The 102,922-nt window shown below is 60.4% G+C and carries 100 protein-coding genes, 5 tRNA genes, 1 other RNA gene, 1 pseudogene and 1 riboswitch; of the genes and pseudogenes, 64 read left to right on the forward strand and 43 right to left on the reverse strand.

The window, feature by feature from the left end; genetic code table 11:
• Positions 1-175 precede the first annotated feature (175 nt).
• From B3C1_RS20195 to B3C1_RS11810, 5 genes are all read right to left on the reverse strand, one after another.
• A complete protein-coding gene (locus tag B3C1_RS20195; protein ID WP_008485050.1) occupies positions 176-442 on the reverse strand; it encodes a hypothetical protein in 267 nt (88 codons plus the stop codon).
• A gap of 179 nt (positions 443-621) precedes the next feature.
• Positions 622-1,404, reverse strand: a complete 783-nt coding sequence (locus B3C1_RS20200; protein ID WP_156804534.1) for a hypothetical protein — start codon at positions 1,402-1,404, stop codon at positions 622-624.
• A 193-nt stretch (positions 1,405-1,597) separates the two neighbouring features.
• The gene (locus B3C1_RS20205) at positions 1,598-2,530 is read right to left on the reverse strand and encodes an alpha/beta hydrolase family protein (RefSeq protein ID WP_156804535.1); all 933 of its coding nucleotides are present in this window, start codon (positions 2,528-2,530) and stop codon (positions 1,598-1,600) included.
• Between the two features lie 852 nt (positions 2,531-3,382).
• A complete protein-coding gene (locus B3C1_RS11805) occupies positions 3,383-4,195 on the reverse strand; it encodes an alpha/beta fold hydrolase (RefSeq protein WP_008485051.1) in 813 nt (270 codons plus the stop codon).
• 107 nt (positions 4,196-4,302) lie between these two features.
• On the reverse strand, positions 4,303-5,004 hold the full coding sequence (locus B3C1_RS11810) for a class I SAM-dependent methyltransferase (protein WP_008485052.1): 702 nt from the start codon (positions 5,002-5,004) through the stop codon (positions 4,303-4,305).
• A gap of 79 nt (positions 5,005-5,083) precedes the next feature.
• Here B3C1_RS11810 and B3C1_RS11815 point away from each other — a divergent pair, with 79 nt between their 5' ends.
• Together B3C1_RS11815 and B3C1_RS11820 are read left to right on the forward strand one after the other, a co-directional pair.
• Positions 5,084-5,542 (forward strand): Rrf2 family transcriptional regulator, encoded by a 459-nt coding sequence (locus B3C1_RS11815; RefSeq protein ID WP_008485053.1) that lies wholly within the window; start codon positions 5,084-5,086, stop codon positions 5,540-5,542.
• Positions 5,535-5,921, forward strand: coding sequence for a hypothetical protein (locus B3C1_RS11820; RefSeq protein WP_008485054.1), 387 nt, complete (start codon positions 5,535-5,537; stop codon positions 5,919-5,921). The genes B3C1_RS11815 and B3C1_RS11820 overlap by 8 nt, the downstream gene beginning before the upstream one ends.
• Positions 5,922-5,973: 52 nt before the next feature.
• Here the strand turns inward: B3C1_RS11820 and B3C1_RS11825 are convergent, their stop codons facing one another.
• The 6 genes from B3C1_RS11825 to B3C1_RS11850 all read right to left on the reverse strand — a co-directional run bounded on the left by B3C1_RS11825 (position 5,974) and on the right by B3C1_RS11850 (position 12,508).
• Positions 5,974-6,693 carry a YebC/PmpR family DNA-binding transcriptional regulator gene (locus B3C1_RS11825; protein ID WP_008485056.1) on the reverse strand — a complete coding sequence of 240 codons (720 nt, stop codon included), beginning with the start codon at positions 6,691-6,693 and terminating at the stop codon, positions 5,974-5,976.
• 113 nt (positions 6,694-6,806) lie between these two features.
• Complete coding sequence (locus B3C1_RS11830) at positions 6,807-8,237, reverse strand: amidohydrolase family protein (RefSeq protein ID WP_008485057.1); 1,431 nt, start codon at positions 8,235-8,237, stop codon at positions 6,807-6,809.
• 126 nt (positions 8,238-8,363) lie between these two features.
• Entirely contained in the window at positions 8,364-9,149 is a 786-nt protein-coding gene (locus tag B3C1_RS11835; RefSeq protein ID WP_008485058.1) for a hypothetical protein, read from the reverse strand.
• Between the two features lie 210 nt (positions 9,150-9,359).
• Positions 9,360-10,025, reverse strand: coding sequence for a 3,4-dihydroxy-2-butanone-4-phosphate synthase (ribB, locus tag B3C1_RS11840; RefSeq protein WP_008485059.1), 666 nt, complete (start codon positions 10,023-10,025; stop codon positions 9,360-9,362).
• A gap of 96 nt (positions 10,026-10,121) precedes the next feature.
• Positions 10,122-10,263: riboswitch (FMN riboswitch) on the reverse strand.
• A 95-nt stretch (positions 10,264-10,358) separates the two neighbouring features.
• Positions 10,359-11,291, reverse strand: coding sequence for a TIGR03571 family LLM class oxidoreductase (locus B3C1_RS11845; RefSeq protein ID WP_008485060.1), 933 nt, complete (start codon positions 11,289-11,291; stop codon positions 10,359-10,361).
• 41 nt (positions 11,292-11,332) lie between these two features.
• A complete protein-coding gene (locus B3C1_RS11850) occupies positions 11,333-12,508 on the reverse strand; it encodes an MFS transporter (RefSeq protein WP_008485061.1) in 1,176 nt (391 codons plus the stop codon).
• A gap of 96 nt (positions 12,509-12,604) precedes the next feature.
• On the opposite strand from B3C1_RS11850, the gene B3C1_RS11855 reads away from it, so the two are divergent.
• Positions 12,605-13,486, forward strand: a complete 882-nt coding sequence (locus tag B3C1_RS11855; protein ID WP_008485062.1) for a LysR family transcriptional regulator — start codon at positions 12,605-12,607, stop codon at positions 13,484-13,486.
• On the opposite strand, the gene B3C1_RS11860 is transcribed toward B3C1_RS11855, so the two are convergent.
• Positions 13,476-14,357, reverse strand: coding sequence for a LysR substrate-binding domain-containing protein (locus B3C1_RS11860; RefSeq protein WP_008485063.1), 882 nt, complete (start codon positions 14,355-14,357; stop codon positions 13,476-13,478). The two genes, B3C1_RS11855 and B3C1_RS11860, sit on opposite strands and share 11 nt — an antisense overlap.
• Before the next feature lie 97 nt (positions 14,358-14,454).
• On the opposite strand from B3C1_RS11860, the gene B3C1_RS11865 reads away from it, so the two are divergent.
• Entirely contained in the window at positions 14,455-15,405 is a 951-nt protein-coding gene (locus B3C1_RS11865) for a TDT family transporter (RefSeq protein ID WP_008485065.1), read from the forward strand.
• 55 nt (positions 15,406-15,460) lie between these two features.
• Here the strand turns inward: B3C1_RS11865 and B3C1_RS11870 are convergent, their stop codons facing one another.
• Together B3C1_RS11870 and B3C1_RS11875 are read right to left on the reverse strand one after the other, a co-directional pair.
• Positions 15,461-16,000 (reverse strand): cytochrome b, encoded by a 540-nt coding sequence (locus tag B3C1_RS11870; protein ID WP_008485066.1) that lies wholly within the window; start codon positions 15,998-16,000, stop codon positions 15,461-15,463.
• A complete protein-coding gene (locus B3C1_RS11875) occupies positions 15,997-17,028 on the reverse strand; it encodes a catalase family peroxidase (protein ID WP_008485067.1) in 1,032 nt (343 codons plus the stop codon). Before B3C1_RS11875 ends, B3C1_RS11870 begins: the two co-directional genes overlap by 4 nt.
• A gap of 103 nt (positions 17,029-17,131) precedes the next feature.
• Between B3C1_RS11875 and B3C1_RS11880 the strand changes: the two genes are divergently transcribed.
• Both B3C1_RS11880 and B3C1_RS11885 read left to right on the forward strand, forming a co-directional pair.
• On the forward strand, positions 17,132-17,662 hold the full coding sequence (locus B3C1_RS11880; RefSeq protein WP_008485068.1) for an RNA polymerase sigma factor: 531 nt from the start codon (positions 17,132-17,134) through the stop codon (positions 17,660-17,662).
• Positions 17,659-18,381, forward strand: a complete 723-nt coding sequence (locus B3C1_RS11885) for an anti-sigma factor family protein (RefSeq protein ID WP_008485070.1) — start codon at positions 17,659-17,661, stop codon at positions 18,379-18,381. The genes B3C1_RS11880 and B3C1_RS11885 overlap by 4 nt, the downstream gene beginning before the upstream one ends.
• 68 nt (positions 18,382-18,449) lie before the next feature.
• Here B3C1_RS11885 and B3C1_RS11890 read toward each other — a convergent pair whose 3' ends face one another.
• The 12 genes from B3C1_RS11890 to B3C1_RS11945 all read right to left on the reverse strand — a co-directional run bounded on the left by B3C1_RS11890 (position 18,450) and on the right by B3C1_RS11945 (position 28,401).
• Positions 18,450-19,193, reverse strand: coding sequence for a hypothetical protein (locus tag B3C1_RS11890; RefSeq protein WP_008485073.1), 744 nt, complete (start codon positions 19,191-19,193; stop codon positions 18,450-18,452).
• A 77-nt stretch (positions 19,194-19,270) separates the two neighbouring features.
• Positions 19,271-20,185 (reverse strand): LysR family transcriptional regulator, encoded by a 915-nt coding sequence (locus B3C1_RS11895; protein ID WP_008485074.1) that lies wholly within the window; start codon positions 20,183-20,185, stop codon positions 19,271-19,273.
• A gap of 101 nt (positions 20,186-20,286) precedes the next feature.
• Positions 20,287-21,054, reverse strand: coding sequence for a malonate transporter subunit MadM (gene madM, locus B3C1_RS11900; RefSeq protein WP_008485075.1), 768 nt, complete (start codon positions 21,052-21,054; stop codon positions 20,287-20,289).
• The gene (gene madL / locus B3C1_RS11905; RefSeq protein ID WP_008485076.1) at positions 21,047-21,457 is read right to left on the reverse strand and encodes a malonate transporter subunit MadL; all 411 of its coding nucleotides are present in this window, start codon (positions 21,455-21,457) and stop codon (positions 21,047-21,049) included. Before madL ends, madM begins: the two co-directional genes overlap by 8 nt.
• A 69-nt stretch (positions 21,458-21,526) precedes the next feature.
• Entirely contained in the window at positions 21,527-22,435 is a 909-nt protein-coding gene (mdcH, locus tag B3C1_RS11910; RefSeq protein ID WP_008485077.1) for a malonate decarboxylase subunit epsilon, read from the reverse strand.
• Entirely contained in the window at positions 22,432-23,052 is a 621-nt protein-coding gene (locus B3C1_RS11915; RefSeq protein WP_008485078.1) for a malonate decarboxylase holo-ACP synthase, read from the reverse strand. The genes mdcH and B3C1_RS11915 overlap by 4 nt, the downstream gene beginning before the upstream one ends.
• The gene (gene mdcE, locus B3C1_RS11920) at positions 23,049-23,831 is read right to left on the reverse strand and encodes a biotin-independent malonate decarboxylase subunit gamma (protein WP_008485079.1); all 783 of its coding nucleotides are present in this window, start codon (positions 23,829-23,831) and stop codon (positions 23,049-23,051) included. The genes B3C1_RS11915 and mdcE overlap by 4 nt, the downstream gene beginning before the upstream one ends.
• Entirely contained in the window at positions 23,828-24,655 is an 828-nt protein-coding gene (locus B3C1_RS11925) for a biotin-independent malonate decarboxylase subunit beta (RefSeq protein ID WP_008485081.1), read from the reverse strand. The genes mdcE and B3C1_RS11925 overlap by 4 nt, the downstream gene beginning before the upstream one ends.
• A complete protein-coding gene (gene mdcC / locus B3C1_RS11930; RefSeq protein WP_008485083.1) occupies positions 24,645-24,956 on the reverse strand; it encodes a malonate decarboxylase acyl carrier protein in 312 nt (103 codons plus the stop codon). The genes B3C1_RS11925 and mdcC overlap by 11 nt, the downstream gene beginning before the upstream one ends.
• Complete coding sequence (locus B3C1_RS11935) at positions 24,956-25,783, reverse strand: triphosphoribosyl-dephospho-CoA synthase (protein WP_008485085.1); 828 nt, start codon at positions 25,781-25,783, stop codon at positions 24,956-24,958. Before B3C1_RS11935 ends, mdcC begins: the two co-directional genes overlap by 1 nt.
• The gene (gene mdcA / locus B3C1_RS11940) at positions 25,783-27,438 is read right to left on the reverse strand and encodes a malonate decarboxylase subunit alpha (protein WP_008485086.1); all 1,656 of its coding nucleotides are present in this window, start codon (positions 27,436-27,438) and stop codon (positions 25,783-25,785) included. Before mdcA ends, B3C1_RS11935 begins: the two co-directional genes overlap by 1 nt.
• A gap of 96 nt (positions 27,439-27,534) precedes the next feature.
• On the reverse strand, positions 27,535-28,401 hold the full coding sequence (locus tag B3C1_RS11945) for an AraC family transcriptional regulator (RefSeq protein ID WP_035482019.1): 867 nt from the start codon (positions 28,399-28,401) through the stop codon (positions 27,535-27,537).
• 170 nt (positions 28,402-28,571) lie between these two features.
• On the opposite strand from B3C1_RS11945, the gene B3C1_RS11950 reads away from it, so the two are divergent.
• The 3 genes from B3C1_RS11950 (at position 28,572) to dsbG (ending at position 32,675) form a co-directional block, all read left to right on the forward strand.
• Positions 28,572-29,480 carry a DMT family transporter gene (locus B3C1_RS11950; protein WP_008485088.1) on the forward strand — a complete coding sequence of 303 codons (909 nt, stop codon included), beginning with the start codon at positions 28,572-28,574 and terminating at the stop codon, positions 29,478-29,480.
• 101 nt (positions 29,481-29,581) lie between these two features.
• Positions 29,582-31,780: a TonB-dependent receptor gene (locus B3C1_RS11955; protein ID WP_008485089.1), complete on the forward strand. Its 2,199-nt coding sequence runs from the start codon at positions 29,582-29,584 to the stop codon at positions 31,778-31,780.
• 124 nt (positions 31,781-31,904) lie between these two features.
• A complete protein-coding gene (gene dsbG / locus B3C1_RS11960; RefSeq protein ID WP_008485090.1) occupies positions 31,905-32,675 on the forward strand; it encodes a thiol:disulfide interchange protein DsbG in 771 nt (256 codons plus the stop codon).
• 35 nt (positions 32,676-32,710) lie between these two features.
• On the opposite strand, the gene B3C1_RS11965 is transcribed toward dsbG, so the two are convergent.
• Positions 32,711-33,769, reverse strand: a complete 1,059-nt coding sequence (locus B3C1_RS11965; RefSeq protein ID WP_008485092.1) for a PLP-dependent cysteine synthase family protein — start codon at positions 33,767-33,769, stop codon at positions 32,711-32,713.
• Between the two features lie 63 nt (positions 33,770-33,832).
• Between B3C1_RS11965 and B3C1_RS11970 the strand changes: the two genes are divergently transcribed.
• Positions 33,833-34,408 (forward strand): hypothetical protein, encoded by a 576-nt coding sequence (locus tag B3C1_RS11970; RefSeq protein ID WP_008485093.1) that lies wholly within the window; start codon positions 33,833-33,835, stop codon positions 34,406-34,408.
• Between the two features lie 104 nt (positions 34,409-34,512).
• Here the strand turns inward: B3C1_RS11970 and acuI are convergent, their stop codons facing one another.
• Together acuI and acuR are read right to left on the reverse strand one after the other, a co-directional pair.
• A complete protein-coding gene (acuI, locus tag B3C1_RS11975; protein ID WP_008485094.1) occupies positions 34,513-35,496 on the reverse strand; it encodes an acrylyl-CoA reductase (NADPH) in 984 nt (327 codons plus the stop codon).
• Between the two features lies 1 nt (position 35,497).
• Entirely contained in the window at positions 35,498-36,139 is a 642-nt protein-coding gene (gene acuR, locus B3C1_RS11980; RefSeq protein ID WP_008485095.1) for an acrylate utilization transcriptional regulator AcuR, read from the reverse strand.
• 90 nt (positions 36,140-36,229) lie between these two features.
• Here acuR and B3C1_RS11985 point away from each other — a divergent pair, with 90 nt between their 5' ends.
• Positions 36,230-37,279: an NAD(P)H-dependent flavin oxidoreductase gene (locus tag B3C1_RS11985; protein ID WP_008485096.1), complete on the forward strand. Its 1,050-nt coding sequence runs from the start codon at positions 36,230-36,232 to the stop codon at positions 37,277-37,279.
• A gap of 187 nt (positions 37,280-37,466) precedes the next feature.
• Entirely contained in the window at positions 37,467-38,006 is a 540-nt protein-coding gene (locus tag B3C1_RS19820) for an Eco29kI family restriction endonuclease (protein ID WP_192813375.1), read from the forward strand.
• A 28-nt stretch (positions 38,007-38,034) separates the two neighbouring features.
• Here B3C1_RS19820 and B3C1_RS19825 read toward each other — a convergent pair whose 3' ends face one another.
• The gene (locus B3C1_RS19825) at positions 38,035-39,180 is read right to left on the reverse strand and encodes a DNA cytosine methyltransferase (RefSeq protein WP_008485097.1); all 1,146 of its coding nucleotides are present in this window, start codon (positions 39,178-39,180) and stop codon (positions 38,035-38,037) included.
• 448 nt (positions 39,181-39,628) lie between these two features.
• Positions 39,629-42,322, reverse strand: coding sequence for a two-component sensor histidine kinase BarA (gene barA, locus B3C1_RS11990; RefSeq protein WP_008485098.1), 2,694 nt, complete (start codon positions 42,320-42,322; stop codon positions 39,629-39,631).
• A gap of 87 nt (positions 42,323-42,409) precedes the next feature.
• Between barA and rlmD the strand changes: the two genes are divergently transcribed.
• The 17 genes from rlmD to rpoS all read left to right on the forward strand — a co-directional run bounded on the left by rlmD (position 42,410) and on the right by rpoS (position 58,619).
• Positions 42,410-43,714, forward strand: coding sequence for a 23S rRNA (uracil(1939)-C(5))-methyltransferase RlmD (gene rlmD / locus B3C1_RS11995; RefSeq protein ID WP_008485100.1), 1,305 nt, complete (start codon positions 42,410-42,412; stop codon positions 43,712-43,714).
• The gene (gene relA, locus B3C1_RS12000) at positions 43,714-45,891 is read left to right on the forward strand and encodes a GTP diphosphokinase (RefSeq protein WP_008485102.1); all 2,178 of its coding nucleotides are present in this window, start codon (positions 43,714-43,716) and stop codon (positions 45,889-45,891) included. The genes rlmD and relA overlap by 1 nt, the downstream gene beginning before the upstream one ends.
• Positions 45,888-46,667: a nucleoside triphosphate pyrophosphohydrolase gene (mazG, locus tag B3C1_RS12005; protein ID WP_008485104.1), complete on the forward strand. Its 780-nt coding sequence runs from the start codon at positions 45,888-45,890 to the stop codon at positions 46,665-46,667. Before relA ends, mazG begins: the two co-directional genes overlap by 4 nt.
• A gap of 81 nt (positions 46,668-46,748) precedes the next feature.
• The gene (locus tag B3C1_RS12010) at positions 46,749-48,386 is read left to right on the forward strand and encodes a CTP synthase (RefSeq protein WP_008485105.1); all 1,638 of its coding nucleotides are present in this window, start codon (positions 46,749-46,751) and stop codon (positions 48,384-48,386) included.
• 64 nt (positions 48,387-48,450) lie between these two features.
• Positions 48,451-49,746 (forward strand): phosphopyruvate hydratase, encoded by a 1,296-nt coding sequence (eno, locus tag B3C1_RS12015; RefSeq protein WP_008485106.1) that lies wholly within the window; start codon positions 48,451-48,453, stop codon positions 49,744-49,746.
• 56 nt (positions 49,747-49,802) lie between these two features.
• On the forward strand, positions 49,803-50,501 hold the full coding sequence (locus B3C1_RS12020; protein WP_008485107.1) for a hypothetical protein: 699 nt from the start codon (positions 49,803-49,805) through the stop codon (positions 50,499-50,501).
• Positions 50,502-50,541: 40 nt separating this feature from the next.
• Positions 50,542-51,567 (forward strand): GGDEF domain-containing protein, encoded by a 1,026-nt coding sequence (locus B3C1_RS19420; RefSeq protein ID WP_008485108.1) that lies wholly within the window; start codon positions 50,542-50,544, stop codon positions 51,565-51,567.
• Positions 51,568-51,596: 29 nt separating this feature from the next.
• Positions 51,597-52,274 carry a glutathione S-transferase N-terminal domain-containing protein gene (locus B3C1_RS12030; protein WP_008485109.1) on the forward strand — a complete coding sequence of 226 codons (678 nt, stop codon included), beginning with the start codon at positions 51,597-51,599 and terminating at the stop codon, positions 52,272-52,274.
• 72 nt (positions 52,275-52,346) lie between these two features.
• Entirely contained in the window at positions 52,347-52,655 is a 309-nt protein-coding gene (ftsB, locus tag B3C1_RS12035) for a cell division protein FtsB (protein ID WP_008485110.1), read from the forward strand.
• Positions 52,648-53,340: a 2-C-methyl-D-erythritol 4-phosphate cytidylyltransferase gene (gene ispD / locus B3C1_RS12040; protein ID WP_008485111.1), complete on the forward strand. Its 693-nt coding sequence runs from the start codon at positions 52,648-52,650 to the stop codon at positions 53,338-53,340. Before ftsB ends, ispD begins: the two co-directional genes overlap by 8 nt.
• Positions 53,340-53,816: a 2-C-methyl-D-erythritol 2,4-cyclodiphosphate synthase gene (gene ispF / locus B3C1_RS12045; RefSeq protein WP_008485114.1), complete on the forward strand. Its 477-nt coding sequence runs from the start codon at positions 53,340-53,342 to the stop codon at positions 53,814-53,816. The genes ispD and ispF overlap by 1 nt, the downstream gene beginning before the upstream one ends.
• Positions 53,813-54,832: a tRNA pseudouridine(13) synthase TruD gene (truD, locus tag B3C1_RS12050; RefSeq protein ID WP_008485115.1), complete on the forward strand. Its 1,020-nt coding sequence runs from the start codon at positions 53,813-53,815 to the stop codon at positions 54,830-54,832. The genes ispF and truD overlap by 4 nt, the downstream gene beginning before the upstream one ends.
• Positions 54,813-55,568: a 5'/3'-nucleotidase SurE gene (surE, locus tag B3C1_RS12055; RefSeq protein ID WP_008485116.1), complete on the forward strand. Its 756-nt coding sequence runs from the start codon at positions 54,813-54,815 to the stop codon at positions 55,566-55,568. Before truD ends, surE begins: the two co-directional genes overlap by 20 nt.
• A gap of 20 nt (positions 55,569-55,588) precedes the next feature.
• Positions 55,589-56,227 carry a protein-L-isoaspartate(D-aspartate) O-methyltransferase gene (locus B3C1_RS12060; protein WP_008485117.1) on the forward strand — a complete coding sequence of 213 codons (639 nt, stop codon included), beginning with the start codon at positions 55,589-55,591 and terminating at the stop codon, positions 56,225-56,227.
• The gene (locus tag B3C1_RS12065) at positions 56,224-56,802 is read left to right on the forward strand and encodes a YqaA family protein (protein WP_008485118.1); all 579 of its coding nucleotides are present in this window, start codon (positions 56,224-56,226) and stop codon (positions 56,800-56,802) included. The genes B3C1_RS12060 and B3C1_RS12065 overlap by 4 nt, the downstream gene beginning before the upstream one ends.
• A gap of 7 nt (positions 56,803-56,809) precedes the next feature.
• Entirely contained in the window at positions 56,810-57,601 is a 792-nt protein-coding gene (locus B3C1_RS12070; RefSeq protein ID WP_008485119.1) for a peptidoglycan DD-metalloendopeptidase family protein, read from the forward strand.
• A 49-nt stretch (positions 57,602-57,650) separates the two neighbouring features.
• On the forward strand, positions 57,651-58,619 hold the full coding sequence (gene rpoS / locus B3C1_RS12075) for an RNA polymerase sigma factor RpoS (RefSeq protein ID WP_008485120.1): 969 nt from the start codon (positions 57,651-57,653) through the stop codon (positions 58,617-58,619).
• Here rpoS and mutS read toward each other — a convergent pair.
• Together mutS and csiR are read right to left on the reverse strand one after the other, a co-directional pair.
• On the reverse strand, positions 58,616-61,171 hold the full coding sequence (gene mutS, locus B3C1_RS12080; RefSeq protein WP_336391122.1) for a DNA mismatch repair protein MutS: 2,556 nt from the start codon (positions 61,169-61,171) through the stop codon (positions 58,616-58,618). The genes rpoS and mutS overlap by 4 nt on opposite strands.
• 50 nt (positions 61,172-61,221) lie before the next feature.
• Positions 61,222-61,911, reverse strand: coding sequence for a DNA-binding transcriptional regulator CsiR (gene csiR / locus B3C1_RS12085; RefSeq protein ID WP_035482045.1), 690 nt, complete (start codon positions 61,909-61,911; stop codon positions 61,222-61,224).
• Positions 61,912-62,070: 159 nt separating this feature from the next.
• Between csiR and glaH the strand changes: the two genes are divergently transcribed.
• The 13 genes from glaH to B3C1_RS12150 all read left to right on the forward strand — a co-directional run bounded on the left by glaH (position 62,071) and on the right by B3C1_RS12150 (position 71,219).
• Positions 62,071-63,027, forward strand: a complete 957-nt coding sequence (gene glaH, locus B3C1_RS12090) for a glutarate dioxygenase GlaH (RefSeq protein WP_008485125.1) — start codon at positions 62,071-62,073, stop codon at positions 63,025-63,027.
• 18 nt (positions 63,028-63,045) lie between these two features.
• Positions 63,046-64,245, forward strand: a complete 1,200-nt coding sequence (gene lhgO / locus B3C1_RS12095) for an L-2-hydroxyglutarate oxidase (RefSeq protein WP_008485126.1) — start codon at positions 63,046-63,048, stop codon at positions 64,243-64,245.
• A 65-nt stretch (positions 64,246-64,310) separates the two neighbouring features.
• A complete protein-coding gene (locus B3C1_RS12100; RefSeq protein ID WP_008485127.1) occupies positions 64,311-64,820 on the forward strand; it encodes a CinA family protein in 510 nt (169 codons plus the stop codon).
• Between the two features lie 70 nt (positions 64,821-64,890).
• The gene (recA, locus tag B3C1_RS12105; protein ID WP_008485129.1) at positions 64,891-65,937 is read left to right on the forward strand and encodes a recombinase RecA; all 1,047 of its coding nucleotides are present in this window, start codon (positions 64,891-64,893) and stop codon (positions 65,935-65,937) included.
• A gap of 23 nt (positions 65,938-65,960) precedes the next feature.
• A complete protein-coding gene (locus B3C1_RS12110) occupies positions 65,961-66,380 on the forward strand; it encodes a regulatory protein RecX (protein WP_008485130.1) in 420 nt (139 codons plus the stop codon).
• Positions 66,381-66,416: 36 nt separating this feature from the next.
• Positions 66,417-69,038, forward strand: coding sequence for an alanine--tRNA ligase (alaS, locus tag B3C1_RS12115; RefSeq protein ID WP_008485131.1), 2,622 nt, complete (start codon positions 66,417-66,419; stop codon positions 69,036-69,038).
• Positions 69,039-70,250 carry an aspartate kinase gene (locus B3C1_RS12120; RefSeq protein WP_008485132.1) on the forward strand — a complete coding sequence of 404 codons (1,212 nt, stop codon included), beginning with the start codon at positions 69,039-69,041 and terminating at the stop codon, positions 70,248-70,250.
• A 105-nt stretch (positions 70,251-70,355) separates the two neighbouring features.
• Positions 70,356-70,550, forward strand: a complete 195-nt coding sequence (csrA, locus tag B3C1_RS12125) for a carbon storage regulator CsrA (RefSeq protein ID WP_008485134.1) — start codon at positions 70,356-70,358, stop codon at positions 70,548-70,550.
• 152 nt (positions 70,551-70,702) lie between these two features.
• Positions 70,703-70,793: transfer RNA gene (locus B3C1_RS12130), tRNA-Ser, on the forward strand.
• Between the two features lie 16 nt (positions 70,794-70,809).
• Positions 70,810-70,886, forward strand: a tRNA-Arg gene (locus B3C1_RS12135).
• Between the two features lie 23 nt (positions 70,887-70,909).
• Positions 70,910-70,986 (forward strand) — tRNA-Arg (locus B3C1_RS12140).
• Between the two features lie 56 nt (positions 70,987-71,042).
• Positions 71,043-71,119 (forward strand) — tRNA-Arg (locus tag B3C1_RS12145).
• A gap of 23 nt (positions 71,120-71,142) precedes the next feature.
• Positions 71,143-71,219, forward strand: a tRNA-Arg gene (locus B3C1_RS12150).
• 92 nt (positions 71,220-71,311) lie between these two features.
• Here B3C1_RS12150 and B3C1_RS20445 read toward each other — a convergent pair.
• Together B3C1_RS20445 and B3C1_RS12155 are read right to left on the reverse strand one after the other, a co-directional pair.
• Positions 71,312-71,485 (reverse strand): hypothetical protein, encoded by a 174-nt coding sequence (locus B3C1_RS20445; RefSeq protein ID WP_008485136.1) that lies wholly within the window; start codon positions 71,483-71,485, stop codon positions 71,312-71,314.
• Positions 71,486-71,550: 65 nt separating this feature from the next.
• Complete coding sequence (locus tag B3C1_RS12155; protein WP_008485138.1) at positions 71,551-72,795, reverse strand: dicarboxylate/amino acid:cation symporter; 1,245 nt, start codon at positions 72,793-72,795, stop codon at positions 71,551-71,553.
• 254 nt (positions 72,796-73,049) lie between these two features.
• Here B3C1_RS12155 and gshA point away from each other — a divergent pair, with 254 nt between their 5' ends.
• Complete coding sequence (gene gshA, locus B3C1_RS12160; protein WP_008485140.1) at positions 73,050-74,606, forward strand: glutamate--cysteine ligase; 1,557 nt, start codon at positions 73,050-73,052, stop codon at positions 74,604-74,606.
• A 28-nt stretch (positions 74,607-74,634) separates the two neighbouring features.
• Here gshA and B3C1_RS12165 read toward each other — a convergent pair whose 3' ends face one another.
• Positions 74,635-75,768: an aminotransferase class I/II-fold pyridoxal phosphate-dependent enzyme gene (locus B3C1_RS12165; protein WP_008485141.1), complete on the reverse strand. Its 1,134-nt coding sequence runs from the start codon at positions 75,766-75,768 to the stop codon at positions 74,635-74,637.
• Positions 75,769-76,090: 322 nt separating this feature from the next.
• On the opposite strand from B3C1_RS12165, the gene B3C1_RS12170 reads away from it, so the two are divergent.
• The gene (locus B3C1_RS12170; RefSeq protein ID WP_035482031.1) at positions 76,091-76,690 is read left to right on the forward strand and encodes a transglycosylase SLT domain-containing protein; all 600 of its coding nucleotides are present in this window, start codon (positions 76,091-76,093) and stop codon (positions 76,688-76,690) included.
• 26 nt (positions 76,691-76,716) lie between these two features.
• Here the strand turns inward: B3C1_RS12170 and B3C1_RS12175 are convergent, their stop codons facing one another.
• Complete coding sequence (locus B3C1_RS12175; protein WP_008485143.1) at positions 76,717-77,985, reverse strand: HlyC/CorC family transporter; 1,269 nt, start codon at positions 77,983-77,985, stop codon at positions 76,717-76,719.
• A 60-nt stretch (positions 77,986-78,045) separates the two neighbouring features.
• Positions 78,046-78,846, reverse strand: a complete 801-nt coding sequence (locus B3C1_RS12180; RefSeq protein ID WP_008485144.1) for a cytochrome C assembly family protein — start codon at positions 78,844-78,846, stop codon at positions 78,046-78,048.
• Positions 78,847-78,979: 133 nt separating this feature from the next.
• Between B3C1_RS12180 and ffh the strand changes: the two genes are divergently transcribed.
• From ffh to rplS, 5 genes are all read left to right on the forward strand, one after another.
• The gene (ffh, locus tag B3C1_RS12185) at positions 78,980-80,344 is read left to right on the forward strand and encodes a signal recognition particle protein (RefSeq protein ID WP_008485145.1); all 1,365 of its coding nucleotides are present in this window, start codon (positions 78,980-78,982) and stop codon (positions 80,342-80,344) included.
• Positions 80,345-80,499: 155 nt separating this feature from the next.
• Positions 80,500-80,742: a 30S ribosomal protein S16 gene (gene rpsP / locus B3C1_RS12190; protein ID WP_008485147.1), complete on the forward strand. Its 243-nt coding sequence runs from the start codon at positions 80,500-80,502 to the stop codon at positions 80,740-80,742.
• Between the two features lie 33 nt (positions 80,743-80,775).
• Positions 80,776-81,294 carry a ribosome maturation factor RimM gene (gene rimM / locus B3C1_RS12195; protein ID WP_008485148.1) on the forward strand — a complete coding sequence of 173 codons (519 nt, stop codon included), beginning with the start codon at positions 80,776-80,778 and terminating at the stop codon, positions 81,292-81,294.
• The gene (gene trmD / locus B3C1_RS12200; protein ID WP_008485149.1) at positions 81,294-82,040 is read left to right on the forward strand and encodes a tRNA (guanosine(37)-N1)-methyltransferase TrmD; all 747 of its coding nucleotides are present in this window, start codon (positions 81,294-81,296) and stop codon (positions 82,038-82,040) included. The genes rimM and trmD overlap by 1 nt, the downstream gene beginning before the upstream one ends.
• A gap of 28 nt (positions 82,041-82,068) precedes the next feature.
• Positions 82,069-82,422 carry a 50S ribosomal protein L19 gene (gene rplS / locus B3C1_RS12205; protein ID WP_008485150.1) on the forward strand — a complete coding sequence of 118 codons (354 nt, stop codon included), beginning with the start codon at positions 82,069-82,071 and terminating at the stop codon, positions 82,420-82,422.
• A gap of 49 nt (positions 82,423-82,471) precedes the next feature.
• Here rplS and B3C1_RS12210 read toward each other — a convergent pair whose 3' ends face one another.
• The 3 genes from B3C1_RS12210 to B3C1_RS12220 form a co-directional block, all read right to left on the reverse strand.
• Positions 82,472-82,837 carry a DUF1428 domain-containing protein gene (locus tag B3C1_RS12210; protein ID WP_008485151.1) on the reverse strand — a complete coding sequence of 122 codons (366 nt, stop codon included), beginning with the start codon at positions 82,835-82,837 and terminating at the stop codon, positions 82,472-82,474.
• An 80-nt stretch (positions 82,838-82,917) separates the two neighbouring features.
• Complete coding sequence (locus B3C1_RS12215; protein ID WP_008485152.1) at positions 82,918-84,471, reverse strand: VRR-NUC domain-containing protein; 1,554 nt, start codon at positions 84,469-84,471, stop codon at positions 82,918-82,920.
• Entirely contained in the window at positions 84,447-86,744 is a 2,298-nt protein-coding gene (locus tag B3C1_RS12220; protein WP_008485153.1) for a penicillin acylase family protein, read from the reverse strand. Before B3C1_RS12220 ends, B3C1_RS12215 begins: the two co-directional genes overlap by 25 nt.
• Before the next feature lie 124 nt (positions 86,745-86,868).
• Here B3C1_RS12220 and B3C1_RS12225 point away from each other — a divergent pair, with 124 nt between their 5' ends.
• Positions 86,869-88,575 carry a GGDEF domain-containing phosphodiesterase gene (locus tag B3C1_RS12225; protein ID WP_008485154.1) on the forward strand — a complete coding sequence of 569 codons (1,707 nt, stop codon included), beginning with the start codon at positions 86,869-86,871 and terminating at the stop codon, positions 88,573-88,575.
• A gap of 2 nt (positions 88,576-88,577) precedes the next feature.
• Here the strand turns inward: B3C1_RS12225 and hpf are convergent, their stop codons facing one another.
• Complete coding sequence (gene hpf / locus B3C1_RS12230; RefSeq protein WP_008485156.1) at positions 88,578-88,919, reverse strand: ribosome hibernation-promoting factor, HPF/YfiA family; 342 nt, start codon at positions 88,917-88,919, stop codon at positions 88,578-88,580.
• Positions 88,920-89,117: 198 nt separating this feature from the next.
• Between hpf and B3C1_RS12235 the strand changes: the two genes are divergently transcribed.
• Genes B3C1_RS12235 through B3C1_RS12245 form a run of 3 tightly spaced genes read left to right on the forward strand, consistent with a single transcriptional unit; the run spans position 89,118 to position 91,440 of the window.
• Positions 89,118-90,245, forward strand: a complete 1,128-nt coding sequence (locus B3C1_RS12235) for an ATP-binding protein (protein ID WP_008485157.1) — start codon at positions 89,118-89,120, stop codon at positions 90,243-90,245.
• Complete coding sequence (locus B3C1_RS12240) at positions 90,242-90,784, forward strand: response regulator transcription factor (RefSeq protein ID WP_008485158.1); 543 nt, start codon at positions 90,242-90,244, stop codon at positions 90,782-90,784. Before B3C1_RS12235 ends, B3C1_RS12240 begins: the two co-directional genes overlap by 4 nt.
• A 17-nt stretch (positions 90,785-90,801) precedes the next feature.
• On the forward strand, positions 90,802-91,440 hold the full coding sequence (locus B3C1_RS12245) for a cytochrome b/b6 domain-containing protein (protein WP_008485159.1): 639 nt from the start codon (positions 90,802-90,804) through the stop codon (positions 91,438-91,440).
• 11 nt (positions 91,441-91,451) lie between these two features.
• Here the strand turns inward: B3C1_RS12245 and B3C1_RS12250 are convergent, their stop codons facing one another.
• Positions 91,452-91,892 (reverse strand): c-type cytochrome, encoded by a 441-nt coding sequence (locus B3C1_RS12250; protein WP_008485160.1) that lies wholly within the window; start codon positions 91,890-91,892, stop codon positions 91,452-91,454.
• 134 nt (positions 91,893-92,026) lie between these two features.
• Here B3C1_RS12250 and ssrA point away from each other — a divergent pair.
• The 11 genes and pseudogenes from ssrA to cas2e all read left to right on the forward strand — a co-directional run bounded on the left by ssrA (position 92,027) and on the right by cas2e (position 102,680).
• Positions 92,027-92,387, forward strand: a transfer-messenger RNA (tmRNA) gene (ssrA, locus tag B3C1_RS19830).
• A gap of 627 nt (positions 92,388-93,014) precedes the next feature.
• A pseudogene (locus B3C1_RS20890) lies at positions 93,015-93,245 on the forward strand (BrxR family helix-turn-helix transcriptional regulator); the annotation flags it as partial.
• A 114-nt stretch (positions 93,246-93,359) separates the two neighbouring features.
• Positions 93,360-93,842, forward strand: a complete 483-nt coding sequence (locus tag B3C1_RS20640; RefSeq protein ID WP_008485161.1) for a WYL domain-containing protein — start codon at positions 93,360-93,362, stop codon at positions 93,840-93,842.
• A gap of 88 nt (positions 93,843-93,930) precedes the next feature.
• Positions 93,931-96,630: a CRISPR-associated helicase/endonuclease Cas3 gene (locus B3C1_RS12260; RefSeq protein WP_008485162.1), complete on the forward strand. Its 2,700-nt coding sequence runs from the start codon at positions 93,931-93,933 to the stop codon at positions 96,628-96,630.
• Positions 96,627-98,213 (forward strand): type I-E CRISPR-associated protein Cse1/CasA, encoded by a 1,587-nt coding sequence (gene casA, locus B3C1_RS12265; protein WP_008485163.1) that lies wholly within the window; start codon positions 96,627-96,629, stop codon positions 98,211-98,213. Before B3C1_RS12260 ends, casA begins: the two co-directional genes overlap by 4 nt.
• Positions 98,213-98,722, forward strand: coding sequence for a type I-E CRISPR-associated protein Cse2/CasB (gene casB, locus B3C1_RS12270; RefSeq protein WP_008485165.1), 510 nt, complete (start codon positions 98,213-98,215; stop codon positions 98,720-98,722). Before casA ends, casB begins: the two co-directional genes overlap by 1 nt.
• A 34-nt stretch (positions 98,723-98,756) precedes the next feature.
• Positions 98,757-99,836 (forward strand): type I-E CRISPR-associated protein Cas7/Cse4/CasC, encoded by a 1,080-nt coding sequence (gene cas7e, locus B3C1_RS12275; protein ID WP_008485166.1) that lies wholly within the window; start codon positions 98,757-98,759, stop codon positions 99,834-99,836.
• Positions 99,837-99,847: 11 nt separating this feature from the next.
• The gene (gene cas5e / locus B3C1_RS12280) at positions 99,848-100,576 is read left to right on the forward strand and encodes a type I-E CRISPR-associated protein Cas5/CasD (RefSeq protein ID WP_008485167.1); all 729 of its coding nucleotides are present in this window, start codon (positions 99,848-99,850) and stop codon (positions 100,574-100,576) included.
• Positions 100,576-101,457 carry a type I-E CRISPR-associated protein Cas6/Cse3/CasE gene (cas6e, locus tag B3C1_RS12285; RefSeq protein WP_008485168.1) on the forward strand — a complete coding sequence of 294 codons (882 nt, stop codon included), beginning with the start codon at positions 100,576-100,578 and terminating at the stop codon, positions 101,455-101,457. The genes cas5e and cas6e overlap by 1 nt, the downstream gene beginning before the upstream one ends.
• A 10-nt stretch (positions 101,458-101,467) precedes the next feature.
• Entirely contained in the window at positions 101,468-102,385 is a 918-nt protein-coding gene (gene cas1e, locus B3C1_RS12290; protein ID WP_008485169.1) for a type I-E CRISPR-associated endonuclease Cas1e, read from the forward strand.
• Position 102,386: 1 nt separating this feature from the next.
• A complete protein-coding gene (gene cas2e / locus B3C1_RS12295) occupies positions 102,387-102,680 on the forward strand; it encodes a type I-E CRISPR-associated endoribonuclease Cas2e (protein ID WP_008485170.1) in 294 nt (97 codons plus the stop codon).
• The last annotated feature ends 242 nt before the right edge of the window (positions 102,681-102,922 follow it).

Consider the following 102,922-nt stretch of genomic DNA (forward strand, 5'->3'; position numbering starts at 1 on the left):
CATATACCCTCAGCAGTCGCTGATAATTTCGCTCGCCTTGGATTTGCGTTTTTAATAACAAAACACGGTATCAGAGCAAAGCAAACACCCTCAAGACTGATTAGTAGAGCACTGTCGATGTATTGCGAAAAATAAATTTTTGGTTATTCAGGAGATGGATGTCCTTTTATTTTTTTTATTTTGTCACCTTATGGCTACTCAGAAGATGGATGTCCTTTATTTTCAGCGCGGCTTCATTAGCCAAGAGACACCCGCCATTCTGGAGCGCTTGGGCCTTGATGCCGACAGCTTCCTTATCGCCCTTGGCCAACACCAGCTTTCCCGTGGCACTGTGATTGGTCAAAAACAGGCGCAAAGTGCCTACGCCAAAGCCCATCATCGACGGCACGTCGTCGGCCCACCGATAAGAGCCGCTTAACTCCCCCTTCACCACCACGCTCATATACCCTCAGCAGTCGCTGATAGTCTCGCTCGCCTCTAATTTGCGTTTTTAACAGCAAAACGCGGTATCAGCGTGAAGTCAGCCTCATCAAAAGCGTATTGATATGGAAAGAGAAGACACATCGAGCTTACTCCTTATGGCTACTCAGAAGATGGATGTCCTTTATTTTTTTATTTTTTTTAATTCGGTAATTTGAACGACTTTTTAGTTCTGTCAGAAACAACTTCATTAGCTACATTGTTCAAGTATTCTTTAGCAATTTCAGCTATAAAATCATGTGCTTCATTTAAGCTCAATGAAGGTGTTTTATTATTTTGAATTGTTTTTTTAAATCCATGCCGAGAATGAATGCCAGAAAACTGATAATTGTTTGCAGTATTCGTAAAAGCACTTCGTCTTTTTTGATCTACTGTTATATTTATGCCAGAAAACTTGGAGAACGCTTCGATTGACTCAAGTATTTTGTAATAATTAACCCAATCATGTACTAAGTCAAAATACTTTAGAAGCAAATAAACATCTTCCCTTTCTGTTGCTAAGTTTAACATTAACAATCGAATATCTGATTTACAGAGTTTTTGAAACTCTTGTTCAATACAATACTTATTTAAATTACTTGGTTCTCCAAGAACTGACATTACATGTACTTTATTAACCTTCGATACAGAGCTACCTTGATGATTGAGACTCTCTAATTCAATTTTTCTAAAACTTTTGTCTAGTATTAACGAAATTCCATTAAACAATGAAACCATTTCATAACCAATCTGCCAGACTAACTCTTCATCATCTTCTGATTCAAAATATATAGAACTTAAACGAAAGTCATCGTTCATACAGTCATGCCAATGATCCATGCCACCAGAAATATCAAAGTAACTGTTTCCTTGTGATTCAGAAAATGGTCTAAGCAATCTATGATCACCGTTTATTAAGAATTCCCATTTTTGCTCGCCGATCAAAACTACTCCTTGAATGCCTAACGCCGCGCTCTACGGCAAGTTTGGAGCATAGCGGAAAACTTGTCCGACAGCAGTGCCTTGTTAGGCTATCACACTGACGGAGTGTTTTGACCGTATACAGATATCTGTGATATTCAATTAAAATCTTTAATTATATTAAAATGGTTTATCGCTACCCGAAGATATTTAAAAACTAATGTTGTGCATTATATTTAGCTTCTTCACATGGCCTGGTTTGACTTCTTAATATTTTCATTGCTGGCGATTCATCTTCCGAAAAACCATCATCAAACCAATAAGCTGCATCTGCATATTGAAGTATTTCTCTCGCTAACACCCAGCGATAATGATTGTATATTGAACTAGATCCAATCAAATTATAGGTAGTCATTGTATGTAGATCGCTAGCACCAAGCTTTTCTCTATTTAATTTATTCAGCACTTCATACTCGGTAGAGAGCAGATATATTCGATCATCAATATTTGAATGCACATCACCTATTCGGGGGCTTGGATTAAAAAGCCAAGCTTGATTAATGACAGAAGAATATTTAAATGGGTATTTTGTCACATGCGCAGCCAGCCCTCCGCCTAACGAATAACCAGTTACAACAACCCTATCCACCCCATCTGGCTTTCGATCAATCACATACTCTAAATATTTACGTGCATATTTATTTTGAAAAAGAAATATAGAGAAGTTCTGAACTAGATAATCTAATATAGAGTCACTACCATTGTAAGAAATAACGAGCTCAACCGATCCATCAGCTTTCGTTAAAAGATAAGATTTCGCTGCAAACCCAAATCCTGACATCCCTTCAATTCTGTCCGAATCGAATTCTAGTAAATGCTCCACATTCTCTGGGATATCAAAGTGAAACTCAGTATCAATCCCAGCTTTTTGAAGCGGCAGCAAGGCAATAACTGCATACTCATATGCACTCTTAGATATTCTCAGTTTTGACTTGGCAAGCTCGGGTCTTTGAGGTCCTTCAATCTCTGTAAGATACCTCTCATTACACCACACCTTACCCTCTAGCTTTCCATTATTTGTAGGCAAAATTGAGCACCCACCCAAAGCAATCAATGGAAGAATGCAAAGAAGCCTGTATATATTATGCACAGTAATTCCCCCTATTTTAATGATCGAATTTATGAGCCTAACAATAGTTATGAAGCCGGCTCGTTTTCACTCATCAGATCACTTGGAGTGTCGGTTTTAACCATCTGATTTTCCTAACGATATCTGCGACCCTATTTATCGTCTTGCGTGAAAACGAGCCGGCCTCTTTTGCTGATGGGACCGGCTCTTTTTCTTGAAGTCGGGCTCCCATCAAAACTCAATTTGCTTAGTTGCATTGGCAATGCGCGAACTGCTGCATGAGGGAGCTGCCAGATAAAGCCTAATGAGATAAAAGTTTTTATTTATCAGATGGATAATGGGGGGTTGAGTTGGGAGTAACCGAAGCTACCGCCCGTGGAATCAGGTTATCCAAAGTCCCTTTATCGTCCTGAGTTGTTACCCATCCCTGGTGGCTCCTTCCACCTCGCACGTCCTGTGCTCGCGTAATACTGCGCGAAAGCTGTGCTTCCGCTTCGAGTATTACCCTGAGTTGTTACCCATCCCTGGTGGTTCCTTCCCTGGCAACATCTGACGCTACTGCGCCCAGGCTCTGTGGCCCAACGACACCAGGCCAGAAAGTAACACTAACTTAACAACCTCCGGTGAAAGGGTAAAGCTGCTTAATTCTTAACCCCTCACAAAACGGCGTCTTTGAGCCATGGCCTTAGGCAGCTGTGGCTAGGTCTTTGTGCCAAAGGCCGTGTGGCGACGTGTTGGCGGCAGGTGGGCGGGGGTACTAAAGGGCTGGGCAAGGGCTTGGCAGAGCCCTTACCGGGTGGGCTTTGGGGTACGGGCGGCGGCACAAAGCGCGGGGGAGGGGCCTTTACCCTTGGGCAGAGGCCCTTGCTGGGGTTATGGCTGAGCCTTATCCAGCTTTTGCATCAGGGCATTGAGTTCGGCCAATACCAGTTGCGGTTGGTCGGACTGGATAAAGTGGCCGCTCTTTTGGGTGAGCACCGCCTTGCCCTGGGGAAAGGCCTGGGCCCAGCGCTGCCAGTTTTCACCCCACATTTGCCGGGCCTTGGCGGTAAAGAACAGGTTGGCGGGCTGGGCTGGGACTCTGACCGAGGCAATCACGGTCACCGGCATATCCTGGATCTGCGGGTAGCCAGGCAAGGGCCTTTTACTCCAAAAATCCAGGTATTGGTTGGACATGCCATTGGCCATGTCGTCCAGCTTTATTTGGGCGATTTCCCGGTTGGCCTGATCCAGGTCTATGGCGCGCATGATGTCTACGTCGTGCTCCGAGGACGGGTCCAATAGCAGCAGGGCTTTGAGCTGGCCTGGGTAGGCGGCGGCAAAGTCCCTTGCTACCGAGCCGCCGTAGGAGTGGGCCACCAAGATAACCGGTTCCCTTACCTTGAGCGCGGCCAGTAGATGATGGGTGTAGGCGGCGTAGTCCAGGGAGCTGAAATGGCGCTTGATGGGGGTGGAGTTGCCGTTGCCGACCCGGGAATAGCGGATCACTTTGGCCTGCTTGGCTATCTGGGCAAAGACCGGGTCCCAGTCCTTGAGGCCCGCGCTGCCACCGGCTTCCAGCAGCACCGTATGGGGGCCGTTCCCTGCCGCTTCGTATTCGATGTCAAAGCCGTCCACCTTGACCAGGGCCGGCGCCCCCTGGGCGGCCATGGCCAGCAGCGACAACATCAGCAAAATGCCTTTCATAACCACCTCGAACAGACCAAGCAAAAGCGGGCACAGGGCTTGGCCCTTAGCTTAAAAGCCAAGCTGGCCAGCAACTTAGCAAAAGCCCCCGGCAGGGTAAAAGCGCATCAATCCCCTTGGCGCTGCCCCAGCCAGCCGTGAATAAGCCCCGCTTGGAAGAAGGGGAAAACCCCGGTAAAGCCCCCTTCGGCCAGCAGGGCGGCGACCTGGGCCGGGGGCAGCACCGCCACGTCTTGGCGGTAGGCGTTTTGCATCCGCGCCAGGGCGTCGGCAGAGGGCAGGGCCTGGGACATCACCTTAAACCACAGGGCCAGCTGGGCCTGGCCTTGGGGGCTTTGCAGATCGGCGGCCAGATCGGCATTGGCCAGCAGGCCACCTGGGGCCAGGCGCTGGGCTATGGCGTTAAAAAAGCCGATGCGCTGGGCCTTGTCCATCAGGAACTGGGACACCAGCAGGCTGGTGGCGGCGTCGAAGGGGGCGCTGGGGGGCAGGTCTTGCAGGTAGCCGGTAAAGAAGGTGCAGCGCGCCGCGATACCGGCCTTTTCGGCCTGGTCCCGGCACACCGCCACCATGGCCGGGGCAGGTTCTACCGCCGTGAACTGCCAGCGGGGAAAGACCTTGGCCAGGTGCAGTATTTCGCGGCCGGTGCCGGCCCCCACGCAAAGGATGCGGGCGTGCTCGGGCAGGGCGGCGAAGGCGGATTCCAGCAGGAAATAGAGGCCGCCATTGATGGGGGCCAGCCGCGCCCATTGCTGGTCGTAACCCTGGGCTTGCTGGTCGAAAAGGGCAATGAGTTCCTGGTTGGTCATGGTGTCTCCCGGCTGCGCTTGACCTGTCATGGTTCACGTAATATTGTTTGTTACATTAAATCGTAACGGATAAAGTTACATGAAGCAAAACAACAGCCTTTCTTCCTGCCTGCACCTGCTGCTGCACATGGCCCAGGGCAACAAGGCGGTGACCTCGGAACAGCTGGCCACCTTTTTGGACACCAACCCTGTGGTGGTGCGCAAGATGCTGGCGGGGCTGAGGGAGCACCAACTGGTGCAGTCGGACAAGGGCCACAAGGGCGGCTGGCGCCTGAAAAAGCCCTTGGATGCGATCCGCCTTTACGACGTTTACCAGGCCCTGGGCTCCCCCGGGCTCTTTGCTATAGGCAACCGCAAGGACAACCCCCAGTGCCTGGTAGAGCAGGGGGTGAACCGGGTAATGGACCAGGCCCTGGCCAGTGCCCAGACGTTGATCCTCGACCAGTTCCAAACCCTGACCCTGTTCGACATAGGCCAGGAGTTCCTGGCCCATCCCTGGTCAGACACCGACACCCTCAAAGGAGGCCATCATGAGTGACCCTAGCAGTACCGCCATCCTGGCGGCGTTTTGGCAGTGCCTGGTTGTGGCCGTGGCCGCCAGCAGTATTTCCATCACCATCACCCAGACCGAACTGTTCCGCCCCTGGCGGGAGTGGACCGCCAAGAAAAGCCACATGATAGGTTACCTGTTCAAGTGCTTTTACTGCTTCAGTCACTGGGTGGTGTTTGCCGGTATCGCCATCTACCGGCCGGTGCTGGTAGAGAGCGGCGCCCTGTGGGTGGACTGGACAGTGTCGGCCTTCTTTACCCTGACCCTGTGCGCCTTTGTCAGCGGCCTGTTCTTCAAGGTGTTCCAGGCCGCCATGACCAAGGCCATGGTGGAAAAGGACATGCGCATCAAGCTGGGCCTGGAATAAGGCCCATAAAAAAACGGCGCCCTTGGGCGCCGTTTTTGTCAGCCGTTACCGCTTAGGCGAATTTGCCGTTGTGGTACACGTCTTGTACGTCTTCCAGATCGTTCATCATGCCCACGAAGCGCTCGAACTGCTCGGCGTCGTCACCGGCCAGCTCGTGGTCAACCTGGGGCAGGTAGGTGATTTCCTCGACTTCGAAATCGATGTCGGGGTTCATTTCCTGCAGGGCGGTCTTGGCCTTGAAGAACTCGGTAGGCGGCACCAGTACGGTGACCATGCCTTCGTCGGCTTCCACGTCAGACACGTCCACGTCGGCTTCCATCAGTGCTTCCAGTACCGGCTCGTCGTCGTCACCGGCAAAAACAAACATGGCGCGGTGGTCGAACATGTGGGACACGGAACCCTGGCTGCCCAGTTTGGCTTTGCAGCGGGAGAACACGCCGCGAATTTCGCCAAAGGTGCGGTTGGGGTTGTCGGTCAGGGCGCTTATCAGCACCAGGGCGCCGCCGGGGGCAATGCCTTCGTAGACGGCGGGCAGGAAGTCTTCACCGCCGGCACCGCTGGCCTTGTCGAGGGCCTTTTCGATGACGTGGGTGGGCACCTGATCTTTCTTGGCGCGGTCGATAAGGCTGCGCAGGGTGGTGTTACCGTTGGGATCGGTACCGCCTTGCTTGGCGCAGACGTAGATGCTGCGGCCGTACTTGGAATAGATCTTGGTTTTGGTGGCGGCCGTTTTGGCCATGGATTCTTTACGGTTGTTAAACGCTCGGCCCATGGGAATTCTTCTTGGCTAATTAAAAAAACAGCAGGATTGTAACCCTTGGCGGCGCTGCTGTCTTCTTTGAGTGCGCTTGAACCGGCGGGCCAGGGCCCGCCGGGGGCGGGGCCTTAGCCGGCCTTGGCCACTTTGGCCTTGGCGCTGGCCAGCAGGGCGTCCAACTGGCTGCGGTCCAGGTACTGGCCGTGCAGCACCAGGCCGTGAATGGCGCGGGTGGCCTTGATGTCTTCAAGGGGGTTGGCGTCCAGCAGCAACAGGTCTGCCACCTTGCCGGGGGCCACGGCGCCGTAGCGGTCACTGACCCCCAAAAACGCCGGGCCGGCCAGCACCGAGGCTTGCAGGGCCTGGAGCGGGGTCAGGCCGTTGTCCACGAACAGGGCCAGTTCCTGGTGCAGGGACAGGCCAGGGTAGATGTAGGAGTTCAAGAAGCCGGCGTCGGTACCGGCCATCAGGGTAACCCCGGCCTGGCTCAGCAGCGGCAGCAGGGCGGCGGTTTGCTGGTAACGGCTCTGGCGGGCGGCAATGGCGGCGGCGTCGTCTTTGGCGGCGCGGTCTACCCGCCATTGGTAGGTCTTTTTAAGGCCGGGGCCTATGTAGTCCAGGTAAGTGTCGGCCTGGTGATTGTCCTGATCCAGGTAGGCGATGATCTGGCTGCCCACCAGGGTGGGGGTGACGGCGGTGCCGTTGGCCGCCAGGTGGCGGTAGTTGGCCAGGGCCACTTGCCGGTCAAAGCTGGCGCTGAGCTTGGGCAGGGCTGTCCAGTAGGTGAGCTGGCCGCTGGCTACCTGGGCGCTGATGGCCGCTTCGTCGCGGGAGCCGGCTTTAAGCAGGTAACTCAGGTGCTCTATGGAGTCGAGGCCAGCGTCAGAGATCTCGGTTACCGGCAGGGCAAAGGGAATGTGGCCGGAGATGATAAAGCCCCTGGCCTTGGCGGCGCGCACCGCTGCCAGGTACAACTCTGGGCTCAGGGCGCTGTCGGTGATTTTGACAAAATCCACCTTCATGGCCTGGAGCTTGTCCAGGGCCTGGGCCAGCTCGGTTTCGTTGGCGATCTCCAAGTCCCCTGGCCAGATGGAGTCTTTGCCTTCCAGTTTCGGGCCTGAGGTAAAGATGGTGGGGCCTTGCAGGGCGCCGCTGGCCACCTGGGCCCGCCACGCCAGAACCTGGTCGCTGATGTCGGCGGCGGCGTCGCGCACCGTGGTTACGCCGTTGGCCACATAAAGGGGCAGCAGATCCTTGTTCTCTTCCACCAGGGCCTGGCCGCCGCCAAAGTGTACGTGCATGTCCCAAAGCCCCGGCATCAGATACTTGCCCTGGGCTTCGAGGGTCTGGCGGCCCCGGTATTGGCTGGCGTCGGCGTCGGCCAGCACCGCCACCACGCTGTTGTGGTCAACGGCCACGGTTTGGTCTGGATGCACCTGGCCTGTGGCCACGTCGATAAGGTTAACGTGGCGGATCACCAGGTCCACGTCTTGGGGGGCGGTGGCGGCGCAGCCGGCCATGGCCAGGCCCAGCAGCAGGGCGGTAAAGGTCTTGGTCATTGGAATTTCCCTGGTTTTTTGCCAACGCTAGCATGCCAGGGGGGCAGGCCTTGGGCCGTTGCGGCGGGGGCGGCACTGGTTGAGACCAGCGGCCAGGCCATAAAAAAGCGGGCCTGGGCCCGCCTGTTATTGCACTTGGCGATAAAAGGTTTGCTGGCGCCAGGCGTCAAACTGGCTGTTGTGCCGGTCCTGGATGGCGCAGATGCGGTCGTCGAGGGTGCGGATATCTTGCTGCATCTGCTCGAAGTTGAGGATGGACATCTTCCACTGGTCGGGTACGTCGACCTGGTAGTGGACCTGCTCATCGTCCTGCATGGTCCCGACAATGGGGCAGACGCTGGTGTTGGTGAGGTTGATCCAGACGCTGTCGTCATTTTCCGAGGTGTAGGAAAGGGCCTGGGTGATGCTGGTCAGCACCGGGGTTTGGGCCCATTCGACATGGCGGCCTTTTTCGGCACGTTCCATCATCAGCGGCTTGGTGGTGGTGGTCAGGGAATAGATATGCTTGCGCTTTTGGCCTATGACCCAACTGACGATGCCTTCAAAGGGGATCATGGCGCTGTTGAGGGCATGGCTGCCAATCAGGGTGTTGTAGTTGCTGTAGTCACGCTGTTCCAACTTGGCGGCGCCAACCCCCATCATGTGCAGCCGCTCCCAAGGCCGGCCAAAGCCGCCGGAACGCTCCCCCAGGTTTTGGCTGATATCCGGCTGGGCACCGGTAATAAGGCCGCCGCCCCGGGAACGGGGCACGTTGCCCTGCTGCGGCCCGTGCAAGCGGGCGCCGCCGCCCACCATGTTTTTCAGGGTGCGATAGGGGTTGGCATGTAAGGCGGCGTGTTCGCGGTTTTTCGACCAGCTGCACTGCAAGCGCTGGTAAACGACGCAGCCGTTTTGATGTAAACGGAAGTACATGGTGTGAAAGTCCTTTTCGTTGTGACGCTGTCCTTGCAAGGCAGGGCCTGCCTGCCAAGTTAAGTACAAATGGGGGGCGAAGGCTGCAAAGGGGCTGGGTGAAACCGCGCATTGGGCCTTTTGGGCTAGGCCGCTTAGGGGTAAGGGAGCTGGGGGCCTTTAAACGTAAAAAAGCGGGCATGATGCCCGCTTTTTCATCGGTGAGCGCTGTTAAACGGCTTGCTGCTGGGTGGCTAGGCGGTATTGCACCAGATCTTCGATGGTCAGCACCGGCATGGCGTGCTTTTTACCAAAGGCGATGATTTCGGGCAGGCGGGCCATGGTGCCGTCCTCATTGGTCAGTTCGCACAGCACCCCGGCCGGGGTCAGCCCCGCCAGGCGCATCAAGTCGACTGTGCCTTCGGTGTGGCCACGGCGCTCCAGTACGCCGCCCGCCTTGGCGCGCAGCGGGAACACGTGGCCGGGGCGGGCCAGGTGCTCGGGCTTGGCCCCTTGGGCTACGGCGGTCTTGATGGTGGTAACCCGGTCGGCAGCGCTGACGCCGGTGGTCACCCCTTCTTTTGCCTCGATGGTGACGGTGAAGGCGGTTTGGTTCTTGGAGTTGTTGGCCACCACCATGGGCGGCAGATCCAACTGGTTGGCCTGGGCGTCGGTGAGGCACAGGCAGACGATGCCGGAGCACTCGCGGATCATCAGCGCCATCTGGGCGTCGGTGAGGTGGTCGGTGCTGTAGATGAGGTCCCCTTCGTTTTCGCGGTCCTCGTCGTCCACCACCAGTACTCCTTGGCCTTGTTGCAAGGCGGCAAGGGCGGCTTCGACGCGCTCGATAGGGGTGCCGTATTCGGCCAGCAGTGAGGTTTGGTTGGTCTGACTCATGGTAATAACGCTCCTAGGGCTACCAGAATCAGGGCACAGGAAATGGCTGCAAAAAAGCTGCATGCAGGCAAAGAGCGCGGCGGGCCGCACCCTTACCCTTATCCTCTTCCATCCGGACTATGACCGTCGGCTCTGGACTCTGACCAGATCTGCTGACCCCGGCTGTGCCGGGCGCTCGCGGGCTTGCCCCTGGGGGCCTACCGCCGGTGGGGAATTTCGCCCCGCCCTGAGAATAAGTGATATCTAAAGGTGATTGCCGTCACAAAACGGCGGGCACATGCTACTGCGCCCCGCCGCAATTGAAAAGCGCTTGGGCAAAAAAGGCTGTTGCAGTTAATCGATTAATGGCCCCTGGCCGTGAAACTGCGGCAGCACGTCGCTGGCGATTTCCATAAGGGTGTCGGCAAGGGGCCGCTGGTTGCGGCGAAAGTGCAGGCCGATATGGTCTACGCCCACCTCCTTCATGGCGGCAAGCTCTGCTATCAGCGCCTTGCTGCCGCCGCTGATACCAAAGTGGTGGCGCTTTAAAGGCGCGTTTTTGTCGGCCAGCAGATCCAAGTGGATAAAGCTTACATAGGGCTTGTTGCCAGCCAATTGCCGCCACTGGGCAACCCGGCGCTTGTGGTCGCTTGGGGTGCCGGGGTAGGCCAACAGGCCCTGGATGTTGTCCGCCACCCATTGCAGCGATTGCTGGGCAAAACCGGCCACCAGCAGCGGCGGCTGTGGGGCTTTGGGCAAAATGGCCTGGCCGGGGGCGAGTTGGTGGTCCCGCTCCCCTTTAAGCACCGCCACGCTTTCGCGAAAGGCGTCCCCTCGGCTGGCAAAATCTTCACTAAAAAGCGGGTATTCGGCCGGCCTGTCGCCGCTGGCCACCCCCAAAAGCAGGCGGTTGTGGCTAAGGGCTTGTACTGAGGCGGCGGCTTTTCTGACCAGCCAAGACTGGCGCAGCGGCAACACCACCGCCGCCGTGCCCAGCAAGATATTCTGGGTAACGCCGGCCAGGTAGCCAAGGTAGCTGAAGATCTCAAACACCTGGGCGGCGTCGCCAAAGGCCGGGTCGTACAAGGGCACGTCTCTGACCCAGGCGGCCCGAAAGCCCAGTTGGTCGGCCAGTTTTACCAGCTCCTGGTGCTGGCTCATGTCCGGCTCGCCCGGTTTGCGGCCTGCGGCCAGGCGGCTGGCTTCACCTTGGGCTGTCCAGTCGTTGTCCAGTGGCAGCTCAACGCCGATGGAAAAGCCGCCTTGAGTGAGGGTATTGATGCTCATGGTGCGCTCCCGGGGCAGGTCAGCCCTGCCCCTTGATTGGGTTACAGGGCTTGGGCTGCGCCACGGCGGTCCAAGAAGCCGGACAAGCGGGTCAGCAGCAGGGCCAGCACCACAATGAGGGCGCCTATCCAGGGGGTATCCATCAGGTTGAGGCTGTCGATAACGGTGCCGCCGATGATGGAGCCAAGGGCAATGCCGACGTTAAAGGCGGCGATATTGAGGCCAGAGGCCACGTCTACCGCGTGAGGGGTGTATTTCTCGGCCAGCTGCACCACATACACCTGCAAGCCGGGCACGTTGCCAAAGGCAAAGGCGCCCCACAGCAGTACGGTCAGCACCGCGCCCACCGGGCTTTGAGCGGTAAAGGTGAAGGCCAGCAGCACCAGGGCCAGGGCGGCAAAGATAAGTTGCAGCGCGGCTATGGGGCCCTTGCGGTCGGCCAGGCGGCCGCCCCAGATGTTGCCCACCGCCACCGACACCCCGTACACCAGCATGATGAGGCCCACGGCGCTGGACTGGAATCCAGACACCTGCTCCAAAATGGGGGCCAGGTAGGTAAAGGCCACGAAGGTGCCGCCGTAGCCCACCGCCGTCATGGCGTACACCAGCAGCAGCCGGGGCTGGGTCAGCACTTTTAGTTGCGAAGAAAGCTTGGCCGGGGCCGGTTGTTTGAGGTCTTTGGGCACCAGCAAGGCGCTACCGATAAGGGCCAACAGCCCAAGCACCGACACCACCAGGAAGGTGGTGCGCCAACCCAGATGCTGGCCGATAAAGGTACCCAGCGGCACGCCGGTGACCAGGGCCACAGTGAGGCCGGTAAACATAATGGCGATGGCGCTGGCTTCTTTATCCTTGCTGACCAGGTTGGTGGCGATGGTCGAGCCGATGGAAAAGAACACCCCGTGGGCCAGGCCAGTCAGTATCCGCGCCACTATCAGGCTCGAATAGCCGGGTGCCTGCCAGGCCAACAGGTTACCCAGCACAAAGAGGGCCATCACCGACAGCAGCACCGTTTTACGGTTCCAGCGGCCGGTAAGGGCGGTCAGCACCGGGGCGCCGATGGCCACCCCCAGGGCATAGAGGCTGACCAAGAGGCCGGCCGAGGGCAGGGTAACCCCAAGGTCATTGGCGATGGTGGGCACCAAGCCGACTATCACGAACTCGGTGGTGCCTATGGCAAAGGCGCTTAAGGTCAGCGCCAGCAAGGCGATGGGCATGACAAATCTCCGTCAGTTTTTGATGACGGCATTCTTGCCAAGCTTACTTTTGTGATAAATGTGCGTTATCTGAAATGATTTTTTCCAAGGTGGAAAATGAAAACCCGTTCCGACAACCTTGCGGTGCTGCTGGCGGTGGTGGACAGCGGTAGTTTTTCCCGGGCCGCCGAGCAGTTGAATGTGCAGGTAGCCACCGTGTCCAAGGCGGTCAGCCGCATCGAGGCGGAGCTGGGCGCCAGCCTGCTCAACCGCACCACCCGCCGCCTGGAGCTGACCGAAGAAGGCCGCCACTTTGTCCAAAGGGTGCGCCAGGGCCTGAAATTACTGGAAGAAGCCGAAGAGGAGCTGGACGCCAGCCAGGGCAAACCCCGGGGCCGGCTAAGGGTGGATGCGGCCAGCCCCTTTGTGCTGCATCAGATAGTGCCCATTGTCAGCGAGTTTCGGGCCCAGTTTCCGGCCATCGAACTGGAACTGACCAGCAGCGACGGCATCATCGACTTGCTGGAAAAGCGCACCGATCTTGCCATTCGTATCGGTGGCCTGAGTGATTCGAGCCTGCACGCCCGTGCCCTTGGCCAAAGCCCGCTGCACTTGGTGGCAAGCCCGGCCTATCTCGCCAAACGCGGGGTGCCCCAGCATCCTTCGGAACTTGGCCAGCACCAGCTGCTGGGCTTTGTCAGCCCGGCTGCCCTCAACCGCTGGCCGCTGCCGGGTAAACCCCAGGTAGAGCCTGCCATTAGGGTGTCCAGCGGCGAAACCCTGCGCCAGTTGGCCCTGGCCGGCAACGGCATTGCCTGCCTGTCCAACTTTATGGTGGCCGAAGATCTGCGCCAGGGGCGGCTGGTCAAGGTGCTGACCCAGCATCAGGTGGACCAACCGGAGCGCCAGGGCGTCAACGCCGTCTTCTACCGCCACAGCGGCCTGTCCCGGCGTATTCAGGCCTTTTTGGACTTCCTGCAGCCGCGCCTTAGCCTCTAGGGGCCTGGCAGAAGGCGATAAAGCGGCGCAGCAGGGCGCCGTGGTATTTCTGTTTGTGCCAGGCAAGGCGCAGCTGGCGGGGAAATCCCTGGGCCAGGGGCAGCGCCACCAGGCGGCCGCTTTGCAGGCGGTCGGCGGCGGCCAGGCGCGACACCAGGGTCAGCCCCAGGCCCGCTTCCACCCCCTGCATCACCGCTTCCAGGGTATTGAGTTCCAGCACCCGGCCCAGGGTGCCGAGCCTGGGGGCCAGTTCCCGGTCGAATTGTTCGCGGCTGCCGGACTGGGGTTCGCGCAGCACCCAGTGTTGGCCGTTGAGGTCGTTAAGGGCCAGCTTGGTGCCGGCTGAGGTGCGGCCGGCCAGGGGGTGGCCGGAGGCCGCCACCACTAGCATTTCGTCGTCCAGCCAGGGGGCCGTGGCCAGTTCGCTGTGGTGGTTTTCCCCTTCGATAAGGGCCAGATCCAACTCGAAATGGGCCAGCAGGTGGCAGAGGTTGTGGGTGTTGGTGATCCGCACCTTGGCGGCCAGCCCCGGCATCTGCGCCAGCAGCCCAGGCAGCAGGTAGTTGCCTATGGTCTGGCTGGCCCCCAGGCGCAGCTCACCCTGGGGTTCGCCCCCTTCGTCAAAGAGGTGGCGTATATCCTGGACCCTGTCCAGCACCGCTTCGGCCAGGGGCTGGAGCTGGCGGCCCTGGTCGTTGAGCTGGAGCCTGGGATGGACCCGGTCGAAAAGGGGCGTACCCAGGCGCCGCTCCAGCTCCCCCAAGGCCTGGGACACGGCGCCCTTGCTGAGGAAGAGTTCCTCGGCGGCCTGGCCCAGGTTGCCGTGGCGGGCGACGCTGGCAAAAACCTGCAGTTGCTTGAAGCTTGGCATATGGTTTTTCTAAACGAGTGGTTTAAATCATTTAGATATCACAAACGATAGGGGCTTTCTATGATGGCGCCATAGCTCAAACGTCTTTGGAGCCCCCATGGGTATCGTCAACCGTTTTGCCAGCGCCCCCACCCCCATGGCCGGCCTGGCCCTGGGTATCGCCAGCCTCGGCTGGTGTTGGGAAAATACCGGGCTTTTTGCCGGAAAGGCCCAGGCCCTTGGGGCCCTGGTGGCGGGCTTGCTGCTGCTGGTGCTGGCGGCCAAGTTCCTGCTGCACCCGCACCTGTTGAAGGCCGACTTGGCCCACCCTGTGGTGGGTAGCGTGGTGCCCACCTTCGCCATGGCCACCATGGTGGTGTCCAAGGCCGTTGGCGGCCAGTTGGGCAGCGCCCTGTGGCTCTTTGCCGTGGCGCTGCACCTGGTGTTTTTGGCCACCTTTGCCTGGCACAGGGCCAGGGACTTTCAACTGCACCACATGGTGCCCAGCTGGTTTGTGCCGCCAGTGGGCATTATCGTTGCCGACGTGGCCAGCCCCGGCGGCGCCTTTGCCCCCCTGGCCCATGGCCTGTTGTGGTTCGGCATGGCCTGCTACGCCCTGATGCTGCCGCTGATGATCTACCGGCTTATCTTCCGCGCCGCCGTGCCGGATGCCGCCAAGCCCACCATCGCCATACTAGCGGCCCCGGCCAGCCTGTCCCTGGCCGGTTACCTGACCGTGGTCCCCGAGCCCTCCTTGTTGCTGGTGGCACTGCTGCTGGGCATTGCCGTGCTGATGACCGCCATCATCTACCTGGCCCTGGTGACCCTGCTGCGCCTGCCTTTTAGCCCCGGGTTTGCCGCCTTTACCTTTCCCCTGGTGATCAGTGCCACCGCCCTGTTCAAGGTCAGCCAGCTCTTTGCCCATTGGGGGCTGGACGTTGACGCCGTCGCCCAGCTGCACCTGCTGGCCGAAGTGGAGCTGCTGGTGGCCACCGCCGTGGTGACTTATGTGGCCCTGCGTTATGCGCTCTTGCTGAGCCCCCTGGGGCGGTTGCGCCTGGCCGCATAACAAAAAACGCCACCCCTAGGTGGCGTTTTTTTTGGCCCTGGCAGCGCCAGGTTGGTTAGTCCATGGGCCGGGACTTGCCAAAGCCGATGCTGCTGAGCACGGCGTCGCGGCGGATAAGGCCATGGAACAGGGCCGCCGCCATATGCCCCAGCACCAGCAGCAACAGGCTGTAGGCCAGCAAGCTGTGCAGGGGGCGAAGCAGGGCGTAAAGGCTATTGGATTTGGCCACCAGTGCCGGCAGCTCAATGCCGCCACCCAGGGTCACAGGGTAGCCCCCGGCGCTTAGCATCAGCCAGCCGACAAGGGGCATGGCCAACATCAGGCCGTAGAGCAGCAGATGGGAAAACTTCGCCACCAGCTGCATAAAGAGCGGCATGTCGCCGGGTAGGGGCGGGGTGCGGGTGCTGAGGCGCACAGCCAGCCGCAACAGGGCCAGCACCAAGATGGCGATACCCAGGGGCTTGTGCAGGTCGTAGAGCCAGTCGCGGTTGGCCACCGAACTGACCATGCCGGCTCCCACAAACAGCATGGTGAAGATGGCCAGGGCCATCAGCCAGTGCAGCAGGCGAATCGCAATATGAAATCGCGCTTTCATGATTTGTCCTCCAGCTTGGCTTGTTCACCGATGCGGCGGGTGAAGTCGTCGGAATAGACGGCGGAGCGGGCCGGCAGCAGTGGGTCGGCCGAGGGGCTAAGGCCTGCTGGCAGTATGGTGGGGTCGAAGTTGATGTCGCGGCAGGCGCCGCTGCTCCCGGGCTCGGCCTGGGTCAGCACCAGGGTGCCCACGTCGATGTGCTGGCGATCGGCAGGCCAGGCCTTGGTGGCATCGGTGACCGGGTCCCCTGGGTTGGCCAGCTGCAATTGCAGCTGCCAGCTGACCGGGCCCTCTTCCAGGCGCTTTTGGAGATCGGTAAACAAAAAGTCCGGGCCGGCGCCCGCCGGCTGGGCGGCAAAGGGGGCCTGGGGCAGGAAGGACCAGCGCACAAAGCGGCGCTCGCCGTCGGCGTTGGTGGCCGCAAAGGCGTTGAGGCTGTTAAACGGGGTGCTGGCAAAGCTGTCGGAGCGCTTGTGGTTTTTGGCCCAGTTCAGGAAAGGGGCGCTTTCGGGGTGGGCTTTGAAGAAGGCGCCAATCTTGGCGCCATCGGGCTTGCCGGTGGCAGGGTCTGGCTGCTGGAGCTTCAGCAGCTGGTAGAAATCCTGGGGTTGGCTCAGCACAAACACCGGCGAAGACAACATGGCCATGCGCCATTGTTGGCCGGCGCCGCCGTCAATCTTCAGGCTAAGGGAGCGGGGCGTGGCGGCGGCGTCGTTGCCGTGGGGGTTGCCGCCGGGCAGGGAAAAACGCCCTGAAACCGGGTAGCGGCCCTGGGTGAAGGCGGTGGCGCTGGACACCGCCGTGCCCTGGCCGTTGCCCTCGAAGTACCCGCTGACGCAAAGGCCCTTGGTGTGGTTGCGCCTTTCGCCCATGTTGTTGCCGCCATTGGCCTGCAACTGGTCGACGAGTTTGGCCGGGGTCAGCCGGGCCGGGCTCAGCCAGCCGGCCGAGTAGGCGAAAAAGGCCGCCGGCAGCGCTACGGCCACGGCAATAACGGCCAGGCGCAGCTTGGTGTTGGGAGTGTCCATCGGATGTCCTTGTGGTTAACTACTCAAGCAAGACGCCCGGGACTTTTTTTTATTCCACGGGAATAAAAGAAAGCGCCACTCGTTTGATAAGCAGACTTAGTGGATGAACTCGGACATGAATGAACTGGACTCGGTCATCCTTGACCAACTGCCAAGCCTGAGGCGCTTTGCCCTGTCGCTTACCCGCACGCCTTTTGACGCCGACGACCTGGTCCAGGCCACGGTGGAAAAGGCTATCCTCGGCTGGCAGCAGCGCCGGCAGCAGGGGGCGGTAAGGCCTTGGTTATTCTCCATTCTTTATCGCCACTTTATCGACGGCCAGCGCCGCAACGGCCGCTTTAAAAAGCTGTTGCAGCTCTTTAGCGGCGATGAGGGCGAAACCGCCACCCTGGAGCAGCAGTTGGAAGAGCACCACGCCCTGGCCCTTTTTGCCAAACTGCCCGAGCCGCAGCGCAGCATCCTGGTGCTGGTGTCGGTTGAAGGCCTGAGCTACCAGGAAGTGAGCGAGGCGCTGGCCATTCCCATGGGCACCGTCATGTCGCGCCTGTCACGGGCCCGCCAGGCCTATCGCCAGTTACTTGAAGAGGTGCCGGCCCAAGGCAACGCCGAGGGCCGGCTGAGGGTGATCCGATGAAACCTAGCCAAGAGCAGCTCCAGGCGTACCTAGACGACGAACTGGCCGCCGCCGAGCGCGCCGTGGTGGAAGACTACCTGGCCCGCCACCCCGAGGTTGCCCAGCAGCTGGCCCGTTACCGCCGCGACAGCGAGGCGCTGCGCCAGGGATTTAGCCAAGTGCCCCTGGCTGCCAACCCGGCCTTACATCCCTTTGCGGTGCGCCGGGCAATCAAGGCCCGGCGCCGGCGCCGCTTTGCCACCGCCGCCACCCTGGTGTTGGCCCTGGGCTGCGGTTGGTTTGGCGGCAGCCAATGGCAGAGCCGTCTTTATGCCAAAGCGATGTTGCCCATGAGCGATGCGGTGGAAGCCTACCGGCTCTTTAGCCAGGCCCCTGCCAAGGGTGTGGACCAGGCCCAGCTGGCCGGTTGGTTCGACAGCCATTTCAAGGGAGCCAGCCTGCCGCCGGCCCTGGACAACTACGGCCTGAAGCGGGTGGGGGCCGAGCTGATGGCCACCGCCGAAGGGCCGGCCGCCATGGTGCTGTACCGCAACGACAAGGGCCAGGCGCTGCTGTTCTTTATCCGCCCGCCAGGGCCGCGCCACCATATGCTGCCCAAGGGGGAGCGCCAAGACGGCAGCCTGCTGGCCCGCTATTGGTCAGACAAGGATTTCAACTATGCCCTGGTCAGCCCCCATGACAGCCCGCTGGTGCCCAGGGGCCCCTTTGGCAGTATCTAGAGATGGCTGTGCATGGGTGATTGAAAACAAAAAGCCGCCTTATGGCGGCTTTTTGATGCACAGGATTGTTAGTCGGCCTCCAGCTCCCTGGCGGCCTGATTGACCCAGTGATCGGGCATGTCTTTGATCAGCGCCGCCTCCTTGGCGCACATGGCGGTCATCGCCTGGCGGCCCTCGTAGAAACGCCGATAGCCGGCTTCGTCATTCAGGGCATGAATGTCTTCAAGCTGCACCACATCGTCGTAAGGGGTAGCGTCGGTAACCAATATGGCGCCGGTCTCGGCCAGCCAGTCCTGAAACCAGGGTTCGCCTTTAAGGTTCAGCAGCGCCCGCCGGGCCGCCAGCCGCAATTGCAGGTAATGGTCCCGTATCAGATCTTCGATAAGGGCCTGGTGGAAACGGTGCTCCGGCTCGGTGGCTTCGATTTCCTCTTCTGCTTCTTCCAGCAGCGCCTGGATCTGTTCCAGCACGGCCAGGCTCTCGGGCAGCCAATCTTGATCCATCACCGTTTGGGCGTGGGGGTTGTCAATCAGCCCCCAGCGGCGGCTGGTTTTGCGGTCTGCTATGGAAAGGGGCGAGTCTTGGTCCTGGTTGGCTTGCCAGTCCAGGGCTTTTTCCGAGGCCAGCAAGGGAGCGATGTGTTGCCAGCTGCCCTGGTCGTAATACAGGCCGATGGCATAGATGCCGTAGGCGGGGTCTGCGTATTCTTCCTTGAGGTGCTGAAATGCCTGGCCCAGTTCCTGTTGCAGACATTGGCTGAAGGACTGAATTTGTAAATCGAGCTGATGCTCAAGGGAGGGGGTGTCGGTCATAAGATTATCTCCTTGTTTTTTAAGCGCCGTTCCTGGCTGTTTTTGCACCTTAGCATATCCAACCCCAGGCATGGCCCTCATTTGGAGGCGATACGCCTGGCATAGCTGCGACACTCGGCAATGCAGCTTAGGATGCGTGGGTCCCGCTCGCGGCTGGCCAGACACACCATGGAGATCTGCTGGGTAACCTGGCACTCGGGGGCCAGGGGAATAAGGCGGATTTTATTCTCGAACACCGCTTCCACCCGCCTTGGCAGCAGCGCCAGGCCCACCCCGGCACTGACCATGGAAATGAGCGAAAAAATATCCGACACCTGCATCACCACGTTGGGGGTCATGCCGGCCTTGTCGAAGGCCCGGTAGCTGTCTTGGCTGGTGGCAAAGCCCTTGGCCAGGGTCACGAAGGTGGCGTCGTTGAGGTTGTCGAGATTGGTCTGGGGCAGGGCCTGTAAGGGCGAGTCCGGCGGTACCGCCAGGCAGATATCGTCTTCAAAGAGCGGCAGGGTGATGAAATCCGGGTCTTCAAAGCCGGGCTCCAGGGCCACCAGGATCACGTCCAGTTCCAGGGCCTTGAGCTTGTTGAACAGCACCGTATTGGAGTCCAGGCTCAGCTCGATATTGAGCTCGCCCTTGCGAAGCTTAAGGCCGGCAATGAGCTGCGGCACTGTGCCCAGGGTCAACGAATAGAGCGCCCCCAGCTTGAACTGGTTGGAGTACACCCCGGCCGTTTCCCGCACCGCCTTGATGGCATCGTCCAGGGACGCCAGCACCTGCTGGCCTTGCTCGGCCAGTACCTGGGCGCTGGGCAGTGGCACCAGCAAGCGCCCCTCCTGGCGAAACAGCGGGCACTTGAGGGCCTCTTCCAGGGAATGAATGGCCCTGTGCACGCTCACCGCGCTCAGCCCCAGGGCTTCGGCCGCCTCCGCCAGGGTGCCGGTGCGCATAAAGGTAAGGAAGATATCGAGTTTTTTAAGGGTAATGCCGTCGTCCACCTGCTGCCTGCCTTGCCGCCCAACTGAAAAAAACGGCCGGTAGAACCGGCCGTCTGACTATGGCGCCGCCCCCTTGCAAGGGCAATGCGACTTAAGTGGCATTATTGACCTGTGATTGCCAGCATAGCCAGAAAGAGCAGTGAGGGGCCCAGCAGGCAACCGGCAGCGGTGTAGAAGGCGGCGGTCAGGCAGCCGTAGGGCACCAGTTTGGGATCGGTGGCGGCAAGACCGGCCGCCACACCGCTGGAGGTGCCCATCAGGCCACCGAACAGCACGGCGGTGCGGGGGTTGTTAAGGCCGATGTACTTGGCCACGAAAGGGGTGGCGACCATCACCAGGATGGATTTGACCAAGCCGGCGGCGATGGACAGCGCCATCACTTCCGAGCTGGCACCGATGGCGGCGCCGGTCACCGGGCCAACGATGTAGGTTACGGCGCCGGCACCTATGGTGGTGAGGCTCACCGCGTCGGTGTAACCAAAGGCCATGGCCACCGCCACACCTGCCACAAAGGAGGACAGGACCCCCAGCAGCAGCGCCAGTATCCCCACGAAACCGGCCTTTTTCAGCTCCTCGACCTTGACCCCGTAACCTGTGGCGACGATGGCAAAGTCCCGCAGCATGGTGCCGCCGACAATGCCGATGCCAGAGAGCAGCGGCAGGTCCATCAAGCCATGCTTGCCGCCGCTGATGATGCCGCCGATATAGGCTAGCACCAGGCCGCAGAGGATGGCGATGGCACTGCCGTGGATACGCCCGGAGGTGAGCTTGGCCGACAGCCAGTACGACAGCCACATGATGAGGCCGATAACCGCAAAACCCACCACCATGCTGTAGGTGTTGGAGACCTTGAGCAGTGCGTCAAACATGGCGGCTCTCCTCGGCGGTCATGGCTTCTGTCTGTTCTTCGCTTTGACTTTCCCGCCCCCAGCGGTCCAGTACCGGCACCAGGGCAAAGCCCAGCACCACGGCGGCAATGCCGGCGGTAATGGCCATGGGGCCACCGGTCAGGGCGCCGTAGACGTTTTGCTTGGCGGCCATGGCCACCACCACGGGCACATAGATGGCACTGAAAAACTCGATGCCCTGTTCGCTTTTTAAATCCAATACCCCTCTTTTTTGCAAGGTACTGCCCACCAGCACCAACAGCACCATGGCGATACCCACGCCGCCTACGTTGGCGGGGATACCGATAAGGGTGCCAAGGAGCTGGCCTATGGCCACACCCAAGAGGGTGCAGACCGCCAGTAAGGTGACGCCGTAAATGATCATGATGTTTCTCCGCTGTCGTCGTTTTTATGTGCCGAAGCGTACAACCGACTCACTTCGGTGCTGCCACCCTCAGCCGCTGCATAAAAGCTGAAGGCTATCGAGCCGGGTGCTGTCTGCCCCGACGCAGTGCCCCTGCGGCAACACTCGCCGGAACAAGCCGGTGAGGGTGCCGCTGGGGGGCAGTTCTATGGCGGCGCTGACGCCGCGTTCGGCCAGCAGGCGGCTGGCATCGAGCCAGTGCACCTGCCGCGCCATGTTCATGGCCAAATCGTCCCGGATAGCGTCTTTGTCCCGCAGCAGCCGTGCCTTGCTGGCGCTGACATAACCGATACGGGGCGCCTGCATGGCCACCTTATCCAGGGCGGATTTCAGTACCAGGGCCTGCTCATCCAGCAGCGGGCAGTGGGACGGCACCGTGACGCTAAGGGCCTGGCAATGGCCGCCGGCCTTGGCAATAGACGGCTTAAGGGCGTCCAGCCCGGCCCAGGAGCCTGAGAGCACGCACTGGTTGTCGGCATTGATATTGGCCAGATACGACTCCCCCGAGCCGTTTCTCTCCAGCAGTGCCTGCACCTGGTAACGGTCCAGGCCCGTTACCGCCATCATGCCAAAGCTGCTGGGAAAGGCGTTTTGCATCAGGTCCCCGCGCAGGGCCACCAGTTGCAAAGCGTCTTCAAAGGTCAGGCTTTCGGCCAGCACCGCCGCCGGGAAGGCGCCGATGGAAAGCCCCAGCACAAAGCGCGGCTTGCAGCCTTCGCTCAGCAGGTAGCGGCCCCAGGCAACGCTACTTATCAAGAGCGATAATTGCACGTTGCGGCTGTGGCCAAGAGCGTTGTCGCTGTCGAGGGTGGTAAGGGCCTGGCCCAGCACCGCCTCGGCGCTGGCAGCGACGGCTTGGGCGGCGGGGTGCGCCGGCAGCTTTTGCAGCATGCCGGGGCGCTGGGCCCCCTGGCCTGGGCAGGTAAATACGGCGCTCATGCCACTTGCTCCTGCCAGGGCTGGCCGGTCAACAGCGGCCCCTGGTCGGTTTTTAAAAGGACCTTGGTGCTGGGGCCGGCCCATTCGGCCAGGGCCACGGCGCCCCCCGGCAGCGCCAGCTGCACGTCGAGCTGGCAAGGGCCAAGGTTTAGCGCCTGCCAAAGCGCCTTGGCCTCGCTTCTTGCCAAAGGCCCCTGGCAGCGCAGCAGCAGGTCGAGGTCTGAGCTGCCGGTCAGCTGGCGGATGCCGCTTGCCAGTTCATACCCCAGGCTGCCGGTGATGCCCCACTGATAATCGCCAAGGAGCCCCGCTATCCGGTCCAGGGTAACCAGCACCGGGTGCTGGCCGCGAAGGCGGTGGCCGAACCAGCTTTTATGGCGCACCAGATCAAAGGGCGTCAGGGCCTTTTCTACTGCGGCCTTGGGTACAAAGGCGCCCTGGCGTTCGGCCTTATTGCTGCCGCGAAGCCCCACCGGCACCAGGGTGGCGCTGCTGGGTGCCCGGCGCACCACCACCGGGCCGGTAAGCGCCGCCGCCCAGGGCGCGAGCTGCTCCCCGGCCGGCGCCAACAGGCTGCCGGCTTTCACCCACAACAAGTCGTGGGGTTGCCAGTTCATGACTCCAGCGCCCATTGCTGGCGCAGCAGCTGGCGCACTTTCTTGGAGGCCTGGCGGTTTTCGCCGTCCAGGCGGTGGGCAAGGCTGGTGCTGCCAAGGGCTTGCTGCTGGGCAGCGGCAAGGGCCGCGTTGACCTTTTCAAGGTCGCTGCCGGTGGGGGCCTCGGCGCTTGACACCTCAATGCGGCCGCTCAGCAGCCCCAAAGAGGCGTAGTTTTTAAGGTCGTAGGCCATGGGCGGGATGCTGGCGGCCAGGCGGTCCAAGTCTTCTTCGCTGCGCTGGGTGACCCTGGCCGCAGCGGCCTTACCCATGGCGTGCACCATGACGCCGGCATCGTCCAGGGCCAGGATGGCGTTGGCCTGGTAGCCGTGGGCCAAAAAGGCGCCGGACATGGCCTTGCCTACCAACAGCGCCAGCACCGGGTGCCCGGCCTGGCGGGCCTTGGCGTAGGCGCCGGCAGCGGCGGCCAGGGCCTGATGAATACCCAGAGCCTCTTCGCGGCGGCCATAAGCTTGGCTGGGCACATCGACAATGGCCAGCAGGGTGCGCTTATCGCCGGTGGCTTCTTGCACCACCTTGGCAAGCGCCCAGCCTTCCAGCAGCCCCACTTCGCCGCTGCGGGCGCGGGGGAAGGGGTTGGCGGCATCGGGGCGCACCAGAATGACCCGGCAGGGGCGGCCGGCCAGCTCGCCGTCGGCAACGCACACCGAGGGCACGGGGCTAGGCTTTTGCTGCATGTTCTGGGTCAGGGCGTCAAACCAGTGTTGGCCACGGCTCATGCTTGCACTCCTTTTAAAATGGCCCGGGCGCCGGCGGCGTCCAGCTGCTGGCTGTTGTCGAGTTCCAAAAGGGCCGGCAGGAAACGGTCAAAGGCGTCGCTGCGCTGCACCTTGGGCAGGCCCTTTTTCAGGTAGTAACGCAGGGCGCTGGCAACGCTGCCTGTGCTCTCGCCGGTGCAGGCGTCCACCAGGCCGCCGGCCAGGCGCTGCTCGCCGCCAGAAAGGCTCCAGATAAAGGGGCGGTCGGCGGCGTTGTATTCGCCAATGCCCGCTTCTTGCTCGATAACCAGCGGGCCGTTAAGACCCAGGCGCCCTTCGCGGGTCATGATGAGGTAGCTGCAAAGGCCGGCGGCGATGGACATGCCGCCAAAGCAGCCCACGGGCCCGGTGATAATGCCGATAACCGGCTGGTGGGCGCGAAGGGCAACAATGGCCGATTGAATTTCGGCGATGGCGGCCAGGCCCAGGTTGGCCTCTTGCAGGCGCACGCCGCCGGTTTCCAGCACCAGCACGGCAGCGGTGGGGATGCCCTTTTGGTTGTCTTCCAGGGCCAGTTCCAGGGCGCCGGCGATTTTAGCGCCGGCGACTTCGCCAAGGCTGCCGCCCTGAAAGCCCCCTTCGATGGCCGCTACCACGGCGCTTTGGCCGTCGATGCGGCCTTTGGCGATCACTACGCCGTCGTCAAACTGCGGCACTATGCCCTGGCGCTCAAGCCAGGGTGATGTGAGGCGGTCAAAGGGGCCGAGGAGTTCACGAAAGCTGCCGTCATCGAGCAGCAATTTGGCCCGCTGGCGGGCGCTGGCGTCGGCAAAGTTATGCGACATGGTTAGCCTCCTCTTTGGCCAGTTCCAGGGCTTGTTCGATGCGCAGGCGAATCACCCCCGGGGTGGCGGCAAAGTCGTGAATGTCCATGCGCATGGCCGGCAGCGGCTGGCTTTGGGTGATGGCGCTCACTATTTGCTGCCAGCGGCCGGGGTTGGCGCTGTTGCTGGTGATGTGAATGTGCGCCTTGGCATCGGTGGCCGGCTCAATCATCACTTCCAGGTCCCCTGAGGCAACGCAGCCCACCAGGGCCCGGCCCAGGGGCTGGTTGGTGGCGTCTTGGGTCAGTGCGAAGGTTTCCATTACCCCTCCTGTTCTGGGCAAAGCTTGTCGGTCAGCAAGGTGGCGGCCAGCAGATCGGCAGCGCCCCCGGCCGAGGCATTTAGGGCTAAAAGGGTGGCGTCCAGCCGCTTGAGGGCACGCCTGCCAGCGAGGGTGCCGGCGCCGCCGGCGTCCAGCACGGCCTGGGCGCCTTGCTGCATGGCATCAAGGCCCTTGAGCCCGGCGCGGTGCAGCACGCAGGTGTCGCTAAGGGCGGTCATGATGGCCAAAAGGCTGTTAAGGCGAGCGGTCTGTTCGCTGTCGCCACGCGCGCGGCTTTGGCGAAGGGCCGGCAGGCCCTGGTCACGAATTTGCGGGAAACCGGCCTGGGCCTGTGCCCGGGCGCCGCCAAGCTTATAGCGGGCCATGGCCTGCTCGCCGTGGCTTGGGGGCAGGGCCGGGGAGAACGGGTCTGCCAGTTGGGCAAGGGTCCCGGCGCTTGCCAGCAGCGCTTCTGCCTGGGGAGCGTCAGGCGCGGCCAGCAGCAACCCCAAGGCCCAGATGGCGCCCTTGTGGGTATTGATGCCGCCGGTGGCGGCAAGCATGGCGCTTTCGGCCTCACGGCCCAAAAGGCCAAGGGCGGCGCGAAAATCTCCGTTGCGGGGGCCGGTTAGCGCCGCCATTTTTTCAAACCAGGGCTCAAGGGCGGCGGCGGAGCGGCGCATCAGCGCCAAGTCCATATCGCCATGGGCGCCGCTTGAGCGCCTGTCCACCAGCGCCGGTTTGGGGGTGAGTTCGGCCTCGGCCAGCAAGGCCCAGCGGGCCAAGGCCGCTTTGTGCGCCGAAGGGGTGAGGGCGAGGGCTTTCATCACCAGCTCCGAAATTTGGCAGGGGGCTGATAGAGGCCGCCGGACCAGGCCTGCAGCTCGCTGATGCTCTTAGCGGCCAGCTTGTCGCGGGTGGCCTCCGAGCGTTTGATGCCCAAGTCTTCCGGGTAGGCCACCAGCCCTTCGGCGCGAAGGCGGGCGGTCTCGACCGGGTCGCGGGCAAGGCCAATGGCGGTAATGCCCGCCACCGCCGCCACCATGGCCCGGCGCTCCTCGGGGGATTTGGCCAGATACAGGTAGGCAATGCCTTCTTCGGTGAGCACGTGGGTTACGTCGCTGGCGTAGATCATCACCGGCGCCAGGGGCATCTGGTAATCGCTGGCCATGGCGATGGCGTCCAGCTCGGCCACCAGGGTGGGTTTGTTGGCGTCCTGGAAGGTCTCCACCATCTGCACCACCAGCTTTTTGCCTTTGGTCAGGGGATTGGTGTCGGTGCGCATATCCAGCCACGCCGGGCTGGCGTGGCGGCGGCCGCCTGGGTCGTGGCCCATGTTGGGGGCGCCGCCAAAGCCTGCAACCCGGCCCCGGGTCACGGTGGAGGAGTTGCCGTCGCCGTCCACCTGCAAGGTGGCGCCGATAAACATGTCCACCGCGTATTGGCCAGCCAACTGGCAAAAGGCGCGGTTGGAGCGCAAGGAGCCGTCGCTGCCGGTAAAGAAGATGTCGGGGCGGGCGGCCACGTAGTCTTCCATGCCCAGCTCAGTGCCGAAGCAGTGCACGCTTTCCACCCAGCCGCTTTCGATGGCGGGAATGAGGGTTGGGTGGGGGTTTAGGGTCCAGTTGCGGCAAATTTTGCCTTTGAGGCCCAGCTCTTCGCCGTAGGTGGGCAGCAACAGCTCGATGGCGGCGGTGTTAAAGCCGATGCCGTGGTTCAACGATTGCACCTGATGGCGGGCGTAGATGCCTTTTAGGGCCATCATCGCCATCAGCACGTGCACGTCGGTAATAAGGCGCGGGTCGCGGGTAAAGAGCGGCTCGATATAAAAGGGCTTGTCGGCCAGCACGATAAAATCGACCCAGCTGGCGGGGATGTCCACCCTTGGCAGGTCGCTTACATCGTCAACGATTTCATTAACCTGGAAGATAACGATGCCGTCTTTAAAGGCGGCGGCTTCCACCAGCGCCGGGGTGTCTTCGGTAGAAGGCCCGGTGTAGATATTGCCGGCCCGGTCGGCCTTAAAGCCTGCCAGCAGCGCCATCCTCGGGGTGAGGTCCACAAAGAGCCGGGCATAGAGCTCGATATAGGTGTGGATGGCGCCCACTTCCAAGAGGCCGTCTTCCATCAGCTGGCCGATGCGCAGGCTCTGGGGGCCGGAGAAGGAAAAGTCCAGTTTGCGGGCCACGCCGTTTTCAAACAAATCCAGGTGCTCGGGGCGGCCGACGCTTGGCATCACCATGTGCAGGTCGTGGATTTTGCTGTTGTCCACCTGGCCTAGGGAGCGGGAGAGAAAATCGGCCTGCTTCTGGTTGTTGCCTTCCAGCACCACCTTGTCGCCCGGTTCGAGCAGCAATTCCAGGGCCTCGACAATGCGGGCGGTGGGAATTTCCTTACCGGTGGCGAGCGATTCAAGCTGGCTTATGCGCCGGGCTTTGTCCTGGCGGCGGCTGCACCAGTTGCGTTGGGTATCGGCCTGCATGGCGGTTCCTCGTCATAGCGTTTACGTCAACGTTATGGTGAGGTTGCAGACCTATCAATGAACCTTTGCGTGCAATCATTACCCTGAGGGTAACGATTAACCGGGCTGGCGGCGCAGGGCCGAAGGAGCCAGGCCTGTGGCGGCCTTGAAACGGTTGGAAAAGTGGCTGGCGGAGCTGAAGCCGCAAGCCAGGGCGATGTCGACCAGGGGCTGCTCGCTGTGGCGCAGCAGTTGCTGGGCCCGGGCCAGTCGCCTTGCCATCAGGTACTGGTGGGGGGCCTGGCCTGTGCTCTGCTTGAACATGCGGGCAAAGTGATACTCGCTAAGGCCCGCTTCCCCGGCCAGATCTTGCAGTTTTATGGGCTGGTCCAGGTGCTGCTCCATATAGGCTTTGACCCGGCTCAGCACCACGGGGGCCAGGCCGCCCTTGACCCTTGGCAACTGCCATTGCAGCTGGCTGTAACGGCGCAGCAGGTGGGTCAGCAGCAGGGTGCTGGCACTGGACAGGGCCAGACGGTTGGCTGGGTCCTGCCATTGCTGAGCCAGCAGGAACTGGCGGTAGAGCAGGGTGATCTGGGGATCGTCGCCGAAGATCTGCGGCGCCAGATCGATGCGTGCCGGGCTCTTGTCCCAGGTGCGCTCGGCCAGGGCCAGCAGGTGCTGATGGGTGCAGTAGAGGTGCACAAAGCTCAACTCTCCCCTGACATCCCAGGTCGACTCGCTGTCCTTGGGCATCAGGCAGAAACGGTCCGGGCCGCCACCGTTCCGCCAGCCCTCCCGGCCTTTGTAATAACACTCCAGACCGTCCGCCACATAGAGGCTGAGGGTGTGGTGGTCCGGCTGCTGGGTGATCAGATTGTGGCGGTTGGACCAGGCGGCCAGCTGCACCCCTGAGTCCAGCACCAGGCTGTCGTGCAGGGTGGCACGCTGCTGTTGAAGAAGGTCGAACGCCTGGTATCCCATGGTGGCCGCAATAAAAAACGAAGGTCTGGCCAGTCTACTGGTGCCCTGGCCCCGGGGCCAGGGAGGCGCCCAACAAATGCGCAAGAATCTGCAAGTGGCCGCAAGGCTCTGGCAGCGGGCCCAGCCACCTTGGGGCAAGCTTATGCTCCCTTTGGTGTTGGAGTGGCCCCATGAATACCCTGCTGTATCTTGCCGTTGTTCTTATCTGGGGGACCACCTGGCTCGCCATAGGCCTGCAACAGGGGCCTGTGGCGCCGACGGTGTCCATCTTTTACCGCTTTGCGTTGGCCGCCGGCCTGATGATGCTTGGGCTGGCCTTGAGCGGCCGTCTCAAGGCCCTGGCCGCCCGGGACCATCTGTGGTGCCTGGCCCAGGGTTTTTGCGTGTTCGGTTTTAATTTCTACTGCTTCTACCATGCCGCCGCCTATCTGAGCACCGGTATGGAAGCGGTGCTCTTCTCCATGGCCGTGCTGTACAACGCCGCCAACGGTGTCCTCTTCTTTCGCCAGCCCCTGGAGGGCCGGTTGCTGGCGGCGGCCCTGTTGGGCATGGCGGGGATCTGCAGCCTGTTTTGGCCAGAACTGCGGGCGGCCCAATGGAGCCCCGAACTGCTTAAAGGCATAGGCCTTTGCCTGTTGGGGACTTACGGTTTTTCCCTGGGCAACCTGATCAGCGCCCGCCACCAGCGCCTGGGCCTGGATCTGTTGTCCACCAACGGCTACGCCATGAGCTACGGAGCGCTGCTGATGGGAGCTTTGGCCCTGGCCCAGGGCCTGCCATTCAACCTGGACCCGCGTCCAGCCTATCTGGGAGCCCTGTTGTATCTGGCGGTGGTTGGTTCTGTGCTGGGTTTTTGGGCCTACTTTCGGCTGGTAGGGCGGGTGGGGGCCAGCCGGGCAGCCTACAGCACCCTGCTGTTCCCGTTGGTGGCGCTGGCGCTGTCCACCTTCTTTGAAGGTTACCAATGGCACCCCAAGGGTGTGCTGGGGTTGGCATTGATCCTGGCCGGCAACCTGGTGATGTTCCCGGCCGTCCTGGCCAGGCTAAAACCCTGGCTGGGTCTGGGAGCCAGGGCCTGAACAAGGTCGGTGGCCCTGCTGACGGGACAGGGGCATTTGCACCTTTAACTTATTAAGATGATAATCATGCGCATTCACCTTTAGGCGTGCGAGTTGTTCCCGTGAAAAAGCAAACCCCAGCAACATCCCTGAAACTGCTGCCCCTGGCCCTGGCCGTGCAATTGGGCCTGGCCGGTGCGGCCCTGGCAGCCGACAAGGCCAAGGATGGCGACCAAGACGTGGAGAAGATCACCGTTACCGCCAGTGCTGATGCGTCCGCCGACGGCCTTATTGGCGCCTATGCCGGTGGCCAGGTGGCCCGTGGCCAAAAGGCGGGGATACTGGGCACCACCGACTACATGGACAGCCCCTTTAGCGGCACCGCCTATACCAACCAATTTATGAAGGACATCCAGGCCCAGGGCATTGGCGATGTCATTCAGCATGACCCCGGTGTACGGGTCGCCCGTGGCTTTGGCAACTTCCAGGAAAGCTACTTTATCCGTGGCTTCCTGCTCTTTTCCGACGAAATGGCCTACAACGGCCTGTACGGTGTGCTGCCGCGCCAGTTTGTGTCGTCCGAGCTTATCGAACGGGTGGAAGTGCTGCGCGGTGCCAGCGCCTTTTTGAACGGCATGGCCCCTGGCGGTAACGGTATCGGTGGCTCGGTCAACCTGCTGCCCAAACGCGCCAGCAACGACGAGAAAACCGACGTCACCCTGGGTCTGAACCAGGAAGGCCAGGCCTATGCCGCCGCCGACCTCAGCCGCCGCTTCGGCGACGAAGGCCAGCATGGCCTGCGTCTCAACCTGGCCCACAGGGACGGGGAAACCGGGGTGGATAACGAAGAAGTGCAAAGCGACGTGCTGTCCCTGGGCTACGACTGGCGCGGTGACCGTGCCAGGGTCTCTGCCGACGCCACCTATCAGGAGCGTCGCCTAGATGCTGGCCGCCCTGCCGTGACCCTGGGAACGGGCATCACCGGCGTACCGGCGGTACCCGGCACCGATCACAACTATGCCCAGGACTGGACCTATTCCGACGAGAAAGACTGGTTTGGCACCCTGCGCGGCGAGTATGACCTCAGCGCCACCACCACCGCCTGGGCGGCGGTGGGCGCCCGTTACTCGGAAGAAGACAACTCCCTGGCCAACATTACCGTCAACGATCTGCAAAGCGGCGAGGGCACCAGCTACCGGGCCGACAACGTCCGTGAAGACACCGTAGTCAGTGCCGAGCTTGGCCTGCGCGGCCAGTTGCAGACCGGTTCGGTCAAGCACCACTGGGTACTGTCGGCGTCCCATTACGGCCTGGACTCGGACAACGCCTACGCCTGGAGCGCCTATAACGGCCTGAGTGCCAACCTTTACCGCCCGGTGCAACTGGCCGCACCGGTACGGGACGGCTTTGCCGGCGGCAATATGGACAACCCTGGCCTGACCCAGAAGGTGCGCCTGGACAGCCTGGCCATCGCCGACAGCCTGGCCCTGTGGGACGACCAACTGCTGCTGACCCTGGGCGGCCGCTTCCAGCAGATGAAAATTGATAACTTCGGCTACGACGGTACCCCGTCGCCGTCTTACGACAAGTCCCGTTTGTCGCCCTCTGTAGGCCTGGTCTACAAAGCCAGCGACGCCGTCTCCTTCTACGCCAACTACATCGAGTCCCTGGCCCAGGGGGAAACCGCCGGCTTTGGGGTAACGGCCAACGTCGGCGAGCAGTTGTCCCCTTACGTGTCCAAGCAAAAGGAAGTAGGCGTCAAGTATGACGGCGGCGACCTGGGCGCAACCCTGGCTCTCTTTACTACCGACAAACCCTCCGCTTTTGTGGACGCAGAGGGCCGTTTCGGTGAGTACGGCGAAGACCGCCATCAAGGGGTGGAGCTGAGCTGGTTTGGTGAGCTGACCGGCGATGTCAAACTGCTGGGTGGCCTGACCTACCTGGACGCCGAGCAGCGTGACACCAAAGACGGTGCTACCGACGGCAACAGGGTGATAGGTACCGCCAAGTGGCAGGGTAACCTGGGCCTGCAATGGGACCTGCCCTGGGTATACGGCCTGAGCCTGGACGCCCAGATGATTGCCACCGGTGACCGTTACGCCGACGCCAACAACAGCCTCAAGGTCGCCGGCTGGACCCGCTTTGACCTGGGGGCCAAATACGGCACCACCATTCTCAACCACGACGTGACCTTTTATGCCCGGGTGGAGAACCTGACCGACAAGGCCTATTGGGCGTCGGTGGGGGGCTACTCCGGTTACGGTTACCTGGTGCAGGGTGGCCCAAGGGTAGTGAGCCTCAGCGCCAGCCTGGCCTTTTAAAGGCTATTGCGAAAAGCCGCACTCAGTGCGGCTTTTTTCTTGGTGATGAAGGCGTTAGGCTGCAAGCCATACTGCATTGTGCCGGTCTTAGGCCAATGTCACTTATTCCCTGTCTGGAGATCTCATGGTTTTTCGCCGCTCCGCCCTGGCCCTTGCCGGCCTGCTGACTGTCCTGCCGGCCCTGGCCGCCGACACCCTGCCAGCCCCTATCGCCGCTGTCGAGGCCAGGGGCCTGACCATAGTGGGCAGCTTCGAGGCCCCCGCTGGCCTTAAAGGTTATGCCGGCCAGATCCAGGGCCAGCCGGTGGCCCTTTACCTGACCGCCGACGGCCAGCATGTGCTGGTGGGAACCTTGCTGGACGCCAAGGGCCAGGATCTCACCTCGGCGCCCCTGGACAAGCTGGTAAACGGCCCTCGCAATCAAGCGGCTTGGCAGACCCTGGGCGAAAGTGCCTGGGTGGTGGACGGCAACCCCAAGGCGCCGAGGATCATTTATGTCTTTACCGATCCCGAATGCCCCTATTGCCACCGCTTCTGGCAGCAGGCCAGGCCCTGGGTTGAGGCGGGCAAGGTGCAGCTGCGCCATGTGATGGTGGGCATTATCCGCGAAGAAAGCCCGGATGAATCGGCCGCCGTACTGGCTGCCGCCGATCCTGCCAAGGCCCTGGACGCCCACCAGCATGGCTATCGCCAGCCCGGTTACGCCATGGATACCTCGGGCATCACTGAAGCGGCCCGCCAGCAGGTGGAAGCCAACAACGACATGATGACCGAGCTGGGTATCCACGCCACCCCGGCCATTTACTACCAGGAAGCCGACGGCACAGTGCGCACCGTTATGGGCCTGCCCCAAGGGGACAAGGTCGAAGAAGTGATGGGCAGCCCCAAGCCCTGAAAAAAGCCCGGCTTGGCCGGGCTTTTTAAGGCCTGCTAAAGGCCGGTGCCTTGCTGCCAGAACTGGCGCAGCCTGGGCAGCCAGTTGTCCACCACTATGCCCTTGCTGGCCCGCCAGGCCGGGTCGTAATAGGTGTTGAGGTAGCGCTCCCCCTGATCGCAGATCAAGGTGGCCACCGACCCGGCCTGGCCGGCCTGGTGCATGGCCTTGACCTTAGTGAGGGCGCCGAAGAAGTTGGTGCCGCTGCTGCCCCCCACCTTGCGCCCCAGCAGCTCTTCAAGGAGCAGCATGGCGGCAAAACTGGCGTCGTCCGGCACTTTGAGCATGTCGTCGATAATGTCGGGCAGGAAGCTTGGCTCCGGCCTTGGCCGGCCTATGCCTTCGACACAGGAACCCTTGGTGCGAATGGCTTTATCGCGGCTGTGGTAGTAGTCGAAGAAGGCGGAATGCTCCGGGTCCACCACACAGAGGCGGGTGTTCATGCGGGCATAGCGGATATGGCGGCCAAGGGTGGCGGAGGTGCCGCCGGTGCCGGCGCTCATCACCACCCAGTGGGGTTCGGGGTGGGGCTCGTGGGCCAACTGGGCGAACAGGGTCTCGGCAATGTTGTTGTTGCCGCGCCAGTCGGTGGCCCGTTCGGCATAGGTGAACTGGTCCATGAAATGGCCGCCGGTTTCCCGGGCCAGGCGGTGGGATTCGGCGTCTATTTGGGCCGGGTCGTCCACCAGGTGGCAGTGGCCGCCGTAGAAGGCGATCTTGGCTATCTTCTCCTGGGAGGTACCCTTGGGGATGACGGCGATAAAGGGCAGGCCCAGCAGCCGGGCGAAGTAGGCCTCGGACACCGCCGTTGAACCGCTGGACGCCTCTATGATGGTTTTGCCTTGGGTTATCCAGCCGTTGCACAGGCCATAAAGGAACAGGGAGCGGGCCAGGCGGTGCTTTAGGCTGCCGGTGGGGTGGCTGGACTCGTCCTTTAGATAGAGCTGGATGGACGTAAAAGCCGGGATATCCAGCTTCAACAGGTGGGTGTCGGCACTGCGCTGAAAATCCGCTTCAATCTTGTGGATGGCGTCGTTAATCCATTGACGGGGCATGGGCTTTTCCTGGTGGGCCTGGTCATCGATACTCTAGGCACTGTTGAGAACAGAGGAAAGAGCATGGCCGCTGCCTATCTGCCCCTGGCCCGCATCGGTGAGGTCAGCCATTGGACCCTGGCCCAGCTGCTGGACGCCATGTACGACAACCAGGTCCAGCTCTACGGCCAGATACAGCTGGAGGGGGCCATCATCTATGAGCGCCGCCGCCTTGAGCGTTGGATATTGGGCTGCCTGGACTACCAGGGTATTGTCGCTTTGGGCTGGGATGAGTATCGCCATATCCGCCATAACAAGGTGGCCGAGGTTACCGGCTGCGAGCTGCTGAGCCCCGAGGGCATCCGCCATTGGCGGCCCTGGCCCCAGGGGGACTTTCCCCTGCCCAACGAGATGTTTTTTGCCGCCGATTTTTGCCCGGCGCCGCCGACCCGGCTAAGGGCCTGGCTGGGCCGCCCCTACCTTGGCGAGTGGCGACTGGGGCAGGTGGCCGACGAACTGGCAAGAACGGCCGGGGCCAGCGTTGACCCGCCACAGCGCTACAACATCTTCGGCCTTTGCAAAGGAGTGAAGCTGGCCCCGGCCGACGCCCGTTTTTGCCTGGCCGAGATCCCCGCCGAGGTGCGCAGGCATGGGCCATAAAAAAGGGCCCTAAGGCCCTTTAACGGCTCACCAGCTCAGCTCAATCCGCACCTCTTCTGCCACCGGTTACGGCCGCCTTGGGCTCAACCTGTGGCAAATGCGGCTTAGCGGTTTACGTCCACCACCAGCCGGCCACAGACCTTGCCATCGAGCAGGGCCTGAGCCTTGCTGACCGCTTCGCCAAGCGTGATTTCTTCGGTGATGGCGGCAAGCTTTGCAGGGTCTAAGTCCCTTGCCAGCCGCTGCCAGGCAACCAGGCGCTCGGCTTTGGGGCGGGTGACGCTGTTGATACCCAAAAGGCTCACCCCGCGCAGGATAAAGGGCGCCACAGTGGCGGGCAGATCCATGCCTTGGGCAAGACCACAGGCCGCCACCAGGCCGTCGCTTTGGGTCGCGGCGCAGGCGTTGGCGAGGGTGTGGCTGCCCACCGAGTCTACCACCGCAGCAAAGCGCTCTTTGGCTAGCGGCTTGCCGGGCTCGCTCAGCTCGCGCCTGTCGATGATGTGGCTGGCGCCAAGGGCCTTTAAGCCTTCGGCCAGTGCCGGGCGGCCGGTGGCGGCGGTAACCTGATAACCGAGCTTGGCCAAAAGGGCGATGGCAACGCTGCCCACACCGCCGTTGGCGCCGGTCACCAGCACCTCGCCTTTACTTGGGGTCAGGCCGTTGCGCTCAAGGGCCAGGATGCAAAGCATGGCGGTGTAGCCGGCGGTGCCGATGGCCATGGCTTGGCGGCCATCAAAGGCCTCGGGCAGGGGCACCAGCCAGTCGCCACTCACCGAGGCCTTTTGGGACAGCCCGCCCCAGTGCTGCTCGCCAACCCCCCAGCCGTTCAGCACCACCTTGTCGCCGGTCTTGAAGTCCGGGTGCTGGCTGTGGCTGACGGTACCGGCAAAGTCGATGCCCGGCACCATGGGAAAACGGCGCACCACCGGGCTGGTGCCACAAATGGCCAAGGCGTCTTTGTAGTTGAGGGTGCTGTGGCTGATATCCACCTGCACGTCCCCTTGGGGCAGGGCGCTTTCGTCCAGGCTTTGCAGATTGCAGCGGTAACCTTGCTGGTCTTTTTCGACAACCAATGCGTTGAACATGTTAACTCCGTGACTGTGGCAGACCGGCCATAAAGCCGTTGATAAAGATGTCCAGAGGGGCCGCTGAGCGGCTAAGACGAGCGCGCAGCACGGCGCCTTCCCAACCTATCCAGAAAAAGGCGGCAAGCTCCTGGGTGTCGGCACTTTGGGCCAAGGCGCCTTCTGTTTTGGCAAGTTCCAGGCACTGGGCCAGGCGGCGCTGCCAGCCGGTCAGCACCGCTTCTAAGCGCTCACGAAAAGGTGCCGGCAACAAGGTGACCTCCTGGCCAAGGTTGCCCACCAGGCAACCGCGCTCAAAGTGGTATCTGGCCATGCCGGCCTTGGCCTCTTCGGCAAAGTCGGTGAGCCGTGCAAGGGCCGGGCGGGCAGGGTTGGTCAGGCACTTATCCAGCAGGTGGCAAAAGAAGGCGTCGTAGCTTTGTAGCACCGCCAGGCCGTAGGCTTCTTTGCTGGCAAAATAGTGGTAGAAGGAGCCTTTGGGCACGGATACCGAACGCAAGATGGCGTCAAGGCCGGTGGCGCTAAAGCCCTGGCTGGTATAGGTTTCGATACCGGCCCTGAGCAAGTCGGCTTTGATTTGCTCGGGGCTGCGGTCTTGGCGGGGCGGGCGGCCTCGGCGTTTGGGTTGGGTCGTATTTTCCATGGAAATTAATTTAGACTGATCGTCTATTAAATGGCAAGGTAAAAGCCCTGCCGGTTATCCGGCAGGCATGAAAGCCAAGCAGGAGGTGCCATGAAATCTCAGTTGTTGTCGCGTCTCGGTATGACAGTGCCCATTATCCAAGCGCCCATGGTGGGGGTGTCTACGGCCCGGCTGGCGGCGGCGGTGTCGAACGCCGGTGGCCTTGGCAGTATTGGTGCCGGTGCCAGTACCGCCGAGCAGGCCAGGGCGCAAATCGCCGAGGTGCGGGCACTCACCGACAAGCCTTTTAACCTCAATCTTTTTTGCCACCAGCCGGCCCAGGCCGACCCGCTGCGTGAGGCGGCCTGGCTGGCGCACCTCGCCCCCTTCTTTGCCGAATTGGGCGCCAAGGCGCCAACGGCCATTGGCGAGATCTATCAAAGCTTTGTAGGCGACGAGGCGATGCTCGCCATGCTGCTGGAAGAAAAACCGGCGGTGGTGAGCTTTCACTTTGGCCTGCCGCCGCAAGGGGCCATCGACGCCCTGAAAAAGGCCGGTATCACCTTGCTGGCCACTGCCACCAACCTGGCAGAAGCCAAGCAGATTGAAGCGGCCGGTATCGATGCCATCGTTGCCCAAGGGGTAGAGGCCGGTGGCCACCGGGGCGTGTTTAGCCCCAATGAGGACGATGAGATCGGCACTTTGGCGCTGGTCAGGCAGCTGGCCCAGGCCTGCCAAGTGCCGGTTATGGCCGCTGGCGGCATTATGGACGGCGCCGGTATTCGCGCTGCCATGGCGCTCGGGGCGCAAGGGGTGCAGCTGGGCACCGCCTTTATTCTTTGCCCCGAATCGGCGGCCAACGACGCCTACCGCGCCGCCATGAAAAGCGAGCGCGCCCTGCATACCGCCATTACCAGCAATATCTCCGGCCGCCCGGCCCGGGGCCTACCCAACCGCTTTTACCAGCCGCTTGATGATTTAGCGCCAGCGCTGCCGGATTACCCCATCGCCTATGACGCCGGTAAAGCCCTGGTAGCGGCCGCCAAGGCCGCAGGAAGTGAGGATTTTGCGGTGCAGTGGGCCGGTCAGGGGGCGCCTTTGGCCCGCGCCTTGCCGGCCGGCGAGCTGGTCCGTACCCTGGTCCGGGAAATGAGCGATTAAATGTATTAACAGGTTGAAGGTCAGAGGCATTCGCGAGAGACCATTTTTGATTGGCTCTGCCTCCAAGTGAAGAGTGAGGTCTAGTACGTCACATGATTGAGCCTTGAATAGAACTATAAAACGTTGTGTGAACTTTTATCCTATTGTAAATTCACGTTGACTTTTCAAAAAATCAAGGATGATAGAAGTGAGTATAAACCTCTCCCAGCAGACTTTTCGATCGCATCAGTTGATGCAGATAGCTAATGAAGCAACTCGTTTTTTAGAGTCCACACCAAAACACACATTGCCGTTAGGTTCCACATTTAATGGGGCTGGAGTGTATGCTTTATATTATAGTGGCGGTCATCAAAGCTATAAGAGCTTGGGGGGAAATCCAATATATGTCGGAAAAGCTGTTCCCACTGGTGCTAGAACTGGGGCAATAACTAACAGAGAAGAACCTAAACTAAAAAATCGTCTTGCTGAGCACGTAAGAAGTATTCAGCAGGCAAGTAATTTAGAGATAAAAGACTTCAAATGTCATTTTATGATCATTCCAATCGAAATGAGTGCCATTATTCCAGTTGTGGAGTCGACGCTGATAAACCGCTATCAGCCGATCTGGAATACTAAGATTGACGGGTTTGGTAACCATGATCCTGGTAGCGGTCGTTACGAACAGGCAAGATCTGAGTGGGATAGACTGCATCCTGGAAGGAAATGGGCTGATAAGCTGAAAGGATAGATTTATTTTTTGGTAGGTAAGGCTCGCCTTACCTACTTAATATACTTCTGTAAATACTGATTCCAATTGTTTCGGCAAGTTGTGAAGGAACAGCATTTCCTAACTGCCTCATTACCTCTCCCCAGGCTCCTGAGAAAATGAAGTCGTCAGGGAAAGTTTGAATTCTTGCGCTTTCTCTAACTGTAAAATATCGAACTGAACCATCTTCATAACGGATCATGTTCTCTCCACCAGGAACGCCATGTCCTCCAGCCTTTAATGTCTTAGATGGTTCATCGATATAGCTTCCTGTATGGCCAGGATAACTTTTTGCTCCATCTTTGAATTCGTGATGGTCTAAGTTGCAAGATGCGAATGTATCTCTAGGATCAGGAATATCACTAATAGCATCTCTTACCGTGCGCCATGATTTCAAAGATGGTTTTGAGCCTTTGTATTTTTTTTGGAGGCGCATTGCCAGCGAGTATTCAGACTTTGTTCTAGGAGGGGGAAGGATATTATGTTTTTCCCAATAGGATTGGTCAACAATTTTACTCCATAGCAAGGCATCTTGACTATGGGTAGGCTCCGGAAAAGACCATGTAACATTAATATCATTCCTGAACCCTATGATGAATACGCGCTCTCGCTTCTGAGGAACACCATAGTCAGCAGCGTTTACTAGCTGATACGTAATTTTATATTCGGGTAGGGATGCGCTATTAATCGCTTCCAATCTATTCCTATGAGAGTGCCAATCTTCATTCTTCTCAGAAGGAAATGACGGATACTGCAATTGAAGTAGAATATAGTCAAAATACTCCTTGAAGTTACTTCGTAACAGTCCCTTCACGTTCTCAAATAAAAATACTTTTGGGCTCAGCTCTCTAACCGCTCTCACGGCTTCAGGAAACATATCGCGGTTGTCGTTATGCGCTTTATGCTTACCTCCTAGAGAGAATGGCTGGCACGGAGGCCCTCCTGAGACTAAATCGATACTATCATCAATGGTGTTGTAGTCGAAATCGCGGATATCTCCCTCAAAGAGTCGCGAGCCATAACCAGTGCATTCATTCAAGCGTAAGGTATTGCAGGCGTCCCTGTTATGTTCAATAACGCTCATATGTTTAAATCCTGAGCGGCTGAGGCCGATCGCTAGCCCGCCTCCTCCTGCAAAAAGTTCAACTGACTTCATCTCGTAACTTATGTCTTGGTAGCTAACTAATTGATTTTGTTGGTAGTGCTGCCGCTTGTTTTCTTCGACCAGCCGCCTATATTAATCACAGCAGCACTCAAAGACAAAGAGGTTGCGCATTAAAAGCGCTGATAATTTAACCTTTATCTGCTGGAAATATGTCAGCGCAGATTTTCAGAGTGTTGATTTTTTCTCTTCGAAATCAACGACGACATTATTTATGGATGGGAGATTTATAGGTATGCAAAAATGAATGCTAATAAAATGTCATAGCACTTTTATTAGCAGGAATTCTTAAGGTCTTTATTTGAGCTGTGATAGATTTTTAGGTCCTTGCATAAGAGAACTACTGTTCTTTGATGGCAGAACTTTAGGGGAAGTATAAGTAAGTTGCATTGGATTGGGGATATTGGCAAAGCTATTTCTAATCTTCACTAGTCATATTTATTCACCCCACCAGCCCCTGCCGTCCTACCTCTTCATCCAACTTATCCATCTCGTCGATAAGTTCGAACACTTCCGGTTCCAGGTCGGCGGTGGCGGCGCCTTTTTTCAGGGCCGTTTCGATTTCGTGGGCCAGGTTTTTCAGGCTGGGGGTGCCGGTGTAGGCCAGGGCGCCGTTGAATTTATGAATGTGCTGGTAAAGGGCTTCGCTGTCCCCTTCGGCCAGGGCCTGTTCCAGTTCCTGGCGGGTTTGCGGCAGGGAATCGACCAGCATTTTGACCATGTCCTTGGCCAGGGCTTCACGGCCGCCGGCTTGCTTTAAGGCCTGATCCCAGTCCAGCACCACCTTGGCCTTGAGCCAGCGCAGCAGGCTGGCGTGCAGGGTGCGCTCGTCTATGGGTTTGGTGAGGTAGTCGTCCATGCCCTGGTTGAGCAGTTTCTCGCGTTCCCCGGCCATGGCGTGGGCGGTAACGGCGATGACGGGCGGGCAGCCCTGGCCCAGCTTTTCACGGATCTTGGTCATGGCGGTGACCCCGTCCATGTTGGGCATTTGGATATCCATGAAGATGACGTCGAACTGCCACTTGTCCACCGCTTCGAGGGCCAGCAGACCGCTGGCGGCGGTATGCACTTCGCAGGGGGTGTCTTCCAGCAGGGCCGCCATCAGCTTGAGGTTGGGGGCGTTGTCGTCCACCACCAGGATCCGGCCTGGGGGCAGGGGCGCCAGGGCACTGGGGGCACTGAGGGGTTGTTGGTGGCTGCTGGGCAAATCCCCCACCAGGGCCCGGTACAGGCGCGGCGCAGTCAGGGGTTTGACCAGGCAGTGGTCCAGCCCCAGTTGCAGCAGCTGTTCCCGCACCTGTGGGTCGGCATGGTTGGACAGGCCAATCAGGGTGGCGCCCTGGGGCTTGTCCAACTGCTTGAGCAGATCCATGACGTTGCTGCGTTCCAGCTGGTCCAGCAGCACGAAGTCGGCCTGGGGCATCAGGCGCGGGTCATCGGTGCTCTTAAGCACAAAGGGCCAGCTCTTCATCAGCAGGGTCATCATCTGGCGGGTGCGGCGGCTGCCGTTGACCAACACCAGGGTCTTGTCCTGAAGAGGTTCCATGGGCAGGGCGTCGTGGAACACCATGTTGGCCCTTTTCACCGGCAGGGTGAACCAGAAGGTGGAGCCCCGACCCAGTTGGCTTTCCAGGCCCATCTGGCCGTTCATCTGGGCCACCAGGGTCTTGGAGATAATAAGGCCGAGGCCGGTGCCGCCGAAGCGGCGGGTAATGGAGGCGTCGGCCTGGGCGAAGGCGTTGAACAGGTGCTGTTGCTGCTTGGGGTCGATGCCGACGCCGGTGTCGGTGACGGTGACCTTGATTTCGCAGTCGTCGCTGCCTTCGCGGCAGCTGTGGCTTACCACCACGTCCACGCCGCCGGCCTGGGTGAACTTGACGGCGTTACCCATCAGGTTGGTCAGCACCTGTTTGAGGCGCAGGGCGTCCCCCACCAGGGCGTCCGGGGTGTCGGGGGGCAGGTGCAGGCACAGTTCCAGGCCTTTTTCCCGGGCGTTGGCCCCCATCATGTCCACCACTTCGAAGAGGGCGTCGTGGAAGCTGTAAGGAGTGGTGTCCAGTTGCAGCTTGCCGGCTTCGAGTTTGGAGAAGTCCAGTACGTCGTTGATGATGGCCAGCAGGTGCTGGGCCGAGCGCTCTATGGTTTGCAGGTAGTCGGTCTGGCTGGGGGTGAGCTGGGTCTTCATCAGCTGGCGGGCAAAGCCCAGCACGCCGTTGAGCGGGGTGCGCAGCTCGTGGCTCATGTTGGCCAGGAACTCGGATTTGACCTGGCTGGCTTCCTGGGCGCGCTTGCGGGCCTTGTCCAGCTCGATGTTCTGGATCTCCACCTGTTCCAAGGTCATGCGCAGGTCATAGGTGGCCTGGTCGATGTTGTGCTGCATGTCGGCGTGGTATTCGTCCAGGGACTTGGCCATGGCGTTGATACCGTTTTTCAGGGTATCGAGCTCGCCGATCAGCACCCCTTGCACCCGGGTGTCGAGCTTGCCTTCGCGGATGCGATCCACCGCATGCACCATGTTGGAGATGGGGTCGGTGACGTGCTTTAGCAGGCGCCAGGTAAAGAGCAGGTGCACCATGACGCCGATAAAGACGATCAGCAGGGTGCGAAACAGGGCTTCGTGCTGGGCGACCGTGGTGCCGTCCTGGTTGAGCTGGATGGTGATGTAGCCCAGCAGTGGCTGGTTGGGGTCTATCTTGTCGCGATAGCTGGCGTAGAAGCTGGTGTCGGCCACTATGGGGGCCCGCAGCATCAGCCGGCCCTCGTTGTAGGCAAAGGTGGGGATTTGCGGGATGGGCTGGCCGGCGGGCAGCTTCATCAGCGGGAAGTCCCGGTGGAAAGTAGAGGACACCATGGGGGTGCCGTCCTTGTCGTAGACGGCGATGTTCTTGATGGCTTCGGTGTTGCGCCGGTGCACGGCGCTGACCAGGCGTTTGAGCTGTTCCCGGTCTTCCAGCACCAGGCCGGGCTCGGCCGCTACTGTCAGGGGTTCGATAACGGCAATGCCCTGATCTTTCAGGTGCTCCAGTACCTCTTGGTAGCGTTGCAGGGTAAAATACCCGCCCAACAGGGTGCCGATCAGCAACGTTGGGGCCAAGGTCAGTATTAATACCCAGGCGCGTAGGCCAAATCTGGTCATGCCGGTGACTAGGGTCCTTTATCGATCAAATGCATCCTTTCCCGCCGCTATAATGGCACAGCCTTTTGCCAATCCCCAAGGTCTCCCATGGTACAGATATATCGCCCGCAGAAACGCCAACAACAGACTGTTGTTCAAGAAGTTACCATCACCGACCTGGACCTGCATGGACAAGGGGTGGGCCGCCACAACGGCTTGGTATGCTTCGTGCCTGGGGCCCTGCCGGGAGAGAAGGTCAAAGCGCGGTTAACGGTTAAGGGTAAGGTGGCCACGGGCCGCCTGCAAGGCCTGCTTGTCGCGAGTGACGAGCGGGTCGAGCCCAGATGCGAGTATGTGGGCCGCTGCGGCGGCTGCCAATTGCAGCACCTGCCGGTGGCCAGCCAGCTTAATTACAAGGAGGCGGCCCTCAAGGGCGAATTGCAAAGGGCGGGGATTGCGGTTGCCCAGTGGCAGCCGGCCCTGACCGGGGCTGAGTTCGGTTACCGGCGTACTCTGCGCCTGGCCATTTTCGACGGCAAGCTGGGTTTTCGCGCCGTCGGCTCGCAAAACATCATTCCCGTCAGCCACTGCGCCGTTGCCGAGCCGGCCCTGTCCAAGCTGCTGCCGTCCCTGCAGGGGCTGCTGCCCCGCCTCAAGGGCCAGCGCCATTTGGGCCACCTGGAACTGTTGCACCTGCCGCCCCACACCGCCGCCCTTTGGCGCCTGACCGGAGCCTTGCCCAAGGCCGACATGGAAAAGCTTATCGCCTGGGCCCAGGCCGAGGATGTGGTGCTCTACACCCAGCAGCAGGAAATAACCCAGCACTGGCCCCAGCAGCCCCAGGCCCTTGGCTACCGGCTGGACGACCTTGAACTGAGTGTCGGCCCTGCGGACTTTATCCAGGTCAACGGCAGCATCAACCAGGCCATGGTGGCCCAGGCACTGGCCTGGCTGGCCCCCAGCCAAGATGAGCGGGTGCTGGACGCCTACAGCGGCCTTGGTAACTTCAGCCTGCCCCTTTGCAAAAGGGCCAAGGCGGTGGTGGCGGTAGAAGGAGTGGCGGCCATGACCGAGCGCAACCGCCACAACGCCGAGCTTAACGGCCTGACCAACCTGGACGCCCGCACCCTGGACCTGGACGACCAAAGCGCGGTGGCGGCCCTGGTGGCAGAAGGCTTTGAGGCCGCCCTGCTGGACCCGGCCCGCCCCGGTGCCCAGGCCCTTTGCCAGGCCCTGGCTTCTGGTACTGGTCCCGGCCGGGTGCTCTATGTATCCTGTAACCCTTCCACATGGAAAAGGGATGCCGCCCTGCTGGCGCAAGGTGGCTACCGGCTATTGCGCCTGGGCCTGATGGACATGTTCAGCCAGACCGCCCATGTGGAATTGATGGCACTTTTTATCCGGGAGGGGTGATGGTTTCCATCCGCGGTACGCACCAGGGGCAGGGTGCCCTGGACACCCAGGCATGGCTCAATTCCTTGGTCCTGCGCGAGCAGGACCAGCCGCGCCTCAAGCAGGCCTGCGAGGCACTGGAGGACGACCGCAAGGCGGCGGCCCAGGAAATGGTGGAGATCCTCTGCGATCTCGCCATGGACGGTGACACCCTGCTGGCGGCCCTGCTGGTGCAGCCTTACCGCGCCAAACAGCTGACCCGCGATCAGGTGGTGGACCAATACGGCACCACCCTGGCGGCCCTGCTTGACTCGGTGATCGACATGGACGCCATCCGCACCCTGCACCAAAGCGCCGCTTCCGCCGGCCAGGTAGACAAGGTGCGGCGCATGGTGCTGTCCATGGTCAACGATGTGCGGGCCGTGGTGATCCGGCTGGCCGAGTCCATTGTCGAGCTGCGCGCCGTCAAGGACGCCGACGAAGAAACCCGGGTGCTGGTGGCCAAGGCCGCCGCCAACCTCTATGCCCCCCTGGCCAACCGCCTGGGGATAGGCCAGCTCAAATGGGAGCTGGAAGATCTGTCTTTCCGTTACCTGCACCCCGACACCTACAAACGCATTGCCAAGCTGCTGGACGAGCGGCGTATCGACCGGGAAGACTACATCCGCGACTTTGTGGCGGGCCTGGAAGCCGGGCTCAAGGCCGAAGGGGTCGACGCCCAAGTCTACGGCCGGCCCAAGCACATCTATTCCATCTGGAAGAAGATGAGCCGCAAGCATCTGGCCTTTGACGAACTCTTTGACGTGCGGGCGGTGCGCATCATAGTGCCGCGCCTGCAAGACTGTTACGCCGCCCTGGGGGTGGTGCACACCCAGTTCCACCATATCCCCAAGGAATTTGACGACTATGTCGCCAACCCCAAGCCCAACGGCTATCGCTCCATCCACACCGTGGTGGTGGGGCCCAAGGGCAAGACGGTGGAAATTCAAATCCGCACCCAGGCCATGCATGACGAGGCCGAACTAGGGGTAGCCGCCCACTGGGCCTATAAGGAAGGGGGCGCCGGCGGCAAGGACGCAGGCCTGGAAGGCAAGGTGGCGTGGCTGCGCAAGATCCTGCAATGGCAGGAAGAAATGGCCGACGCCGGGGACCTGGTGGAAGAGCTCAAGCACCAGGTGGTGGAAGACCGGGTTTATGTCTTTACCCCCAAGGGAGACGTGGTGGACTTGCCCGCCGGCGCCACGCCGCTCGATTTTGCCTACAACATCCATTCCATGGTGGGGCACCGCTGTATCGGCGCCAAGATCTCCGGGCGCATCGTGCCCTTTACCTACCAGTTGCAAACCGGTGACCAGGTGGAGATCCTCACCGGCAAGGAACCCAACCCCAGCCGTGACTGGCTCAACCCGCACCTGGGCTATGTGCGCTCCAGCCGGGCCAGGGCCAAGGTGCAGCACTGGTTCAAGCAGCTGGACCGGGACAAGAACCTGGCCGCCGGCCGCGAAGTGCTGGAGCGGGAACTGGCGCGGCTGGACCTGGATATGAGCCATGCCCAGGTGGCGGTTGAGAAGTTCAACATGCTCAACCTCGACGATCTCTTGGTGGCCATCGGCGGCGGTGACATCAAGCTCAACCCGGTGGTCAACTACCTCAACAGCCACTACTTCAAGCGGGAAGTCACCGACGACGAGGCGGTGGCCGAGATCATCAACCAAAAGTCCTCGGCCAACCGCAAAGCCGGCAAGAGCCCCTTTGTGGTGCAGGGGGTGGGTAACCTGCTGACCAACATCGCCGGCTGCTGCCAGCCGGTGCCAGGGGACGATATCGTCGGCTTTATCACCCAGGGCCGTGGCATTTCGGTGCACCGCACCGACTGCGACGAACTGCTAAAACTGGCCCGCAAGCACGGCGAGCGGGTGGTGGAAGTGGACTGGGGCGACACCCCGGGGCAAAGCTTTGGCGCCACCTTGCGGATCCAGGCGGCCGACCGTAACGGCCTGCTGCGGGATATTACCGCCATCCTGGCCAATGAAAGGGTCAATGTGGAGGCCATGCGCAGCCACACCGACTACAACAACAACGTGGCCACCATAGAGGTGCAGGTCAGCCTGCAAAAGCTCGACACCCTGGGCAAGGTGCTGGCCCGCATCAACCAAATCCCCGACGTTTTTGAAGCCAAGCGTATTACCCAAAAATGACCGAAATAGACCGCCTTATCGCCATCATGAGCCGCCTTCGCAACCCCGACGGCGGATGCCCCTGGGACCTGGCCCAGGACTTTGCCTCCATAGTGCCCCACACCCTGGAAGAGGCCTACGAGGTGGCGGACGCCATTGCCGGCGGCGACCGCCAGCAGATCCGTGACGAATTGGGGGACTTGCTGTTCCAGGTGGTCTTCTACGCCCAACTGGGCAAGGAAGAGGGGGCCTTTGACTTTGACGCCGTGGCCAAGGCCATCAGCGACAAGCTGGTGCGCCGCCACCCCCATGTGTTTGGAGAGCTCAACGAGGCTGACGGCGAACGTCTCAAGGCCAATTGGGAGGCCATCAAGGCCGAGGAGCGCCAGGACAAGGGCCTGGGTGACTCGGTACTGAGTGACGTGCCCCTGGCCCTGCCGGCCCTTAGCCGCTCGGTGAAGCTGCAAAAGCGGGCGGCAAGGGTTGGCTTCGAGTGGGACGAGCTGGCACCGGTCTTTGCCAAGATCCAGGAAGAAATTGCCGAAGTGCAGGTGGAAGTGGCGGCCCAGGACCAAGCCAAGCTAGAAGAGGAAATGGGGGATCTGCTGTTTGCGGTGTCCAACCTGGCCCGCCACCTCAAGGTGGACCCGGAAGCGGCCCTGCGCCTGGCTAACCAGAAATTCGAGCGGCGTTTTCGGGCCATCGAACAGCGGGTGGCTGCTGCCGGTGAAGACCTTGCCAGCCAAGGCCTTGATAAGCTTGAGGCTCATTGGCAAGCGGTGAAAGCTGACGAATAGCGCGTTGTGGGGAAGGCACCTTTTCCTCTATAATGTCATCCCGTCCCGAGATCCCCACTTCTTAACGCGCTCAGGTTCTACATGCAGACAAATTATATCTTTGTGACGGGTGGTGTTGTTTCCTCCCTAGGTAAGGGCATTGCAGCCGCTTCATTGGCCGCTATCCTCGAAGCCCGTGGTCTGAAAGTGACCATGATGAAGCTCGATCCCTACATCAACGTCGACCCCGGCACCATGAGCCCCTACCAGCACGGGGAAGTGTTCGTCACCGAAGACGGCGCCGAGACCGACCTGGACCTGGGCCACTACGAGCGTTTCATCCGCACCAAGATGACCCGCCGTAACAACTTCACCACCGGCCGTATCTATGCCGACGTGCTGCGCAAAGAGCGCCGTGGTGACTACCTGGGCGCCACCATCCAGGTGATCCCCCATATCACCAACGAGATCAAAGAGCGCGTCATCAAGGGCGCCGAAGGCCATGACGTGGCCATCGTCGAGATCGGCGGCACTGTGGGTGACATCGAGTCCCAGCCCTTCCTGGAAGCCATCCGTCAGATGGGCACCGAAGTGGGCCGCGACCGCGCCATGTTCATGCACCTGACCCTGGTGCCTTACCTGGGCGCCTCCGGCGAGGTGAAAACCAAGCCGACCCAGCACTCGGTAAAAGAGCTGCGCTCCATCGGTATCCAGCCCGATATCCTGGTGTGCCGTACCGACCGCGCCGCCCTGCCGGCGTCCGAGCGCTCCAAGATTGCCCTCTTTACCAACGTCGAAGAAAAGGCCGTTATCAGCCTTAAAGACGTGGACTCCATCTACAAGATCCCGGCCCTGCTCAAATCCCAGGGCCTGGACGACCTGGTCTGCAAGCGCTTTGGTTTCAACGCCCCCGAGGCGGACCTGTCCGAGTGGGAACAGGTTATCTACCAGGAAGCCAACTCTCAGGGCGAAGTGACCATCGCCATGGTCGGCAAGTACGTGGAACTGCCGGACGCCTATAAGTCCGTCAACGAAGCCCTCAAGCATGCCGGCCTGAAAAACCGCGTATCGGTGCACATCAAGTACATCGATTCCCAGGACATCGAGACCAAAGGCACCAGCCTGCTGGAAAACGTCGACGGCATCCTGGTGCCCGGCGGCTTTGGTGAGCGCGGTGTGGAAGGCAAGGTACTGGCCGCCCAATACGCCCGTGAGAACAAGGTGCCCTATCTCGGTATCTGCCTGGGTATGCAGGTGGCGCTGATTGAGTACGCCCGCAACGTGGCCGGCCTCAAAGACGCCCATAGCACCGAGTTCAAGAAGGATGCCGAGCATCCGGTGGTGGGTCTGATCACCGAGTGGGTGGACGAAGAAGGTGGTGTGGAAACCCGCACCGAAGCCTCAGATCTGGGCGGCACCATGCGCCTTGGCAGCCAGCTGTGCCACCTGATCCCCGGCACCAAGGCCCATGACCTCTATGGTTCCGACACCATTTTCGAGCGTCACCGCCACCGTTACGAAGTGAACAACAAGTACCGTCCGGCCCTGGAAAAAGCCGGCCTGGCCTTTACCGGCCTGTCTGCCGACAAGAAGCTGGTGGAGATCATCGAGATCCCCAGCCACCCCTGGTTCGTGGCCGGTCAGTTCCACCCCGAGTTCACCTCAACGCCCCGTGATGGCCACCCCCTCTTCGGTGGCTTTGTGAAGGCGGCCTGGGAAGGCCACAAACAAAAAGCCTGATATTGATAATGGCCGTGCCCCTGGGGCGCGGCCTTTGTTTATAAAACGAAGGAACAGCAAACCCATGACCACCATCGCCAATATCATTGGTCGCGAAGTTCTGGATTCTCGCGGCAATCCCACTGTTGAAGCCGAAGTACACCTGGCCGACGGCACCGTTGCCCTGGCCTGTGCCCCTTCCGGTGCCTCTACCGGTACCCGCGAAGCCCTGGAGCTGCGCGACGGTGACAAGAGCCGCTACCTGGGTAAAGGCGTGCTGACCGCCGTTGCCAACATCAACGGCCCGATCAAGGCCGCCCTGGTGGGCAAGAGCGCCCTGGACCAAAAAGCCATCGACACCGCCATGATTGAACTGGACGGTACCGAGAACAAAGCTAAGTTGGGTGCCAACGCCATCCTGGCCGTGTCCCTGGCCAACGCCAAGGCCGCCGCCGCCAGCCAGAAAAAGCCGCTGTACGTCTGGATCGCCGAACTGAACGGCACCCCAGGTGTGTACTCCATGCCGGTACCTATGATGAACATCCTCAACGGTGGCGAGCATGCCGACAACAACGTCGACATCCAGGAATTCATGGTACAGCCGGTGTCTGCTCCCAGCTTCCGCGAAGGCCTGCGCATGGGCGCCGAGATCTTCCACAGCCTCAAAAAAGTGCTGCAAAAGCAGGGCCTGAGCACCGCCGTGGGTGACGAAGGTGGTTTTGCTCCTAACCTCAAGTCCAATGCCGACGCCCTGGCCGTTATCAAGCAGGCCGTTGCCGACGCCGGTTACGAGTTGGGTAAAGACGTGACCCTGGCCCTGGACTGCGCCGCCTCCGAGTTCTACAAGGACGGCCAATACGTGCTGGCCGGCGAAGACAAGTCCTTCAGCTCCGAAGGTTTTGCCGATTACCTGGCCGAGCTGGCCAACCAGTACCCCATCGTCTCCATCGAAGACGGCCTGGACGAGTCCGACTGGGCCGGCTGGAAGGTGCTGACCGACAAGCTGGGTGCCAAGGTGCAACTGGTGGGTGACGACCTGTTCGTCACCAACACCAAGATCCTTAAAGAAGGCATCGACAAGGGCATCGGCAACTCCATCCTGATCAAGTTCAACCAGATTGGTTCCTTGACCGAGACCCTGGAAGCCATCGCCATGGCTAAGGCCGCCGGTTACACCGCCGTGATCTCCCACCGCTCCGGTGAGACCGAAGACGCCACCATCGCCGATCTGGCGGTAGGTACCGCTGCCGGCCAGATCAAAACCGGTTCCCTGTGCCGCTCCGATCGCGTTGCCAAGTACAACCAGCTGCTGCGCATCGAAGAACAACTGGCTGACAAGGCCGTTTACCGTGGTCTGAGTGAAATCAAAGGCCAAGGCTAAGCCATTTAGGTTAGTATCTAGCCGCCCTTGTGGGCGGCTTTTTTGTTTCAAGGACAATGCAGGCTCCCAGCATCCCCGACAATCCGGCGCGCCAACCCCAATCCCAGGGCTATTTGCTCTGGGGCGGCCTGGCATTGCTGTTGCACCTGTTGCTGTTGTGGTTTGCCGGCCCCAAACCCAGCCTGCCGCCGCCGGTACAGGCGCCCAAGGCGGTCAAAGCCACCTTGCTGCGCTTCCAGGAGCAACCCAAGGCTTACAGCAGTCAGGTAGGGCAGGGGGGAGAACTGCCGACCCAGGGGGAACGGGAAGTGGTGGCTCCTCAGCCCCAAGGTTCCCCAGGCCATCAAGGTCAGGCGCAACCTGGTCGCCAACAACAAGTGGATGACCAGGGCGTGCTGCCCGCCGATCCCTTCGCCCGTGACACCCAGGCCGGCGGCCAACAAGGCAGTTTCGGCCAGCAACTGGAGCAGAGCCTGCAAAGGCTGCAGCAGCGCCAACAGGACAGTTGGCTGCAAGGCCAGAGTCCCGGTGGGGCCAAGGCCCTGCCAAGGCCCAACGCCAGGGTGCGGGATGAAGAGATCATCGAACTGGGGGAAAACCAGCGGCTCTATCGCGGCCCCAACGGTGAGTGTGCCTTGCTGATGGATGTGGAAGGACTGCAAGGCAAGGAAACCCGCTGGCTCAGTACCAGCCTGTGCAAGGAAGAGGGGCCGGATTTTCGCGAATTCATCAAAAAGCGGCAGCACAGAGACTGAACTAAGCTCTAGCCAGAGCCTCCTCACAGGCGTTTTTTGCATGATGGACAATAGCTTGCTGCTGCAACCTTCCTGGGCGATGCGCCGCGCCGTGGTGATGGCGGCCCTGGCCGTGCTGGCACTTTTTACCGGCTGGGATCTGCTGTGGCTGGGGTTGTCTCATCAGATGCTCTACCCCCTGGTCGCCACCCGTATGTTGTTTCAGTGGCTGCCCCTGTCGGTGCTGTTGGTGGAAGCGTTGCGGGAAGTGTCCATTCGCCAGTTTCGGCGCTGGATGTGGTGGACCTGGGTGATGGTGGGCATTGGCAATGCCCTTATCTCCATCATGCCGGTCTTTTACGGCCTGGAGCTTTTGACCGCCAATGGTCAGTTTTTGCTGATGCTGTTCGGCTTTTTCCTCACCCATCTGCGCTGGCACCGCAAGCTGACCGCCGGCCTTATCGTCACCTTTGTGCAGTTGTCCATGGCCCTCTATGTGGCCCACCCGGATTGGGTCAGCCAGGCGGTGTACCTGGGGATACTGGTGGCCATCGGCACCTTGTCGGCCCGCCAGCAGGACGCCTTGCATAACGCCACCCTCAGCCAAAACCGCCGCCTCAAGGCCCTGTCGGAAACCGATGCCCTGACCGGCATCGACAACCGCTATGCCTTCGAGCGGACCCTGGACAGGTTACTCGATGCCCCCCAGCCCCTGGTGCTGGCCCTTATCGATGTGGACAGGTTCAAACGCTATAACGACCTTAACGGACACCTGGAAGGGGACCGCTGCCTGCAGCAGCTGGCCGACAGCCTCAGCGAAGTCAGCGGTGGCAAGCTGGCCCGCTATGGCGGGGAGGAGTTTGTGGCCTGGCTGGCCGGTGGCCATGACCCGGACGCCTTCGCCCGGCGCCTGGTGGAACAGGTCCGGGCCATGGGCTTGGCCCACCCCGACGGCGACTTGGTCAGCGTCAGCGTCGGTGTTACCCTGAGCCTGCCCTCGGATAATCGCCGGGCCCTGCTGCTGCGCGCCGACCAGGCCCTTTACCAGGCCAAGGCCGCTGGCCGTGATCAATGGGTGGTGGCCTGAGGGTAACGCTTCTAACAAGGAGGACTACCATGGCAACACCCTGGCCCGTAAAGCACCCCGAACGTCTGCAGCTCTATACCCTGGCAACCCCCAACGGCCAGAAGGTGTCGGTGGCCCTTGAAGAGCTTGGCCTTCCCTACGAAGCCCACACCGTCAATATTCGCGAAGGCCAGCAGTTCCTGCCGGAATTTCTGGCCATCAACCCCAATAACAAGATCCCCGCCATCGTTGATCCCAACGGCCCCGAAGGGGAACTCAGGCTGTTCGAGTCCGGCGCCATTTTGCTGTACCTGGCGGAAAAGACCGGCAAGCTGCTGCCCAAGAACCCGGCGGCCCGTATGGAGTGCATCCAGTGGGTATTCTTCCAGATGGGCGGCATAGGCCCCATGTTCGGCCAGTTCGGCCACTTCTATAAATATGCTGCCGACAAATGCCTGGACCCCTATCCCAAGGAGCGTTACCGCAACGAGGCACGCCGCCTGCTGGGGGTGCTGGAGCAGCGCCTGGCTGGCCGTCAGTACATCATGGGCGACGAGTACAGCATTGCCGATATCGCCATCTTCCCCTGGGTGGGCTGCCTGGACTGGGGCTACGGCGGCTACGAGGTCATAGGCCTTGATGATTTTCCCACCGTTATGGCCTGGTACCAGCGCTGCAAAGGCCGCCCGGCCAGTGAAAAAGGCCTGAAAGTAGGCGACCTGGACTGAGGGCCTGCCTTAGGCATTCCCAAAGGGCTTCCGGCCCACCATAATAAGACCCCAGGATAATCAGGAGACTCCATGGCACGTTTTGCACTAGTGCTCCTGGTGCTCCTGGGGCTGTTGCAGTACCGGCTCTGGCTCGGTGACAACGCCCTGGACGAGCACTGGCAACTCAAAGCGGATATCAGCCGCATCCAAACCCAGAATGCCGAACTGAAGAAGCGTAACGCCCTGATGTACGCCGAAGTACGCGACCTGCGCAAAGGCAAGGCCGCCGTGGAAGAGCGGGCGCGCAACGAGTTGGGCCTGATCCGGGAAGGAGAGACCTTCTACCGGGTTTTGCAGTCCGGCGACCAAGACAAAGACGGATCGGCACTGAATGACTGACAAACTGGTTGCCTTGGTACCGGCGGCCGGCATAGGCCGGCGCATGGGGGCAGACAAACCCAAGCAATACCTGCCCTTGACCGAGCACTGCATTCTGGGGGAAACCCTGGCCCGGCTGCTGGCCCATCCGGCCATCAGCGAAGTAGTGGTGGCCCTGGCGGCCGAAGACCCCTATTTCGACGATCTGGCCCAGGCCAGCCACCCCAAGCTGCGCACCGTCATTGGCGGTGACGAGCGGGCCGACTCGGTGCTGGCCTGCCTGGCGGCAGTCAACCCCGATATCGCTCCTTGGGTGCTGGTCCATGACGCCGCCCGGCCCCTGATCACCGCCGGCGATATCGATGCGGTGGTAAAGGCCGCCCGGGCCGGCCAGGGCGCCATCCTGGCGGCGCCCCTGGTAGACACCATCAAGTGGTCCCAGGACGGGAAGCGCATCGAAGAAACGGTGCCGCGTCAGCACCTGTGGCGGGCCCTGACCCCCCAGTGCTTTCCCACCGGCGCCTTGCGCCTGGCCCTGAGCGAGGCCCTGGCCGAGGGCGCCAGCATCACCGACGAAGCCTCGGCCATGGAACGCCTGGGCTGGCCCGTGACCCTGGTCAAGGGCCGTAACGACAATATAAAAATTACTGAACCGGCGGACCTGCCCTTGGCCCGCTGGCTGCTTAGCCAACAGGAGAGCTGCTGATGCGCATCGGCCATGGTTATGACGTACACAAGTTTGGCGCCGAGCGGCCCCTGATCCTCGGCGGTGTGGTGGTGCCCCACCACAGCGGCCTGATTGCCCATTCCGACGGCGACGTGGTGCTGCACGCGGTGGCTGACGCATTGCTGGGGGCCCTGGCCCTTGGTGATATCGGCCGCCACTTCCCGGACACCGATCCGGCCTTCAAAGGCGCAGACAGCCGCGCCCTGCTGCGCCATGTCTATGATCTGGTCGGCCAAAAAGGCTACCGCTTGGGTAACCTGGACGTCACCATTATGGCCCAGGCCCCCAAGATGGCCCCCCATATCGATGTCATGCGCCAGGCCATCGCCAGCGACCTTGCCGCTGAGCTGGACCAGATCAACGTCAAGGCCACCACTACCGAGCGCCTGGGTTTTGTGGGCCGGGAAGAGGGCATTGCCGTGGAAGCCGTAGTACTGGTGGAGAAAGCCCGATGAGCGTCACAGCCCTGTTTAAGACCCAACCCGAAGACTTCGTGGTAGATGAAGTGCTGGGCTTTGAGCCCTGCGGCGAAGGGGAGCACCTGTTCGTACTTATCGAAAAGCGTGGCATGAACACCCAGTGGGCCGCCAAACTGCTGGCCGAGGCCTGCGGACTTAAGGAGCGGGACGTGTCCCACTCCGGCCTTAAAGACCGCCATGCCGTGACCCGTCAATGGCTGTCGGTATGGTTGCCTGGCAAGGAAGACCCGGACCTGAGCGCCATAGAAAGCGACGAGCTCAAGGTGTTGGCCAAGGGCCGCCACAACAAGAAACTGCGTATCGGTACCCACAAGGCCAACCGGTTTGACATTCGCCTGCGTCAGGTCAGCGACAAGGCATTGGTACAAAGCCGCCTGGAGGCCATCCAGGCCCAGGGTTTTGCCAACCTGTTCGGCGACCAGCGCTTTGGCCATGAAGACCGCAACCTCAAGCTTTTTGACGACGTGGTGGCCGGCAAGCGCATGAAAAAGCCCCGCCAGGCCATGGCCATCTCGGCGGCCCGCTCGGCCCTGTTCAACCTGGTGGCCGACTATCGCCAGCAGCAAGGGCTGGCCGGCCAGGTGCTGGCCGGGGACGTGCTGATGCTGGCCGGCTCCCACTCGGTCTTTGTTGCCGAGCAGGACGAGTTGCCTGCCCTGCAGCAGCGCCTGGCAGAAGGGGATGTGCAGCTGACCGCCCCTCTTTACGGTAAAGGAGGCGTCAAGCCCCAAGGCCCGGCCGCTGAACTGGAAGCGGCGGCCCTGGCCGGGCAAGAGGCGCGCCTTGAAGGGCTGGAAAAGCTCGCTAACAGCGCCCGCCGGCCCCTGTGGCTCAAGCCTGAGCTTGCATGGCAGTGGCAAGACAGCGACCTGGTGCTCAGTTTTACCCTGCCCACCGGCAGCTTTGCCACGGCGCTGCTGGCCAACCTGGCCGAGCTGGTGGAACCGGAACGTGTGAAAGAGGTAAAGACCGATGAAGATCCTGGTCAGTAACGACGACGGCGTCCACGCCCCCGGTATCGCCGCCCTGGCCAAGGCCATGGGCGAGATTGCCGACGTCAGGGTGGTGGCACCGGACCGCAACTGCTCCGGCGCTTCCAACAGCCTGACCCTGGAAAACCCCCTGCGGGCCCAGCAGCTGGCCAACGGCTTTTGGGCGGTCAAGGGCACCCCCACCGACTGCGTGCACCTGGCCATCAACGGCCTTTTCCCCGACTGGCAACCGGATCTGGTGGTGGCCGGGGTTAATGCCGGCGCCAACCTGGGGGACGACGTGCTCTATTCGGGCACGGTGGCGGCCGCCACCGAGGGGCGCCACTTGGGTTTGCCGGCGGTGGCCGTCAGCCTGGTGGGCCGCGAACTTCAGCATTACGACGTGGCCGCCGCTATGACCAAGGAGATTGTTGCAGGCTTGACGGACCATCCCCTGCCGCCCATGCACATCCTCAATATCAATGTGCCGGACCTGCCGCGCCAGGCCCTGACCGGAGTAGAGGTTACCCGCCTGGGCTACCGGCACAGGGCAGAGAGCATGGTCCATACCCGGGATCCGGCGGGGCGACCCATTTACTGGCTGGGCCCCCCCGGCCAGGGGGCCGATGCCGGCCCCGGAACCGATTTTCACGCTGTCAGTGTCGGCAAGGTGTCGGTAACGCCCCTGCAAATTGACCTGACCGCCCACCGCATGCTGGCCCCCATGGCCAGTTGGCTGGAAACCTTGCAACCATAGCGCAATAGAAAAGGGAGACTATGGCCATCGAAGGCGCAGGATCGCGGTCCCGGCTGGTCAGCCAGCTTCGCCAGGAAGGGATCGGCAATGAGAGGGTGTTGGCCGCCATCGGCAACATTCCCCGGCATTGGTTTGTGGACGACGTGCTCGGCCACAAAGCCTACGACAATACCGCCCTGCCCATAGGGGAGGGCCAGACTATATCCCAGCCCTATATAGTGGCCAGGATGACCGAGCTGCTGCTGCGTGGCACCAGCCAGGCCAAGGTACTGGAGATAGGCACTGGCTCGGGCTACCAGACCGCCGTACTGGCCCAGCTTTGTGGCCAAGTGTTCAGCGTAGAGCGGATCAAGAACCTGCAATATCAGGCCCGCCGCCGCTTGCAGAAGCTGGACCTGCACAATGTGCAGATGAAGCATGGCGACGGCTGGCAGGGCTGGGCCAGCAAAGGTCCCTTTGACGGCATTATTGTCACCGCCGCCCCGGCCAGCCTGCCGGGCGCCCTGCTGGAGCAGTTGGCGGACGGCGGTGTCATGGTGATACCGGTTGGCGAAGAACAACAGCTGCTGAAGGTGATAGTCCGTCAAGGACAGACCTACACGGTAGACGATGTGGAGTGGGTGCGTTTCGTGCCGCTGGTTTCTGGAAAGCTTTTGTGAAGATATTTTCGCCTTTTTACGACAGGGTGCTGCGCTGGGCAGCCCACCCCCATGCGCCCCGTTACCTGGCGGTAATGAGCTTTGTGGAATCCATCTTCTGGCCTGTGCCAACAGACGTGATGCTGGCCCCCATGGCCCTGGCAAGGCCGGCCCGCGCCTGGCGTTTTGCGCTGGTGGCCACCGTCGCTTCGGTGCTGGGCGGGGCGGTGGGCTTTGCCCTTGGCTGGCTGCTGTTTGAGCCTGTGGTACTGCCCTTTGTGGAGTGGATGGGTTACCAGGCCAAACTGGCCACCGCCAAGACCTGGTTTGACAGCTACGGTATCTGGGTGGTGCTGCTGGCCAGCTTCTCGCCCTTGCCTTACAAGGTCTTTACGGTGACGGCCGGCGTTATGCAGATGCTGTTCCTGCCCTTTATGCTGGTGTCTCTGGTGGGCCGTGCCGCCCGCTTCTACCTGGTGGCCGGTTTGATGCGCCTGGGGGGCGCCCGCATGGCGGAGAAACTGCGCCACTATATCGACTGGCTGGGCTGGGCCACTGTATTGCTGGCGGTGGCAGCCTATCTGGCATTGCGTTGAGAGGACCATGAAACGGGGGCTGCTGACCTGCCTATCCTTGCTACTGCTGGCGGCTTGTACCGCCGACCGGCCGGCTCCCGTGATCTCCCTTTCCACCGAACATGCCCCGGCGACCATAGTTAATTACGACCCTATCAAGGGCGACAACTACCGGGTCCTCAAGGGAGACACCCTTTATTCCATCGCCTTTCGCTCCGGCCAGGACTACCGTGACCTGGCCAGCCGCAACCAGCTGCCTGCTCCCTATACCATCTTCCCTGGGCAAATCATCAAGCTGTCATCAAGGCCGGCTAGTGTGAGTCATCGAAATGTGACGCCGCGTCAAAAAATTGACAAGAAACCGATTGCCAAGGCCGAATCGACGCAGTACAGTCGTAAACAGGTTGTTAACAAAAATGTTACAGCCAAGCCGGCGGCCCCGGCAGCTCATGGCTGGCAGTGGCCGACGCAAGGTCCATTAGTATTAGGCTTTTCTAGTCGTCAGGATGGCAACAAAGGGCTAGACATAGGTGGTAACAGGGGAGACTCTGTATTTGCCGCCGCTCCAGGCAAGGTGGTGTATGCGGGGAGTGCGTTAAGGGGTTACGGTAAGCTCGTTATCATCAAACATGACGATCAATACCTGAGCGCTTATGCACACAACGACGACCTCCTGGTCAGGGAGCAGCAGTGGGTTAAAGCAGGGCAATTGATTGCCCGCAAGGGTGATTCCGGCACTAACGGCGTGAAGCTCCATTTTGAGATCCGCCGCCGGGGCGAGGCCATTAACCCACTATTAAAACTACCCAAACGAGGATAACAACAATGATTCAGTAGCGGAGTGTTGGACACAGCTGACAGGAGGCTCTATGGCCCGCAAAAAAACGGTGAAAGACGAATCCTTTGACATGGAAGCGAAAGACATGGAGAAGGAGTTGCAAACGGTCGAAGAAGAGACTGAAGAGCAACAAGAGGAAATCAACCTCGGAGACGATTTCCAAAAGAGCCTGGACGCTACCCAAATGTACCTGAGCGAAATCGGGTTCTCCCCGCTGCTCAGTGCCGAAGAAGAAGTCTTCTACTCCCGTAAGGCGCTTCGGGGCTGTGAAGCCTCACGCAAGCGTATGATCGAAAGTAACCTGCGTTTGGTGGTCAAGATTGCCCGCCGCTATAACAACAGAGGCCTGGCCCTTCTGGATCTCATCGAAGAAGGCAACCTGGGGCTCATTCGCGCCGTAGAAAAATTCGACCCTGAACGGGGTTTCCGCTTCTCTACCTACGCCACCTGGTGGATCCGCCAAACCATAGAGCGGGCCATCATGAACCAGACCCGCACCATTCGCCTGCCAATCCACGTGGTCAAAGAGCTGAATGTCTACCTGCGTACCGCCCGGGAACTGGCCCACAAGCTGGACCATGAGCCGACGGTGGAAGAGATCGCCACCAAGCTCGACAAACCGGTGGACGACGTGGCCAAGATGCTCAGGCTCAACGAGCGTATCAGTTCGGTGGACACCCCTATTGGGGGAGATTCCGACAAGGCGCTGCTGGACGTGATCGCCGACGAAAAGGAAATGGGCCCCGAGTTCGAGCTGCAGGACGACGACATCCGCTCCAGCCTGATGCGCTGGTTAGATGAACTGTCCGACAAGCAGCGTGAAGTACTGGCCCGCCGTTTCGGCCTGCTGGGTTACGAACCGGCCACCCTGGAAGAAGTGGGCCACGAGATTGGCCTGACCCGCGAACGGGTCCGCCAAATCCAGGTCGAGGCCCTAAGGCGCCTCAAAGAACGCCTGTTCCAGGAAGGTTTGAACGCCGAAGCTTTGTTCAGCGATTAACCCTGGGCCTCCTCCTTGAGCCGGTAGAGCAGCATCAAGGCGTCTTTGGGGGTTAGGGCATCCACATCCAGTGCCTTGAGCCGGCTGACCACAGCCGGCTCTTCGTTTAGGCCAAGGTCCATTTGCCGGGGCGCCGCCACCGGGGCCAGGGCCTTGTGGCCTTCCAGCTCCTGCAACTTGAATCTGGCCGCTTTGACCACCCCTTTGGGTACCCCTGCCAACAGCGCCACCTGCAGGCCAAAGCTCTTGCTGGCCGGCCCACTTTGCACCGCGTGCATAAAGGTGACGGTATCGCCGTGCTCCACCGCATCCAGGTGAACGTTCTCCACCCCGTCCAGCTGTTCGGCCAGGGCTGTCAGCTCGAAATAATGGGTGGCGAACAGGGTCAGGCTGCGGCTTTGGCGGGCCAGGAAGTCCGCCACCGCCCAGGCCAGGGACAGGCCGTCGTAGGTGGAGGTACCACGGCCTATCTCGTCCATCAGCACCAGGCTGCGGTCGCTGGCGTTGTTGAGGATGGTGGCGGTCTCGGTCATCTCCACCATAAAGGTGGAGCGGCCAGAGGCCAGGTCGTCGGCGGCGCCGATGCGGGTAAAGATGCGGTCCACCAGCCCTATCTGGGCGCTTTGGGCCGGCACCGGGCAGCCGATATGGGCCATCAGGGTGATTAGGGCGGTCTGGCGCATGTAGGTGGACTTACCGCCCATGTTGGGGCCTGTGACCATCAGCATATGTTTGCTGTCGGTCAGGGCCACCGGGTTGGCGATAAAGGGGCTGTCCAGCACCACTTCCACTACCGGGTGGCGGCCACCGTCGATACGTATGCCCCGGTCTGCCTGTAAATCGGGGCGGCAGTAGTCCAGGGTTTGGCCACGCTCACAGAGGTTGGCCAGCAGGTCCAGCTCGGCGCAGGCATCGGCCAGGCGCAGCAGCTGGTCAAGGCGGGGGTGCAGGGCGTCAAACAGCCCTTCGTAGAGCTGTTTTTCCAGGGCCAGGGCCTTGCCCTGGCTGGTCAGCACCTTGTCCTCGTACTCCTTGAGTTCGGGGATAATGTAGCGCTCGGTGTTCTTCAGGGTCTGGCGGCGTACATAGTCGCTGGGGGCCAGGTGGGACTGGGCCCGGGTCAGTTCGATGAAGTAGCCATGTACCTTGTTAAAACCCACCTTGAGGGTGCTGACGCCGGTGCGCTGGCGCTCCCGCGCCTCGATATGCTCGAGAAAATCGGTGGCGCCCTTGGACAGGGCCCGATACTGGTCCAGCTCGCTGTTAAAGCCGGGGCGGATCACGCCGCCGTCGCGAATAAGCACCGGCGGGTTGTCGATGATGGCGTCCGACAGTAGCTGGTACAGCTCCGGCAGGGGCGCGCAATCCCGCTCAAGGCTGGCCAGACGGCCCTGGGTACCGGCCAGCAAGGCGCCAAGCTCTGGCAGGGTGCCAAGGGCGCTTCGCAGCCGCACCAGATCCCGGGGCCTGGCCGAGCGTAAGGCCACCCGCGCCATCACCCTTTCCAGATCCCCCACCTGTTTCATCAGATCTTTCAGACTGGCGTCCAGCAGTTGCTGGCCCAGGTAGTCGATGGCGTCCAGGCGGCCGTTGATCACCTGGATGTCCCTAAGCGGCCGGTGCAGCCAGCGGCCCAGCAGCCTCGACCCCATGGGGGTGGCGCAGCGGTCCAGCACCGAAAAGAGGGTGTTGTCGGTGCTGCCGGCAAGGCTCTGGGTCAGCTCCAGGTTGCGCCTGGTGGCCGCGTCCAGCACCACCGCTTCGTCTTCGGCTTCCAGCTTGATGGCGCGGATATGGGGCAGGGCGGTGCGCTGGGTGTCTTTGAGGTATTGCAGCAGGCAGCCGGCGGCGCACAGGGCGCTCTTGGCGTCCTGTACCCCGAAGCCCACCAGGTCGCGGGTACCAAACTGCTGGGTCAGGGTGCGCTGGGCCGTGTCTAGGTCAAATTCCCACAGGGGCCTGCGGCGCAGGCCTTTGCGGTCCCCCAGCAAGGCCAGGTCAAAGTCTTCCGGGTAGAGCAGCTCGGCCGGGCTGGTGCGCTGCAGTTCCGCCTTAAGGTCGTCTTCCCCCTGTGGCTCGGACACCAAAAAGCGCCCGGAGGTGATATCCAGGGTGGCATAGCCGTAGCGGCCATCTTTGCCGTAAACGGCGGCCAGCAGGTTGTCGCGCTTTTCGGTGAGCAGCGCTTCTTCACTGACGGTGCCTGGGGTGACGATGCGCACCACCTGGCGTTCCACCGGGCCCTTGCTGGTGGCCGGATCGCCAATCTGTTCACAGATGGCCACCGACTCGCCCATGGCCACGGCCTTGGCCAGGTAGCCTTCGGCGGCGTGGTAGGGAATACCGGCCATGGGGATCTTCTGGCCGCCGCTCTGGCCCCGGGCGGTCAGGGAGATATCCAGCAGGGCAGAGGCCTTCTTGGCGTCGTCATAGAAGAGCTCATAGAAGTCACCCATGCGGTAGAAAAGCAGCACCTCGGGGTGTTGGGCTTTGATGCGCAGGTACTGCTGCATCATGGGAGTGTGCTGTTCCAGGTTGGCCAGGCTGTTCACGGGGTTTTGCATCTTGTCTTCTTCGTTGCCTTGTTAAGGGAAGGGGCGGCTTACACCAGGCCCCTGGCCCGCAAAATCTCGGTAATGATGGGTACGGGGGTCATCATATGGTCGAACATCATGGCCCTGGCCTGCTGGCTGTCGCCGGACAGCAGCACCGTCACCAGGTCTTTGTGCTCATCCCGTTTCAGGGCCAGGGCGTCAGTGCTGAACACCGTTTCCCTTAGCCACAGCTGGCGGTAGCGCTCTACCTGGTCGAGCATGGTGGAGCGCAGCTCCATTAGCTTGTCCGAGCCGCAACCGGCGGCGATGGCGTTATGGAAGGCCTTGTGGCGGCTGTCCCAGACCGACAGCATTTCCTCGGCGCTTTGCACCTGGGTGACCCGTGACAGGGTATGGGCGGCGGCGATGATCCCCGCTTCCCAGTTGTCGCCGCCTTTTTGCACCGCCAATTCGGTAACCAGGGCCTCCAGCTGGGCCCGGGCATAGTAAAGGTCTTGCAGCTGGGCCACCGACATGGGCGCCACCCGAAAGCCCTTTTGGCTCTCGGCGGTGACCAGTCGCTCGGCTACCAGGCGGGACAGGGCCTCGCGCATGGGGCCAGCACCTATCTCATAGCGCGCCTTGAGGCTGCTCATCAAGAGCTTGTCGCCGGGGGTGAAGTGCCCCTCGGTGATATCCCGCTTCAGTCGCCCGTAGGCGGCGTCGGCCAGATTGCCCTTTTCTTCGGTACTGGTCATAGGCTCCCTGAACATGCTGTTGTCGCCGGCGAGAGTATAACGGCAGGGCAGAGGGTGCCGCAAAAGGATGAAGTATTGATAAAGATCAAAAATGTAGATATTTTTGAATAATGTCATTTTTGTGCGCCAGCACCCCGACGTCCCAGTAGAGGTAAGCCCATGTCCGTCGCCAATCCCCATGCCTTGTCATCCCAGGGATTTTCCCTGGCCCCTTCTCCTTACAGCCCGCGCCTGCTGGAACTTAAGTTCGACAAGGCGGTGGTGGACGCCTTCTTGGCCGCCATCGCTCCCTGGCCGGTACAGGCTCTGGAATACAAGTCCATGCTGCGCTTTCGGGTGGCCAAAATACTGGACGACCTCTGTGCTAACCAGTTGCAACCGCTGCTGGTATCCACCCTGGTGGACCGCCAAAGCGGCGCCTTGCTGGTTACCCCAGCAGGCCTCGATAAGGTGGAGCAAGCCGAGGACATGGTGCGCTTTACCACGGCGGTGGCCCACCTGTTCGGCCGCTCCAACTTCGACGCCATGAGCGGCCAGTATTACGCCCGTTTCGTGGTGCAAAACACCGATAACTCCGACAGCTACCTGAGAAAGCCCCACCGGGTGATGGAGCTGCACAACGACGGCACCTTCGTCGAGCAGGACACCGACTATGTGTTGATGCTGAAAATAGACGAGCAGAACATGGAAGGGGGTAACTCCCTGCTGCTGCACCTGGACGACTGGGAAGAGCTGGCCCTGTTTGCCCGCCACCCCCTGGCCCACCAGCCCATGCGCTTTGCGGCGCCCCCCAGCAAGAACACCACCCAGGATGTGTTCCACCCCATTTTTGATGTGGACCGGGACGGCCAGCCGGTGATGGCCTACATTGACCAGTTCGTACAACCCAAGGATTTTAGCGAGGGCAACTGGCTGACCGACCTGTCCGAATCCCTAGAAGGCTCTGGCGCGAAACTGTCGGTGCCGGTGCCGGTGGGCAGCTTTTTGCTGCTCAACAACCATTTCTGGCTGCACGGCCGTGACCGCTTCACCGCCCACGAGGGGCTGCGCCGGGAACTGATGCGCCAGCGCGGCTACTTCACCCACGCCAAGACCCTGCGCGTGCCCAACCAGTAACCGCCAGACGAGGTCAGGATGTACGACTTTATTATCATCGGTGCCGGCATTGTCGGCATGTCCACCGCCATGCAGCTGCTGGAGCGCTTTCCCGGCAAAAAGGTGGTGGTGCTGGAAAAAGAAGCCTCGGTGGCCTGCCACCAGACCGGGCACAACTCGGGGGTCATTCACGCCGGCGTCTATTACACCCCGGGCAGCCTCAAGGCCCGCTTTTGCCTGGAAGGTAACCGCGACACCAAGCGCTTTTGCGACGAGAACGCCATTGCCTACCAGTCCTGCGGCAAGTTGCTGGTGGCCACCAACGAGCTGGAAATGACCCGGATGCAGGCCCTGTGGCAACGCACCGAGGCCAACGGCCTGGAGCGCTACTGGTTGTCCGGCGCCGAACTCAAGGAGCGCGAACCCAATATCGTCGGCCTGGGGGGCATCTTTGTGCCGTCCTCCGGCATTGTCAGCTACCGCCAGGTGACCCAGGCCATGGCCAAGCGCTTTACCGAGGCCGGTGGGGAGATCCGTTTTAACACCCAAGTCACCGGGCTTAAGGAAAGCGCCCAGGACATAAGAGTAGAGACCGGCAGTGGCGACTTGGCCGGCCGCTACCTGCTGTCCTGCTCGGGGCTGATGGCCGACCGGGTGGTGCGCATGCTGGGACTGCAGCCGGACTTTCGTATCTGCCCGTTCAGGGGCGAGTACTATTTACTGCCGCCCAAGCACAACCAGATAGTCAACCACCTCATCTACCCCATACCGGATCCCAACATGCCCTTTCTGGGGGTACATCTGACCCGGATGATCGACGGCACCGTTACCGTCGGCCCCAACGCTGTGCTGGCCTTCAAACGGGAAGGCTACCGCAAGACCGACTTTTCCCTGGCCGACAGCCTGGCCACCCTGGGCTATGGCGGCATCCGCAAGGTGCTTAGGGATAACCTCAAGCCCGGGCTCAAGGAGCTGCGAAACTCCCTGTTCAAGGGCGGCTACTTGAAGGAGGTGCAAAAGTACTGCCCCAGCGTCGGCAAGGACGACCTGTTGCCGTACCCTGCCGGGGTGCGGGCCCAGGCGGTGTCCAAGGACGGCAAATTGGTGGACGACTTCCTCTTTGTTCGTACCCCCCGCACCATCAATGTCTGCAATGCCCCCTCTCCGGCGGCGACCTCGGCCCTGCCTATAGGGCGCCATATCATCCAGGAGGCCATCAGCCAGTTCCAACTGGCCTGAGGGCGGTTGCACCGGGCTTTGGAGTCGGCATAATGGCGGGCAGCATCAATGCCAGGAGCCGACCCATGTCCACCCATCCAAGCTGGGACAGCATTGCCCAACTGGCCGCCCAACTGGGCCAGGCCGCCAAGCAAGCCGGGGTGCGGCTGACCAGTGCCGAGTCTTGCACCGGCGGCCTTATCGCCGGTGCCATCACCGAGGTGGCGGGCTCTTCTTCCTGGTTTGACGAGGCCTTTGTCACCTACGCCAACGCCGCCAAGATGCGCCGCCTTGGGGTCAGCAGCGCCAGCCTCGACCAGTTTGGCGCCGTGTCTGAAGCGGTGGTGCGGGAGATGGCCGAAGGGGCACGCCTGGCGGCAGGGGCCGATTTGGCGGTGGCCACCAGTGGCATTGCCGGCCCGGACGGCGGCAGCTCCGACAAGCCGGTGGGCACGGTCTGGATGGCCTGGGCCAGCGCCGGGCAAACCCAGTGCCAATGCTTTCATTTTGACGGCAATCGCCAAGACGTCAGGCTGCAAGCCGTTTTTGCGGCCTTGCACGGACTTTTGCAAAAAATCCCTCCATACAGGGGTTGATACTGTACGGTCATACAGTATACTTCCCTGCAACTGCTTAACCTCTTCTTACGGATCTCAGGAGCCGGAAATGGACGACAACAAACAGAAAGCCCTTGCCGCTGCGTTGGGTCAAATCGAGCGCCAGTTTGGCAAAGGTTCCATCATGCGTATGGGCGACAGCCAGGTACTGAGCATCGACTCCGTATCTACCGGCTCTTTGGGCCTGGATATCGCCCTTGGCATCGGTGGCCTGCCGTTTGGCCGTATCGTCGAGATTTTCGGGCCTGAGTCCTCCGGTAAAACCACCCTGACCCTGCAGGTCATTGCCGAAGCCCAGAAGCAGGGCAAGACCTGCGCCTTTATCGACGCCGAACACGCACTGGACCCCATCTATGCCCGCAAACTGGGCGTCAACGTGGACGACCTTTTGGTGTCCCAGCCCGACACCGGCGAGCAGGCCCTGGAGATCTGCGACATGCTGGTGCGCTCCAGCGCCGTTGACGTGGTGATTGTCGACTCCGTGGCCGCCCTGACCCCGAAAGCGGAAATCGAAGGCGAGATGGGCGACAGCCACGTGGGCCTGCAAGCCCGCCTGATGTCCCAGGCTCTGCGTAAGCTGACCGCCAACATCAAGAAATCCAACACCCTGTGCGTCTTCATCAACCAGATCCGGATGAAGATCGGTGTGATGTTCGGTAACCCCGAAACCACCACCGGTGGTAACGCCCTGAAGTTCTACGCTTCTGTGCGCCTGGACATCCGCCGTACCGGCGCCGTCAAGGAAGGGGACGAAGTGGTGGGTAACGAAACCCGCGTCAAGGTGGTCAAGAACAAGGTGGCGCCGCCCTTCAAACAGGCCGAGTTCCAGATCATGTACGGTGCCGGTACCTCCAAGGAAGCCGAGCTGATCGACCTGGGTGTGGCCCAGAAACTGGTGGACAAAGCCGGTGCCTGGTACAGCTACAAGGGCGACAAGATCGGCCAAGGCAAGGCCAACGCCGTTAAGTTCCTGCTGGAAAACAAAGACATCGCCCACGAAATCGAAAGCCAGCTGCGCGAGCGCCTGCTGGTATCCGCCACCCCTGCCGCTGAAAGTGACCTGAGCGAAGCCGTGGCAGAAGGAGACGAGCTCTGAGTGACGACATAAAGCAGGCAGCCATGCGGCTGCTTGCCTTACGTGAACACAGCCCCCGCGAATTGGCCGATAAACTGGCCCGCAGGGGCTTTTCTTCATCTGAAATTCAGTCGCTTGTAGAGAAGCTGCTTGCGCAAGGCTGGCTGGATCATTACCGTTATGCCGAAAGTGCCGTGCGACGCTTGCTGCAAAAGGGCTACGGGCCCATGCGCATCCAGGCTGAGCTGAGCCAGAAAGGCATCCCCGATGAGGTGGGCAAGGCTGCATTGACAGAGCAATTGCCCGACTGGTCCGCACAGGCGCAAGCTGCCTATAATAGGCGATTTCGCGACGCCGCCATCACGAGCCCGAAAGACTGGGCAAAAAGGGCAAGGTATCTGTCCAGCAGGGGCTTCAGTCCCGAACAGATCCGTGCCGTTTTGGCCAAAGCCGAGCGCTCCTGAACGCCGTGCACCAGGACGACAACTACAGGATTTTCCATGAGCATGACCAGCGCTGAGATACGTGACGCTTTCTTGAACTACTTCAAGGACAAAGGGCACCAAATAGTGCCTTCCAGCTCCTTGATCCCGGGCAATGACCCCACCTTGCTGTTCACCAACGCCGGTATGGTGCAGTTCAAGGACGTCTTCCTGGGTTCCGACAAGCGCGCCTATACCCGCGCCACCAGCTCCCAGCGCTGCGTCCGTGCCGGCGGTAAGCACAACGACCTCGAGAACGTTGGCTACACCGCCCGCCACCACACCTTCTTTGAAATGCTGGGCAACTTCAGCTTCGGCGACTACTTCAAGGAAGGGGCCATTCAGTACGCCTGGGAATTCCTGACCCAGGTGGTCAAGCTGCCGGCGGAAAAACTCTGGGTGACCGTCTACGAAACCGATGATGAAGCCTACGACATCTGGGCCAAGGAAGTGGGTGTGCCCACCGACCGCATCATCCGTATCGGCGACAACAAGGGCGCCCCTTATGCGTCCGACAACTTCTGGTCCATGGGTGACACCGGTCCCTGTGGCCCCTGCACCGAGATCTTCTACGACCACGGCGAGCACATCTGGGGTGGCCCTCCGGGCAGCCCGGAAGAAGACGGCGATCGCTACATCGAGATCTGGAACATCGTCTTCATGCAGTTCAACCGTCATGGTGACGGCCGCATGGAGCCGCTGCCCAAGCCCAGCGTCGACACCGGCATGGGCCTGGAGCGCATCAGCGCCATCCTTCAGCACGTGCATTCCAACTACGAAATCGACATCTTCCAGCACCTGATCAAGGCCGCTGCCAAGGCCATAGGTAGCGAAGATCTGGAAAACAAATCCCTGCGGGTGGTGGCTGACCACATCCGTAGCTGCTCTTTCCTGGTGGTGGACGGGGTTATGCCGTCCAACGAAGGCCGGGGTTATGTGCTGCGCCGTATCGTGCGCCGCGCCGTGCGCCACGGTGCTCAGTTGGGAGCCAGTGAGCCCTTCTTCTACAAGCTGGTGGCTGCCCTTATCGACGTGATGGGTGATGCCTACCCCGAGCTCAAGGAAAAGCAGGCCATCATCGAGAAGGCACTGCTGATGGAAGAAGAGCAGTTCCGCAAAACCCTGGAGCGTGGTCTCAAACTGCTGGATGAAGCCCTGGCCGACATCCAAGGCAGCGTCATTCCCGGTGACGTGGTGTTCAAGCTTTACGACACCTACGGCTTCCCGGTGGACTTGACCAACGACGTGGCCCGTGAGCGCGGCCTGACCCTGGACGAAGCTGGTTTTGAAACCGCCATGGAAGCCCAGCGCCAGCGCGCCAAGCAGGCGTCCAACTTCGGTGCCGACTACAACAGCCGTTTGGACATCGACTGCCAGACCCAGTTCTCCGGTTATGACGGCGTCCGTGACGTCTCCCCTGTGGTGGCCCTGTTCAAAGGTGGCGACGCCGTAGACAGCGTCCAAGCCGGTGACGAGGTGCTGGTGGTACTGGAACGTACCCCCTTCTACGGCGAGTCCGGCGGCCAGGTGGGTGACACCGGCGAGCTGAGCAGCGACGGTGCCCGTATCCTGATCCACAATACCACCAAGAGCGGTGACGCCTTCGTACACCACGGTAAAGTGGCCGAAGGCAGCATCAAGCTGGGTGACAAGCTCAAGGCCGAAGTGGACAAGACCCGCCGCGACGCCATCCGCCTCAACCACAGCGCCACCCACCTGGCCCATGCCGCCCTACGCAAGGTGCTGGGTGAGCACGTGACCCAGAAAGGCTCACTGGTGGACAGTGAGCGCATGCGTTTTGACTTCTCCCACTTCGAAGGGGTCAAGGGGGTTGAGATCAGCGAGATTGAGCGCCTGGTCAACAACGAAATTCGTGCCAACCACGCCGTCACCACCCGCCTGATGCAAATCGAAGAAGCCAAGGCCGCCGGTGCCATGGCCCTGTTTGGCGAGAAGTACGACGACGAAGTGCGGGTTGTGCAGATGGGGGACTTCTCCATCGAACTGTGCGGCGGTACCCATGTCAGCCGTACCGGCGACATCGGCCTCTTCAAGGTGATCTCCGAAGGCGGTATCGCCGCTGGCGTGCGCCGTATCGAAGCGGTCACCGGTGAAGCAGCCCTGGAATGGCTGCAAGGGCGCGAGCAGCTCCTGGGTGAGCTGGCCGGCAGCCTGAAAACCGACGTGGCCGGCCTTGCCGACCGCTTTGCCCAGCAGTTGGACAAGACCAAGCAGCTGGAAAAGGAACTGGAAAAGGCCAAGGCGCAACTGGCCGCCAGTGCCGGCAGTGCCCTGGCCGAACAGGCCGAAGACCTGGGCGGTACCAAACTGCTGGTAGCCGAGCTGCCCGGCGCCGATCCCAAGTCCCTGCGTGAACTGGTGGACAAGCTCAAAGACAAACTGGGTGAAGCCGTGGTGGTACTGGCCGTGCCCGCCGACGGCAAGGTCAGCCTGATCGCCGGTGTCTCCAAAGGCCTGACTGCCAAGGTCAAGGCTGGGGAACTGGTGGGCATGGTGGCCGCCCAGGTAGGTGGCAAGGGCGGTGGCCGTCCCGACATGGCCCAGGCTGGTGGCACCGACGTGGCCGCCCTCAGCGGCGCCCTGGCCACCGTCAAGGACTGGGTGCAGGCGCGCCTCTAAATGGCTCTGATTGTTCAGAAGTTCGGTGGTACCTCGGTTGGCACCTTGGCACGCATCGAAGCCGTCGCTGAACGGATCATTGCTACGCGCAAACAGGGCCACGACCTGGTGGTGGTGGTCTCTGCCATGGCTGGTGAAACCAACCGGCTGATCACCATGGCGCAGGCCCTCTGTGCCGATCCCGACCCCAGGGAATTGGATGTACTGCTCGCCACCGGCGAGCAGACCACCATCGCCCTGCTGGCCATGGCTCTCAAGGCGCGGGGCCAACCCGCCCTTTCCCTGACTGGCGATCAGGTCCGTGTCCAAACCGACCATCGCCACGGTAAAGCCCGTATCCTCAAAGTCGACACCGCCGTCATGGACCAGGCCCTGGCCCGTGGCCAGGTGGTGATCGTGGCCGGCTTTCAGGGCCGTGGCCCCGACAACGCCATCACCACTTTGGGCCGTGGCGGCTCAGACACCACGGCGGTAGCCCTGGCGGCGGCTCTCAAGGCCAGCGAGTGCCAGATCTTCACCGACGTGGACGGCATTTACACCACCGACCCTCGTATCGAACCTCAGGCCCGGCGCTTGGACAGCATCGACTTTGACTCCATGCTGGCCTTGGCGGCCCAGGGTGCCAAGGTACTGCAGGTGCGTTCGGTGGAGTTTGCCGGCCAGTTCCAGGTGCCGCTGCGGGTGCTGTCGAGTTTCAGTGAAGGGCAGGGCACCCTTATCACTTATGGCGACAGCGCCGATGAAGGGGTTTGTGGTGTGGCCTGCTGTGGCCAGTCTGCCCTTATCGAGGTCAGCGGCGAAGGTTTGGACCAGGCGGCCCCGGGCCGTTTGCTGTCTCCCCTGCAGGATGCCGGTATCGATGCCGATTTGTTGGACACTGTGTTTGAAACAGGCAAACCCCTGACTTTTACTGTACCCTTGGCCGACCTCGGCCAGGCCCTGCCCATGGTACAGGCCAGTGCAATTGCGCTGGGTGGTGCTAAAGTGCAGTGTGACAATACCGTGGCCAAGGTGTCCGTCATTGGTGGCGGCTTTGAAGCCGATACCAAGATGGCGTCCCTCATCTCTCGGGTGCTGGGCGAACAAGGCATTGAACAGCGGTTATTCCGGACCACCCCCAAGCGTTATTCGCTGTTGGTGGACCGGGCTCAGATGGAAGAGAGTGTCCGCCATCTGCACCGCGCGTTGATACCCCAGAAGTCCAGCAGCTGACCCGATGGTGAATATTCGGTCAATTTTCTTGAGGTTCAAGGGGTTGGCTTTATACTAAATTGAAAATGAAGCAATTGAGCGGCTTTCATTGCAAGGAGCAAAGCGATGCTGATTCTGACTCGCCGTGTCGGCGAAACCCTGATGATCGGTGATGAAGTTACCGTAACTGTGCTGGGTGTTAAGGGCAACCAGGTGCGCATTGGCGTCAACGCACCCAAGGAAGTGTCCGTGCACCGTGAGGAAATTTACCAGCGTATCCAGGCTGAGAAAGATCCCAACGAGCCAGACGGCAACTACTAAGTTTTTTGATTGTCGATTCCTTGAAACGGCAACCTTTTAACCAAGGTTGCCGTTTTTCTATCCGGATTGTTTAAAGGCTGTGCAAGCAGGCGATATCTCTGGAAAAAGGGTTTGACTTGCCAAGTCGTTCCGGTAATATTCGCATCCGTCGAGGTGAGGTGGCCGAGAGGCTGAAGGCGCTCCCCTGCTAAGGGAGTATGGGTCAAAAGCCCATCGGGGGTTCGAATCCCCCCCTCACCGCCATCGACACTTTCAAGATGCGACCGTAGCTCAACTGGATAGAGTGCCTGGCTACGAACCAGGCGGTTGGAGGTTCGAGTCCTCCCGGTCGCGCCATTCAGATAAAAACCCCAAGTTATGCGACCGTAGCTCAACTGGATAGAGTACCTGGCTACGAACCAGGCGGTTGGAGGTTCGAGTCCTCCCGGTCGCGCCATCTTGATTTGTGTCGAGCAGCGCTTACCATTGGTAAGCGTTTTTTGTCTGAAGACTGCGACCGTAGCTCAACTGGATAGAGTACCTGGCTACGAACCAGGCGGGTGGAGGTTCGAGTCCTCCCGGTCGCGCCATTCAGATAAAAACCCCAAGTTATGCGACCGTAGCTCAACTGGATAGAGTACCTGGCTACGAACCAGGCGGTTGGAGGTTCGAGTCCTCCCGGTCGCGCCATATTAAAGAAAAACCCGCTCACTGAGCGGGTTTTTTGCATTTGCGCTCCGGCAACCTGCCGTTATCCCCAATCCCCCGTCTCGACGGCCCTCTTAGGAGGAGGCCGTCAGATGCAGCATCAGGGACAGAAAACCGATAAGGAAGGCACTGAGGCCGATGATCCAATAAAAGCCCTTACGGCCCCGTTCAAAGGGGATCTGGAAGTGATTCATCACCAGGTACCAGAGGATGCAAAGGGCTAGGGGGATAAGAAAGAGTCTGGCCATGGGTCATAGCTATAAAAAAGGGCAGTAAGCCAAAAGCTTACTGCCCTGTTGCCATTCTGGCCAGCTTAGCTGTTGGGCAAGGCGTTGGCCGGCAGAGCCTGGGTTTGGGTCAGGTCCACCTGTTGTTCGCTGTTGCCCACTACCAGGGCCACCATCATGTCACCGGTGACGTTGGTGGCGGTGCGCATCATATCGAGGATGCGGTCTATGGCGGCGATAAAGGCGATGCCCTCCAGGGGCAGGCCAACGGCGTTGAGGGTGACGGTCAGCATCACCATGGCGGTGCCGGGCACGCCGGCCGTGCCCACCGAGGCCAGGGTGGCGGTCAGGCCGATCAGCACGTAGTGGACCAGCTCCAGGGGCTGGTTGTAGATATGGGCGATGAAGATGGCGCTGATGGCCGGGTAGATACCGCCACAGCCGTCCATGTTGATGGTGGCTCCCAGGGGCAGCACGAAGCTGGTGTATTTGGGAGAGACATGGAGGTTCTCGGTCACCACCTTGGTGGACATGGGCAGGGTGCCGTAGCTGGAGGCCGTGGTGAAGGCCACCATCTGGGCCGGAAACACCGCCTTGAAAAAACGCAGCGGGCTGAAGCCGGCCAGTTTCACCAGGCCGCCATAAACCACGATGATATGGATAAGGCAGGCGATGTAGATGGCCGCCACAAACTTGGCCAGGGGCAACAGTGCCGCCAGGCCATAGGCGCCCACCACCCAGGCCATCAGGCCCAAGACGCCAAACGGAGTCAGTTGCATTACAAAACGGGTGATCTGGAACATCACTTCGCTACCGGCCACGGCAAACTTGCGCACCGGCTCGGCCTTTTCACCCACGACGTTGATGGCAATACCCACCAGGGCGGCAAAAACGATGATCTGCAGGATGTTGCCCTCGGCCATGGCCTGGACCGGGTTGGTGGGCAGGAAGTCCAAGAACACCTGGCTGACGGCAGGAATGGTCTTGGGTGTATAGTCGCTGGGCACCAGCTGTTTGCCAAAGTCCCAGTCAAAGAGACTGCCCACCGCCATGCCCAGCACCGAGGCGATAAGGGCGGTCAGCAGGAACAGGCCAATGGTCTTAAGGCCGAGGCGTTTGAGGTTGTCGCCGCTGCCCATGGCGGTGATGGAACTGATGATGGCAAAGAAGACCAGGGGCACGACCAGCATCTTGATAAGGCGGATAAAGCCATCGCCCAGGGGTTTGAGGTATTGGGCCTTGTCACCCAGCACTACCCCGGCCAATATGCCCAGCACAAAGCCAGCCAGCACCTTCTGCCAGAGGGGAAAGCGGTTCCATATCGCAAACATGTCGCAACCTGTCGTTTAAGCAAAAGCGAATTGTAGGAACGGCGGGGCCTTGGCGACAATTCCCTTCGCTTATAACCTAAGAACCAATTGAAAGGTTGCAGCCTCTTTTGGTGATCTCAATCACAAAGCTTTTGCATCCGGGGCCAGAGTACCATTACGCTTAGCGCCATTGGTAATGGCATGCCGGGGTTTGCCAGGGCGTCATCTTGTCGTCTAGATTGGACTCAACCTCGGCTTAAATGGGAAGGTTTTCTTTGCTGAACCAGCTGCAACGCCGCCTCGATGCTTTGGCGGCCCAAGACGCATTGTCCCTGCTGTTCAACCCCAGAAGGGGTGTAGAAAGGGAAACGCTGCGGATTGCTCCTGAAGGCCGTATGGCCCTGTCAGGCCACCCCAAGGCCCTGGGTTCAACCCTGACCCACGAGTTCATCACCACCGACTTTGCCGAAAACCTGCTGGAGTTCATCACCCCGGTCAGTGACTCGGTGGAGCAGTTGATGGCGTCTTTGTCCGACATCCACGTTTTCACCCAGGCCCATCTGGGTGACGAGGTGCTGTGGCCTTTGTCCATGCCCTGTTATGTGGAAGACCAGAACAGCATTCCCCTGGCCGATTACGGTAGTTCCAACATTGGCCGCATGAAAAGGGTCTATCGGGAAGGCCTGAAGAACCGTTATGGCGCCATGATGCAGCTGATCGCCGGGGTGCATTACAACTTCTCCTTGCCCGACGCCTTCTGGCAGCACTGGTCCGAAGGGGATCAGTCCAGCGCCTACATGGGGCTGCTGCGCAATTACCGGCGCCTGGTATGGGTGCTGCCCTACCTGTTCGGGGCCTCTCCGTCCCTGTGCGGCTCCTTCCTGGGGGGCAGGGGCCACCACCTGCCCTTTGAAAAGCGCGGCAAGGGCACCTTATTCCTGCCTTATGCCACCTCCCTGCGCCTGTCGGACCTGGGCTATACCAGTTCCGCCCAGGCCGGGCTGCGCATCGACCACAACAGCATCGACGGCTATATCCGCGATCTGCGCCAGGTCATCGCCACCCCCAGCGAAGAGTTTGCCAAGATCGGTGTCAAGGTTGACGGCCAATACCGCCAGCTCAACGCCAACCTGCTGCAGATTGAAAACGAACTCTATGCCCCCATCCGTCCCAAGCGGGTGACCGAGCGGGGGGAAAAGCCCACCGAGGCCCTGGAAAGGGGCGGCGTCCAATACGTGGAAGTGCGGGCACTGGACGTGGACCCCTTCAGCCCCCTGGGGGTGGACGAGGACACGGTGCGTTTTATGGATATCTTCCTGCTGTCCTGCCTGCTGCTGGACGCGCCGGTGCTGGACAACACCCAGTGGAGCGAAAACCTGGCCAACTACCAGGCCACGGTACTGGAAGGACGCAAGCCCGGCTTGATGCTCCAACGCCAGGGCCAGCCTTTGGCCATGGCCGACTGGTTTGCCGAATTGCTGCCGGTCTGGCAACGCCTTGCCGACGGTCTGGACGCGGAACAGGGCGGCGACGCCTATCGCCAAAGCCTGGCGGTGCAGGAGAACAAGATGCAGGACTCCAGCCTGACCCCCTCGGCCCGGCTGCTGGCTGCAATGGACGATAGGGACAACGGCCAACTGGGCCTGGCCCTGGCTCAACAGCACAGACAAGCCCTGCTGGCCGCCTCCTATCGCAGGTGGAGCCCGGCTTTCTTCGAGCAGGAGACCCAACGTTCCCTGGCGGCGCAGGAGGCCTTGGAGGCCGAGGACAGCCAGCCGTTTGACGATTTCTTGGGCCAGTACTTCCAGGACTTGCCCCAAGACGTAGCTTGATGAAGACCCCGGCCTAAGCCGGGGTTTTTTATGGAGCCAAGGCCTGGGCCAGGTCGGCCTTGAGATCGTCGATGTCCTCCAGGCCCACCGACAGGCGCACCAGGCTGTCACTGATGCCTAGGCGTTGGCGGGTGGCGGCGGGCAAGGCGCCGTGGCTCATGCGGGCCGGCAGGTTGATAAGGCTTTCAACGGCGCCCAGGCTGTCGGCCAGGGCAAAGTAGTGGCAACCCCTGGCCAAGGCCAGGGCCCGCTCGGCGCTGTCCAATTCCAGGCTGATAATGCCGCCAAAACCGCCGCATTGTCGCTGGTGTGCCGCCTTGGCCTCCGGCGCGGCAAGGCCGGGATAATAGAGCCGGCGCACCGCCTGCTGAGCTGCCAGCCAGGGGGCCAGCTGCCGGGCATTGTCTTCGATGCCCTCCATCCGTACTCCCAGGGTCTTGATACCCCTTTGCAGCAAGAAACAGTCCTGGGGTCCAAGAACGGCTCCGGTACTGGCCTGGATGCGAAAAAGCCGCCGCCCCAACTCGGCCGAGCGGCTCACCGCCAGGCCGGCCAACAGATCGGAATGGCCTCCCAGGTACTTGGTGGCGCTGTGCACCACCAGATCGGCCCCCAAGGCCAGGGGGTTTTGCCAATAGGGGGTGGCGAAGGTGTTATCCACCACCAGCAGCAGGCCGTGCTGTTGGGCCAGGCTGGCCATGGCACTGAGATCGGTGATGCTGAGCAGGGGGTTGGCCGGGGTTTCCACATAGAGCATGCGGCTGTCGGGGGTGATGGCGGCGGCCACTTCCTGGGGTTGGCTGCTGTCTACATAACAGGCCTTTAGGCCGAAAGGGGCCATCACCTGTTCCATCAACCTGTAGGTGCCGCCGTACAAGTCCTGGGTCAGCAAGACCTGATCGCCGGGGCGCAGCAACATCATCACCGCCGTGATGGCGGCCATACCGGAGGCAAAGGCAAAGCCGCGCTCGCCCTCTTCCAACAGGGCTATCTGGTCCTCCAGCGCCTGGCGGCTGGGGTTGGCGCCCCGGCTGTATTGATAGGGGCCCGGGTGGTCAGGGGCCTGGCGAAAGGTGCTGCTTTGGTAGATGGGGGTAGCCATGGCGCCAAAGTGGCGATCGCCCTGATGGGCGCCGTGGATAAGGGCGGTTTTTTTGCGCATGCGGGCCTCCTAGGCTTCATCCTAGTCCAGCCTGAGTCGGTTTAAACAAGGAGAATGGCCTGGTGCCGGGGCAAAAAAAGAGGGAGGCACTGGGCCTCCCTTGCAGGGAACATGAAAAAGGGCTGTTTGCTTTCCAGTTATCTAGACCTGGGCCTGGCGTTAAAGTTCAACGAAGGATAAAAAAAGGGGAGGCCATCTTGGCCTCCCATCCAGGGATGTGACATGAAAAGTTTTGCTGCTTGCAGGAGATTAGAGGCACCGGCCTTGTGAAAGTTCGGCGGCTCTGGCACTTTTTTGGCAAATCCGACGGAAGATGTTGTTAATGATGCGATTTATTTTACTGTTGCCGCTGCTCTGGTTGGCAGGTTGTGCGACGGCGCCACCGAAGGATCCTAACAACCTGTGCGCCATCTTCAGGGAGAAGGACGACTGGTACGATGCCGCCATGGATGTGCAAGAGCGCTGGGGGGTTCCGCCCCATGTGACCTTTGCCATGCTCTACCAGGAGTCGAGCTTCCGCCATGATGCGTTGCCGCCAAGGGACTACTTGCTGGGTTTTATTCCCTGGGGCCGGGTGTCCAGCGCCTACGGCTACGCCCAGGCCAAGGACGACACCTGGGACGACTACATCCGCGACAGCGGTAACTGGGGGGCCGATCGGGACGACTTTGACGACGCCCTGGACTTCATGGGCTGGTATATCTCCAAGACCCAAAAGCTCAACGGCGTGTCCAAGTGGGACGCCTACGGCCAGTATCTCAACTATCACGAAGGCTGGGGCGGCTATAGGCGCAAGTCCTACGAGGCTAAACCCTGGCTCAAGCAGGTGGCGCGCAAGGTGGACAACAGGGCCAAGACCTTTTCCAAGCAGTATTGGGGCTGCAAGGACGATTTGAAGAAAGGCTTCTGGGACTGGTTCTAACAAAAAGGCCGCTTTCGCGGCCTTTTTTAATCTCGTTTCAGCTGCGGCTGGATCCGCGCTGTCTTCACCATGTTGTCCTTCACATCCATGATCTCCAGGGGGTAGCCCGCCAGGCGGATGGAGATATTGGCTTCGGGGATCTCTTCGAGGTGCTCGAGGATCAGGCCGTTGAGGGTCTTGGGGCCGTCGGTGGGGAAATCCCAGCCCATTTCCTTGTTCAGCTCACGCAGGGAGATGGAGCCTTCCACCAGGTAGGAGCCGTCCGGCTGGGGCACTATCTCTTCGTGGGGGGCCGGCGCCATGTCGGTGGTAAAGTCGCCGACGATCTCCTCGAGGATATCCTCCAGGGTCACCAGGCCCTGGATATCGCCGTATTCGTCCACCACCAGGCCGATACGTTCCTTGTTGCGCTGAAATTTTAAGAGCTGCACGTTAAGGGGGGTGCCTTCGGGAATGAAGTAGATCTCCCGCACCGCCCGCAGCAGGGCCGACTTGGTGAATTGGTTTTTGGACAACAGGCGCAGGGCGTCCCTGGCGTGTACGAAGCCGACGGCGTCGTCGATATTGTCCCTGTAGAGCAGCAGCCGGGTGTGCTGGGCATGGGTCAGCTGTTTGACGATGCTGTTCCAGTCGTCGTTGATGTCGATGCCCCTGATGTCGGCGCGGGGGGTCATCACGTCTTCCACCTGTACCTTTTCCAGATCCAGGATGGACACCAGCATGTCTTTGTGGCGCCTTGGGATCATGGCGCCGGCTTCGGCCACCACGGTGCGCAGCTCTTCACTGGACAGGGCATCGCCGCTGCCGTCGCTGGGCTTGATGCGCAGCAGCGCCAGCAAGCCGTTGGAAATGGCGTTAACAAACCAGACCACGGGGTAGAAGGCGGTCAGCAGCACCTTGAGCACGATAGACGCGGGAAAGGCGATTTTCTCCGGGTACAGGGCGGCCATGGTCTTGGGGGTGACTTCGGCAAAAAGCAGCATCACCAGGGTCAGCACCACAGGAGCCAGGGCCACGCCCAGGTCACCCAACAGATGCAGAGCCAGGATGGAGGCCACGGTAGCGGCGGCGTTGTTGACGAGGTTGTTGCCGATGAGGATCAGGCCGATCAGGCGGTCGGGGCGGTCGAGCAGGTCACTGGCCCGCTGGGCGCTTTTATGCCCTTCCTTGGTGAGATGTCGCAACCGGTAGCGGTTGAGGGACATCATGGCGGTCTCTGAGCTGGAGAAAAAAGCCGAGAGAATGATGAGTACCACGAGCGCAATCAGCAAGGTACTCGTCGATATGTCGTCCAAAAGGGGTGTCCTTTAAAAATACAGGAACACCCATTTTACTACGCGAAGGGGGGGCTGTGATCAAGACCGCAATAGGACTTCTTGCACAAATCGGCTGCCAAAGTAGGCCAAGGTGAGCAGAAAGGCCCCGGCCAGGCTGGCCCAGACCGCGCCCCGGCCACGCCAACCATGACGGTAATGAGCATAGAGGGTCAGGGCGTACACCAGCCAGGCCAACAGTGAAAACACCGTCTTATGGGCTTGGGCCTTGGCGAACATGGCCCCGAGGAACACAAAACCCGAGGCCAGGGCCAGGCTCAGTACCACCAGGCCCACCAGCATCAGTTGGAACAACTGGCGCTCCACCGTCATCAGCGGCGGCAGGAAGGCGGGCAGGGCAGACAGGCGGCGCAGCTTGAGCTGGCGGTTGATAAAGGCCAGCTCCAGGGCATAGAGGGCGGCGATCACCATCACGGCGTAGGCGATAAGGCTCAGGGTAATGTGCACCACCACCTGGGGTTCGGCCTGCAGATGCAGCATCCATTTGACCGGAGCCAGCCAGGCCGCCACCACCACCAGGGCGGCAAAGCCATGAACTATGGGCATTAGCTGTAGCACCGGCAGGCGCACGGCGGCGGTGGTCATGAACATCACCACCACCCAACTGGACATGGAGGCCACGTTGACCACCCCGAGGTTTTCCCCGTCCCCTGTGGTGACCAGCACCATCAGGCTGGCCAGGTGAGCACCGGCGGCGGCAAAACCCAGCGACACCGTCTGCAACCTGTTGGGGCCGGCGTGTGCAAAGAGGCGGCTGGCCGCCAGTATGGCGGACAGGGCGTAGAGCACTGTGGCGAACAACGAAAAGATGGAGGTGAACATGGTCCCTGATTTGCTTCCTTATATAGTGGCCCCATTCTACGGTCAGCCTTTCGTAAAAGTGAATAGCGGTCTTTCGGACTGGCCCCGTCTTTGGGGTATACTGGCCCACAAGTGATTTTTTGGATAAAGACCGATGTTTGAGAATCTTTCCGACAGGCTGACACGCACCCTGAAGACCATCAGTGGCCGTGGCCGCCTGACCGAAGACAACATCAAGGATACCCTGCGCGAAGTGCGTATGGCGCTCCTTGAGGCAGACGTCGCCCTGCCGGTGGTCCGTGATTTCGTGGCCAAGGTCAAGGAAAGGGCGCTGGGGGTAGAGGTCAGCAAGTCCCTGACCCCGGGCCAGGTCTTTATCAAAATCGTCCGTGACGAACTTGAAGCGGCCATGGGTGAGGCCAACGAAGCCCTCAACCTGGCGGCCCAGCCGCCGGCCGTGGTGCTGATGGCCGGCCTGCAAGGTGCCGGTAAAACCACTTCTGTTGCCAAGCTGGCCCGTTTCCTCAAAGAGCGCCACAAGAAAAAGGTGCTGGTGGTCAGTGCCGACGTCTACCGCCCGGCGGCCATCAAGCAGCTGGAAACCCTGGCCGGGGAAGTGGGGGTCAGTTTCCACCCCTCCGATGCTTCCCAGGATCCGGTCAGCATCGCCAAGGGCGCCATAGAAGCCGCCAAGAAAGGCTTCTATGACGTACTGCTGCTGGACACCGCCGGCCGCCTCCACGTCGACAGCGACATGATGGGCGAAATTCAGCGCCTGCACAGCGCCGTCAACCCGGTGGAAACCCTGTTCGTGGTGGACGCCATGACCGGCCAGGACGCCGCCAATACCGCCAAGGCTTTCCACGAGGCCCTGCCGCTGACCGGCGTTATCCTCACCAAGGTGGACGGTGATGCCCGTGGCGGTGCCGCCTTGTCCATCCGTGCCATTACCGGCAAGCCCATCAAGTTCTTGGGTATGGGTGAGAAGACCGACGCCCTCGAGCCCTTCCACCCCGACCGGGTCGCCTCGCGCATCCTCGGCATGGGGGACGTGTTGTCCCTTATCGAGGAAGTAGAGCGCACCGTCGACAAGGAAAAGGCCACCAAGCTGGCCGAGAAGTTCAAGAAGGGCAAAGGCTTCGACCTGGAAGATTTTCGCGAACAGCTCGAACAGATGAACAACATGGGCGGCATGATGGGCATGCTCACCAAGCTGCCCGGCATGGGCCAGATCTCCGAGCAGATCAAAGGCCAGATGGACGGCAAGATGACCAAGCGCCTGGGTGCCATCATCAGTTCCATGACTCCCCAGGAGCGCCGCCAGCCCAACGTCATCAAAGGTTCGCGCAAGCGCCGTATCGCTGCAGGTGCCGGTGTCGAAGTGCATGAAGTGAACAAGCTTTTGAAGCAGTTCGACCAGATGCAAAAGATGATGAAGAAGATGTCCGGCAAGGGCGGCATGGCCAAAATGATGCGCTCCATGAAGGGCATGATGCCCCCCGGCATGCCTAAATTCTGATAGCCCTTCCCCAAGGCGGCTCAGGCCGCCTTTTTGTTTCTGCCTCCCGCCCTGCGCCTTTTCTTGCAATAAAGTGCAATCTGAGTAAAATTGCCGGGCTTTACAGCATGGGCCCCCTGGGCCCGCCATTCACTTGTATCAACCAAGAGGACGGTATGGTTACCATTCGTTTGGCACGTGGCGGCGCTAAAAAGCGTCCGTTCTATCAAGTTGTCGTTGCTGACAGCCGTTACTCCCGCGACGGGCGTTTCATCGAGCGCGTTGGCTTCTTCAACCCTATCGCCCGTGGCCAGGAAGAGAAACTGCGCCTGGACGTGGACCGCATCAACCACTGGGTTTCCCAGGGTGCGTCCATGACCGATCGCGTCGCTCAGCTGGTCAAGAGCAACAAGGCTTAATCGCCATCGTTTTTCGGTAGTAAAGGGCTTTTCATGGAAAAGATCACTGTTGGCAAGCTCGGCGCCCCATACGGCATCCGTGGTTGGGTCAAGGTGCATTCCTTTACTGATGATCCGGAAGGCATTTTCTCCTACCAACCCTGGCTCTTGGGCCGCGACGGGCAATGGCAGGAGAAAGGCATCGTCAAATGGCGACGCCACAACAAGGGCCTTGTAGTGCTCTTGGACCAAGTTACCGATCGCAACGGCGCGGAGCTCTTGAACGGCATGGACATCGCAGTCTCTGCCGACAAGCTGCCCGAGCTTGCTGAGGGCGACTTCTACTGGCGCGACCTGGAAGGTCTCCGGGTGGTGAACCTCGACGGCTACGATATGGGCCAAGTGGATCACCTGATGGAAACCGGCTCCAACGACGTGCTGGTGGTCAAGGCCAACAGCCGAGACAGTTTTGGTCAACGTGAACGATTGATCCCCTTCGTCATGGATCAGTTCATTAAAAAGGTGGACACCGTTAATGGTGTCATCGAAGTGGACTGGGATCCCAGCTTCTGATGAAGCTGGCGGTTGTCACCCTGTTCCCCGACATGTTCCAGGCATTGACCGAGCATGGCGTCATGGGGCGGGCCATAGACAAGGGTTTATTGCGGCTTGAGTGCGTGAATCCCCGTGATTTCACCACCGACAAGCATCGCACCGTGGACGACAGGCCTTATGGCGGTGGTCCCGGCATGCTGATGAAGGTCGAGCCGCTACAAGACGCCATTGCTGCAGCCAAGGCCGCAGCAGGTGCGCAGGCTAAGGTGGTCTATCTTTCCCCCCAGGGGCGAAAGCTGGATCAACAAGGCGTCCGGGCCCTGGCCGAGGCACAAGCCTTGGTACTGGTGTGTGGCCGCTATGAAGGCATAGACGAGCGGGTTATCCAATCGCAGGTGGACGAAGAATGGTCCATCGGCGATTACGTCCTCTCGGGTGGGGAACTCCCCGCCATGGTACTGATTGACGCTGTCGCCCGGCTGGTGCCGGGGGTACTGGGTCATGACCAGTCTGCCGAGGAAGACTCCTTCGCGACGGGGCTGCTAGACTGTCCCCATTACACGCGGCCGGAGATCCTGGGTGAGGCGGCGGTACCGGCCGTGCTTTTGAGCGGTGACCACGAAGCCATCCGCCGCTGGCGCTTAAAAGCGTCACTGGGGCGGACCTGGCTGAGGCGACCGGATCTGCTGGACAACCTAGCTCTGACTGACGAGCAGGAAAACCTTCTTGCTGAATTTATCCGCGAACAAGCGGATCACAGTTAAGTCTCAGTTACACCTAGGGAATTAAATTATGAGCAACATCATCAAGCAACTTGAAGACGAGCAGCTGAAACAAGACGTCCCCGCCTTTGCGCCGGGTGACACTGTTGTTGTTTCCGTCCGTGTTAAAGAAGGCGATAAAGAGCGTCTGCAGGCCTTTGAAGGCGTGGTTATCGCTAAGCGTAACCGTGGTCTGCACTCCGCTTTCACCGTTCGTAAAATCTCCAACGGCGAAGGCGTTGAGCGCGTATTCCAGACCCACAGCCCCCTGATCGCCAAGATCGAGGTCAAGCGTCGTGGTGACGTACGTCGTGCCAAGCTGTACTACCTGCGCAGCCGTACCGGTAAGGCCGCACGTATCCGCGAGAAGCTGACCAGCAAGTAATGGTCGCTGTATAAAGCAAATAAAAGCCCCGCCATCTGGCGGGGCTTTTTTATTGGCCCAATTGCACCGCCACCTCGAAGCCGCCCCAGAACATACGCTTGCCGTCAAAAGGAGGGGCGGACGGGTCCATCATCTGCGCCAGTCTGGGATCTGCCATAACCTTGGCATTGATGCTGTCCCTGGCCTGGCGGGATGCAAAGGTGATCCAGGCAAAAATCACCAGCTCCCCCTCCTGGCGCTTGATGGCCTGGGGGAAGGATGTCAGCTCACCGTCCTTGACGTCCTCTTCCACCGCTTCCACGTAGCTCAGGGCCCCGTGTTCCATCCATACAGCACCCGCCTGGCGTGCCAGGGCCAGATATTGGTCCAACTTGCCCTTGGGTACCGGCACTACAAAACCGTCAACATATGCCATGACTCTTCTCCTGATAGAGAACCTGGGTTCCTTGGTTAGTCGACTGGCTCAGACCTTGTTCGACATGGCTGGCGAAAAAGTCAGTGTCTTTTCAGGTGTAGCACTTCGGCGGGGCAGCTAAGGCGCGACAGGGCCCTTAACCAGCGTTTTTGCCCCGGTTGCAGCCGGTCACCCGGACCCTTGACCTCCACCAGCTTGTACTGGCCGCCGTCCAAAACCAACAGATCCGGAAAGCCGCTGCGGTGGTGGCGAAGGTCTTTTAGCAAAAAGCCAAACCAGGCCGCCAGCTGTTCCCCGGGGATGTGGCTGGCAAGGGCCAGGTGTGCTTGGGTCCAGAAGGGCCAGTGCACCAGATAATTGGCCAGGCCCTTCTTGGCGGCCAGGGTGGCCTGGGCCCGGGGCAGCCAGCCTTGGGCCACTTCGGCCAGCCGCGCGGCGATGGCCTCTTGGCGCCTTGCCACAAAGTCGGGGCCAAAAAGATCCGCCGGCCCCCGCTGGAAGGGGTGGAAAAAGGCCCCCGGCACCGGCGCAAAGATAATGTCCCAAAACAGCAGGCCAAAGAGGCCGGTGAGCAGCTGGTTTTCGCTGTGCATTCCGGCTTCGAAATAGCCAAGGGCCTTTTGCTCGACGCTGTCTTGGCCCTGGGGCAGGGCCAGGGTGCGCTCGGCAATGCTGCCAAGGGGCGCCAAAGGCCAGGGCTGGCCCAATTTGCGGGCCAGGCGCTGGCCGAAGCCTTCGATAAAGTCCTGCTCGCTGGCGTCCTGGGGCTGGGCCAGTAGCGGCTGCAAGGCCAACCAGGCGGCGTGATCCCCCTCGGTATTGGCCAGTAGCCGCACCGCCCTTTCCCGGGCCGGGGGCAGGGTCAGGCGCTGGTACCAGCCAAGGGCCTGGGCGCTCTCTCCCATCCTTTCCAGGCGCCGGGCCAGGGCTAAGGTCAGGCGTTGCCAGCGAAGATCCTTACCCTCTGGCCACTGGGCGCCCAAGGACAGCAGCTCGTGGTCCTCACTCTTATCCAGGGTCTTGGCCAGTTCGCTCAGGTGGTAATGGCGTTCCAGATGAGCCCTGTCCCGGTAGAAGCGGATCTTGGGGTCCAGGGAGTAGGTCTCGTAGCGGACATGAGCCAGGGTGGTGGTAACGAACTCGCTGAGATCCTGATAGGCATTGCCAAAATAGAGCAGCAGGCAGCGGCGAAAAAAGCCCTCGTGCTCACTTTGCCAGAGCCGAAAGAGCAGCGGCGGCATGGGCAGTGCCTGGGCGGCGGCCAGCAGGTCCGGGCGCGCCAAGCGTTCATTCAAGGCAAAGAACCGAGCCAGGTCGGCCTTGGTCAGCAGCGCCAGGTGCTGGTGACTTGGGGTGGCCTCCTTGATAAAACCGGCCCCGGCCAGGCTGGTCAGGGCCAGGCCCAGGTCCAGTTCCGGATAGCGCAGTTTGTCTTCTCGAAAGCACTGGCCGCTTCGCCCCAAAAAGCGCACGTAAAGGGCGCGGCCGTCTTCGGGCAAGGCGGCAAAGCCGGCCAGCAGTTGCTGTTCGCCGGCAGTAAAAAGGTCGCCGTAGCGACCTTGTACCTGGGCCAGCAGCCCTTCGAAGTGACCCAGGTAGTAAGTGCCGGTCAGGGCGTCAGGGTCAGCTGCCATCGGCTTTCCTGGGGCATCAGCGGCTGGGGCTGGCCGTCTTGCCAAGCCTGGTGGCCCTTGAGGTAATAGGGGCTTAAGGGGTGGCCGCTCTGGCCGCCCGGTACCACCAGTATGCCCCTGTCTTCCTGGCCTGGGGTGACCACCAGCCGCTCCGAGGCGCCGAAGGCGGGGCCCGTTACATGCACCGCGAAGCCGTCACCGGACTGGGGCACCACAGGGGCGTCCAGGTAGCGGCCCAGCCAGCCGGGCAGGGCGCTGGACAGAGGATGGCGAATGGCGCTTTGGTGGCGACTGCCCCAGGTGGGCCAGCCGGCTTCGGCGGTTTTGGCTACCTGGCGGGCGGTCTGCTCGGTAAGCAGGGCTTCCCAGCTGTCGTAGTTGGCGGGCAGCATGGCCTGGGGTTTTTCGGTGATCATCTGGCGCAGGGGATATTCCCACTGGTTGTCGATGCTGCGGGTATTAAAGCCGGGCAGGGACTGCTGCAATTCCAGGAAGGGGGCGAACAGTATGGCGAGCATGGACTGGCGATAGTCGCGGATCAGCCCAAAGGCCTGGGAGCCGGCCGAGGCGGTGCCGTCCCAGGCTTCCACCAGGCGCCGGGCTTTGACGAAGTCCGGGGAGGGGGGCATCTGGGCCAGTTCGTTGCTCAGCAGCTTGGCCCAGAAGTCGTAAATGGGCACCTTGTTGTCGTATTGCAGGGCGAAGAAGCCTTTCTCGTCCCAGAGGTTCTGGCTGCGAAGGGCGTCTCGGATGCGGCCGGCCCGTTCGCCAAGGGCATAACCGCCGTCACCGATACGGCTTAGCTCGGCGCCCCCCAGCATCCGCTGGTTGGCACTCCAGATCCGCCCACCGGGGGGATTGATCCTCACCGGGTAGGCGCTGGGGGGCAGGCGGTCTTGCCAGGCGAGGCCCGGCTGGCTCATGTCCACCGGCGCCATGCCTTCGTAGCCTTGGCGCTGGGGAATGGGTCCGGCCAGGGTCCAGCCCAGGTTACCCCGGGTGTCAACCACCACCAGGTTCTGGGTGGGGATCCCCAGTGAGGGGGCAAGGGCGGTGGCACAGGCCACGTCGGGGCAATGGACCATCTGCATCAGCTTGAGGTTGACCCCGCCCTTACGGTGGGCCTCCCAAAGCTGGGCATAGGGGCGGCCGTCGGGCAGCTCGCCCATGATCGGGCCCCACTGGGTGTCGTTGACCACCAGGGTTTGGCTCTTGCCGCTGGCACTCAGTACCGTCTCGTTGTAACGCACCAGGGGTTTGGGGCCCTCCTGGGTCTGGTAGCTGTAGACGTCCACTGGCTTGACGGCCACCAGGTCGGAAAAGTCCCCATAAGAATTGGTAAAGCCCCAGGCGATATGGCCGTTGGAACCCACCACCAGGGCCGGAGCCCCGGGCAGGGTAAGCCCCACTTGCAGCTGGTCACCTACTTTGGCGGCCATGCGGTACCAGATATTGGGCAGGCGCAGCCCCAGGTGCATGTCGGAAGCCAGCAGGCCGGCGCCGTCATTGGTAAAGCGCCCGGCTACGGCCCAGGCGTTGGAGCCGGGGGCCTCTTCTGCTGCGGGCTGGGCGGCCAACTGGCCGTCGAGTGCCGGCAGGGGGTCATTGGGGATCTCGGCGGCCTGGGGGAAGGTGCTGTCCAAGGCCGCGTCCAGACGGCCGCCGAAAGGGAAATAGAAGCGGCGCTGCTCGGGGCTCAGGCGTTTGTCCAGGGCCGCCAGGCTCCATTCACGCTGGCCGGCGTCCCCTTGCAGGTCCAGATACATGGCGTAGATCACCAAGAGGCTGTCTTCGGCGTGCCAAGGCTTGGGCTTTTGCCGCAGCAGCCAATACTCGAAGGGCCGGGCAAAGAGATCGTTAAGGCCCAGGTTGACGCCGGCGCTGTAGGCCGCCAATACGGCCCTTTCCTGGGGGCTTAGCGCAGCCAGTTCGGCCTCGGCCCTTGCCCTGAAACGATGGCGGCGAATATCCAGGTCGTGGTCCAGTCCCTTGTCGCCGATAAGGGCCGCCACTTCCCCGGCGGCAACCCGGCGCAGCAGGTCCATCTGGAAGAACCGTTCCTGGCCGTGCAGGTAGCCAAGGGTCCTGGCGAGATCCAAGTCGTTCTGAGCCAGGATCAGGGGCACCCCCCGCTGGTCACGGCTGACCGACACTTGATGGTTGAGCCCGGCCACTTTGACCTGCCCTTCCAGGGTTGGCGTGTTGAGGTACAGCACTACCAGAGGGGAGAGGGCCAGGGCCGTTAAAAAGAGTGCGCCGATCCGCCATTTCACGATATTTTCCTTGCCGTTTCAGGCCAGTTCATCAGAATACTGTGGTCAACGATACAAACAAGGCCGGGGTTTTGGCCAGCATCTTGATAACAGCAGCATAAAGACTGCAATAAGGGAGAGACAGATGATGTCGCAGCAGGCGTTAAGCTTCTGCGCCTTGGGCCTGTGTTTGGTGTTTTTCGTTCTCTGGCTGGCCGGGCTATGGCGAAACCGGACCCTGCAACGGCAGAACGACCGCCTGGCGGCCCGCGCCAAGGTGCGCGACGAACTGGCACAGCAGGCCCGTAGCGGCTGGCTCTGCCTCACCCCCGAGCTGGACATCCATTGGGCCAGCCCTTCCCTGGCCGTACTGTTCGACAAGGTGGCGTCAGCCAAAGGCAGCCACCTCTCCGTATTGGACGCCCCCTGGCCCTTGGCCGCCTTGCGGGGCTGGCGTGACGGCAAGAGCCCCTATTTCCAACAGCAGATCCCCGGCTTTGCGCTGCACGGTTACCGCCGTGACGGCCAGCTTTGGCTGCACATCGCCTGCCAGCAAGGGACCCAGCGCCAGGTTCGCCAGCTGCGCCAGCAGTTGCAAAAAGACGGCCTGACCGGCCTGCTCAACCGTCAGGGCTTTATCCTCAAATTGGTGGCGGACGGCTTTAACGACGGTGCCTTGGCCCAGTTGAACCTGCAACGCTTTCGCATGCTCAACGACACCCTGGGCCTGGATGCCGGTGACGAACTGCTCAGGAACCTGGGGGAACTGGTGCAAGGAGCACTGCACCACGGCGAATTTGCCGCCCGCCCCGACGGCGACACCTTCTGGATCCGTTTTGCAGAAGGCAGCAACTGGGAGCAGCGCCTGGAAGCGCTGCTTAAGGTATTGCAAGGCACCATCAGCCAAGTCTGCCAGGACGGCTTCCCGCTGGGGCTCAAGGCCGGGGTCTGCCTGGCCGAAGCCGGCCTTGACACCTGGGAGTCCATCCGCCGCGCCGATCTGGCCTGCCATCTGCCGTCCGATCTGCCTTGGGTGCGTTTTAGCGCCGAGCATCCGCTGCTGGTGGAGCGCCACCAGGCCTCAAAGTTGGCCAAGACGGTCAGCCAGGCCATCCAGGACGGCAACTTCCTATTGTTCTACCAACCCCTGCAACCCCTTAAACCCCAGCACGGGCCCTTGCGGGCAGAGGTACTGGTGCGGATGCTGGGCGAGCAGGGCGAGATGCTGAGCCCGGGCCGCTTCCTGGCGGCCACCGAACATTTCCAGCTCACCTCCCGCCTGGACCGCTGGGTGATCAAAGCGGTGATCGACTGGCTGGGGCGCCACCCCCAACTGCACGACCAACTGGTGCTGGCGGTGAACCTCAGCGGCCAGAGCCTGTCGGACAGCCGCTTTGCCCTGACCATTCGCCACTGGCTGCGCTCGGCCGGGGTGCCGGCCAAGACCTTGTGTATCGAGATCACCGAATCGGTGGCCATCGATAACCTCAAGGAGGCGCGCCGCTTTATGGCTGCCTTGCAAGAAGAAGGGGTGCGCTTTGCCCTGGATGACTTCGGCAGCGGCTTTTCGTCCTTCCGCTACCTGCAGGTGTTGCCGGTGGACTACGTGAAGATAGACGGCAGCCTTATTCAAGACCTGCTGCGTAGCCGCCGGGACAGGGCCATAGTGCGGGGCATTGCGTCTGTGTGCAGAGGATTGTCGTTGCCAGTGGTGGCGGAGTTTGTGGATAAGCCAGAACTGCTGGCGTATGTCAGGCGGTTGGGGCTGGACTATGCACAGGGCAACCTTATCGGTCGCCCTTCTCGCTTGGACTTGCTGCCCCTGGAGTGGCAGGAGCAGCAGGAGGCTTGAGCCTAGGCCGCGTCGCTGGCCGGGATCAGGGCTTGGGCCCTGGTGGTGCGGGCACTGCGGTGGGCGTTGGGCTTGTGTAGATAAGTTTTAAGCTGGCGCTGCAGTTTCTGGGTCAGGGCGCCAAGGGCGGCGTAGCCGTCCATGTCCCTGGCTTTGGCCACCAAGTCGCCATTGGGCAGCCCTATGGTGGCTTCCATCACCACGGCCATGCCGTCACGGTCGATGATCAGTTTGGGGTTGATAAAGGGGACGTCGAAGCGTTCCAATTTGCCCAGTTGCTTGTGGATCTGGGCCTCGAGAGCGGCGGTGACTGGCTGGGTCCGGCTGGTGATATCGATGCGCATAAAAGACCTCCTAAGTCATCTCTGTCATTGCCTTCGACTTCCACGCTACGCTTTTTGCCCGCCGCTGTCATGTGATCAAGATCAACTTTTTTCCGGATTTTGACGGTCCCATGACAAAGCGTGAATCCCCTGGCAAATCTTGCCGAAAGGGGCTTGTTACCGCCCTTTAGCGGGGGCATAGTTGAGAGGATTTATACCGTGTTAGCCGCCAACGACATCCAATCCCTACGCCTTATTCTCTGGTCGGCGGCCCTGGCCATGCTGCTTTGGCTGGGGGTGGCGGGGCTGCCTTATCCCCTTTGGTGGCTGGTGGCCCTGTGGGGCCTGCAAGGGGCCTGGTTGGCCCTGTCCAGGACCATGACCAAGGCCTGGCCCCTGGTGGTGGACATGGCCCTGCTTACCCTGCTGTTTGCCGGTTCCGGCGGCCACACCAACCCCTTTGTCAGCCTCTATCTGCTGCCCGTGGTTATTGCCCTTTTGGCCAAGGCCGAGCGCCAGGCCCTGTGGGTAGCCCTGGCCGCCGCCCTGGGTTACAGCACCCTGATGCTGTTGCCGGAAGACCAGGGCTGGCACCGCGCCGGCCATTACTGGGGCATGTGGGCCAACACCCTGCTGACCCTGGTGGTGTTGCTGCTTTTTGCCGGCAACCTTAACCGGCTGCTGCGCCGCCAGGGCCAAGCCATCAGCCAACTGCGCGAACAGCAGCTGCGGGCAGAGCAGGTGATGGCCGTTGCCGCCCAGGCTGCTTTGGCCGCCCACCAGTTGGCCACCCCCTTGTCGGTGGCGCGCCTTACCGCCGACGAACTTGCCGAAGAAAGCCCCGACCCGCGCCTGGCCGATCTGCAACGTGCCCTGGGGCGCTGCGCCTTGCAGCTGCAAAAGGTGCGGGAAGCGGCAGAGCCGGCCCCGGCCGCCCCCAAATCCCTGGCCGCCTTGCTGGAAGACTTGGCCGAGCGTTTTCGGCTGCTGCGCCCAGGTACCCAGCTGCAACTGCCAGCGGCCCAAGCTGGCCAGGTGCAGAGCGACGCCACCCTGGTGCCGGCCATCCTCAACCTCTTGGACAATGCCGCCCACCAGGGGGAGGCCATCAAGCTGAGGCTGCTGCAAGAGCCGGAGCATTGGTTGCTGCAAATCGGTGACGGTGGCCCGGGCCTGGCCCCGGAACTAGCCAAGGCCCTTGGCCAACCGCTGCCGTCCGACCGCCACCCCGGCCCCGGCCTTGGGTTGTTCCTGGCCCATGTCAGCCTGGAGCGGCTGGGGGGCTTTTTACGGATCAAGGGCGATGAGCGCCAAAGCTGGGTGGAAGTGGGGCTGAAAAAAGCATGAAACTGCTGCTGCTGGAAGACGACTTGCCCCTGGCGCAAACCCTTAGCCGGGTTTTGGGCCGCAAGGGCTTTGAGGTACGCCACCTGGCCACCAGCGAGCAGCTGCTGGCCGAGGCCGAAGGCTTTGCCCCCACTGTGGTGCTGCTGGACCTGAAGCTGGAGCAGGGCACCAGCCTGCCGCTGATAGCGCCCCTTAGGCAAATCCTGCCCCAGGCCCGGATCCTGGTGATTACCGGCTACGCCGCCATTAGCTCGGCGGTAGCGGCCATCAAGGCCGGCGCCGACGACTACCTGCCCAAACCTCTGGAGATGGCCTCGCTGCTGGCGGCCATCGCTGGCCAGGGCAGCGCAGAACTGGCCCCGTCGCCGCTGCCCCCGGCCCGGCTGGAATGGGAGCACCTGCACAAGGTGCTGGCCGACCACCAGGGCAATGTGTCGGCCACCGCCAGGGCTCTTGGCATGCACAGGCGCACCCTGCAGCGCAAGCTGGCCAAACACCCGGTGTCTTGCGACCCGCAGGCCCCTGAGGCAGACTCCTAGACAATCAAGGAGGCATCATGGTCAAGGTCTGGGACGGGTTTATCCGGGCGTTTCACTGGTCGCAGCTGCTGCTCTTAGCCGGCTGCTGGTGGACGGCGGAAGAAGGGGAAATGGTCTGGCACCAATGGTTGGCCATGACCCTGCTGGCCTTGTGGGGGGCACGGCTCTATTGGGGGCTGTTTGGCTCTGAAAGTGCCAGATTCGCCAGTTTCCTGAAAAAGCCCGGCGAGGTATGGGCCTTTGCCAAGGCCCTGGTGAAGGGCCAAAGCAGCCCCAAGGCCGGCCATAACCCCCTGGGGGGCTGGATGGTCGCCCTGATGCTGCTTTGCATCGGCTTGCAGATGGCCACCGGCCTTTTTGCCAGCGACGAGATCTTCACCGAAGGCCCGCTCTACAGCTGGGTCAGCAGCGATACCGCCGATCTTCTTACCCGGCTGCACCACCTCAACTTCAACCTGCTGCTGGGCCTTATTGCCCTGCACCTGCTGGCCCTGGTGGTACATAGCCTCAAGGGCGAGCGCCTGGTGCCGGCCATGGTCACCGGCCGCAACAAGACATTGGCCCAGGGGCCGGCCCTTAAAGCCAGTTGGCCGGCTTGGCTGGTGTTCGCCCTGCTGTGGGGCCTGTTGTACTGGGGCTGGGGCAGCGGTCTCTAGCCCCGGCTGCCTTAGCGGTTTTTAAAGTCGCTGTGGCAGGCCTTGCAGTTCTTGGCCGCCTTCATAAAGGCCGGCTTGATGCTGCCAAGGTCACCGCTTTGGGCGCTCTTGGCCAGGTCGGCCGCGTCAGACTGGAACTTGGCCAGGCGCTTTTTAAACTCGTCGGTGTTTTCCCAAACCGCCGCTTTGGCCTTGGTGTCGCCCTGGTCGGCGCCCGGATAGAGAAAACCTTCCAGGGGCATCTTCGACAGGGCCGCCAGGCTGTCGGCCCGGTATTGGAAGGCGGCGGCGTCAAAGGCCTTGTCGCCCTTGACCATGGCGCCCATTTCGCCAAAGTGGGTGGCCACCAGGCTGAACACCGACTGGCGATAGGCGATGGCCTCGTCCTTGTCGTCAAAGGCCTGGGCAAAGGGAACGACGGCCACCAGGGCCGCCAGGGCAAGCTTTTTCATTCTTCCTCCTTGGCTGACATTGCCGGTCAAGTTCTAACCTACTCAAGGCCTTACGGCAAGCAAGCTAACCAAGTTCAGGGTCAATAGCCCTTGGTTCAGGGCAGGGCGCTCTGGTATACTGAGTGCAACACATTGGGGCCGATCAGGATTCGACGGGGATCGCGAAACCCAAGGTGCATGCCGAGGTGCGGTTGGCCTCGTAAAAAAACCGCAAACAAATAGTCGCAAACGACGAAAACTACGCACTCGCTGCCTAATAAGCAGTAGAGAGCCTTTCCCCCTTAGCCCGCCTATCGGCTTTGGATCCGGAAAGTCACCCTAGATAGGATCGCGTGGAGGCTTCGCCTGGAGCCAAGACGTTAAAACCAATCAGGCTCGCTACCTGAAAGCCTGTCGTTCGGCGTTCTACGTAGTTAACTAAAAGAACTGACTAAGCATGTAGTACCGAGGATGTAGGGTTCACGGACGGGGGTTCAAATCCCCCCGGCTCCACCAAACAAAGAAAAAGGCCACCGCAAGGTGGCCTTTTTCTTTGTTTGAAGGTGCTGGCGGTGTGAATGGACCCCATTGGGTTCACAAAATGGCAGGATAGCCATTTTGGAGCGCCACAGGCGACCCCGAAGGGGCGAGGGCCAAGGATGGCCCGAGTCAAATCCCCCCAGCTCGGCCTCCGCAAGGAGGCCTGTTTGTTCGCTGTCGTCTGGAGGGGGGATTCTTCACCCCCGTAGGGGGTTCACCAGTTTGTCTGGAACAAACTGGAACAGCCAAAGGCTGGTCCCCAGCGCAGCGAGCGGGTGAGGGGCAAGGACGCGGCGAATAAATCCCCCCGGCTCGGCCACAGCGAGGTGGTCACAGCAGTGAGGTACAGGACTGTGGCACAAGGCAAAAGAGCCTGATATCCCTGTGCCGCATTAACCTCTTCAATCTAGTCCTGCTGGCCACCTCAAGGCCGTGATGAAACGGTCTGGTTCAACACCGCTTTAGGGGTAATCGGTAGCTAAGGCTTCCTGATAAGACTGACTTTCAGCTGTGCCTTATTCCGTCTTGAATCTCTTTGGCATCGTAACGTAGTCTGTCAGATATCGATTAAAAACAGCGCAAGGATGCAATCGTCTGTTTGATATCAAAGAGCGTTTTAGGGTCATTGAACTCATTGTTTGGTGGGAAGGAAGGGTCACCACTGGCCATCTATGCCATTTTTTTGCGGTCGGCCGTCAACAGGCGAGCAAAGATTTGGCGAGCTACAGGACTCAGTTTCCGGGGCAGTTGCATTATGGCCAGTCTCAAAAGGGGTATCTGCCCACTACCCATTTCAAACCTCGGTTTATTGGCCTCGATGTCAATGAGTACCTGGATTGGATAACCGCCCAGCAGCGCTTAAGCACATCTCCCCAACCAGCCTACAGTTTGCCCTTTAGCCAGGTATTTCCTGCCACTCGGCAAGTCGATGCCACTTTGATCCGTCCTATGGTGCGTGCCCTTCGCCAGCAGCAACGGCTAGAGGTGGACTACCTCGGCGTCACCAACCCCAGCCGTGAAGGGCGGGTGATAGTCCCCACCCGTTTTGTCAAAACCGCCCAGCGCTGGCACCTGCGTGCTTGGTGCGAGCAAAGTCAGGGCTACCGCGACTTTGTGCTAAGCCGCTTTCGTGGCGAGCCCGATCTGCTGGGCCGGCCCTTGACCCCCTTGCCAGAAGACATTGCCTGGCACACCCACATCACCCTTTGCATCAGACCCGACCCGCGCCTGAGCCCCGCCCAACAAGCCGCCCTGGCCGCCGACTACGGCATGGCAAACGGTGAGCTTTTGCTCCCAAGCCGCGCCGCCCTTGCCAACTACCTGCTACTGGATATGCACATCCACACCAAGATGCTCGACGGCAACCCCGCCGCCCAGCAGCTTATTCTCGCCAACATCGACGAGGTTAAGCCCTGGCTCTTTGGCGGCTGACCTGTCGCCTCAGGCGACATGTGAAAAACCACAGTGTTGGCAAGAAGTTAGGAGAGGGTAAGGTGGGCAAGGAAGCCAAGGAGCCACGATGAGCGACGCCATTTACCGTTACTGGGGCAAAGCCCGCAAAGACGACAACCTGCAAGGGGATGCTTATCACTTGCTGCCCTACCACAGCCTGGATGTGGCGGCGGTAGGCTGGTGGTTACTCTCAGAGCGTTTCGGTTATGGCGCCATGCTGGCCAAAAAGCTGGCGTTGCCACAGGCGCAGTTACAGCGGCTGTTTGCCTTTTTCTTAAGCGTGCATGACTTGGGGAAATTTGCCCGGGCCTTTCAAAATCTGGCCCCCGACCTGTCAGATAAGCTTGTACCGAGCCTGGATGCCTACCGTTACACCGAGCGCCATGATTCATTGGGGTTTTGGCTCTTTAAGCAATCTGAAGTCATTAAAAGTCAGCTGGCTGACCGCTGCTGCTTACCGGCACGTAAGATAGCCAGCTCCGGCACGCTGGATTGCTGGCTGCAAATTGTCACCGGTCATCACGGCCAACCACCGAAGGCGCAATTAAAAAGACCCGAGCATTTTTTTACTGCCGACGATATGGCCGCGGCCGAAGCCTTTTTTATGGCGATGTTGGACTTGTGGCTGCAGCCCGAAGATCTGCCGCTGTTGGTCGACCGCGCGTTGAAGGCGGCACTGATACAAAGCTCATGGCAGTTGGCAGGGCTGGCGGTATTAGCCGACTGGCAAGGCTCAAACCAAATCTATTTCCCCTACCAAAAAACGCCGCAAGCACTCGGTGCCTATTGGCAAGAACGCGCTAAACCTCAGGCGCTAAAAGCATTGCAGCAAGCAGGTATTGAAGGCATTGCTGCAGCGCCCTTTACCTCCATCAAGCGACTGTTTCCCTTTATTGAAACGCCGACACCGCTGCAGCAGTACGCTATTGAGCAGCCGCTGAGTGACGGCCCCCAGCTCTTTATCCTCGAAGATGTCACCGGAGCTGGTAAAACCGAAGCCGCGCTGACCTTGGTGCATCGGCTGCTGGCGCAAGGGTCAGCTGGCGGGCTTTACATTGGCTTACCGACCATGGCCACCGCTAATGCCATGTATCAGCGTCTGGCCGAATGTTATGGCCGCTTGTTTACCGATGAAGCAAGGCCTTCGCTGGTGCTCTCCCACGGTGCCCGCCATCTGTCTGAAACCTTTCGCCAATCGGTGATGTTGCCGGAGCAACCAGTAGATTTGGCTTATCAAGCAGAAGAAGCCTCTGCCTCGGTGTATTGCAATGAGTGGCTGGCCGATAGCCGCAAAAAAGCGCTGTTGGCTACCGTGGGCGTTGGCACCCTCGACCAAGCACTACTCAGCGTCTTGCCCGCGCGCCATCAGTCCCTACGCTTACTCGGGCTGGTGGGCAAGGTATTGCTGGTGGACGAGGTGCATGCGTACGACCCCTACATGCGTACCTTGCTGGCGCGGCTGTTAACCCTTCATGCCCGCCAAGGCGGCAGTGCTATTTTGCTTTCTGCAACCTTACCCCAGACCATGAAAAGCGAGTTGCTAGAGGCTTTTGCCAAAGGACTGGCGCAATTGGCGCCTTGCCTGACGGCAAGCAACTACCCATTAGCCACACAGTTTCCAGCCCCTAATGGCGAGAGCGAACGGCCCCTTGCAACCCGGCCCGAGGTGCAGCGCACCGTCAGGCTGGAAAGGCTCGATGACGAAGCCGCCGCTTTGGCCCTTATTGAGCAGAGCGTTAGCCAGGGCCGGTGTGTGTGCTGGGTGCGCAACACTGTCGATGAGGCAAGAAAAGCCTACGCCGCCCTTGCCAGTAAAGGCCTGAACCAACAGCAGCTCACGCTTTTTCACAGCCGTTTTGCCATGCAAGACCGCCAGCGTATTGAGCAGCAGATTCTTAGCCTTTTTGGCAAGCAAGGCGACGGTAGCCAGCGCCGTGGGCAAGTGCTGGTAGCTACCCAAGTGGTAGAGCAAAGCCTGGATCTGGACTTTGATGTGATGATCTCCGATCTCGCCCCCGTTGATCTTTTACTGCAAAGGGCCGGGCGCTTGCACCGCCACACCAGGAATGTAGCGGGCGCGCCGATGAAAGGCCGTGATGAGCGCGCCACCCCGGTTTTTTATCTTCTCTCGCCATCGCCCACTACCAATGCTGATGACAGTTGGCTCCCAAAAGGCAACGGCTCTCGCGCTGTCTATCAGAACCTGGCGCTGCTGTGGCGCTCTGCTGTTGTGCTCTTGGAAAAAGGCCATTTTTGCATGCCAGAAGATGCGCGCTTTTTAATTGAGCAGGTCTACAGCCCAGACACCCCGCTACAAGCCCCTGATGCACTTTTAGACAGCGCCTATGAGCTGGAAGGCCAGCACAAGGCAGCGGTGAGTATTGCCAACGCCAATGTCTTGAACCTGGACCAAGGCTACAGCCAAAGCAGTAACGCCACCGGTTGGGGGGAGGAGGTGAATATTCCCACCCGCCTCAGTGACAACACGGTCTCGGTGGTTTTGCTAGCCCAAGATGGCCAGGGGCACTGGCACCCCTATGCAAAAGGTACAGATTTTCCCTGGGATCTGAGCCAGTTGAGCCTGCGTGAACGGCAATGGCAACAGGCCGAACAGACCCTGGATCAAGCGACAAGAGAGCAACTGCAACGCCTGAAGGACAACATCCCTGCCTTGAAATGGCAGCAGCTATTCCCCCTAAGCGGCCCATGGCAGGCGTTTTATAGCGCCGAGCAAGGTTGGCTTGGTGAACAAGGAGAAAAGCGATGAACTTGATTGAAGACCCGTGGATCCCCGCCATAAGGGCCGATGGCCGTCAGTGCCGGATAGCGCCCTGGCAGATCGCCGAAACCGACAACCCGGTCGTGGAATTGGCCGCCCCGCGTGCCGACTTCCAGGGCGCGCTCTACCAGTTTTTGATTGGTTTGCTGCAAACCGCCACGGCCCCAGAAGACAGCGAGCAGTGGAGCGATCTTTACCATGAGCCGCCTCTAGCAGATAAGCTGGCTTCAGCGTTTGGCGCTTTCGCCCCGGCTTTTGAGCTATTCAGTGAAGTGGGCAAACCTGCCTTTTTACAGGATCTCACCTTGCAAGAAGGCGAGGCCAAAGGCATTGCCGGGCTATTGATTGATGCGCCCGGTGGCAAGACGGTTAAAGACAACCTGGATTTTTTTATCAAGAGTGGTCAGGTCGAACAGCTTTGCCCAAGCTGCGCCGCCCAGGCGCTGTTTACCTTGCAAACTAATGCGCCTTCAGGAGGCGTTGGCCATCGGGTTGGACTGCGCGGCGGTGGCCCGCTAACCACGCTGTTAAAACCTGCTGGTGCTAGCACCTTGTGGCAAAAGCTGTGGCTCAATGTGCTCGACAGCAGCAACGGGCTGCAAAGCGCCAATACTGTGCTGAGTGCCGACATTTTCTCGTGGCTGGCGCCAACACGTGTATCGGATAAAACCGGCCAAGCCACCTTTCCTGAAGAGGTAGCGCCACTGCAAATGTACTGGGGCATGCCACGGCGCATTCGCTTAGAGAAGCAACCTGGTTTTTGCCAATGCAGCCTCTGCGGTGGTGAAACCGAAAGCAGCGTCAGCCACTTCATTACCCGCAACTACGGCACCAACTATGACGGTGCCTGGCTGCACCCGTTAACCCCGTATCGTATTGACCCGAAAAAAGAGCAACTACCGCTGTCACTCAAGGGGCAAAAAGGGGGGCTGAATTATCGCCATTGGTTGGGATTGGTACTCAGGGATGACGAGAACGGCGACCAGGCCGCCAAGGTGGTTCGCGATTTTCAGGCGACCAAAAGCGCCTTGCTGGATGCCGCCCAACCGTTGCAGCTGTGGTGCTTTGGCTACGACATGGACAACATGAAAGCCCGCTGCTGGTATGAACACACCTTGCCGGTGATGCAGCTTGGCGCCTCCCAGGCAGAGTTAGTACAGCAATGGGCGCAGGTTTTGGTTAATTGTGCCCGTGAAAGTGCCCAGTTACTGCGCCAGCACATCAAGCAAGCCTGGTATCGGCGCCCCAAAGATGTGGGCGGGGATATTACTTTTATCGATGCTGCGTTTTATCAGGCCACTACTGGTGATTTTTATAAGGCTTTGGCTGCCCTTGCCAGGCATAGCCAAAATGACACATCACCCCCGCAAGCACTTTATGAAGGCTGGTTCCACACCCTTAAAAGGGCGCTGGAAACGCAATTTGATCAGAGCGCGCTCAATGCCACCCCCGAAGCGATGGATCTTAAAAGAGTAATGGCCGCTAGGGCTGCGCTTTTTAAAAACTTTCATTCCAGCAAACAGATTAAACAAATAAAGCCGGCTAAACGCCCATTGAAGGAGACCGCTTGATGACCGAACACAACCTGCACGGCGCCAGCCCGGCGGCGCTTCGCCACTGGCATAGCGCACTAGACGGGCAGCGCGGGATGCGTGCCCAACTAAGGCGCATCGACCGCCCTGAGGATGTACTGCTCAGCGAAGCCTTCGCCGCTTTTTTAGCGCGTCTGCCGGAAAGCTGGCGCCATGAGCGGCACTTAATGGCCAGCGCCCTGGTGGCCTCGGCCTTGGCCTGGGTGCAACACGATGAGCAAACCAGCAGTTTTGCCAAGCAGCTCAAAGGCAAGGAGGAGCGCCCACTGATGAGCGATATGCGCTTTAAACAACTGTTAAAAAGCCGCACCCCAGAAGAGTTCTACCGCCGTTTGTTAAGGGCCATACGGCTCCTGAAAGGGCAGGTGAATGTGCTGTCACTGACCGCCGATATTTTGCAGTGGTACCAAGAGTTTACCCAAGGCCCCGAGCGTAACCCGGTTAACCGCCTGGCTGTTAAATGGGCGCGGGATTACTACGCCGCCTGATAACCAACAACCTCATTTTATTAAGGACAAAACCATGAGCCGTTTTCTTCAACTGCACCTTTTAACCAGCTACCCGCCTGCCAACCTCAACCGTGACGATCAAGGCAGGCCAAAAACCGCCAGAATGGGCGGCGTTGAGCGCCTACGAGTATCCTCACAAAGCCTTAAGCGCCACTGGCGCACTTCTGAGCTTTTCCAGCAAGCGCTGGCAGGCCATGTGGGGGTGCGCACCAAAATGCTGGGCCGCGGCGTTTACGACAAACTGGTTGCAGCCGGTATCAAGGAAAAGCAAGCCAATGAGTGGGCCCAGGCCATTGCCGGTGTATTTGGTAAAAGCAAAAAGGCCAGCAAAGATAAACCGCTATTGGAGCTGGAAATTGAGCAGCTAGTGCACATTAGTGGTGACGAACAAGCCGCCATTGATGCATTGGTGGCGACCCTCATTGATGCACAAAGATCGCCCGAAGACGAAGAGTTAGAGCTGCTGCGTCATAACACCAGCGCTGCCGATGTGGCGCTATTTGGCCGAATGCTGGCTTCCAAACCGGCCTACAACATCGAGGCTGCCTGCCAGGTCGCTCATGCGCTGAGCGTACATCCGGTAGTGATTGAAGACGACTACTTCACTGCCGTTGACGATCTCAACGATGGCCAGGAGGACAGCGGTTCGTCGCACATTGGCGAAACAGGCTTTGCCGCAGGTCTTTTCTATAGCTATCTGTGCATTAACCGCGAACAGCTTATCGATAACCTGGGTGGCGATGTGGCCTTGGCTGATAAGGCCATAGCTGCACTCATTGAAGCTGCCGTCAAAGTGGCACCTTCGGGTAAACAAAACAGCTTTGCCCAGCAAGGCTATGCCAGCTATGTGCTTGCCGAAATGGGCGAGCAGCAACCTCGTTCACTCTCCGCCGCTTTCCTAAAACCGGTTGAACCCAAAGGCTGGCAGGAGACCGACTACCTGGCGCAGGCCATTGAGCAACTGCAAAACCAGTACACCAAGTTCGACAAAGCCTATGGCCAGTGTGCCACGGCGCGCTATGAGCTGAATGTTAATGCCGAGCAGGGCACCTTTGCGGCCTTACTGGATTTTGTGGCCAGCGCTAACCATTAACGGAGGCGAACATGGACTATCTCGTCTTTCGGCTTTACGGCCCCATGGCCAGTTGGGGGGATATCGCCATTGGCGAATCGCGCCACAGCCATCCGGGCCCTACCAAGGCGGCTGTGATGGGGTTAGTGGCTGCGGCGCTCGGTATCAAGCGTGAGCAGGAGGCGCAGCACCAGGCGCTAAACCGTGGTTACCAAATGGCCACCGCTGTGCAGCCTGGGCAACTCCTTCGGGACTATCACACGGTGCAGGCTCCCGACAGTGTCGGCAAGTTTCGCTATCGCACCCGCCGCGATGAACTCATCTTGGGTAAAGAGCGGCTAGGTACGGTGTTATCGGCCAGGGAGTATCGCACCGATGCCGAAGCTTGGGTGGCGCTAAAGCCTGCTAGCGACGCGCCATTTTCACTGGACGCCTTGGCTAATGCCTTGAATAACCCTGTGTTTGTCCCTTATTTGGGGCGTAAAGCCTGCCCACTGGCGGCGCCGATGGAACCGCAATGTGTTGCGGCAGACAATTTTAGTGGAGCCTTTGCCGCTTTTAAGCCGGTCGTCACGGCGTTTGCGCCAGCAGACGGCTTAACCGAGCATTACTGGGAAGGCGAACTCAGCGACTTTTGCGATGACCCCGCCCAGCACCAGCAAACACTGCAAATCGTTGTGCATGACAAACTGCTGTCACGCCAGCGCTGGCAATTTGCCCCTCGTCATCTCTATCACCTGTCGACCATGGAGGTGGGCTGATGTATCTCTCCCGAGTGACCTTCAAGCCGGATATTGCCGAAAATACTCAACTGACCAAAGTGTTAGAGGCCAATACCTACGGTTACCACCAACTGCTTTGGGATCTGTTTGCCCAGAAAAAACGCGACTTTCTATACCGAGCCGAGTTTGCGCAAGAGCAGTTGCCTGATCGCAGTGCGGTGCGTGCTCAGCCACTCTTTTATGTTTTATCAAAAACAAAGCCAGCGGCAGATTCACCGCTTTTTAGAGTAGAGAGCAAAGCCTTTTCACCGGAGTTAACCGCCGGCAAGCGTTTGAATTTTCGCCTCAGAGCCAACCCGGTTGTGACCAAAAACGGCAAACGCCATGATTTGGTGATGGACGAACAGGTTGCCTTTTCTCAGCGCATCGTCAGCGCTCTCGGTGAAGTGCCTGCTGAACGTAAAGCTGAGCTTCGCTTGCAGTTAAGTCAGCCCAAGCTGCAAGCGCGGCTACAAGACTGGCTGCAAACCTATCTGCATAATAGCCGCTATTTTGCCGTAAGCGAGCAACTGGCTACCGCCAAATTACTGGAACTCGCTACCCAGGAAGCGGTGTCCAGGCGTTTGCAGCAATGGCTATGTCAAAACCCGAGTCGTGAGGGTATCGCCAGTATTGCCACGCACCTCGTTGAAGATGAAATGAGCGAACAGGCCTGCGAAGTCGCCAGTTTTCAGTGGCAGGCCTATCAGGCCCATTCCATTGCTCCCAAAGGCCCCAAGGCCCAGTTCCGTTCGGTAGATATGCAAGGCGAACTGGTTGTTAACGAGCCGGAGCGTTTCCTAGAGATGCTCATTAAAGGCATTGGGCCAGCCAAAGGTTTTGGCTGCGGTTTGATGTTGGTAAAAACAGCATCAATGTAAGGACACCGCCATGGCCTTTATCCCCTTAAGCCCGATCCCGCTTAAAGACCGGGTCTCGATGATCTTTTTGCAGTACGGGCAAATCGACGTGATCGATGGCGCCTTTGTACTGGTAGACAAAAACGGCGTTAGAACCCATATCCCGGTGGGCTCTGTTGCCTGCATCATGCTCGAGCCCGGCACCCGGGTCTCCCATGCGGCTGCCAAACTGGCGGCGACGGTGGGTACGCTACTGGTGTGGGTGGGGGAGGCTGGGGTGCGGCTCTATGCCAGCGGCCAGCCGGGCGGCGCCCGCTCTGACAAGCTCTTATACCAAGCCAAATTGGCTTTGGATGAAGAGCTACGCCTCAAGGTGGTGCGTAAGATGTTCGAGCTGCGCTTTGGCGAGCCGGCCCCCAGCCGCCGCTCTGTCGAACAGTTGCGCGGCATTGAAGGGGCCAGGGTGCGCGCTACTTATAAGCTGCTAGCCCAGCAATACGGTGTTAAGTGGCAGGGGCGGCGCTATGACCCAAAAGACTGGGCCCGGGGCGACAAGGTTAATCAGTGCATCAGCGCCGCTACCGCTTGCCTTTACGGCATTACCGAGGCGGCGGTGCTGGCGGCAGGATACGCCCCGGCCATCGGCTTTATCCATACCGGCAAGCCGCTGTCTTTTGTGTATGACATTGCCGACATCATCAAATTTGACACCGTAGTGCCCCGCGCCTTTGCCATTGCCAGCAAGCACCCCAGCGAGCCGGACAAAGAAGTGCGGCTGGCCTGCCGTGACATTTTCAGAAGCGACAATGTGCTGGGTAAGCTCATCCCTTTAATCGAAGAGGTGCTGGCCGCCGGGGAAATAAGCCCGCCGCCGCCCCCGGCCGATGCCCAGCCTATCGCCATTCCCGAACCCAAGCCGTTGGGCGATGCCGGCCACCGGAGCCAATAACATGAGCATGCTAGTGGTGGTGACCGAAAACGCGCCGCCAAGGCTAAGGGGCCGCTTGGCCATCTGGCTGTTGGAGGTGCGGGCCGGTGTCTATGTAGGGGATGTCTCCAAGCGGGTAAGGGAAATGATCTGGCATCAAACCCGCCAGTTATTGGAAGAAGGGAATGCAGTGATGGCCTGGGCCACCAACAGCGAGTCGGGTTTTGAGTTTCAAACCCTCGGGAAAAACCGCCGCGAGCCGGTAGATTTGGATGGCTTACGGCTGGTCTCTTTCTTACCCATTGAAAATCAATGAGTTAGTGCTCTTTAACAAAATGGATTTTGTGATAAAACCCTGGTGGATTTTTTAAGGCTGAAAAAGGCTTTAAAAAACAATACTATCCATTAAGAGCGTTCCCCGTGCCCACGGGGATAAACCGGCCGCACTTCTGCGGCCTGGTTGTAATGCTCAGCGTTCCCCGTGCCCACGGGGATAAACCGCTGATGCGGATAGAGCAGGGCGCCGAAATGGGGCGTTCCCCGTGCCCACGGGGATAA

The sequence above is a fragment of the Gallaecimonas xiamenensis 3-C-1 genome (assembly GCF_000299915.1).
GTDB classification, from domain to species: Bacteria; Pseudomonadota; Gammaproteobacteria; order Enterobacterales; family Gallaecimonadaceae; genus Gallaecimonas; species Gallaecimonas xiamenensis.

Coding starts and splice junctions, on each gene's coding strand:
- acuR (WP_008485095.1), bottom strand. CDS start 36,139: ATGGAAAATACGACCCAACCCAAACGCCGAGGCCGCCCGCCCCGCCAA.
- B3C1_RS12245 (WP_008485159.1), top strand. CDS start 90,802: ATGGTCAAGGTCTGGGACGGGTTTATCCGGGCGTTTCACTGGTCGCAG.
- B3C1_RS11820 (WP_008485054.1), top strand. CDS start 5,535: ATGAGTGACCCTAGCAGTACCGCCATCCTGGCGGCGTTTTGGCAGTGC.
- eno (WP_008485106.1), top strand. CDS start 48,451: ATGACCACCATCGCCAATATCATTGGTCGCGAAGTTCTGGATTCTCGC.
- B3C1_RS12215 (WP_008485152.1), bottom strand. CDS start 84,471: ATGGCAGCTGACCCTGACGCCCTGACCGGCACTTACTACCTGGGTCAC.
- B3C1_RS12110 (WP_008485130.1), top strand. CDS start 65,961: ATGCGGCTGCTTGCCTTACGTGAACACAGCCCCCGCGAATTGGCCGAT.
- mdcC (WP_008485083.1), bottom strand. CDS start 24,956: ATGGAAACCTTCGCACTGACCCAAGACGCCACCAACCAGCCCCTGGGC.
- rplS (WP_008485150.1), top strand. CDS start 82,069: ATGAGCAACATCATCAAGCAACTTGAAGACGAGCAGCTGAAACAAGAC.
- glaH (WP_008485125.1), top strand. CDS start 62,071: ATGTCCGTCGCCAATCCCCATGCCTTGTCATCCCAGGGATTTTCCCTG.
- csrA (WP_008485134.1), top strand. CDS start 70,356: ATGCTGATTCTGACTCGCCGTGTCGGCGAAACCCTGATGATCGGTGAT.
- B3C1_RS19825 (WP_008485097.1), bottom strand. CDS start 39,180: ATGAAGTCAGTTGAACTTTTTGCAGGAGGAGGCGGGCTAGCGATCGGC.
- madL (WP_008485076.1), bottom strand. CDS start 21,457: ATGATCATTTACGGCGTCACCTTACTGGCGGTCTGCACCCTCTTGGGT.
- ispD (WP_008485111.1), top strand. CDS start 52,648: ATGACTGACAAACTGGTTGCCTTGGTACCGGCGGCCGGCATAGGCCGG.
- mdcA (WP_008485086.1), bottom strand. CDS start 27,438: ATGCAGGCCGATACCCAACGCAACTGGTGCAGCCGCCGCCAGGACAAA.
- B3C1_RS11810 (WP_008485052.1), bottom strand. CDS start 5,004: ATGACCAACCAGGAACTCATTGCCCTTTTCGACCAGCAAGCCCAGGGT.
- casB (WP_008485165.1), top strand. CDS start 98,213: ATGACCGAACACAACCTGCACGGCGCCAGCCCGGCGGCGCTTCGCCAC.
- truD (WP_008485115.1), top strand. CDS start 53,813: ATGAGCGTCACAGCCCTGTTTAAGACCCAACCCGAAGACTTCGTGGTA.
- B3C1_RS12165 (WP_008485141.1), bottom strand. CDS start 75,768: ATGCGCAAAAAAACCGCCCTTATCCACGGCGCCCATCAGGGCGATCGC.
- B3C1_RS11815 (WP_008485053.1), top strand. CDS start 5,084: ATGAAGCAAAACAACAGCCTTTCTTCCTGCCTGCACCTGCTGCTGCAC.
- B3C1_RS11830 (WP_008485057.1), bottom strand. CDS start 8,237: ATGACCAAGACCTTTACCGCCCTGCTGCTGGGCCTGGCCATGGCCGGC.
- mdcH (WP_008485077.1), bottom strand. CDS start 22,435: ATGAGCGCCGTATTTACCTGCCCAGGCCAGGGGGCCCAGCGCCCCGGC.
- B3C1_RS12225 (WP_008485154.1), top strand. CDS start 86,869: ATGATGTCGCAGCAGGCGTTAAGCTTCTGCGCCTTGGGCCTGTGTTTG.
- cas5e (WP_008485167.1), top strand. CDS start 99,848: ATGGACTATCTCGTCTTTCGGCTTTACGGCCCCATGGCCAGTTGGGGG.
- B3C1_RS12240 (WP_008485158.1), top strand. CDS start 90,242: ATGAAACTGCTGCTGCTGGAAGACGACTTGCCCCTGGCGCAAACCCTT.
- B3C1_RS11825 (WP_008485056.1), bottom strand. CDS start 6,693: ATGGGCCGAGCGTTTAACAACCGTAAAGAATCCATGGCCAAAACGGCC.
- ftsB (WP_008485110.1), top strand. CDS start 52,347: ATGGCACGTTTTGCACTAGTGCTCCTGGTGCTCCTGGGGCTGTTGCAG.
- recA (WP_008485129.1), top strand. CDS start 64,891: ATGGACGACAACAAACAGAAAGCCCTTGCCGCTGCGTTGGGTCAAATC.
- B3C1_RS11985 (WP_008485096.1), top strand. CDS start 36,230: ATGAAATCTCAGTTGTTGTCGCGTCTCGGTATGACAGTGCCCATTATC.
- B3C1_RS12020 (WP_008485107.1), top strand. CDS start 49,803: ATGCAGGCTCCCAGCATCCCCGACAATCCGGCGCGCCAACCCCAATCC.
- B3C1_RS12155 (WP_008485138.1), bottom strand. CDS start 72,795: ATGTTTGCGATATGGAACCGCTTTCCCCTCTGGCAGAAGGTGCTGGCT.
- B3C1_RS11950 (WP_008485088.1), top strand. CDS start 28,572: ATGAATACCCTGCTGTATCTTGCCGTTGTTCTTATCTGGGGGACCACC.
- B3C1_RS12010 (WP_008485105.1), top strand. CDS start 46,749: ATGCAGACAAATTATATCTTTGTGACGGGTGGTGTTGTTTCCTCCCTA.
- hpf (WP_008485156.1), bottom strand. CDS start 88,919: ATGCGCATCGATATCACCAGCCGGACCCAGCCAGTCACCGCCGCTCTC.
- B3C1_RS11855 (WP_008485062.1), top strand. CDS start 12,605: ATGAAAACCCGTTCCGACAACCTTGCGGTGCTGCTGGCGGTGGTGGAC.
- mazG (WP_008485104.1), top strand. CDS start 45,888: ATGACCGAAATAGACCGCCTTATCGCCATCATGAGCCGCCTTCGCAAC.
- cas2e (WP_008485170.1), top strand. CDS start 102,387: ATGAGCATGCTAGTGGTGGTGACCGAAAACGCGCCGCCAAGGCTAAGG.
- B3C1_RS12170 (WP_035482031.1), top strand. CDS start 76,091: ATGATGCGATTTATTTTACTGTTGCCGCTGCTCTGGTTGGCAGGTTGT.
- B3C1_RS12060 (WP_008485117.1), top strand. CDS start 55,589: ATGGCCATCGAAGGCGCAGGATCGCGGTCCCGGCTGGTCAGCCAGCTT.
- B3C1_RS20445 (WP_008485136.1), bottom strand. CDS start 71,485: ATGGCCAGACTCTTTCTTATCCCCCTAGCCCTTTGCATCCTCTGGTAC.
- B3C1_RS12030 (WP_008485109.1), top strand. CDS start 51,597: ATGGCAACACCCTGGCCCGTAAAGCACCCCGAACGTCTGCAGCTCTAT.
- B3C1_RS11845 (WP_008485060.1), bottom strand. CDS start 11,291: ATGAGCATCAATACCCTCACTCAAGGCGGCTTTTCCATCGGCGTTGAG.
- B3C1_RS12260 (WP_008485162.1), top strand. CDS start 93,931: ATGAGCGACGCCATTTACCGTTACTGGGGCAAAGCCCGCAAAGACGAC.
- B3C1_RS11925 (WP_008485081.1), bottom strand. CDS start 24,655: ATGTCGCATAACTTTGCCGACGCCAGCGCCCGCCAGCGGGCCAAATTG.
- rlmD (WP_008485100.1), top strand. CDS start 42,410: ATGGTACAGATATATCGCCCGCAGAAACGCCAACAACAGACTGTTGTT.
- B3C1_RS11805 (WP_008485051.1), bottom strand. CDS start 4,195: ATGAAAGGCATTTTGCTGATGTTGTCGCTGCTGGCCATGGCCGCCCAG.
- B3C1_RS12210 (WP_008485151.1), bottom strand. CDS start 82,837: ATGGCATATGTTGACGGTTTTGTAGTGCCGGTACCCAAGGGCAAGTTG.
- casA (WP_008485163.1), top strand. CDS start 96,627: ATGAACTTGATTGAAGACCCGTGGATCCCCGCCATAAGGGCCGATGGC.
- B3C1_RS11880 (WP_008485068.1), top strand. CDS start 17,132: ATGAACTCGGACATGAATGAACTGGACTCGGTCATCCTTGACCAACTG.
- madM (WP_008485075.1), bottom strand. CDS start 21,054: ATGTTTGACGCACTGCTCAAGGTCTCCAACACCTACAGCATGGTGGTG.
- B3C1_RS12100 (WP_008485127.1), top strand. CDS start 64,311: ATGTCCACCCATCCAAGCTGGGACAGCATTGCCCAACTGGCCGCCCAA.
- rimM (WP_008485148.1), top strand. CDS start 80,776: ATGGAAAAGATCACTGTTGGCAAGCTCGGCGCCCCATACGGCATCCGT.
- B3C1_RS11890 (WP_008485073.1), bottom strand. CDS start 19,193: ATGACCGACACCCCCTCCCTTGAGCATCAGCTCGATTTACAAATTCAG.
- B3C1_RS11885 (WP_008485070.1), top strand. CDS start 17,659: ATGAAACCTAGCCAAGAGCAGCTCCAGGCGTACCTAGACGACGAACTG.
- cas7e (WP_008485166.1), top strand. CDS start 98,757: ATGAGCCGTTTTCTTCAACTGCACCTTTTAACCAGCTACCCGCCTGCC.
- B3C1_RS11860 (WP_008485063.1), bottom strand. CDS start 14,357: ATGCCAAGCTTCAAGCAACTGCAGGTTTTTGCCAGCGTCGCCCGCCAC.
- B3C1_RS11915 (WP_008485078.1), bottom strand. CDS start 23,052: ATGAACTGGCAACCCCACGACTTGTTGTGGGTGAAAGCCGGCAGCCTG.
- alaS (WP_008485131.1), top strand. CDS start 66,417: ATGAGCATGACCAGCGCTGAGATACGTGACGCTTTCTTGAACTACTTC.
- B3C1_RS11870 (WP_008485066.1), bottom strand. CDS start 16,000: ATGAAAGCGCGATTTCATATTGCGATTCGCCTGCTGCACTGGCTGATG.
- B3C1_RS20640 (WP_008485161.1), top strand. CDS start 93,360: ATGGTGCGTGCCCTTCGCCAGCAGCAACGGCTAGAGGTGGACTACCTC.
- B3C1_RS11965 (WP_008485092.1), bottom strand. CDS start 33,769: ATGCCCCGTCAATGGATTAACGACGCCATCCACAAGATTGAAGCGGAT.
- mdcE (WP_008485079.1), bottom strand. CDS start 23,831: ATGAGCCGTGGCCAACACTGGTTTGACGCCCTGACCCAGAACATGCAG.
- lhgO (WP_008485126.1), top strand. CDS start 63,046: ATGTACGACTTTATTATCATCGGTGCCGGCATTGTCGGCATGTCCACC.
- B3C1_RS11945 (WP_035482019.1), bottom strand. CDS start 28,401: ATGGGATACCAGGCGTTCGACCTTCTTCAACAGCAGCGTGCCACCCTG.
- B3C1_RS11875 (WP_008485067.1), bottom strand. CDS start 17,028: ATGGACACTCCCAACACCAAGCTGCGCCTGGCCGTTATTGCCGTGGCC.
- rpoS (WP_008485120.1), top strand. CDS start 57,651: ATGGCCCGCAAAAAAACGGTGAAAGACGAATCCTTTGACATGGAAGCG.
- ffh (WP_008485145.1), top strand. CDS start 78,980: ATGTTTGAGAATCTTTCCGACAGGCTGACACGCACCCTGAAGACCATC.
- barA (WP_008485098.1), bottom strand. CDS start 42,322: ATGACCAGATTTGGCCTACGCGCCTGGGTATTAATACTGACCTTGGCC.
- rpsP (WP_008485147.1), top strand. CDS start 80,500: ATGGTTACCATTCGTTTGGCACGTGGCGGCGCTAAAAAGCGTCCGTTC.
- B3C1_RS11865 (WP_008485065.1), top strand. CDS start 14,455: ATGGGTATCGTCAACCGTTTTGCCAGCGCCCCCACCCCCATGGCCGGC.
- B3C1_RS19420 (WP_008485108.1), top strand. CDS start 50,542: ATGATGGACAATAGCTTGCTGCTGCAACCTTCCTGGGCGATGCGCCGC.
- cas1e (WP_008485169.1), top strand. CDS start 101,468: ATGGCCTTTATCCCCTTAAGCCCGATCCCGCTTAAAGACCGGGTCTCG.
- acuI (WP_008485094.1), bottom strand. CDS start 35,496: ATGTTCAACGCATTGGTTGTCGAAAAAGACCAGCAAGGTTACCGCTGC.
- cas6e (WP_008485168.1), top strand. CDS start 100,576: ATGTATCTCTCCCGAGTGACCTTCAAGCCGGATATTGCCGAAAATACT.
- surE (WP_008485116.1), top strand. CDS start 54,813: ATGAAGATCCTGGTCAGTAACGACGACGGCGTCCACGCCCCCGGTATC.
- B3C1_RS12070 (WP_008485119.1), top strand. CDS start 56,810: ATGAAACGGGGGCTGCTGACCTGCCTATCCTTGCTACTGCTGGCGGCT.
- B3C1_RS11970 (WP_008485093.1), top strand. CDS start 33,833: ATGGCCGCTGCCTATCTGCCCCTGGCCCGCATCGGTGAGGTCAGCCAT.
- trmD (WP_008485149.1), top strand. CDS start 81,294: ATGAAGCTGGCGGTTGTCACCCTGTTCCCCGACATGTTCCAGGCATTG.
- csiR (WP_035482045.1), bottom strand. CDS start 61,911: ATGACCAGTACCGAAGAAAAGGGCAATCTGGCCGACGCCGCCTACGGG.
- relA (WP_008485102.1), top strand. CDS start 43,714: ATGGTTTCCATCCGCGGTACGCACCAGGGGCAGGGTGCCCTGGACACC.
- B3C1_RS20195 (WP_008485050.1), bottom strand. CDS start 442: ATGAGCGTGGTGGTGAAGGGGGAGTTAAGCGGCTCTTATCGGTGGGCC.
- ribB (WP_008485059.1), bottom strand. CDS start 10,025: ATGAGTCAGACCAACCAAACCTCACTGCTGGCCGAATACGGCACCCCT.
- dsbG (WP_008485090.1), top strand. CDS start 31,905: ATGGTTTTTCGCCGCTCCGCCCTGGCCCTTGCCGGCCTGCTGACTGTC.
- B3C1_RS11850 (WP_008485061.1), bottom strand. CDS start 12,508: ATGCCCATCGCCTTGCTGGCGCTGACCTTAAGCGCCTTTGCCATAGGC.
- B3C1_RS11835 (WP_008485058.1), bottom strand. CDS start 9,149: ATGTACTTCCGTTTACATCAAAACGGCTGCGTCGTTTACCAGCGCTTG.
- B3C1_RS11935 (WP_008485085.1), bottom strand. CDS start 25,783: ATGAAAGCCCTCGCCCTCACCCCTTCGGCGCACAAAGCGGCCTTGGCC.
- B3C1_RS12180 (WP_008485144.1), bottom strand. CDS start 78,846: ATGTTCACCTCCATCTTTTCGTTGTTCGCCACAGTGCTCTACGCCCTG.
- B3C1_RS12120 (WP_008485132.1), top strand. CDS start 69,039: ATGGCTCTGATTGTTCAGAAGTTCGGTGGTACCTCGGTTGGCACCTTG.
- ispF (WP_008485114.1), top strand. CDS start 53,340: ATGCGCATCGGCCATGGTTATGACGTACACAAGTTTGGCGCCGAGCGG.
- B3C1_RS12250 (WP_008485160.1), bottom strand. CDS start 91,892: ATGAAAAAGCTTGCCCTGGCGGCCCTGGTGGCCGTCGTTCCCTTTGCC.